The following is a 113,300-nucleotide window of genomic DNA, read 5'->3' as shown; positions in this document are numbered from 1 at the left end:
GAACAAGCTCAGCGTGAGGCGGAAGCAGCCGCCAAACGTGAAGCAGAATTAAAAGCTGAACGTGAGGCCGCAGAAAAAGCGAAACGCGACGCAAGTGATAAAGTGAAGCGTGACGCTGCGGAAAAAGACAAAGTGAGCAATCAACAGACAGACGAAATGACCAAAACCGCCCAGGCTGAAAAAGCCCGCCGTGAAAATGAAGCTGCCGAGCTGAAGCGTAAAGCGGAAGAAGAAGCCCGCCGTAAGCTGGAAGAAGAAGCTCGCCGCGTCGCCGAAGAAGCGCGCCGCATGGCAGAAGAAAACGAGAAGAATGGTGTGAATACCGTTGAGCCGACTGAAGACACCAGCGACTATCACGTGACCACTTCTCAGCATGCGCGTCAGGCTGAAGATGATAACGACCGTGAAGTAGAAGGCGGCCGTGGCCGTGGTCGTAATGCAAAAGCAGCGCGTCCGGCGAAAAAAGGCAACAAGCACGCTGAATCCAAAGCTGACCGTGAAGAAGCACGCGCGGCTGTTCGCGGTGGTAAAGGCGGCAAGCGTAAAGGTTCCGCGCTGCAGCAGGGCTTCCAGAAGCCAGCTCAGGCTGTTAACCGTGACGTTGTGATCGGCGAAACCATTACCGTTGGCGAACTGGCGAACAAGATGGCGGTTAAAGGCTCTCAGGTCATCAAAGCAATGATGAAGCTGGGTGCCATGGCGACCATCAACCAGGTCATCGATCAGGAAACCGCACAGCTGGTTGCTGAAGAGATGGGTCATAAAGTTATCCTGCGTCGTGAAAACGAGCTGGAAGAAGCAGTAATGAGCGACCGTGATACTGGTGCTGCGGCTGAACCGCGTGCACCGGTTGTGACCATCATGGGTCACGTTGACCACGGTAAAACCTCTCTGCTTGACTACATTCGTTCTACTAAGGTTGCCTCTGGTGAAGCGGGTGGTATTACCCAGCACATCGGTGCTTACCACGTAGAAACTGACAACGGTATGATCACCTTCCTGGATACTCCGGGCCACGCCGCGTTTACCTCAATGCGTGCTCGTGGTGCTCAGGCGACGGATATCGTTGTTCTGGTTGTTGCTGCAGACGACGGCGTCATGCCGCAGACCATCGAAGCTATCCAGCACGCGAAAGCAGCAGGTGTGCCGGTTGTCGTTGCAGTGAACAAGATCGATAAGCCAGAAGCGGATCCCGATCGTGTTAAAAACGAACTTTCCCAGTACGGTATTCTGCCGGAAGAGTGGGGCGGCGAAAGCCAGTTCGTACACGTGTCTGCGAAAGCGGGTACCGGTATCGACGAACTGCTGGACGCGATCCTGCTGCAGGCCGAAGTTCTGGAGCTGAAAGCCATCCGTAACGGTATGGCGAGCGGTGCGGTTATCGAATCCTTCCTGGATAAAGGACGTGGCCCGGTTGCTACCGTTCTGGTTCGCGAAGGTACGCTGCATAAAGGCGATATCGTTCTGTGCGGTTTCGAATACGGTCGCGTTCGTGCGATGCGTAACGAACTGGGTCAGGAAGTGCTGGAAGCAGGTCCGTCCATTCCAGTGGAAATCCTGGGTCTGTCCGGTGTTCCGGCTGCCGGTGACGAAGTGACCGTGGTGCGTGACGAGAAGAAAGCGCGTGAAGTGGCACTGTATCGTCAGGGTAAATTCCGTGAAGTTAAACTGGCTCGTCAGCAGAAATCTAAACTCGAGAACATGTTTGCCAACATGACCGATGGCGAAGTTCACGAAGTGAACATCGTTCTGAAAGCCGACGTTCAGGGTTCTGTGGAAGCGATCTCCGACTCCTTGCTGAAACTGTCTACCGACGAAGTGAAAGTGAAGATCATCGGTTCTGGCGTAGGTGGTATCACCGAAACCGACGCGACCCTGGCTGCTGCCTCCAACGCTATCCTGGTTGGCTTCAACGTTCGTGCGGATGCATCCGCGCGTAAAGTGATTGAAGCTGAAAGCCTGGATCTGCGCTACTACTCCGTCATCTATAACCTGATCGACGAAGTGAAAGCAGCGATGAGCGGCATGCTGTCTCCTGAGCTGAAACAGCAGATCATCGGTCTGGCTGAAGTACGTGACGTGTTCAAATCACCGAAATTCGGTGCGATCGCGGGCTGTATGGTTACCGAAGGTAACATCAAGCGTCACAACCCAATCCGCGTACTGCGTGACAACGTGGTTATCTACGAAGGCGAGCTGGAATCCCTGCGCCGCTTCAAAGATGACGTTAACGAAGTCCGTAACGGCATGGAATGTGGTATCGGTGTGAAGAACTACAACGACGTTCGCGTTGGCGATATGATCGAAGTGTTCGAGATCATCGAAATTCAGCGTACCATCGCTTAATCTTCGTCGGCTTTTGGGCCGCCACTGCGTTGGCTGCGCTCGTTCACCCCGGTCACATAGTTATCTATGCTCCCGGGGATTCACGAGCTTGCCGCCTTGTTGCAACCCAAAATCCTTAGAAGATTAACTAGCGTAGGCCGGGTAAGCGAAGCGCCACCCGGCAATAATTTTAAAAGGGGCTTTTAGCCCCTTTTTTGTCTGGAGAATTTATTATGGCGAAAGAATTTGGTCGCCCTCAGCGCGTAGCGCAGGAAATGCAGAAAGAGATCGCACTCATTCTGCAACGTGAAATTAAAGACCCGCGCGTCGGCATGATGACCACCGTTTCCGGTGTCGAAATGTCCCGAGATCTGGCATATGCAAAAGTGTTCGTCACCTTCCTGAACGATCAGGACGAAGCGGCAGTGAAAAACGGCATTAAAGCGCTGCAGGAAGCCTCTGGTTTCATCCGCTCTCTGCTCGGCAAAGCGATGCGCCTGCGTATCGTGCCTGAGCTGACCTTCTTCTACGACAACTCGCTGGTCGAAGGTATGCGTATGTCCAACCTGGTGACCAGCGTGGTTAAACATGACGACGAGCGTCGTGTTAACCCGGCGGACGACAGCAAGGAGGACTAATGAGTCGTCCTCGTCGTCGTGGTCGCGACGTGCATGGTGTGCTGCTGCTGGATAAACCCCAGGGCGCTTCCAGCAACGACGTGCTGCAGAAAGTTAAGCGTATTTATAACGCCAACCGTGCGGGCCACACCGGCGCGCTCGATCCGCTGGCAACCGGCATGCTGCCGGTCTGCCTGGGAGAGGCGACAAAGTTTTCCCAGTACCTGCTCGACTCCGATAAGCGTTACCGCGTTATCGCTAAACTGGGCCAGCGCACGGATACCTCCGACGCGGATGGCCAGGTGGTGGAAGAGCGTCCGGTGACCTTCAGCGCGGAGCAGCTCGATGCTGCGCTGGAGAGCTTCCGTGGGGACACGATGCAGGTGCCGTCGATGTATTCGGCGCTGAAATATCAGGGCAAGAAGCTCTACGAATATGCACGCCAGGGCATTGACGTCCCGCGTGAAGCCCGTCCGATAACCGTGTATGAGCTGCTGTTTATTCGCCATGAAGGCGATGAGCTGGAGCTGGAAGTACACTGTTCGAAAGGGACCTATATTCGCACCATCATCGACGACCTCGGTGAAAAGCTGGGCTGCGGTGCGCATGTGATTTACCTGCGCCGTCTGGCGGTAAGCAAGTACCCGGTGGAGCGGATGGTGACCCTGGAACATCTGCGCGAGCTGGTAGAACAGGCGGAAGCGCAGGGGATTGCGCCGGCAGATTTGCTGGATCCCTTGCTGATGCCGATGGACAGTCCGGCAGCGGACTTCCCGGTTGTTAATCTTCCTTTAACATCGTCCGTTTACTTTAAGAACGGCAACCCGGTTCGTACGGCGGAAGCGCCGCTGGAAGGACTGGTACGCGTGACCGAAGGTGACGAAGGGAAATTCATCGGTATGGGCGAAATGGATGGCGAAGGGCGCGTTGCGCCGCGTCGCCTGGTCGTCGAATATCCGGTCGACGCGTGACGGTGATGACGGCTCACCTTGCGATAAGCAGGGGAGACGAGTAGAATATCGCCGCTTAACGCCTGGTAAATTGTTTAACAATCTGCGGGGCGTACATGGGATTGCTGAATTAGAGATCGGCATCCTTACATTCTTTATACTTTGGAGTTTGAAAATGTCTCTAAGCGTTGAAGCTAAAGCTAAAATCGTTTCTGAGTTTGGTCGTGGTACTAACGACAGCGGTTCTACCGAAGTCCAGGTTGCACTGCTGACTGCACAGATTAACCACCTGCAGGGTCACTTTGCAGAGCACAAAAAAGATCACCACAGCCGTCGTGGTCTGCTGCGTATGGTTTCTCAGCGTCGTAAACTGCTCGACTACCTGAAACGTAAAGATGTTGCACGCTACACCGCGCTGATCGAGCGTCTGGGTCTGCGTCGCTAATTCTTGCGAGTTTCAGAAAAGGGGGCCTGATGGCCCCTTTTTTCAACCAGACGGCAGCAATTCACTGGAAACTATTGTATTGTTGCTATAAATGATCTTCATTGCAGAGGTTCGCGCGGCTAATGAGAGGCTTCACCCATGGGGGTGTTGGTTGTCATTAGTCGCGAGGATGCGAAGAAGGTCGGGTTAAATCGACAGCACACCGGTGGTGTGCTGTCAAACATTTAAGAAAGGACAGAACTTTGCTGAATCCGATCGTTCGTAAATTCCAGTATGGTCAACATACCGTCACGCTGGAAACCGGCATGATGGCACGTCAGGCTACTGCTGCCGTTATGGTAAGCATGGATGACACTGCGGTATTCGTTACCGTTGTTGGCCAGAAAAAAGCTAAACCAGGTCAGGACTTCTTCCCGCTGACCGTTAACTACCAGGAGCGTACCTACGCTGCCGGTAAAATCCCGGGTGGTTTCTTCCGTCGTGAAGGCCGTCCAAGCGAAGGCGAAACCCTGATTGCGCGTCTGATTGACCGCCCGGTTCGTCCGCTGTTCCCGGAAGGCTTCGTTAACGAAGTACAGGTTATCGCGACCGTTGTTTCCGTTAACCCACAGGTTAACCCGGACATCGTTGCCATGATCGGCGCATCCGCTGCCCTGTCACTGTCTGGTATTCCATTCAATGGCCCAATCGGTGCCGCGCGCGTTGGCTACATCAATGACCAGTACGTGCTGAACCCAACCCAGGAAGAGCTGAAAGAAAGTAAGCTGGACCTCGTTGTTGCGGGTACCGAAGCCGCTGTGCTGATGGTTGAATCCGAAGCTGAACTGCTGAGCGAAGACCAGATGCTGGGCGCTGTGGTCTTCGGCCATGACCAGCAGCAGGTTGTTATCCAGAACATCAACGACCTGGTGAAAGAAGCCGGTAAACCACGTTGGGACTGGCAGCCAGAAGCGGCCAACGACGCGCTGAACGCACGTGTTGCTGCACTGGCAGAATCTCGTCTGAGCGATGCATACCGCATCACCGACAAACAGGAGCGTTACGCTCAGGTTGACGTGATCAAATCTGAAGTAACCGCGACCCTGGTTGCCGAAGACGAAACGCTGGACGCTAACGAAATTGGCGAAATCCTGCACGCTATTGAGAAAAACGTTGTTCGTAGCCGCGTGCTGGCTGGCGAGCCGCGTATCGATGGCCGTGAAAAAGACATGATCCGTGGTCTGGACGTGCGTACTGGCGTGCTGCCACGTACTCACGGTTCTGCGCTGTTCACCCGTGGTGAAACGCAGGCGCTGGTTACCGCGACCCTGGGTACAGCCCGTGACGCGCAGATCATCGACGAACTGATGGGCGAGCGCACTGACAGCTTCCTGTTCCACTACAACTTCCCTCCGTACTCCGTAGGTGAAACCGGCATGGTTGGCTCACCGAAGCGTCGTGAAATTGGTCACGGTCGTCTGGCGAAGCGCGGCGTGCTGGCAGTGATGCCAGAAGCAGACAAATTCCCATACACCGTACGTGTGGTGTCTGAAATCACAGAATCTAACGGTTCTTCTTCCATGGCTTCCGTGTGTGGTGCCTCTCTGGCGCTGATGGATGCAGGCGTGCCAATCAAAGCCGCCGTTGCGGGTATCGCAATGGGCCTGGTGAAAGAAGGCGACAACTATGTTGTTCTGTCTGACATTCTGGGCGACGAAGACCACCTGGGTGATATGGACTTCAAAGTAGCGGGTTCCCGCGAAGGTATCTCTGCGCTGCAGATGGATATCAAAATTGAAGGTATCACCAAAGAGATCATGCAGGTTGCGCTGAACCAGGCTAAAGGTGCTCGTCTGCACATCCTGGGCGTGATGGAACAGGCGATTAACGCGCCGCGTGGCGACATTTCTCAGTTCGCTCCACGTATCCACACCATCAAGATCAACCCAGACAAGATCAAAGATGTTATCGGTAAGGGCGGTTCCGTAATCCGTGCTCTGACCGAAGAGACTGGCACCACGATCGAAATCGAAGATGACGGTACTGTGAAGATCGCAGCAACCGACGGCGAGAAAGCGAAATTCGCGATCCGTCGCATCGAAGAAATCACGGCAGAGATCGAAGTGGGCCGCGTCTACGCAGGTAAAGTGACCCGTATCGTTGACTTTGGCGCGTTCGTTGCCATCGGTGGCGGTAAAGAAGGTCTGGTTCACATCTCTCAGATCGCTGACAAGCGCGTTGAGAAAGTGACCGATTACCTGCAGATGGGTCAGGAAGTACCGGTGAAAGTTCTGGAAGTTGATCGCCAGGGCCGTATCCGTCTGAGCATTAAAGAAGCAACCGAGCAGTCTCAGCCAGCTGCTGCGCCAGAAGCACAGGCAGCAGAACAGCAAGGCGAGTAAGTTGCCATTTGCCCTCCGCTTTGCGGAGGGCCTATTATCAGGCAGGACGCCTTGTTAAGCCGCCGGGGGACAGGACGTTCATCCAATAGTTGTCTTCGGGAGTGGGAAATGAAGCCTTTTTTGCGCTGGTGTTTCGTTGCGACAGCTTTAACGCTGGCAGGATGCAGCAACTCTGCCTGGCGTAAGAGCGAAGTCCTCGCAGTGCCATTGCAACCGACTTTGCAGCAGGAAGTGATTCTGGCACGCATGGAACAAATACTTGCCAGTCGGGCTTTAACCGATGAAGAACGCGCACAGCTTTTATATGAGCGCGGAGTGTTGTATGATAGTCTCGGTCTGAGGGCATTGGCGCGAAATGATTTTTCACAAGCGCTGGCTATCCGACCTGATATGCCTGAAGTATTCAATTACTTAGGCATTTATTTAACGCAGGCAGGCAATTTTGATGCTGCCTATGAAGCGTTTGATTCTGTACTTGAGCTTGATCCAACTTACAACTACGCGCACTTGAATCGCGGTATCGCATTGTATTACGGCGGTCGTGATAAGTTAGCGCAAGATGATCTGCTGGCGTTTTATCAAGACGATCCTAATGATCCTTTCCGTAGCCTGTGGCTTTACATCGTTGAGCGGAAGCTCGATGAGAAGCAGGCAAAAGAGGCACTGAAACAGCGCTTCGATAAATCGGACAAGGAACAGTGGGGATGGAACATTGTCGAGTTCTACCTGGGCAACATTAGCGAAGCAACGCTGATGGAACGCCTCAAGGCGGACGCAACGGATAACACCTCGCTCGCTGAGCATCTCAGTGAAACCAACTTCTATTTAGGTAAGTACTACCTAAGTCTGGGGGATATGGACAGCGCTACGGCACTGTTCAAATTAGCGGTTGCTAACAACGTACACAACTTCGTTGAGCACCGTTATGCATTGTTGGAATTATCGCTCTTGGGCCAGGAGCATGACGACCTGGCAGAATCGGACCAGCAATAGCTGACGACATAAACATCAGCCCGTAATCTTTTGATTGCCATCACCTTAACTGGTGAGGGCGTTGTTGTTCGTCAATACACCTACTTTGAGCCGGTTCACACTTTTCAATGAAAATTGCTAATCATTTTCACGATGAGCTAAGTAGACTGGCCGCCATTAATATCGAGGCACTTGTACTACATGGCTGAATTCGAAACCACTTTTGCAGATCTGGGCCTGAAGGCTCCTATCCTTGAAGCCCTTAACGATCTGGGTTACGAAAAACCATCTCCGATCCAGGCTGAGTGTATCCCACACCTGCTTTCTGGTCGTGACGTGCTGGGCATGGCCCAGACTGGTAGCGGTAAAACTGCAGCATTCTCGCTGCCGCTGCTGAACAACATTGATCCGGACCTGCGTGCACCGCAGATCCTCGTCCTGGCTCCAACCCGTGAACTGGCTGTTCAGGTTGCAGAGGCCATGACGGAATTCTCTAAACATATGCGCGGCGTAAACGTGGTAGCCCTGTACGGCGGCCAGCGTTATGACGTGCAGTTACGCGCCCTGCGCCAGGGCCCACAGATTGTTGTCGGTACGCCGGGCCGTCTGCTGGATCACCTGAAGCGCGGTACTCTGGACCTCTCTAAACTGAGCGGCCTGGTACTGGATGAAGCAGATGAAATGCTGCGTATGGGCTTCATCGAAGACGTTGAAACCATCATGGCGCAGATCCCGGACGGTCATCAGACCGCGCTGTTCTCTGCCACCATGCCAGAAGCGATTCGTCGTATCACCAAGCGCTTCATGAAAGATCCTCAGGAAGTGCGTATTCAGTCCAGCGTAACCACTCGCCCGGACATCAGCCAGAGCTACTGGTCTGTGTACGGCATGCGCAAAAACGAAGCGCTGGTACGTTTCCTGGAAGCGGAAGATTTTGATGCGGCGATTATCTTCGTTCGTACCAAAAACGCGACCCTGGAAGTGGCTGAAGCCCTGGAGCGTAGCGGCTACAACAGCGCAGCGCTGAACGGCGACATGAACCAGGCCCTGCGTGAGCAGACTCTGGAGCGTCTGAAAGACGGTCGTCTGGATATCCTGATTGCAACCGACGTGGCAGCACGTGGTCTGGACGTTGAGCGTATCAGCCTGGTTGTTAACTACGACATCCCGATGGATTCCGAGTCTTACGTTCACCGTATCGGCCGTACCGGTCGTGCGGGTCGTGCTGGCCGCGCGCTGCTGTTCGTTGAGAACCGCGAGCGTCGTCTGCTGCGTAACATCGAACGCACCATGAAGCTGACCATTCCAGAAGCGGACCTGCCAAACGCAGAGCTGCTGGGCAAACGCCGTCTGGAAAAATTCGCCGCGAAAGTACAGCAGCAGCTGGAAAGCAGCGATCTGGATCAGTACCGCGCGCTGCTGTCGCAGATTCAGCCTGTTGCTGAAGGCGAAGAACTGGACATGGAAACCCTGGCCGCAGCACTGCTGAAAATGGCTCAGGGCGAACGTAGCCTGATCGTGCCACCAGATGCGCCGATGCGTCCTAAGCGTGAATTCCGTGACCGTGACGATCGCTTCGAACGTCGTGGCGACCGCAATGACCGTGGCCCACGCGGTGACCGTCCAGAGCGTGGTGGTGAAGACCGTCCACGTCGTGAACGTCGCGACGCAGGTGACATGGAACTGTACCGCATTGAAGTGGGCCGTGATGATGGCGTTGAAGTTCGTCACATCGTTGGTGCGATCGCTAACGAAGGCGACATCAGCAGCCGTTATATCGGTAACATCAAGCTGTTCGCATCTCACTCCACCATCGAGCTGCCAAAAGGCATGCCGGGCGAAGTGCTGCAGCACTTTACGCGTACCCGCATCCTGAACAAGCCGATGAACATGCAGCTGATGGGTGATGCACAGCCACGTCCTGACCGCGGTGGTGAACGTCGTGGCGGTGGTCGCAGCTTCGGTGGCGAGCGTCGTGAAGGCGGCCGCAGCGAAGGTCGCGGTGGTGAAGGTCGTCGTTTCTCCGGCGAGCGTCGCGAAAACCGTGGCCCACGTCGTGAAGAAGGCACCAGCCGCCGTCGTTTCGGTGACGCGTAAGCCTTACGCTTCTGACGTAAAGTAAAATATACAGCCCCGATATACCCTATCGGGGCTTTTTTTATTCCCTTTGTACTCTTGTACTGGTACAGTGCGTCACATTAAAATGCAGAACCGCATGATTGACTGGAGAAAAGGCTGTATGGCGACACTAACCACCACCCAAACGTCACCCTCGCTGCTTGGCGGCGTGGTGATCATTGGCGGTACCATCATTGGTGCCGGGATGTTCTCCCTGCCAGTGGTCATGTCCGGTGCGTGGTTCTTCTGGTCGCTGGCGGCGCTGGTGTTCACCTGGTTCTGCATGCTCCACTCCGGGCTGATGATCCTTGAGGCGAACCTGAACTACCGCATTGGCTCCAGCTTCGACACCATCACCAAAGATCTGCTGGGCAAAGGCTGGAACCTGGTGAACGGGCTGTCCATCGCGTTTGTGCTCTATATTCTGACCTACGCGTATATTTCGGCGAGCGGCTCGATTCTGCATCACACCTTCTCGGAGATGTCGCTGAACGTTCCGGCGCGTCTGGCGGGGCTGTGTTTTGCGCTGGCTGTGGCGTTTATCGTCTGGATGAGTACCAAAGCGGTGAGCCGCATGACGGCGATTGTATTAGGCGCTAAGGTCATCACCTTCTTCCTGACCTTCGGCAGCCTGCTGGGACACGTGACGCCCGCCACGCTGTTTAACGTCTCCGAAGTGAATACCTCCTACACACCGTACCTGCTGATGACGCTGCCGTTCTGTCTGGCGTCGTTCGGTTACCACGGTAACGTGCCGAGCCTGATGAAGTACTACGGCAAAGATCCCCGCACCATTGTGAAGTGTCTGGTCTACGGCACGCTGCTGGCGCTGGGTCTGTATGTGATTTGGCTGCTGGGGACGATGGGCAACATCCCGCGTCCGGAATTTATCGGCATTGCCCAGAAGGGCGGTAACATCGACGTGCTGGTGCAGGCGCTGAGCGGCGTACTGAACAGCCGCAGCCTGGATCTGCTGCTGGTTATCTTCTCTAACTTTGCGGTGGCGAGTTCTTTCCTGGGCGTGACGCTGGGCCTGTTTGACTATCTGGCGGATCTGTTCGGCTTTGATGATTCTGCGATGGGGCGTTTAAAAACCGCGCTGCTGACCTTCCTGCCGCCGATTGTGGGCGGCCTGCTGTGGCCGAACGGCTTCCTGTATGCCATCGGCTATGCAGGGCTGGCGGCAACTATCTGGGCGGCGATTGTGCCAGCGCTGCTGGCGCGCAAATCACGTAAACGCTTCGGCAGCCCAAAATTCCGCGTCTGGGGCGGCAAGCCGATGATTACGCTGATTCTGGTATTCGGCGTTGGTAACGCACTGGTACACGTGCTGTCGAGTTTTAACCTGTTGCCCGTTTATCAGTAAAACGAGGGGTTGACCCCCTCACCCCGGCCCTCTCCCATAGGGAGAGGGAGAAAAGCAAAAAACTACCCCACCAACTCCTCTTTCACCTGCATCGCCAGTTCAAACGAATGCAAACGCGCCTGGTGATCGAAAATCTGGCCGTTAACCATAATCTCATCCGCCTGCGTTTCGCGCAGCACCGCGTCCAGCCCGTGACGCACTTTCGCCTTATCGCCAACCAGCGACATGCTCAGCGCCTGCTGCACGCCATACTGCTCGGAGGCGGACCACAGCTGATGCATATTCTCCACCGGCGGTGGAAGCTGGCCCGTCTCACCGCGGCGCAGCTTCACAAACGCCTGCTGCATTGAGGTAAACAGGAATTCCGCGTCGCGATTGCTGTCGGCCGCAACGATGTTGATACACACCATCGCGTACGGCTTCTCAAGACGCTCGGACGGTTTGAAGTTCGTTCGGTAAAGATGCAGCGCCTGATGCAGCATATCCGGTGCAAAGTGGGAGGCAAACGCAAACGGCAGTCCCAGCTGCGCGGCGAGCTGTGCGCTGTAGAGGCTTGAGCCTAACAGCCACACCGGGATCTTCTCACCGTAGCCCGGCACCGGGCGCACGTGCGGGTTCGGATCGCGCGCGTCGAACCAGTCCACCAGTTCGGCCACGTCGCGCGGGAAGTTGTCGATATCGCCGCTCATATGGCGGCGCAGGGCGCGCATGGTCGGCTGATCGCTGCCAGGCGCACGACCAAGCCCTAAATCTATACGGCCCGGGTAGAGCGTATTCAGGGTGCCAAACTGCTCGGCAATCACCAGCGGGGCGTGGTTCGGCAGCATTACGCCGCCGGAGCCCAGGTGCAGGGTGGTGGTATTTGCCGCCAGATAGCCGATCAAAACCGAGGTCGCGGCGCTGGCGATGCCAACCATATTGTGGTGCTCGGCCAGCCAGTAGCGGTGATAGCCACGCTTTTCGGCCAGCTGAGCCAGATCCAGGGAGTGCGAAAAGGCTTCTCTTGCCGAGGAGCCCTGAGGGATCGGCGCCAGATCCAGCACCGAAAACGGAATGGTTTTGTCAGTCATAACAGCTCACTTTGTCGACGGTCAATCTTTAATACTGCATTAAAAAATGATAACCGTTGTTAACAAAGTGAGCCTTTTTTACGCCTGCAGCTCCAGCCCGGCAAGCCGTCTCCAGTAGCCGTTGCAGTCGCTGTTTGCCGTCAGCGGCAGCGGTGAGTCACCGTTTTCGTTGGCGCGGAAGGCGTCAAGCATAGCGAACACCCCGGTATCCAGCGGCGATAAACGCACCATATCCACCAGCCCGTCCATCGACGCCAGCTCGTTGCCGAGGTTATAGACATAGCCGCTCATGGTCTGAATACCGTTGAGGACAAACACCTGCTGATTCTCCTGCGACAGCATGCTGCGTCCGTTCGGGTACTTGATGCAGCAGGTTTCGCATTCGTCTTTCGGGCGGTCTTCCGAGCGTGCGGTGAAGCAGCGGGCGGAGTAGGCCAGCGGCAGATGGCCGTAGCTCAGCACTTCCACTTCAAACTGATTGCGAATGCCCAGCTCGTCGCACTGTTTAAGCAGGTTTGCCAGCCAGTCGCGGGAGAGCTCTACCGGCATGCACCAGCGCGTCATTCCCTGTTTGAGCAGCAGGCGCAGGGTTACGGCGTTGTAGCAGTTCAGGGCATGGCCCGCGACAAACGGCAGCTTGCGTTCAGCGCACATGTTCACCACGCCCAGATCGCTCGCTTCCAGCAGGAACTCACCGTTTTCGACGTAGCGCTTCAGCTCACCCAGTTCGGACGACGCCTGCACCAGCGCGAGCGTGGAGAGCACCACCTGCTTGCCGCTTCCGGCCAGGCCTTTCGCCATATCCAGCCAGTCGCCCACTTTGGTGGCGCGGCGCTTGCTGCACACCGCTTCGCCGAGGTAAATCACGTCGGCGCTGCAGGTCGCGGCCTGTTGGTAAAAATCTTCCAGCGTCTCTTTTGGCCAGTAGTAGAGCACCGGTCCTAATGAATATTTCATGATGATCTCACTGCCATTTACGGTGATACGCGCCAAGCGTGGTTTGCGTGCCTTCGGACATCGATCCGAGCGTTTCCATCCAGGCATGCTGTGGAGCGTAGTTCTGCGGATCCGCCATGCAGCGGTCGATGGCCTGACGCCACACTTTCGCTACCTGGCTCACATAGGCCGGGCTGCGCTGACGTCCTTCGATTTTCACCGAGGCAATATTGGCCGCCAGCAGTTCCGGCAGTAGCTCCAGCGTATTGAGGCTGGTGGGCTCCTCCAGCGCGTGATAGCGCTCGCCGTCGACCAGATAGCGGCCTTTACACAGGGTAGGATAACCGGCGTTTTCCCCGTCCTGGTAGCGGTCAATCAGCACCTCATTCAGGCGAGACTCCAGCCCCTGAGGGGTCTGCTGCCAGCGAACAAAGCGGGCAGGAGAGCAGGCCCCGACGGTATTTGGAGATTCACCGGTTAAATAAGAGGAAAGATAGCAGCGGCCTTCGGCCATGATGCACAGGCTGCCAAAGGCAAAAACCTCCAGCGGCACTGGCGTGACGCGCGCGAGTTGCTTAACCTGATGAATAGAGAGCACGCGCGGCAGCACCACGCGGGCCACGTCAAAGTGTTGATGATAAAAACGCACCGCCTCTTCGTTGGTGGCAGATGCCTGAACAGAGACGTGGCGCTCAATATGGGGATAGCGTTCTGCCGCATACTCAAGCATGGCGAGGTCGGCCAGGATCAGCGCATCGGCACCCAGCTGTGCCGCCATATCCACCGCGCGCTGCCAGCGGGCGTAGCCGTCAGGATGAGCAAAGGTATTGATGGCGATATGCAGCTTGCGGCGGTGCTGGTGAACGAAGTTAACGGCTTCCTGAAGCTTTTTCTCCGTAAAGTTGAGGCCAGCAAAATGGCGGGCGTTGGTGTCATCTTTTAGCCCGATATAGACAGCATCGGCCCCATTTTCGATGGCCGCCTTAAGCGCCGGAAGGTTTCCGGCAGGGCAGAGCAGCTCCATAATTTATCCTGATGTAGTCGATCGCAAAATTGTTAACGAGCTGGGATTTTAATTAACCCATACGCGACAATTTTTGATTTAAGGCAGCTAATGGCGTATTGATGACACCAATAATGAGGTACGGCTGACGACGGTTTGTTGATTTACGCCGCTATGTTGTGCTTCGGATATGGCAAAATAGCAGGACTATAGATATCAGGGAGTAAAGCTCGTGCTGGATAAACTGCGTTCACGTCTCGTACAATTTGGACCATCAATGCTGAGCGTGCCGGTCAAGCTGGCGCCGTTCGCGCTAAAACGCCAGGTGCTGGAGCAGGTCCTGAGCTGGCAGTTCCGCCAGGCGCTGCAGGACGGCGAGCTTGAATTCCTGGAAGGCCGCTGGTTAAGCATTGAGGTGCGTGACATCGGGCTGCGCTGGTTTACCTCCGTTGAGAATGACCAGCTGATCGTACGCGAATCCGCCGACGCGGATGTGAGCTTTAGCGCCAACGCCAGCGATCTGCTGATGATCGCCGCGCGCAAGCAGGATCCGGATACGCTCTTCTTCCAGCGCCGTCTGGTGATTGAAGGCGACACGGAACTGGGCCTGTACGTGAAGAATTTAATGGATGCCATTGAGCTGGAGCAGATGCCAAAAGCGCTGCGCGTGATGTTAATGCAAATGGCAGATTTCGTTGAGGCCGGGCTGAAAACCCCGCCGGACGGTAAACACACTTCAGTAGGTGAGCCATGCTGATTCGAGTCGAAATTGGGATTGATGCGCCGGGGATCGATGCGTTGTTACGCCGCGCCTTTGCGAGCGATGCCGAAGCCCAACTGGTCCACGACCTTCGCGAAGACGGCCTGATTACGCTGGGGCTGGTTGCCACCGATGACGAAGGTCAGGTGGTGGGCTATGTTGCCTTCAGTCCGGTCATCGTTAAGGGCGAAGAGCTGCAGTGGGTCGGCATGGCGCCGCTGGCGGTAGATGAAAGCTATCGCGGGCAAGGTCTGGCGCGCCAGCTGGTCTATGAAGGGCTGGATTCGCTCAATGAGTTTGGCTATGCCGCCGTTGTCACGCTGGGCGATCCGGCGTTCTATGGACGTTTAGGCTTTGAGCAGGCCGCGCATTACGATCTGCGCTGTCGCTGGCCGGGTACGGAATCCGCTTTCCAGGTCCACCGTCTGGCGGACGACGCGCTCAACGGCGTCAACGGCCTGGTCGAGTATCACGACCATTTCAATCGCTTTTAATCAGGCTCTCGCGTAGCGCCTCAAAGGAGCCGTCTCCGGTCACGAGGCGCTCTTTCTGGCGCTTCGTCAGCTGCTTGATACGGTATTCCAGCCTGAGCGCCAGCGAACGGTCGCCGACGGCCGCTGAGAAGGCGAGCTGTAATTCCCCTTTCCCCCGCAGCGCTTTTGCCCCTTTTCCCGTTTGATGTTGTAAAAAACGCCGCGCCACATCGGTGGTGATCCCGGTGTAGAGTGCGTTATCAGCGGTTCGGACAAGATAGAGAAACCAGCACACGGTAAACGGATTCAGTATGTTAAGGTGAACGCACCATAGCATGAGAGAGAACGAAAATGGAAACACTGGCCGCCATTAACCGCTGGCTGGCAAAGCAGCATGTTGTCACCTGGTGCGTCTATGACGAGGGGGAGATGTGGTGCGCAAATGCATTTTACTACTACGATCCTGAGCGCGTGGCTTTTTATGTCATGAGCGAAGACAAAACGCGGCATGCGCAGATGACCGGCCAGCAGGCAAAGGTCGCGGGCACGGTAAACGGCCAGCCAAAAACTGTCGCGCTGATCCGCGGCGTGCAGTTCAAAGGAGAGATCCGTCGTCTGGACGGCGAAGAGAGCGACGCGCGCCGTAAGCTCTACACGCGCCGCTTTCCCGTTGCCGCTGCGCTAAAAGCCCCGGTGTGGGAAATCCGCCTCGATGAGCTGAAATTTACCGACAACACCCTGGGCTTTGGCAAGAAGCTGCACTGGTTACGCGCCGAGCAGGCGTAGCGCTTCGCGGTTAAACGCCGGGAGATCGTCCGGGGTTCGACTGGTGATCAGCTGGTCTTTGTCGTTGACCACCTCCTGATCGTAAAACTCGGCCCCCGCATTTTTCAGATCGATAACGATCGGTTTCACGGCGGTAAGCTTACGCCCGCGGACCACTTCTGCGCTGATGAGCAGCTGCGGGCCGTGGCAGATGGCAAAGACCGGTTTGCCGGTGGAAACAAAGTCCCGGGTGAAGGTCACGAAGCGCTCGTCCCCGCGCAGGGAATCCGGGGAATGGCCGCCGGGTAACAGCAGAGCGTCGAAATCTGAGGGACTCACGTTATCGATGGTCTCATCGATGGTTACGGTCGCCTCGCCCTTATGGCCTGTCACCGTTTTACCCGCCTCTTTCTCAATGGTGATGACCTCATGTCCCGCCTTGCGGAACGCCTCTGCTGGAGAGGTGAATTCTGAATCTTCAAACTCGTCGGTAATCAAGACTGCGATTTTCTTGCCCATGCTTCCTCCGTTGTTTTGGCTTCAGACTGATTTTTCTCCGCTTGTGGTAAATACTTACCTGTAACAGATTTCTAAGTGTGGTCGACGACGCTGAGTTCGCAAACGGACAATTCTGTAAAGGGGAAAAGATGAGTCAGGTATTGATTACGGGTGCTACCGGGTTAGTAGGCGATCATCTGCTGCGGCTGCTGATTCAGGATCGCCGCGTGAACTATATCGCCGCCCCGACGCGTCGACCGCTGGCGGACTTATCCGGCGTCTTTAATCCGCACGATCCTCAGCTGACCGACGCGCTGGCGCAGGTGGAGGATCCCATTGATATCGCCTTTTGCTGTCTGGGCACCACTCGGCGGGAGGCGGGCAGCAAAGAGGCCTTTATCCACGCCGACTACACGCTGGTGGTGGATACCGCGCTCACGGCGAAAAAGCTGGGGGCCAAACATTTTCTGGTGGTCAGCGCGCTGGGCGCCAGTGCCGGGTCGCCTTTCTTCTACAACAAGGTGAAGGGCAAAATGGAGGATGCGCTGATAGCGCAGAAATGGGAGCAACTGACGATTGTGCGCCCCTCGATGCTGATCGGCCACCGGGACGAACGCCGGTTTAACGAGTCGATATTTGCCCCGCTGTTTCGCATTCTTCCCGGCAACTGGAAATCCATCGAGGCACGGGACGTCGCGCGCGCGATGTTAAAAGAGGGGCTGGCCCCGTCGAAAGCGGGCGTAAACATTATCCCTTCGGCAAAACTGCGTGAAATCGCGCAGGGCGAGGCGTAAACTCCCCCGGCTAATAACCTAATACTCTCCGGGGAATGCTATGACTGGTCAGTCTTCATCTCAGGCGGCAACACCTGTTCAGTGGTGGAAGCCCGCACTCTTTTTTCTCGTGGTCATTGTTGGCCTCTGGTACGTGAAATGGCAGCCGTACTACGGCAAAGCCTTCACCGCCGCCGAAACGCACAGCATCGGTAAATCTATTCTCGCTCAGGCTGAATCCAGCCCGCTTCAGGCGGCGTGGGACTACGCCATGGTCTACTTCCTTGCCGTCTGGAAGGCCGCCGTCTTAGGCGTGATCCTGGGGTCACTGATTCAGGTGCTTATCCCGCGCAACTGGCTGGTGAAAACCCTTGGGCAGCCGCGCTTTCAGGGCACGCTGCTGGGGACGATTTTCTCGCTGCCGGGCATGATGTGTTCCTGCTGCGCCGCGCCCGTGGCCGCAGGTATGCGCCGTCAGCGCGTGTCGATGGGCGGCGCGCTGGCGTTCTGGATGGGGAACCCGCTGCTCAACCCGGCAACGCTGGTGTTTATGGGCTTTGTGCTGGGCTGGCATTTTGCGTTCATCCGTCTGGTCGCCGGGCTACTGACCGTACTGGTGGTGGCGACGCTGGTGCAAAAACTGGTGAAGGATACTGCCGCAGAACCCGCAGCCGTTGAGCTGGACGTCAGCGAGCCGCAGGGGGAATTCTTTGCGCGCTGGGGCAGGGCGCTATGGCAGCTTTTCTGGAGCACCATCCCGGTCTATATCCTGGCGGTACTGGTTCTGGGGGCGGCGCGCGTCTGGCTCTTCCCGCATGCGGATGGCGCTATCGACAACACGCTGATGTGGGTTATCGCAATGGCCGTTGCGGGCTGCCTGTTTGTGATCCCAACGGCGGCGGAGATCCCGATTGTTCAGACCATGATGCTGGCCGGTATGGGCACCGCGCCGGCGCTGGCGCTTCTGATTACGCTGCCGGCGATCAGCCTGCCGTCGCTTATCATGCTGCGTAAGTCGTTCCCGGCGAAAGCGCTGTGGCTGACCGCAGGGCTGGTGGCGTTGAGCGGGGTGATGGTGGGGAGTATTGCGTTGATGTAAAAAAATCCCGGTGGCGGTGACGCTTACCGGGCCTACAAAAAAATCCCCTCAAGCGAGGGGATTTTTTTTATTTGATGTAAGTAAACGCGGTGGTGACGTGCTTCACGCCGCTCACCCGGCTAGCGATATCGGCCGCCGCTTTCCCTTCACGGTCGGTTACCAGACCCAGCAGGAACACTTCACCGTTTTCCGTCGTCACTTTCACGTTGGAAGATTTCACCTGGTCAGAACCCAGCAGTTGGGAACGCACTTTGGTGGTGATCCAGGTGTCAGACGATGCGGTGCCCAGGCTGACAGGCTGTCCCTGGCGCACTTCGTTGAAGACTTCTGTCGTACCTTCTACACCCATCGCAATCTGTTTGGCGCGGGAGGCGAGTTCCATGTTAGGGGCCTGGCCTGCAAGCAGCACTTTGCCCTGATAAGCCGTCACATTGATGCGCGCTTCTTTCTTAATCTGTTCGTCTTTCGACAGCGCACTGTTGACGCGCAGCTCAAGCGTACCGTCATCCACCTGCGTTCCGACAGAACGCGGATCGGTTGCCGCTTTGGTACCTACCGCAGCAGTACCCACGACAGCCGCAGCGATACATCCCTGAAGCAGTAATGCAGACATAAGGACTGCGAGGGTCGATAAAGCCTTCATAAGAACTCCTTAATCATCCTGGTGAGGGAAAAGCGTGTTATCGATCAAATCACATAAGCAGTTCACCGTGAGCATATGCATCTCCTGAATACGCGCGCTCCGGTGAGAAGGAATGCGGATTTCCACATCCTGCGGCCCCAGCAGACCCGCCAGCTCACCACCGTCATAGCCGGTTAAAGCTACGATAGTCATGTCGCGGGTGACGGCGGCTTCAACGGCTTTAACAATGTCCCGGCTGTTGCCGCGTGTGGATATTGCCAGCAGTACATCTCCGGCATGGCCGAGGGCTCGCACCTGCTTAGCGTAAATTTCGTCATGCAGACGATCGTTAGCAATCGCTGTTAAGACCACATTATCGGTATTAAGTGCAATGGCAGGTAAACTCGGACGTTCTGTTTCAAAGCGATTGATCATGCTGGCAGCAAAATGCTGTGCGTTGGCGGCTGACGTGCCGTTGCCACAACAGAGGATTTTGTTGCCATTAAGCAGGGATTGCACCAGCGTCATTGCGGCACGCGAGATAGCATCCGGAAGGGCTTCCGCCGCGGCAATCTGAGTCTGGATGCTTTCTGTGAAGCACACTTTAATTCTTTCGAGCACGTTATCCCTTTTAAATCTTAATTATGCGTCTTCGCCAAAAGCGTTTTTAAGCCATTCGATCTCATTTCCGGTGAAGGCTATCACATCGAACCGGCAATCCACAGTATCAAAGCTCCCATTATGGCGGGCAAGCCACAAGTGGGCAGTCTGTAATAATTTATGTTGTTTGGCGAGCGTCACGCTGGCGGCAGCACCGCCAAAACGGGAGGACTGTCGAAAGCGGACTTCTACAAACACGATGACCTGACCGTCTTTCATGATCAGGTCGATTTCGCCGCCGCGCCCGCGGACGTTAGCGGCGATAAAGCGCAGCCCTTTGCCTTCAAGCCAGCGACGCGCCTTTAACTCCCACGCATCGCCGGTCTCTTTACGGCTTAACTGGCCGGGACGATTTGCCCCTGCTGGTATTTGAGCCATGATAACTTCCTGTTGATCACGCAGTCCTGAGTCGCGGTCAGATCGCCGGTGTTGCCGTTAAGCTCAAAGCCCGGCACCTGACGCATCTGGGTAAAGTGGTTCGCCAGCGCCCATGCATCGACACCCATTGCATACAGACGCGCCAGCGAATAATCGTTACGTACGGTACTCAGCGCCTGCTGCATCAGCGCCGGGTTGCTGCCTGCCAGCATCGGGATTTCGCTGTACTGCAGACCGTCCATTTCCAGACGGAAATCCGGGCCTGCGGTGCCCTGCGCGCTGCGCGAGCTGGCGTAGAGCGTTGCGCCGCTCTGGCTGCCGTTACGCATCGCGATCATCGGTTTGATAAAGGCGATCTCCTGCGGCGTGGCAACGATATAGGCCGCATCCACTTTGCCGCCACCGCTAATCTGCGCATCGGTAGGTGGGGCAGGGATCGTCAGGCCGCCAATCGTCACGCTCTGCTGCTGCGGCAGGCTTGCGGTGACCGGGCTACCGTTAAGCGCGATACCCGCCCCGCCGTTTACGCCCGCGCGCAGTTCAGAGACGGAACCGAATTTCTGCTGCAGCACCACGCCGCCGCCAAGCTTCTGCCACTCATCGGCAAAGGCATTGGCCACGCGATCGCCCAGCGCGCTGCGTGGGATGAGCAGTAGCGGAGCCTGCTTACCCTGCTCGTGAATATGACGCGCCGCATCGCGGGCTTCATCTTCAGGGGAAAGCGCGAAGTAGCAAATATTGGCCCGGTTCTGAACCTGCTCAGGCTGGTTGAGCGCCAGCACGTTCAGCGTGGTATTGCTCTTCATCAGCTCTTCCACGTTGTTTTTCAGCAGCGGACCGACAACGATGCTCGCCCCGTCCTGTTGAACCTGCGCCAGAACCTGGTCAAGCGGCTGCGAGCTGGTGTCGTAAATTTTCAACTCAGCGCCCGGGTTGGCGCTGGTGGTTGCCACGGCCTGCGGCTGCGCAGCAGGTTGGGCCGCGGGTTGTGCAGGCTGCGGTTGAGGCTGTTCTGCTGTTGCGTCAGACGCTGGCGCCGATTGCGTCTCGGTCGGAGCCTGAGTAGCAGGTGCTGTAGTAGCCGGGGCTGCTGCAGCCGGTGCAGCTGAAGCCGGAGGCGTCGTCGGAGCCGTCACCGGGTTTTGCATCGTACCCTGCGCCGGCGCTTGCGCCGTGGTCAGATCGCTGGTCTCCGCTGCGGACGGGCTGATAACGTCATTCACGTTAGCCGCCTGGGCCGCCTGCGCGGGAACCGCGCTGCCGGTTACCGACGTCGTGCCGTTTTTCGCTGCTTCAAAGCCCTGCTGAATGGTACGGCCAAACACTGCCGCCTGGCCGTTGAGCGGCAGAAGCAGGGCGATTTTGCTGGTGGACGCTGGCTTAAAGTTCTGCACGTTCACCAGCTGGGTTGGCAGCATTTTCGCCCCCGGGTTTTGCGGGTAGCGCGTCTGCCAGTCCGTAATACCGGCCTTCAGCATCTTTGGATCGCTGCGGTTGTTAAACCACATTTGCTGCAGATCCAGCCAGCCCTGCAGGACGTTTTCATCGGCGTTGATGACCAGCGCCTGCGCCTGTTCCTGGGTCATAGAGGCAAGCGCTTGCCAGGTGGCATCAATATTTTTCTGCTTATCAGCACCGCCGAGCAGCGGCTCTTGCGCGACGAGGGCGCGGAGCAGCGTCAGGGAAGGACGCCCCTGCTCCGCGGTAATGCCCGCCTGCCAGGAGCGAGCCTGCTGATTTTTATCCAGCGCGCTCACGTCAATATCCCCGAGGATCTTCTTCGCGGCGGCGTAATCTTTCAGCGCGACCTTCAGCTCGGCAGAGAGCAGGCTCTGCTCACGACGCTGGGCGTCGTTAAGATCTTTTGGCAACTGGTTAAACAGTTCGGCTGCCTGCTGGGTTTTACCCTCTTTCAGCAGTGCACGAATGGCGAGTAATTGCCAGTTGGTCTTGGTATCATTTGAACTCTGCGACATTTGTTGCAGATAAAAGCCAGAATCAGCCTGAGCAGAACCCTGAAGATGGGCGGTGCTCTGGTCAGGTGCCTGGGTGCCACAGCCTGCAAAGATCAGGGCTGCCAGCAGAAGAGGCACGCTGCGCGTGGCTTTTTTTCGAAGAAACGTTAACGGTACCATACTGTATCCAGTGATTTTTTTTACGCAATGCTCAATATTAAATCGGCAATACGGACGAAACAATGAAACAACACGAAACGGCAGATAATTCTCAAGGCCAGCTTTATATTGTACCTACTCCTATCGGGAATTTGTCTGATATTACCCAACGTGCGCTCACCGTACTGCAAGCTGTTGATTTAATTGCTGCTGAAGATACCCGCCACACCGGCTTACTGCTGCAACATTTCGCGATTAATGCCCGTTTGTTTGCTCTGCACGATCACAATGAGCAACAAAAAGCCGAAACGCTGGTGGCGAAGCTGAAAGAGGGACAGAACATTGCCCTGGTCTCCGATGCCGGTACGCCGCTGATCAACGATCCCGGCTATCACCTGGTGCGTACCTGTCGTGAAGCCGGTATTCGCGTTGTGCCGCTGCCGGGGCCGTGCGCTGCCATTGCTGCGCTGAGCGCGGCGGGTCTGCCGTCTGACCGTTTCTGCTATGAAGGTTTCCTGCCAGCCAAATCCAAAGGCCGTCGCGACGTGTTAAAAGACCTGGAAGCGGAACCGCGCACCCTTATTTTTTACGAATCCACGCACCGCCTGCTGGAAAGCCTGGAAGACATGGTGACCGTCTGGGGAGAAGCCCGCTACGTGGTGCTGGCGCGCGAGCTGACCAAAACCTGGGAGACTATCCACGGCGCGCCGGTGGGTGAACTGCTGGCTTGGGTGAAAGAAGATGAAAACCGCCGCAAGGGCGAAATGGTGCTGATTGTCGAAGGGCATAAGGCGCAGGAAGACGCGCTCCCTGCCGACGCGCTGCGCACGCTGGCGCTGCTGCAGGCGGAACTGCCGCTGAAGAAGGCCGCTGCGCTGGCGGCGGAAATTCACGGCGTGAAGAAAAATGCGCTGTATAAACATGCGCTGGAGCAGCAGGGGGAGTAATCCCCTGCCGCCTGTTTTGCCGGGTGGCGGCTGCGCCTGACCCGGCCTGCAGATCGTTATGCGTCTTTTAGCTAACTGGCACCGCCTCAAACACCAGCGTTTCCAGCGGCTGCAGCGTAATCACCACCGCGTTTTTATACTCCTCCGGTACGGTTGAATTACTGCCGTACACCGCTTTCAGACGAAACTGCGCCGCGTTCCCTGTCGGGATTTCAAAATCTTTCGTCAAATCCAGGTAGTAGCTTTGCGGTTTATCCGACGGGTTACGCAAGCCGAGAATCGCTTTGTCCTTGCTCCAGGATGCCCAGCCGTAAACCTGCAGCGCGGTTGGATCGCCACCAATCCAGTGCGTATCCACCAGCACGCCGGCGTTTTCCCGCGACCACTTCGCGGCCCGCGCCAGGGTATCCCACTTCGCCTTGTTCAGCATTGAAGGGGTGATATACAGCTCCTGCAGCTGCGTGCCGGTCACGAAGTAGCTCCAGACCTGATCGGCAAAGTCGCTGTCCGTTTGCACCTTCTCCAGCCCGTAATAGGCGTTTTCCGCGCTGATGATCCCGTGATACATCAACGAGTTCAGCGGGAACAGCGGCCCTTTGCGAACAATGGAGCGGTACGTTTCCGCATCGCGGTAGGTCATCCACTGCTGAACCGGCGTGCCGGGGCCGTACAGGTTGATGTCATCGCCCTGCCGCCAGATGGAATCAGCGTAGAACAGCCAGGACGGGCTGGCGTTGGTACCGGTCGTCAGGTTAATAAACAGATTCGGGTTGGCGCTTCGCATGTTGTGTAGCAGAGCGATAGAGGCGTCAAAATCCGAGGCGAACGGGCTGCCCTTAATATGCGAATTGGCATTACCCATCCCGTCCAGCTTGAACGAGGTAATGTGTTCGTTTTTAATAAGCTTAACGATCTGCTCATTGAAGTTTTTAAAATAGTTTGGACCTGACAGCGCCAGCTTCCCGTCTACCGTTTCGAAACCGTACTCTTTTGCATGCGAGACGCGAGTGTCGCGCGGTTTGTTATATCCACCCCACGGCGAGAGCCACAGTCCAACCGAGCTGTGCATGCTGTCGGCTTTTTCCCGAACTTTGCCAAAACCGTTGCTGAATGCCGGGCCAAACAGCCAGCGTCCGGTCAGGTCATCCCAGCCATCGTCAAGCAGGAACGCATTCAGCGCCACGCCGCGCCCGGTGATAAATTCCTTATTCCATTCATCCATCCGCCCCAGCACGTCCTGCTCGGAGTAGGGCGTAAAGAAGCCGATATCCATCCAGCTGTTGTAGTGTAAATAGGGCTTATACGGACGCGGGCGGACGGCATCAATAAACTGGTTTACGCTGCGGCGCAGCTGGCTGGTCTCCGGGAAGGTGCCGAACCAGGTGGTAAAGCTGACCGGCGACTCTGGCTGAATCGGCGTTTTCAGCTCTACGTTGAGATTGGTGGTCGCTTCATAGGCGTAAGTGTTAACGATGGGCTTGTCCGGCAGAATAAAGAACGAGTCTGCGACGATCGGCGAGCTGTTAATCGCCCCGTCTACGTAAGGTGCCTGAGCCTGCTTTTTGGTCGGGAAGAAGGTAATTTTCGCCACGTCTCGCGGCTGACCAACGGCGGCAACGGTGTAGTCGATGCTGGCGTATTTCCCCTTCACCAGGTTCAGCTTTACCGTTACGTTAAAGTCCGGATGGGTGAAATCGATGACCAAGCCGCTGTCCTGCTTTTCGACATGCTTGATTTTAAAATCAGCGGTGTGGATTTTCGTCTCGTCCGGCAGCGTCAGGAAGAACAGCTCCTGCGGCGTGAGCGGATGGTTAGCCCTGGTGTCCTTAACCACTACCGTTGAGTTTGCATCATCAAATGACAGAGCAATATTGTCGTTACCGAGCGCGTAGTTCGCGGCCACCGCGCTATGGGAAACGCACATGGCCAGCAGTGAGAGAGCGAGGATTTTTTTCATCAGCGTAAGCTCCTTTTTAATCAGGCTTCTGCCGGAAGCAGCAATCGGTTTGCCGATCCGCAAACGGCGATCTTGCTTCTGACCACCTCTTTCATGGCGTCCATGCCGACGCGCATATAGAAGCGCGGATCGTTGCCCTGCGGGTTTTCGGCAAACCAGGCCTTAACCGCGTCAGAGAAAGCAATCTTCAGCTCGGTCGCCACGTTGACTTTGCACACGCCCAGCTCTATGGTGCGGCGAACAAACTCATCCGGCACATCGCTCGCGCCGTGCAGCACCAGCGGCACGGTGACCACTTCGCGGATTTCCGCCAGCCGCTGGAAGTCGATTTTCGGGCGTTTGGTATACAGGCCGTGCGCGGTGCCGATGGCGACGGCAAGGCTATCGACACCGGTTAGCTCAACAAAGCGCTTCGCCTCCTGAGGATCGGTCAAAAATGCACTTTCCGCATCCACGCTCATGTCATCTTCCACACCGCCCAGGCGGCCCAGTTCGGCCTCCACGCTGCAGTCGTTGAGGTGGCAGAAATCGACCACCGACTTCACCAGCTTCACGTTTTGTTCAAACGGGTAGTGGCTGCCGTCGATCATCGCGCTGCGCACGCCCGCGTTGACCTTGCGGCGAATATCGTCCAGCGATTCGTGGTGATCGAGGTGCAGCGCCAGCGGCATGTCGTAGGTGTGGGAGTAGGCGCTGCACAGGGCGTAGATCTCTTCCAGCGCAATATGCTTAAAGGTGCCCGGCGTGCCCGCGAGGATCACCGGCGATCGCATTTCGCTGCACGCTTCGAGGATCGCCTGGATCGTCTCCGCGTTGTGGATGTTGAACGCCGGAACGGCGTAGCCTTTTGCCTGCGCGTCCTGCAGAAGATATTTCGTCGAGATAATACTCATAATCAGATCCTCTTAAGCCTGCCACGGATGAATAACGACGCCCTGCACCACGCGGTTGACCGTCCCGCTGGCCGATGGCGTATCGGGCGTAATGCCTGCGCTAAGCGACTGGGTGAGCGCAAAAACCTGGGCATACATCAGGAAGCAGAACGCCTGTTCCATATCGATAAACGGACGTGAAGGCGGCAGCAGAATGTGCGGACCCGCTTCAATGACCGGATCGTTTTCAGCGGCGATGGCGACGACGCGCAGGGCCTGGCGATCGCGGCGCAGCTCGGCCAGCAGATCCAGATCGTACTGACGCGTATATGGATGGCTGGAGATGAACACCACCACCAGCGTTTCATTGTCTACCAGCGACTTCGGCCCGTGACGGAAGCCCGTAGGGGAGTCGTAAAATGCCGCCAGCTTGCCCGCCGTCAGCTCCAGCACCTTCAGCGCCGATTCGCGCGCCGCGCCCTGCAGGCCGCCGCTTCCCAGATACACGATCCGTTTCCACGGTTCGCTGCCAAAGACGCCGTGGCTGAAATCCCCGAGCGAGGTGAGGATCGCCTGACAGCGATCGGCGACGTCGCGGAAGGTGTGGCTATTGATCGTTTCCGGGGCGAACACGGACAGACAGCTCGCCATCATGGTGGTGATGCTGCTGGTCATCGCGAACCCGCGATCGTGCGTTTCGGCAGGCATCAGCAGGGCAAAGGCGTTATCGCTGTCGACGGCGTTCTGGTACAGGCTCCCCGCCTCGTTGCAGGTAATGGACAGGTGATAGCACTCCGGCACGAACTGGTTTGCCAGCTCAACGGCCGCGACGCTTTCCGGACTGTTGCCGGAGCGGGCAAACGAAACCAGCAGCAGCGGGTGCCCAGGGCTGAAGTAGTCCATCGGGTTCGTGACCAGATCGGTTGTCGGGATGGCGGTGAAGTTTTTCCCGGTGTGGCTTGAAAGCCATGGCGCAATGATATCGCCGATAAAGGCGGACGTGCCCGCGCCGGTCAGGACGATCCGCAGATCGCGCTTGCGCAGCAGCGGCGTCAGGAAACTGTCGATCGAAGCACGCAGGTTATCGATGTTGTTGAGCGAACGGATCCAGCTGGCAGGCTGCTGGCGGATCTCTTCCTCGGTCCAGGTGCCGGTTGTGGCGGCGGTAGTGGTTTGTGGCATAACTCAGTCCTTAGTCGTGTGAATTCCACATCAGACGCTGGCAATCGTGTCGCTATCTTTCGTTTCGTTTCACTTGTTCACTTAAGCAGTTAAATAAAATCTATAGAAAAGAAATCGAAACTTCAATGAAAGAAAAGAAATAAAACGAAAAGTGTGATCGTGAAAGGAAAGGGAAGGTTTAAGGAAAGGAAAAGAAAGGCCTTACGGTTTCAGGCCGTAAAGCCAAAAGGAGACACAATGAAAGGGCTAAAGGGGAAGAGCCTGGCCCTGAATCCAGATCCGCTGGAGGTGTAAACCTCCGTCCAGCGCAATAATATTGGCGCGTTTGCCCGGAGCTAAGGATCCAAGCTGACCGTCAACGCCTAGCAGCCGGGCAGGGTGCAGCGAGGCCATATGGATCGCCTCTTCGGCTGTTACGCCCGCATACTCCACCATATTTCTGACCGCGGCATCCAGCGACAGCGTGCTGCCCGCCAGCCCGCCGGAGCCGGTTCGAACCACGCCGTTTTGCATCGTGACCTCTTCACCGCACAGGGTATACCGACCGTCCGGCATACCTGCCGCCTGCATGGCATCGGTAATCAGCACCACGCGATCCTGAGCGCAGCAGCAGCATAAACGCATCGCTCCCGGATGGACGTGGTGGCCGTCGGCAATCAGCTCCAGCCACGCCCGTTTGTCCGTCAGCCCTGCGCCGACCATGCCGGGCTCTCTGTGGTGCAAACCCGTCATACCGTTGTAGCAGTGCACCAGCCCGTCGGCACCCGCATCAAACGCGGCGAGAGTTTGCCGGTACGTAGCAGCGCTGTGGCCCAGCATGACGCGGATACCGCGCTGTTTAAGATGATGAATCACCTGCAGCGCGCCGGGTTTTTCCGGCGCGAGCGCCACCACCCGTAGCGTGCCCTGTGAAACGTCAATCAGCCTGTCCAGCTCGGCGATATCCAGCTCCCGGAACAGCTCGGGCGGATGCGCCCCTTTGTTCTGGGGCGTAAAGTACGGTCCTTCCAGATAACTGCCCAGGATCTGCGCGCCGGGGCCGCCGGACTGACTGCGCCGGGCGATACGCATCAGTGCGCTGTGGATGGCTTCCATCGGCGCGGTCACGGTGGTGGGCAGAAATGCGCCCACGCCTTCACGCGCTTTATGCATCGCCAGAGTGTCCAGCACGTCAGGCGCATCGTCCATGACGTCCACGCCCGCGCCGCCGTGGACGTGCGTATCGATATACGCCGGGCAAAGCAGCTCCGCATCGCGCGCCGTAACGCCCGCCGGGATGGGTTCAATCACCGCAACCGCGCCGCTTTCAATGCGTAGCTGGTGGTCGTCCAGCCAGCCCTGTTCGGTAAGGATCCGTCGCGCGCGCAGCAGCTGGCTCATATCCCTTCCTCAGCCGAGGCTTCCTCGCGACAGCGCCCCAGCTCGTCCACCAGGCTCGTCAGGCCGCGGTGCCCGCACTCCAGCGCCTGCTGGCGAAACGCCTCGCTGCTTAATCCGTCGCGCTCCAGCACCATCTCCAGCAGCAGCTGCAGGTTGGTGCCGGTAATCACTTCGCTACCCGGCCTTTGCATCGCGAGCGTTGACGCCACGCGGAACGGCGTGCCGCCGAGCAAATCGGTGAGAAACACAATATCGTGCTGCGCATCGAGTTCGCTTACCGCCTGCTCAAGCTGAGCGGTCAGCCGCGCGGTGGTGGAGGTTTCCGGAAAATCGATGGCGATAAACTGCGGCTGCTCGCCCAGGATCTGCTTCATCGCCTGCTCAAGCCCGCTGGCAAAACCGCCGTGACCCGTCAAAATAATGCCTAACATCGCAACCTCTTTGCTTTTACAGGAAGTGACAGAATTTACCGACAACGCCCAGCAGCACGGTGATACCGATCAGCCGCAGCGGGCTCCAGCCGCGGCGTACCAGCCAGAACATGGTCAGGGTGTAGACCAGCGGCAGGAACGCGGGCATCAGCTTGTCGATGACGTCGGCCTGCAGTTTGACGACCGCATCACCCGCCTTGATTTCGAGCGTGGTATTGAGGCGGACGTAGGTTGCCACCAGCGCGCCGATCACCGTCATCCCCACGATAGACGCCGCGTGGCCGACCTTTTTGGTGTTGGCTTTAATCAGCGGAATGGCCGCGACGCCCATCCGGTAAGCGTAGTGCGCCAGGCCAAAGCGCAGGCCGAGGTGTACCACGTTAAACAGCACCATAAAGACCACCGCGCCCAGAATCGATCCCTGCAGCGCCAGGCTGGCACCAATACCGCCGCAGATGGGCAGCAGGGTCAGCCAGAACATGGCGTCGCCAATACCGCCAAGCGGCGCGCCGACGGCAATTTTGGTGCTCTGGATGCTGTTCACATCCTGCTTGGATCGCTCCATCGCCAGAATGATGCCGATAACAAAGGTCACCAGGAACGGGTGGGTGTTAAAGAAGCCCATATGGCCTTTCATCGCCCGCGCCAGGTCCCGCTTGTTGGTGTGGATCTTTTTCAACGCGGGCAGCAGCCCGTACAGCCAGCCGGAGGCCTGCATACGTTCGTAGTTAAACGAGGCCTGCAGCAGCATGGAACGCCAGGCCACGCGGTTGATATCCTTTTTCGTCAGCTCGGCACCGATGTTCTGGTCTTCGTAGACGTTTTCATTCACGCCGGTCAGCAGCGTCTCTTCGCTTTCAGACACGCCCGGCAGGGTGGTGTGGTTAGATGCCATCTTCGAATTCCTCTTTCTGAGCTGCGGGAGCCGTCGGTTCAGGTGATTTACGCATCAGGTCGATCAGCGCCATGGCCAGCGCGGCCGCCGCAATCGCCAGCACCGGAAGCTTGAGCCAGGCGGCGGCGACAAAACCAATAATGAAGTAAGGGATGTAGACGTTTTTCATCATGATCTTCAGCAGCACGGCGAAGCCGATGGCTGGCATGATGCCGCCCGCGACGCCGAGGCCGTCAATCAGACGCGCTGGCAGAACGTCAATGGCGGTTTTCGCATGTTCCGCACCGAAGTAGATTGGCAGGAACGCGCACAGAAAATAGAAGATGCCGAGCGCCAGCAGCGCAAGATAGTTAACCCGTTCAATTCCGTTGGTGTCTGCATTGGCCGCCATGCGATCGCAGCGCGACATGACGCCGGACATCACCGAGAAGAGGAACGTAATCCCCATCTGCACCGCAACGGCAAACGGCACGGCGACGCCAACCGCGACTTCTGGCTTCACGCCGGTGCTGATGGCAAACGCGGTCCCCACGATGGTGCCGATAATGACGTTAGGCGGCTGGGCACCGGCGAGCGGGGCCAGCCCCATCCAGACCAGCTCTAACGTACCGCCGGTCAAAATGCCGGTGTGCAGATCGCCCAGGATCAGGCCGACCAGCGGCCCGAGCACCACCGGGCGGTGCATGTGCGTTAACCCGTTAAACATATCCAGACCGGCGATAAAGGCGAGTATGCCCAACCCCAGCGCCTGCAACAGACTGATTTCCATTGTGAATCCCTCAGAGCAGTTTAAAGAGATCCAAAGCAGTTTCTGTTGGAACGCCCTGAACGAAGCATTCCACACCGGCCGCTTTCAGGCCGTTGAACGCGTCAATATCGTTCGCGTCGACAGAGACCGTTTTGGCAATTTGTTGTTTGCCACTGGCGTAATGCATGTTTCCGACGTTAATACGGGTGATGGGTACGCCACCCTCGACCAGCCTCAGAAAATCGGCGGGTGATTTGCAGACCAGCAGGATTTTCTGGCGGTCAGCGGCGCGGTGAATGTTGTCGATGACCTTTTGCAGCGACCAGAAGCGCACGGCGATCCCTTCCGCGAGCACCATTTCCATCAGGTTCTGTTGAACCGGATCCTCAGCGACCTCGTCATTAGCGACCAGCACCAGGTTTGCCCCCGCAAACCCCACCCACTGCACGCCTACCTGACCGTGGATCAGGCGTTCGTCGATGCGGCATAAGACAATGTTTGGCATAGCGTTTTCCTCTTTTTTAATTATGCGTCTTGAGTCGTTACGCCTTCGCAGGCGGCGTGGTACTGCTGGAGTATGTCCTGAATGTGGTCGATGATGAGTTCCCGTGGCGTTGACTTGAGAGCGCCCTCGCGAACTTTGCTGTACTGCAGCGGCAGGTACTGGCTGATCAGCGGCAGGGGAACAGGCTCGTCTGCCAGGTTACGCACCAGCCGTGCAAAGGCGTCGTCGATCTGGCTGTCCGGCCAGTAGTAGCGCACGCGGTCAGAGTAGCTGTAGCCGCGCGCCAGGCGACGCGCGTTGCCGTCACCGTGGTAATGGCTTTGCCAGTATTCCGGGCGGTCGAGCATGACGTTTTCCAGCACCTGACGCAGGCCGGAACTGGCTTTTGCCGGCAGCAGCTCCTCTTCAATGGCGGCCAGCGAAAACAGCGCCTCGCGCAGGGCGAAGGTCAGGGCGGGGCCAACTTTCAGAATGGCAAAGTGATCGTTAACCAGCTGGCGCAGCGCCTGCGGCGTCTGGTAGTCGGTGGAATGCGCTTCAAACACCAGCGTATCGTAGGCTTCAACCATTTTGCTCAGGGCCACGGCTTTCTGCGGCTGATAGTCGCAGACGTGCGCGTGGTCGAACTCCACGCCAGGCTGGACCACCAGGCCAATAATGCGCGGCCAGATGTCGCTTAAGCCTTCCTTTTCGAACGCGTGGCGGTGCGCTTCAAGCGTGGCGCGGGCCGCGTCCGGCGTGGTGACGGCAAGTTCGGTGAGCGTCTCGTGCGCGCCACCGGGAACCGGCACTTCCGTGCCGATAACGTAGACCAGATCGGATTCACCAAACTGCTCGCGACAGGTCGCTTCGGCAATCTTCGCCAGGCGTGCGGCGCGTCCGGCGACGATCGCGTCGGTCAGGGGAACCGGGTCGTCCTCGCAGGACATGCTGCAGTCCAGGTGGATCTTTTTGAATCCGGCAGAAACATAGCTTTTGATCAGATCGTCGGCATTTGCCATCGCCTGTTCCGCAGGGAGATTTTGCCAGCGGTTAGGGCCCAGATGATCGCCGCCCAGGATCAGCTGTGACGTCGGAAAACCGAGCGACTCGGCCAGCCGGCAGACAAACGCGTGAAAATTTGCAGGCGTCATGCCGGTATAGCCGCCAAACTGATCCACCTGGTTGGAGGTGGCCTCGATCAGCAGCGGCGTCTGATGCGAATGCGCGTAACGAATGGCAGCTTCAAGTACCAGCGGATGTGCGGAGCAGACGGCATAGATCCCGTTCGAATTCCCTCGTTTATGTTGTTCCACCATTTCTGTCAGATGTTTCACTTTCCTCTCCATTTCGGATGGTAATGACACTTGTCTTTCGTTTTGTTTCATTTAATCCTGCATCATGGTGATATAAAAATAAAACGAAAGATAATAGTTTTCCGATCTGTTTCACAAAAGAAACATAATGAAAGGTTTCAGCGCAGTGTTGGGTTGCGTCTGTACGTAAGGCGGGACTTGCATTCCCGAAAAAGAAAGGCCTTAATAGGCAAAACGAAATGAAACGAAAGACTATTTATTAAGGAGCTCGTATGAGCAGCACCGATTCATCCGCGGAAAAGCGCATCACCGGCACCAGTGAAAGGCGAGAGCAGATCATTCAGCGGTTGCGGGCGCAGGGAAGCGTGCAGGTTAACGATCTGTCTCATCTGTACGGCGTATCGACGGTGACGATCCGCAACGATCTGGCTTTCCTGGAGAAGCAGGGCATCGCCGTTCGCGCCTACGGCGGGGCATTGATTTGCGAAGGCAACATGCCGGGCGCTGAGCCTTCCGTGGAGGATAAAAGCTCGCTGAATACGGCGGTGAAGCGCAGTATCGCGCAGGCCGCTGCCGCGCTGGTTAAACCCGGGCACCGTATTATTCTGGACTCCGGCACCACGACGTATGAAATCGCCCGCATGCTGCGCCAGCACACGGACGTGATTGCGATGACCAACGGGATGAACGTGGCGAATGCGTTGCTGGAAGCGGAAGGGGTGGAATTGCTGATGACCGGCGGGCACCTGCGCCGTCAGTCGCAATCCTTCTACGGTGACCAGGCAGAACAGTCGCTACAGAATTACCATTTTGACCTGCTGTTCCTCGGCGTTGACGCCATCGATCTCGACCGCGGCGTAAGTACGCATAACGAAGACGAAGCACGACTGAACCGCAAAATGTGCGAGGTGGCGGAGCGTATTATCGTTGTCACGGACTCCAGCAAATTTAACCGCTCAAGTCTGCATAAAATCATTGATACGCAAAGGATTGATATGATTATTGTCGATGAAGGCATTCCGGCGGAGAGCCTGGACGGGCTGCGAAAAAGCGGGATTGAGGTGGTGCTGGTTTAAGGGGGCTTTCCCCTCACCCTAACCCTCTCCCCATAGGGGAGAGGGGACCGTTCGGTGCGGTTGGGAATATGAATTACGTCACCGGTGCCGGGTTGAACACCGCCAGCTGATTATGTAATCCCCATTGATCCGAGAAGGTTTTCTTCCGCCCGCTGGCGACATCCAGAATGAAGTGGAACAGCTTCCAGCCCACGTCCTCAATGCTCTCTTCCCCGGTGGCGATGGTGCCCGCGTTGATGTCCATTAAATCATACCAGCGGTTTGCCAGCTCGGTGCGGGTCGCCATCTTGATCACCGGCACCGCCATCAGGCCGTACGGCGTGCCGCGCCCGGTGGTAAAGACCTGCACCGTAATGCCGGATGCCACCTGCTGCGTGCCGCAGACGAAATCGCTGGCCGGCGTTGCCGCGTAGATCAGGCCGCGTTTGGTCGGGCGCTGGCCCGGAGAGAGCACTTCCACAATCGCGCTCTGGCCGGATTTGGCAATCGACCCGAGGGCTTTTTCCACTACGTTGGCCAGGCCGCCTTTTTTGTTCCCCGGTGAGGGATTTGCGCTGCGGTCGGTTTTGCCCATATCGAGATAGCTATCGTACCAGGCCATTTCCTCGAGCAGGCGCTTGCCGACCTCTTCATTAACGGCGCGTGGCGTGAGCAGATGGATGGCGTCACGCACTTCGGTCACCTCGGAGAACATCACCGTGGCGCCGCAGCGAACAAGCAGATCGGACGCATAGCCCACCGCCGGGTTGGCCGTCACGCCGGAGAAGGCATCGCTGCCGCCGCACTGTGTTCCCACTACCAAATCAGACGCCGGGCAGGTTTCGCGCTGGCGCTTGTTGAGCTTGTCCAGATGGCGTTCAGCCACCTGCAGGATATCGTCGACCATTGAGCGGAAACCCACGTGGTGCTCGTCCTGCAGACGCACGATGCTGGCCTCGTCTGCCGGAATGGCTTTCACATCTTCGGTGCCCTGCAGCAGGCGCTCTGGCTGCAATTTTTCACACCCCAGACCGATGACCATCACCTCGCCGCCAAAGTTTGGGTTCAGGGCGATATTGTGGATGGTACGGATAGGCACTACGGCAGCGGGGGCGTTAATCGCCACGCCGCAGCCGTAGAGGTGGTTCAGGCCAACCACGCCGTCGACGTTCGGGTATTTCGGCAGCAGATCGCGTTCGATGATTTTCACCACGTAATCCACTACGCCCGCCACGCAGTGCACGCTGGTGGTAATGCCGAGCAGATTCTTGGTGCCGACGCTGCCGTCCGCGTTGCGGTAGCCTTCGAAGGTATAGCCCCTCAGCGGAGGTAGCGGTTCCGGCACGCGGGTCGCCAGCGGAAGTGTGTTCATCGGCGGCGCTTCCGGCAGCGCCACCAGCGACTCCTCAACCCAGCTCCCCTGTGGTATAGAGCGAACGGCATAGCCGATGACTTCACCGTAACGTACGATTTCGCTGTTAGCAGGGATATCCACCAGGGCGACTTTATGTCCCTGCGGAATATGCTCAATTAGTTCCAGCCCGTCCGGGAAGCGGGTGCCCGCTTTTAAGCCATTGTCGTTGACAATAATCGCCACATTATCGGTGTCGTGGACTTTTATATAAAACGCCGTCGGCGATGCCTGTCGAATTTCAATGTCGGCCATTGTTCAGTATTCTCCAGCAAAGTGTCTGATAATAAATTCAGCCAATTTTCTAATGGTAGAAATAAATACGCGGCTTTCAGAAATAAAGCATGTCAGCATAGGGGATATGAAAATGTGATCGCGATCGCTCCAGAAACAGTAATGCCTGATTCTGTGCATTAGCGCCCAGCGCCTTGTGCATATGCAAAAAAAATTTATCGAAGTGTAACGCAATACTTGAGCATTAAAACAATGTGCGGTTGTGGATTGCGTCTTATACTGAATGACGATTTTATAACGCCAAAATACGTCAGAATAATAAATATAATGCTGGTGCGGTGTCTGAATAAATAAAGTGATGCTGATATAGGCTGCGGAATTAAAAAGGTAAATACGATGAGTAATGATATCTTCCCGAATAAATTTAAAGCGGCCCTCGCGGCACACCAGATTCAGATTGGCTGCTGGTCCGCGCTGGCAAACCCTATCAGCACCGAAGTGCTGGGCCTGGCCGGTTTTGACTGGCTGGTGCTGGACGGCGAACATGCTCCGAACGATATCAGCACCTTTATTCCACAGCTGATGGCGCTGAAAGGCAGCCCCAGCGCCCCGGTAGTGCGCGTGCCCACCAACGAGCCGGTGATTATCAAGCGCCTGCTGGATATCGGTTTCTACAACTTCCTGATCCCGTTTGTGGAGACGGAAGAACAAGCGGCCCTGGCCGTAGCCTCAACGCGCTATCCGCCAGAAGGGATCCGCGGCGTTTCCGTTTCGCATCGCGCCAATATGTTTGGCATGGTGCCGGACTACTTCGCGCAGTCCAACAGCAACATCACCATTCTGGTTCAGATCGAGAGCCAGCAGGGCGTTGATAACGTTGACGCGATTGCCGCCACAAACGGCGTGGACGGGATCTTCGTCGGCCCAAGCGATCTGGCTGCCGCCTTTGGCCATCTGGGTAACGCCAGCCACCCTGACGTGCAGCGCGCGATCCAGCACATCTTTGCCCGCGCTAAAGCTCACGGCAAACCGTGCGGCATTCTGGCGCCGGTTGAGGCTGATGCCCGTCGCTATCTGGAGTGGGGAGCCACGTTTGTAGCCGTCGGCAGCGACCTCGGCGTATTCCGCTCGGCCACGCAGAAATTAGCCGACGCTTTTAAAAAATAACCATCATTGAGGAAACAGATTATGACGCTGAAAGTGGGTTTTATTGGCCTGGGCATCATGGGTAAACCAATGAGTAAGAACCTCATCAAAGCGGGTTACTCACTGGTGGTATCCGATCACAATCCGCAGGCCGTGGCAGAGGTGATAGCGGCTGGCGCTGAAACGGCTACCACCGCGAAGGCCATTGCCGAGCAGTGCGATGTTATTATCACCATGCTGCCAAACTCACCGCATGTTAAAGAAGTTGCGCTGGGTGAGAACGGCATTATCGACGGTGCGAAGCCGGGCCTGGTGTTGATTGATATGAGCTCTATTGCACCCCTCGCAAGCCGTGAAATCAGCGAGGCGTTAAAAGCGAAGGGCGTCGATATGCTGGATGCACCGGTCAGCGGCGGTGAGCCGAAAGCGATCGACGGCACGCTGTCGGTGATGGTCGGCGGCGATAAAGCCGTGTTTGATAAATACTATGACCTGATGAAAGCGATGGCGGGCTCCGTGGTGCATACCGGGGACATCGGGGCGGGTAACGTGACCAAGCTGGCAAACCAGGTGATTGTGGCGCTGAACATTGCCGCCATGTCCGAAGCGCTGACGCTGGCAACCAAAGCGGGCGTCAACCCGGATCTGGTCTATCAGGCCATTCGCGGTGGTCTGGCGGGCAGTACCGTGCTGGATGCCAAAGCGCCGATGGTCATGGATCGTAATTTCAAACCCGGTTTCCGCATCGACCTGCATATCAAAGATCTGGCGAACGCGCTGGATACGTCACACGGCGTGGGCGCACAGCTGCCGCTGACCGCGGCGGTCATGGAGATGATGCAGGCGCTGCGTGCCGATGGCCTGGGCACGGCCGATCACAGCGCGATTGCGTGCTACTACGAAAAACTGGCGAAGGTGGAAGTGGCGCGTTAATCACGCCTTGCCTACACCTTAGGGTGACAGCGGCGCGCAAACCCTCTATACTGCGCGCCGAAGCTGACCAGACAGTCGCCGCTTCGTCGTCGTCCCTTTCGGGGGAGACGGGCGGAGGGGAGGAAAGTCCGGGCTCCATAGGGCAGGGTGCCAGGTAACGCCTGGGGGGGAAACCCACGACCAGTGCAACAGAGAGCAAACCGCCGATGGCCCGCGCAAGCGGGATCAGGTAAGGGTGAAAGGGTGCGGTAAGAGCGCACCGCGCGGCTGGTAACAGTCCGTGGCACGGTAAACTCCACCCGGAGCAAGGCCAAATAGGGGTTCACAAGGTACGGCCCGTACTGAACCCGGGTAGGCTGCTTGAGCCAGTGAGCGATTGCTGGCCTAGATGAATGACTGTCCACGACAGAACCCGGCTTATCGGTCAGCTTCAACTTCTTAAAAAACCCCGCCTCGGCGGGGTTTTTGCTTTCCGGGTGTTGCTGGACGGGTAAGCGCAGCGCCGGACAAACGACATCAATTCTCATATTTGCGACATTAAGCACATTTCACTGCTTTTATACCTTTCGTATCGATCCAGTACCTGTAGACGATCGCCATCACAAAATTTCGCGCTGAAAAACACACGATTTTTAGTGTTGATAATTTGTTGTCTTTGTTGCATTTATGATCGCGAATCTTTTCTCGTTTGATATGCATATATTGAAATCAAATACATTTCTCCCGTGAATATGTGACGTATTCCACTCTTTTCCGCAAACCTGAAAATTTGCATCGGAAAAATTTAATAAATTGAAAGAATGTTTCAAACAAATAGCGGTTATTTATTGGTCTTTAATTGCCTGAAAGATCGTCTTTATTGATTTTTTTAACGCTGAGAAATTTATCAAGGTTATCGCCATAAAATAAATTTATTACTACTGCTTTTATTGATCGATATCAGCGTAATGGTGTGGTTGTATTTATTTATGTTATTGATAACAAATGTGTTTTTTGGTTGTTGTTGTTCCTGTGAAGCGTGCGGAAAAGCAAATTGTGAGTGACAGCACATACCCCCTTAAACACTATTAGGTAGAATCCGCTCCGTCATAGGGAAATAAGCGCAGAATATTATGAACACTATTATTCTACCGAAAACACAGCACCTCGTGGTATTTCAGGAAGTCATTAAAAGTGGCTCCATAGGTTCTGCAGCAAGACAGCTTGGCCTGACGCAACCCGCCGTCAGCAAAATCATCAGCGATATTGAGTCCTACTTCGGCGTGGAAGTGATGGTGCGTAAAAACACCGGCGTAAAACTCACTGCCGCGGGCCAGGTCCTGCTCTCGTACTCAGAGTCGATCACCCGCGAAATGAAAAACATGGTGAGTGAGATTAACAGCCTGAGTTTCAGCACCGTCATGGACGTCTCCTTTGGCTACCCGTCGCTGATCGGCTTTACCTTCCTGTCCGAGATGATCAAAAAATTCAAGGAAGTGTTCCCGAAAGCACGCGTCTCGATGTATGAAGCCCAGCTCTCCTCTTTCCTTCCGGCCATTCGCGACGGTCGTCTGGATTTCGCTATCGGCACGCTAAGCGATGAAATGCTGCTGCAGGATCTGCACGTCGAACCGCTGTTTGAGTCCGAGTTTGTGCTGGTCGCCAGCAAAACGCGAACGTGCACCGGCCCGACGACACTGGCATCGCTCACGCACGAGCAGTGGGTGATGCCGCAAACAGATATGGGCTACTACAAAGAACTTCTGACTACTCTGCAAAACAACCACATCAGCATCGAAAACATCGTCCAGACCGATTCCGTCGTCACCATTTATAACCTCGTGCTGAATGCCGATTATCTGACGGTCATTCCCCGCGACATGATTGCCCCGTTCGGTTCCGACCAGTTTATCGTGCTGCCCGTGGAAGATGAATTACCCGTGGCGCGTTATGCCGCCGTGTGGTCAAAAAATTACAGGATTAAAAAATCGGCGTCAGTATTAGTTGAGCTGGCAAAACAGTATTCGTCGATGAATATCGAAAGACGACGATGAATAATGAGTAATCATTTTAAAAACACCCAGAGCTTATCTCTGTAACGCTCTGATACCCTGACTTTGCCTGAAAAGAATGAATTATTATAACGAGGATATTATGCATATTACCTACGATCTCCCGGTAACGATTGAAGATATTCAGGACGCCAGAAAACGACTGGCAGGAAAAATATATAAAACCGGTATGCCGCGCTCGAATTATCTTAGCGAACGCTGCAAGGGCGAAATATTCCTGAAGTTTGAGAACATGCAGCGTACCGGCTCGTTTAAGATCCGCGGCGCGTTTAACAAATTAAGCTCGCTGACCGACGCTGAAAAACGCAAAGGCGTTGTCGCCTGCTCCGCGGGGAACCACGCGCAGGGTGTGTCCCTCTCCTGCGCGATGCTCGGCATCGACGGCAAAGTGGTGATGCCGATGGGCGCGCCGAAGTCTAAAGTGGCCGCGACGCGCGACTACTCGGCGGAAGTTGTGCTGCACGGCGAGAACTTCAACGACACCATTGCCAAAGTCAGCGAAATCGTCGAGATGGAAGGGCGTATTTTTATTCCGCCATACGATGATGCCAAAGTGATCGCCGGGCAGGGCACCATCGGTCTGGAAATTCTCGAAGATTTATACGACGTGGATAACGTTATTGTGCCTATCGGCGGCGGCGGTTTGATTGCCGGGATTGCGACGGCAATTAAATCCATCAACCCCACCATTAATATTATCGGCGTGCAGTCAGAAAATGTTCACGGCATGGCGGCATCGTATCAGGCCGGAGAAATAATGAGCCATCGCGTTACCGGCACGCTGGCCGATGGCTGTGATGTTTCTCGTCCCGGTAATTTACCGTTCGAAATTGTTCGCGAGCTGGTTGATGACATTGTGCTGGTCAGCGAAGACAACATTCGCGACAGCATGATCGCGCTTATTCAGCGTAATAAAGTGGTGACGGAAGGTGCCGGCGCGCTGGCCTGTGCCGCGTTATTAAGCGGCAAGCTCGATCGCTATATTCAGGGTCGTAAAACCGTCTGCATTATTTCCGGTGGCAATATCGATCTCTCCCGTGTTTCCCAAATTACCGGCTTCGTTGACGCATAAAGGTGACCTATGAGCAACACAGAAAGCATTATCGTTGGCCAGACAAAAACGTCCTCCTGGCGTAAGTCTGATACCACCTGGACGCTTGGCCTGTTTGGTACCGCCATTGGCGCAGGCGTGCTGTTCTTCCCCATTCGCGCTGGCTTTGGTGGATTGATCCCTATCCTGCTGATGCTGGTTCTCGCGTTCCCGATTGCGTTTTACTGCCACCGCGCGCTGGCGCGTTTGTGCCTCTCCGGCAGCAACGTCTCGGGCAACATCACCGAAACGGTGGAAGAGCACTTTGGAAAAACCGGCGGGGTGGTGATCACCTTCCTCTACTTCTTCGCTATTTGCCCGCTGCTGTGGATTTACGGCGTCACCATTACCAACACCTTTATGACCTTCTGGGAAAATCAGCTCCAGCTACCTGCGCTGAACCGCGGCGTGGTGGCGCTGTTCCTGCTGCTGCTGATGGCCTTTGTTATCTGGTTTGGTAAAGACCTGATGGTGAAGGTCATGAGCTTCCTGGTGTTCCCGTTTATCGCCAGCCTGGTGCTGATTTCCCTGTCGCTGATCCCTTACTGGAACTCGGCGGTGATTGACCAGGTCAACCTGAGCGATATCGCCTTCACCGGTCATGACGGCATTCTGGTCACGGTGTGGCTGGGTATCTCCATCATGGTCTTCTCCTTCAACTTCTCGCCTATCGTCTCCTCGTTTGTGGTTTCCAAGCGCGAAGAGTACGAGCCGGAGTTCGGGAAAGCGTTCACCGAGCAGAAATGTTCCAAAATCATCGGTCGCGCCAGCCTGCTGATGGTGGCCGTGGTGATGTTCTTCGCCTTTAGCTGCCTGTTTACGCTCTCTCCGCAGAACATGGCGGACGCTAAGGCGCAGAACATTCCGGTGCTCTCTTACCTGGCGAACCACTTTGCGTCAATGTCTGGCACCAAATCGACGTTTGCGACGGTACTGGAATACGGAGCCTCCATCATCGCGCTGGTCGCTATCTTCAAATCCTTCTTCGGTCATTACCTGGGCACGCTGGAAGGGCTGAACGGCCTGATCCTCAAGTTCGGCTACAAGGGCGATAAGAAGAAAGTCTCCGTTGGCAAGCTGAACACCATCAGCATGGTGTTCATCATGGGCTCCACCTGGGTTGTGGCCTACGCCAACCCGAACATTCTGGACCTTATTGAAGCCATGGGCGCACCAATCATCGCCTCTCTGCTGTGCCTGCTGCCGATGTATGCCATCCGCAAAGCACCGGCGCTGGCGAAATACAAAGGGCGTACCGAGAACATCTTCGTTACCGCGGTCGGCCTGCTGACCATTCTGAATATCGTTTACAAACTGTTCTAAGCCATTGCTCAGGAAGAGCGGAGTCACATGATGATTGAGTTTCCGGTTGTACTGGTAATTAACTGCGGATCGTCCTCTGTTAAGTTTTCGGTGCTCGACGCCAGCAGCTGCGATGCCCTGATGACGGGCATTGCAGATGGGATCAACACCGAGAAGGCCTTTATTTCCGTGAACGGGGGTGAGCCAGCCAGACTGGCTCACCAGGACTACGAAGGGGCGCTGGCTGCCATCGCCCTGGAGCTGGAGAAGCGTAACCTGATGAGCAGCGTGGCCTTAATTGGCCACCGCATTGCGCACGGGGGAAATCTCTTCAGCGAGTCGACCCTGATCACGGAAGAGGCGATCGCGCAGATCCGACAGGTTTCCCCGCTGGCGCCACTGCATAACTACGCCAACCTGAGCGGCGTGGAAGCCGCAGAGCGTCTGTTCCCGGGCGTGCAGCAGGTGGCGGTATTTGATACCAGCTTCCACCAGACGCTGCCGCCGCAGGCGTATCTGTACGGATTGCCGTACCGCTATTTTGAAGAGCTGGGCGTGCGCCGCTACGGCTTCCACGGCACCTCTCACCGCTACGTAGCCGCGCAGGCGCATACGCTTCTCGGGCTGTCCCCCGATGACAGCGGCCTGGTGATTGCCCATCTCGGCAACGGAGCCTCCATCTGTGCGGTGCGCAACGGCGAAAGCGTCGACACCTCGATGGGGATGACGCCGCTGGAAGGGCTGGTAATGGGGACGCGCTGCGGCGACGTGGACTTCGGCGCGATGGCGTGGATTGCCCAGCAGACCGGCCAGTCGTTCGAGGATCTGGAGCGCGTGGTCAATAAAGAGTCCGGGCTGCTGGGGATCTCCGGCATCTCCTCCGATTTACGTACGCTGGAGAAAGCCTGGCACGAAGGCAACGAGCGGGCGCAGCTGGCTATCCATACCTTCGTGCACCGCATTTCGCGGCATATCGCCGGGCACGCGGCGTCGCTGCACCGCCTGGATGGGGTGGTCTTTACCGGCGGTATTGGCGAAAACTCGAAGCTTGTCCGCGCGCTGGTGGCGGAACATCTGAAAGTCTTCGGCATCATCCTCGACGACGACAAAAATGCCCTGCCGGGCAGCGCGGGTGAGCGCGTGATCTCCACCGAATCGTCCCGCGTGGCCTGCGCGGTTATCCCTACCAACGAAGAAAAAATGATCGCGCTGGACGCCCTCCGTCTTGGAAAGGTTACCCCGGCCGCGGCTTACGCCTGATAAAGCGAGAAACACATGAAAGTAACAATCGATACGGGCGTCGCGCCCTACAGCGACGCATGGGCCGGGTTTCGCGGTGAAGAATGGAAAAACGCCGTCAACGTCCGCGATTTTATTCAGCATAACTACACCCCTTATGAAGGCGATGAAGCTTTCCTCGCGCAGGCGACGCCAGCAACGACGGCGCTGTGGCAGAAGGTAATGGTCGGCATTCGCCAGGAGAATGCCACCCACGCCCCGGTGGATTTTGACACCAACATTGCCACCACCATTACGGCCCACGGGCCGGGCTATATCGACCAGGATCTGGAGACGATCGTCGGCCTGCAAACCGATAAGCCGCTCAAGCGCGCGCTGCATCCGTATGGCGGGATCAACATGATCCGCAGCTCGTTCGAAGCCTATGGCCGGGAGATGGATCCGCAGTTCGAATACCTGTTTACCGACCTGCGCAAAACACACAACCAGGGCGTGTTTGACGTCTATTCGCCGGAGATGATGCGCTGCCGTAAATCCGGCGTGCTGACCGGTCTGCCGGACGGCTACGGGCGCGGACGCATCATCGGCGACTATCGCCGCGTGGCGCTGTACGGGATCGCTTATCTGGTGCGCGAGCGCGAACTTCAGTTTGCCGATCTGCAGGGCAGGCTGGAGCGCGGTGAAGATCTGGAGGCGACGATCCGCCTGCGTGAAGAGCTGGCGGAGCACAGGCGCGCGCTGCTGCAGATCCAGCAGATGGCGGCGAACTACGGCTTTGATATTTCACGTCCGGCGATGAACGCCCAGGAAGCGGTGCAGTGGGTCTATTTTGCCTACCTTGCAGCGGTGAAATCCCAGAACGGTGGGGCGATGTCGCTGGGGCGCACGGCCTCGTTCCTCGATATCTACATTGAACGCGACATGCAGGCGGGGCGCCTGAATGAAGTCCAGGCGCAGGAGCTGATCGACCACTTCATCATGAAGATCCGCATGGTGCGCTTCCTGCGCACGCCGGAGTTCGACACGCTCTTCTCCGGCGATCCAATCTGGGCGACGGAAGTGATCGGCGGCATGGGGCTGGACGGGCGCACGCTGGTGACCAAAAACAGCTTCCGCTATCTGCACACGCTGCACACCATGGGGCCTGCGCCGGAGCCGAACCTGACGATCCTCTGGTCTGAACAACTGCCGATTGCGTTCAAAAAATACGCCGCGCAGGTGTCGATCGTCACCTCTTCGCTGCAGTATGAGAACGACGATCTGATGCGTGCGGACTTCAACAGCGACGACTACGCCATTGCCTGCTGCGTCAGCCCGATGGTGATCGGCAAGCAGATGCAGTTCTTTGGCGCGCGCGCCAACCTCGCCAAAACGCTGCTGTACGCGATCAACGGCGGGGTGGACGAGAAGCTGAAGATCCAGGTCGGCCCGAAAACCGAGCCGCTGCTGGACGACGTGCTGGATTACGACACCGTGATGGCGAGCCTCGATCACTTTATGGACTGGCTGGCGGTGCAGTACATCAGCGCCCTGAACCTCATTCACTACATGCATGATAAGTACAGTTACGAAGCCTCGCTGATGGCGCTGCATGACCGCGACGTCTATCGCACCATGGCCTGCGGCATTGCCGGGCTGTCCGTGGCGGCGGATTCCCTGTCGGCCATTAAATACGCCACGGTGAAGCCAGTGCGCGACCACACCGGTCTGGCGGTCGATTTTGTGATTGAAGGGGACTATCCGCAGTACGGCAACAACGACGACCGCGTGGACAGCATCGCCTGCGACCTGGTGGAGCGCTTTATGAAGAAAATTCAGGCGCTGCCAACCTACCGCAACGCGGTGCCAACCCAGTCGATCCTGACCATCACCTCCAACGTGGTATACGGCCAGAAGACCGGGAACACGCCGGACGGACGCCGCGGCGGCACGCCGTTTGCGCCAGGCGCGAATCCGATGCACGGCCGCGACAGAAAAGGGGCCGTGGCCTCGCTAACGTCGGTGGCCAAGCTGCCGTTCACCTATGCGAAAGACGGGATCTCCTACACCTTCTCCATCGTGCCGCAGGCGCTGGGCAAGGACGAGCTGGTGCGCAAAACCAACCTGGTGGGGCTGCTGGACGGGTACTTCCATCACGAAGCGTCCATTGAGGGCGGGCAGCATCTGAACGTCAACGTCATGAATCGGGAAATGCTCCTCGATGCCATCGCGCATCCCGAGAATTACCCGAACCTGACGATCCGCGTTTCAGGCTATGCGGTGCGTTTTAACGCCCTGACGCGCGAGCAGCAGCAGGATGTGATTTCGAGGACGTTTACGCAATCTATCTGATGACATCCAGGTCTCATGCCCCCTCAACCCTGGGGGCATTTTTTTGCCCGCTAAACATACAAAATTGTTTATATAATTATTCACACATATTCATCCGCTCTTGAAAAACAATACGCCTGCTTTTCCCTATCACAGCATGTAAGGACAGTAAGATGATGAAAATGACCCGTATTGCGCTGGTCGCCGCCTCGCTGGCAGCGTGCAGTTTTACGGCACAGGCCGCGAACGTTGAGGCTGCCCCGTCTCCCTCGCAGGATCCGCTGGTACAGCACCTGAAGCTCAGCAATGAGCAGGTTAAGAAGATTGAAGATCTGCATAAGCAGCTGGAACAAAATGTCAGTAAGATCCCGATGACGGGCGTGAAGGACGGCGCGCTGATCGACATGTTCCAGGCGGGTAAATGGGACGAAAGCACGGTGAAAAGCCAGCTTGCTGCCTTTAGCAAAATTGAAGAGCAGACCCGCTATTACCGCGTGAAATATTACTTCGACGTCAGCCAGGTGTTGACGCCGGAACAGCGTAAGCAGATTAGAACCGATATGGCTAACGCGCTGGCAGAGTGATTTCGTACGTCGTGAACAGCGCCGGATGATTCTGCCGTGGATCGATCGGTTCCCTCTCCCACTGGGAGAGGGTTAGGGTGTGAGTATTTTTTAAACCGGCAAATCAATCAGCAGCGCGCGCAGCGGCGTATCCGCCACCAGGGTGATGTTCGCTTCATCACGAATAAACGCCCCGTCGCCGCAGGTGAGCGCTTCTTTCTCTTCCGTGTGCGTCACCGCATGTACCGTACCGTGAATAGACTGTAAATAGGCGCGCGGACCATGAAGCTGGAAGCTCGCCTGTTCACCTTTCTTCAGTTCGATATGGTGCAGCCACACCTGCTGGCGCAGCTGCAGGCTACCTTTACTGCCGTCCGGCGATGCAATCAGCTGCTGCTTATCGCCCGTTAAATCTAACTTCTGCACCAGCGGATTTTCACGCTCGGGGCAGGCGTCCAGCCACAGCTGCATACGGGTCAGCGTTTTATCTTTGCTGAGGTTATGCTCGCTGTAGCTGATGCCCGGCTGCGTGGAAATTAACAACGCTTCGCCAGCCTTTGCCTGGACATGATTGCCCTCGCTATCGCGGTATTCTGCCTCGCCTTCCAGGATCAGGTTCAGGATATCGACTTTCGGGTACGTACGCGGCTGGAAGGAGGCGCCCGGGGCGAGCACTTCCTGATTCAACACGCGCAGTGAAGCGTAACCGAGGAGTTTAGGGTCAAAGTAGTGTCCAAAGGAAAAGGTGTAGCGGGCCTGCAGCCAACCGAAATCGGCTTGTCCGCACTGTTTAGCTGTTCTTGTCGTAATCATAAACTTGACCTCTCTTTACACTAAAACAATGGTAAAGGTATGGACGCTGCATTGTTAGCCAGATATTCTGCCCGGTATGTTCAAATTTCCTGAATGAGAACGAGATGGCTAAAGAGAGAGCATTGACGCTTGAGGCGCTTCGCGTTATGGACGCGATTGACCGGCGCGGCAGTTTTGCGGCGGCGGCAGATGAGCTGGGGCGCGTTCCGTCTGCGCTAAGCTACACCATGCAGAAGCTGGAGGAAGAGCTGGACGTGGTGCTGTTTGACCGCTCCGGTCATCGAACAAAATTCACCAACGTGGGACGAATGCTGCTGGAGCGCGGCCGCGTGCTGCTGGAAGCGGCGGACAAGCTCACGACAGACGCCGAAGCGCTGGCGCGCGGCTGGGAAACCCATCTGACGTTAGTTACCGAAGCGCTGGTGCCGACTGAAGCGCTGTTTCCGTTGGTGGACCGCCTGGCGGCGAAGGCCAATACGCAGCTGTCAATCATCACCGAGGTGCTGGCAGGCGCGTGGGAACGTCTGGAGACGGGCAGGGCGGATATTGTGATTGCGCCGGACATGCACTTCCGTTCCTCATCGGAAATCAACTCGCGCAAGCTCTACAGCGTGATGAACGTCTATGTTGCCGCACCCAATCACCCGATTCACCAGGAGCCGGAGCCGCTCTCTGAAGTGACGCGCGTGAAGTATCGCGGCGTGGCGGTAGCGGACACCGCGCGCGAGCGTCCGGTGCTGACGGTGCAGCTGCTGGATAAGCAGCCTCGTCTGACGGTCACCTCACTGGAAGACAAACGTCAGGCGCTGCTGGCCGGTCTGGGCGTGGCGACCATGCCGTACCCGTTTGTCGAACAGGATATTGCTGAAGGGCGGCTGCGCGTAGTCAGCCCAGAATATAGCCACGAGGTGGATATCATTATGGCGTGGCGCCGTGACAGCATGGGCGAAGCCAAATCATGGTGTTTACGCGAAATTCCGAAGCTTTTCACGCAATACAATAAATAAAATCGTAATTGGTAGACCCGGTAAGCGTAAGCGCCACCGGGCTTTTTTTATGCGCCGATCTTAGGATCCGGACCAAAGCGGTTTTCGCCCGGCGTCCCGCTCTGGCAGTTGAAGATCAAAATCACGATCCAGCCAATAATCGGGATCAACAGCAGCAGTAGCCACCACGCTGAACGATCGGTGTCGTGCAGTCGACGGAACAGCACCGCCCACGATGGCAGCAAGACTAACAGGCCGTAAATGGTGGTCAGCACGCCTTCACCGCCAGCCCGCTCCCAGCCAAGAATTTTATCCACAATACCCAGCACCATAATGAGAATGAAGTTCACCAGAACGAACATCCAGTACTCTTTGCGGCGGGCACGGCCACCAAATCCAATGTAGTTACGCAGTACTTTTAAATACCAGTCCATTTTCCTTGCCTCATTAGTCAGTCAATCACTTGTTTTCTAAGCGATCGAGGTAAGGATAGATGGAGATTGTGAATTAAAAAAGGGCATCTGGTGATGCCCTTCGTATTTATCCAAATCGGACGTCGCGCCCGTGAGGTTCATCCAGATCCTGCCACGGCCCAATGGAGATAATGCCCGTCGGGTTGATGGTTTTATGGCTGCGGAAATAGTGGGTGCGGATATGGTGGAAATCGACCGTGTCGGCAATACCCGGCATCTGGTAGATGTCGCGCAGGAAACCATGCAGGTTCAGGTAATCGCTGATGCGGTGCTTGTCGCACTTAAAGTGGGTGACATAGACCGGATCGAAGCGAACCAGCGTGGTCCACAGGCGAATGTCCGCTTCCGTCAGGCGATCGCCCGTCAGGTAGCGATGCTGGCCCAGGATCTGCTCGAGACGCTCAAGCGATTCAAACACCTTTCCGACCGCTTCGTCATACGCTTCCTGGCTGGTGGCGAAACCGGCCTTGTAGACACCGTTGTTGACGTTGTCGTAAATCCAGCTGTTCAGCTCGTCAATTTTCTCACGCAGCTCAGCCGGATAGTAATCTCCGGCACGGGCGCCGTGCGCGTCAAACGCGGTATTGAACATGCGGATGATTTCCGCAGACTCATTGCTGACAATCGTCTGGTTTTTCTTGTCCCACAGGACCGGCACGGTAACGCGCCCGGTGTAGTGAGGATCGGCGCGCAGATAGAGCTGGTAAAGGAAATCGTGGTGGTAAAGATCGTCGCCGGTCGCCGCGGGGAAATCACTGTCAAACGTCCAGCCGTTTTCCAGCATCAGCGGGTTCACGACCGAAACCGGAATTAAGGATTCGAGACCTTTAAGCTTGCGCACAATCAGCGTGCGGTGTGCCCACGGGCAGGCAAGCGAAACATAAAGATGATAACGGTCTTTCTCAGCCGCGAAGCCGCCTTCGCCGCTCGGGCCTGGCGCGCCGTCGGCGGTCAGCCAGCTACGGAAGGCCGAAACTGAGCGCTTGAAGCGACCTCCGGTGGATTTGGTGTCATACCAGACATCCTGCCATACGCCGTCTACGAGTTGTCCCATTTTTTCTCCTCCGTCAGATAGCAAAAGCGAGGAGATGTCTCCTCGCTTTGTGTTCATTCAGTATAGCGTGCTTACCACTTCTTATTCAGAATGCGGTCAATGCTGTATGCGCCCGGGCCAGTGACGGCCAGCAGCAGGAAGCCACCCGCGATGGTCAGGTTTTTCATGAACATCAGAGAGTTCACGCCTTCCGCAAAGTTGCTGTGGAAGATGAACGCTGTCAGCACGGTGAAGCCTGCGGTAAACAGCGCGGTAGTACGGGTCAGGAAGCCGAACAGTACCGCCAGGCCGCCGCCGAACTCAAGAAGAATGGTCAGTGGCAGCAGGAACCCCGGAACGCCCATGGCTTCCATATACTGCTGGGTACCCGCATAACCGGTGATTTTTCCCCAACCTGCCACGATGAACAGAATTGGCATCAGAATACGCGCGACCAGTACACCAACATCTTCTAATTTTTTCATTTTACTCTCCAGGAAACCACATGAGCGGCTGAACATTATTTGTCTGCAATTCCGGGTAGATACCGCGGCGTTGCTGTCGATGGAGAGGATAATAAACGGGGCGGGTGGTAATTGTTAGCAAGGAAAACTGTCAATCTTCTTCAAAGATATTGAGTAAGGGGCGTGCGCGCTGGTGCCCTTATCCCAACCCTCTCCCACAGGGAGAGGGCGCAAAAACAAAAAACGGTAACCTGAGTTACCGTTTTGCTTTTATTACCGCAGCTGCTGCTGCCGCAACGTGGCTTTCACCAGACGCCAGGCGCTCCAGGCGCCGAATCCACGACGTGCCCAGCGGATGAGCATGTTCGGATGACGAACCGTCCAGATCGCCATCACGCTGCTGCCGACCAGCGCCCATGAGCGCAGGCTCAGGAAGGTGTTCCAGCCGCGGTCAAACCGTCGCGTCGCGTCAATCCAGTCGCGGCGGCTGGCAGACAGATCCAGCCTTTGCTGCTGGATCTGGCTTAACAGGTACGCTTTTCGCTTCTGACGTTCCGCTTTATCGCTCACGGCTTGTCATCCTCCAGCAGAGCGCGATCGTTTGCCAGCTCCTGACGCGTATGGCGCAGGAAAGTGGATTTGCGCGCTTTACGCAGCGTCCAGATACCGCCTATCAACGCGGCGACCAGCAGAACGACGGTGGTGGCAATCATCGCGTTAAGACGATACTGCGGATCGATGGCCCAGATGATTAACACCATCAGGCTCATCAGACCAAACGCGGCAAAGAGCATGGTCAGCCCGAGCATCAGCAGCATCTGGAAGAGGTTCGCTTTCTCCTCTTCCAGCTCGACCACTGCCAGCCGGACGCGCGTTTCGGCAATCCCGACCAGCGTCGTTAAAATACGCTGGCCGATGCCGAGGACGTTGTTAGCAGGCCCTTGTGCGTGACGAGGATCTTCCATATCAACGACGCGTCAGAAGGACACCCAGTACCACACCCACTGCGGCACCAATCCCTACACCCGTCCATGGATTATCACGCACATATTCGTCCGCGCGGGCAGCCGCTTCGCGGGTCTGTTTCGCCAGCGCATCACCGGTTTCACCCAGGCGATAGCGGCTCTCTTTCAGCGCTTGCTCCGCCTTGCTGCGCAGCTTGCTGACCTCTTCTTTTGACTTGTCAGCAGAGGAGTTCAGCACCTCTTCAAGGGTATCGGCCAGGGATTTCAGTTCAGCGCGCAGATGTTCAGACGTCGTATCTTTTGACATGATTCTCTCTCCTGTTGAGATTTCCGTTAACTCAATAATCGCGAGCTTCCAGCGCTTTCAGGTCATCCTGCGCTTCTTTCAACTTCTTCTCGCGCTTGGCAATTTTTTCCGCATCTCCTTTCTCTTTCGCTTCCTGCAGGTCGCGACGGCGCTCGGCTATCTCGTCCTTCTGTTCAGCGATTTTCTTCTGGTGGTCGGCACGAAGCTTGCTGTCTGAACAGTTCGCTTTCACTTCGCTCAGCGCTTTTTTAAGACCATCAACACGGTGCTGATTGTTATGCTTTTCGGCATAACCGATCTCACGCTGAATATCCTGTTCTTTCTCCTGACAGAGAGAGTTTGCGAAGGATGCTGTGCTTAAAGAAAAAAGGGCCAGAGCCAGAGTCATGCGGAATTTCATTATCGAAACCTTCCATTGTGTTGCGGCGTTTGCCGCTATCCAAAGTTATGCGGAGTACATTGAGGGGTGCTCCGCGTACTTAAGCATAGTAAGTAAACGGGGGATTCACCAAAGTGAGTGAAAAGATTCGGAATCCTGGAAGTTATCCAAACCGATGCGACGTATCGCGAATCAATGACAGCCAGGCTGCAGGCTGGCTGTCATCTTCCTGCTGGGCAATGATATACCCGTGCGGCAGCGTACGGTCGAGAACCACTTTCGCGGCGGCACTTTGCGCACGGGAATCAAACTTGATCAGTAAAACGTCGTCCTGCGGGGTAATGCTCTTAAAGCGGATCCCGTTCGCGTCCAGATGATGCCAGACAGAAAAACCGTCAGGCACGCTGGCGCCCTGGTTTACCGGGCGGATGGCCAGCGTCGATTCCTGATGGGAAAGCGCGCTCCATGCCAGCAGCATGGCGCTGAGGACGATCAGCGTAATCACGGCAACGGCAAAACGGCGCAGGGCGAGCGGTGAGATAACCATCGTTAGCCTCTGGCTCCGTATTTCTTCTTCCATAGGACAACCAGTGAGCCAATCAGGCCGAAGACCAGCAGAACCACAGGAAGCAGCATCAGGCAGGACATCAGCTGGTCTTCATATTTCATAAAGACCGGCGTTTTACCCAACGCATAGCCGAGCGTCGTCAAAATAAGCACCCATAGCAGGCCGCTCATCCAGTTAAAGAACTGGAAGCGCGCGCTGCTCAACCCCGACAGACCGGCAATGGTCGGCAGCAGGGTGCGAACAAAGGCGATAAAGCGGCCAATCAGCAGCGCGGAAAGCCCGTGCTTGTGGAACAGGTGGTGCGCCCGTTGGTGATAATGCGCGGGAAGATGAGAGAGCCAGTTCTGGACGATACGGGTATTGCCCAGCCATCGTCCCTGGATATAGCTCACCCAGCAGCCGAGACTGGCCGCCACGGTCAGTAATAAAATGGTGTGTGGAAACGCCATCGCCCCTTTGGCACACAGCACGCCGACAAGCACCAGCAAACTGTCACCGGGCAGGAAGGCAGCAGGCAGCAAACCGTTCTCTAGGAACAGGATCATAAACAAGACGAAATAGAGCATGCCAATCATGGAAGGGTTGGCCAGCGTTTCAAAATCCTGCGCCCAGAGGGCATGCAGCAGTTGGGTCAAAAGTTCCATTCAGTGTTCCTGGAAATCGGTTAACGTCACGCCTGTTATCCGGGACAAACAGCACGGCGACGTTGTTGTGATTTCATTATGGTCGCTCGCGGACACATTGCGGTGTGGCCAACACTGTTCCCTGTTAATTGGCTGGTTAGCAAGCACTAACTTACAAAATAAGGAATTGAATCCAATTGTAACAAAGCCCAACGTTCTGCGTCACAGAATTTGCAGGGGTGAGTTGATTTTGGCGTAAGCCCAGGAAGTGAGCGAGGGGATTTACAAAGGCTGACACTATATATGTTTTGCTTACTCCTGTAAGCCGGAAGGCGCGACGTAGCGCCTGCCAGCAGAAAGGTCATCTATTTTGCGGCACTGGAAGCCGTATCGAGATGAACAACGGGATTATCGGCAAAAAGATAGCGGTCAGCGTTAAATTCGAAGTCATCGCTGGTTTCGTTGAACAGCATCTGCTTGGTGTTTTCCAGGTGCTGCCACATCGCCAGCTTAGCGGCATGCGGATCTTTACGAATCAGCGCCTTAAGGATTTGGTCGTGATCGTCGCACCAGTTGTCGACGGTACGGGAATCGATATGGTCGTGCAGTTTTTTCCAGTACGGGTTGTGAACGCGCTGAGTCCACATTTTTTCAACGATTGCCGCCAGGGCCGTATTCTGGGTTGCCAGGGCGACCTGAACGTGGAACTGCAGATCCCACTCTGAATCGCGGAAACATTTTTCCTTACGGGCATTCTCCTGGATCTCCATCAGCTTCATGATGTCCTGCTTGGTCACCTGCGTCGCCGCAAACTCAGCAATATTGCTTTCAATCAGCTGGCGAGCCTGGAGCAGCTCAAACGGGCCATAGCTGGCGAATTCCAGACTTTCGTCCGCGACGGGAGAGTGTTTAGGCAGATTAGAAATCACGTGAATGCCGGAGCCTTTGCGTACCTCAACGTAGCCTTCCACTTCCAGCATGATAATCGCTTCACGCACCACGGTGCGGCTGACGCTTTTTTCATCCGCGATAAAGCGCTCGGCGGGAAGTTTATCACCGACAAGATAGACCCCTTGCTCGATGCGATCTTTCAGCTCCGCAGCAAGTTGTTGATATAAACGACGTGGTTCGGTGATTTCCATATGCGCTCCAGGCAGGGTACGGCAGATGATTTGTTATACCACTTTTGCGTGCCACTCTCCAGATTTTGCCATTAAAAAAGCCGCCCGGAGGCGGCTTAGTTGAAACGTATTTTCGCTAACTCTGCGTAGCCGGTTTGCCAAGGGACTCTTTCGCCAGCTCCTCTGCCGATTTGCTTTTCAGCACCGTCCAGATAACCACTGCACCCATCAGGTCAAAGATCGCCAGCACCGCGAACAGCGGGCTGAAGCCGATGGTATCCGCCAGCGCGCCGACCACCAGTGCAAACATGGTGCTCGCGGTCCAGGCGGCCATGCCGGTCAGGCCGTTGGCGGTTGCCACTTCGTTACGACCAAAGACGTCAGACGAGAGCGTAATCAGCGCGCCGGACAGGGACTGGTGAGCAAAGCCACCGATGCACAGCAGGGCAATGGCGACGTACGGGCTGGTGAACAGGCCGATCATGCCTGGGCCGATCATCAGCAGCGCGCCCATGGTCACCACCATCTTACGGGAAACGATCAGGTTCACGCCAAACCAGCGCTGGAAGAGCGGTGGCAGGTAGCCGCCCACGATACAGCCCAGGTCAGCGAACAGCATTGGCATCCAGGCGAACATCGCGATCTCTTTCAGGTTAAAGCCGTAAACTTTAAACATGAACAGGGGGATCCACGCGTTAAAGGTACCCCAGGCCGGTTCAGCCAGGAAGCGCGGCAGGGCGATACCCCAGAACTGACGGGTGCCCAGGATCTGCCAGACGGTCATTTTTTTGCCGTTGTTGGTCTGATGCTGCGCTTCCTGACCGCCAATGATGTATTCACGTTCTTCTTCGGAGAGTTTTTTCTGATCGCGCGGGTGTTTATAGAAAACCAGCCACGCCATCGCCCAGGCAAAGCTCAGCACGCCTGAGATGATGAACGCCATCTGCCAGCTGTGCATCACGATGGCCCACACCACCAGCGGCGGCGCTATCATCGCCCCAATGGACGAGCCCACGTTGAAGTAGCCGACCGCAATGGAACGCTCTTTCGCCGGGAACCACTCGGAGCTGGCCTTCAGACCCGCCGGGATCATCGCGGCTTCTGCCGCACCGACCGCACCGCGCGCCAGCGCCAGTCCACCCCAGCTGCCTGCCAGCGCGGTTGCACCGCAGAACACCGCCCAGGCGATGGCGAAGAAGGCATAACCGATTTTGGTTCCGAGAATATCCAGCACATAGCCCGCAACAGGCTGCATGATGGTATAAGCCGCGGAATAGGCGGCAATGATGTAGGAGTATTGCTGCGTGGAGATATGCAGCTCTTCCATCAACGTTGGCGCTGCTGCTGCCACCGTGTTACGCGTCAGGTAGCCCAGCACGGTGCCTAACGTCACCAGTGCGATCATATACCAACGTAACCCTTTAATTTTACGCATCTAAAACCTCATCGTTATGTTATTTCCGCGCCAGAGCACGGCAACCTCTCAACCGTTTCCGGGAGCAGTTGTGTAACGGGAGGGGCGTAACCAGGAGCATGTCCCGGAACGGCCCGAACCTTGCCATAAGTAAGCGTGCATAAGTCGGTATCCGTACCGTTAAACCCGATGTCTCTCACACCGGTAATGCATTCCGTCGGCTTATAGTTTGCGACGGCGAAAAGATAACTTGTCATACAGCTTTAAAAGGTGAGTGACATCACAAATGTATGATTCTTTGTGGGGACATTAATCATCGCGCGCAAAGCCAGTACTGGCGGGGTCTGCAGAAGGGTTTACTTCATTGAGGGTAATTTATTTGTTGGCGTTTATTGATCTCACTCACGAAAAAAGCTTCGGTTGGTGGAAATTGGTGTGATAACTTTGCAGCATATGAACATACGCTTTCTGCGCTCCCGTAATGAGGAAGACGATAATGACGCCGTTTATGACCGAAGACTTTCTGTTAGATACCGAATTTGCTCGCCGCCTGTACCACGACTACGCAAAAGACCAGCCGATTTTCGACTACCACTGCCATTTACCGCCGCAGCAGGTTGCCGAAAATTATCGCTTCAAAAACCTGTATGACATCTGGCTGAAGGGTGACCACTACAAATGGCGTGCCATGCGCACCAACGGCGTGGCTGAGCGCCTGTGTACCGGCGATGCGACCGACCGCGAGAAGTTTGACGCCTGGGCGGCAACCGTACCGCACACCATCGGCAACCCGCTCTACCACTGGACCCATCTTGAGCTCCGCCGTCCGTTTGGCATCACCGGCAAGTTGCTTTCCCCAACGACCGCGGATGAAATCTGGGATCGGTGCAACGCGCTGCTGGCGCAGGATAACTTCTCCGCGCGCGGCATCATGAAGCAGATGAACGTGAAGATGGTGGGCACTACCGACGATCCGATCGACTCCCTGGAGCATCATGCCGTTGTCGCGAAAGACACCTCTTTTGATATCAAAGTGCTGCCAAGCTGGCGCCCGGACAAAGCCTTCAACATTGAGCAGGCCACCTTCACCGACTACATGGCGAAGCTGGCGGAAGTGTCCGATACCGACATCCGTCGTTTCACCGATCTGCAAACCGCGCTGACCAAACGTCTGGATCACTTCGCGGCGCACGGCTGCAAAGTGTCTGACCACGCGCTGGACGTAGTGCTGTTTGCGGAATCAAACGAAGCCGAGCTGGACAGCATTCTGGCGCGTCGTCTCTCTGGCGAAGGCTTAAGCGAGCACGAAGTGGCGCAGTTTAAAACGGCGGTGCTGGTATTCCTCGGTGCGGAATACGCGCGTCGCGGCTGGGTACAGCAGTACCACATCGGCGCGCTGCGCAACAACAACCAGCGCCAGTTCAAACTGCTCGGTGCTGACGTGGGCTTCGACTCCATCAACGACCGTCCGCTGGCGGAAGAGTTGTCAAAACTGCTGAGCAAACAGAACGAACAAAACCTGCTGCCAAAAACCATCCTGTACTGCCTGAACCCGCGCGATAACGAAGTGCTGGGTACCATGGTCGGCAACTTCCAGGGCGAAGGAATGCCGGGCAAGATGCAGTTCGGTTCCGGCTGGTGGTTCAACGATCAGAAAGACGGCATGGAGCGTCAGATGACGCAGCTCGCGCAGCTGGGCCTGCTGAGCCGTTTTGTCGGCATGCTGACCGACAGCCGCAGCTTCCTGTCCTATACCCGTCATGAATATTTCCGCCGCATTCTGTGCCAGATGATTGGCCGCTGGGTACACGCGGGCGAAGCGCCAGCGGATATCCAGCTGTTGGGCGAAATGGTGAGAAACATCTGCTTTAACAATGCGCGTGACTACTTCGCCATTGAACTGAACTAAGGCCGTTTGAGGTTGATATGCAATACATCAAAATCCATTCGCTGGATAACGTGGCCGTCGCGCTGACGGATCTCGGTGAAGGCGACGTGGTGACCGTTGATAACCAGAGCGTCACCCTGCGTCAGGCGATCGTTCGTGGACACAAGTTTGCCCTGATCCCCATTGCGAAAGGGGAGAACGTTGTGAAGTACGGTTTGCCCATCGGCCATGCGCTGGCGGATATTGCGCCGGGTGAATACATTCACTCACACAATACCCGCACCAATCTGAGCGATCTGGACGAGTACAGCTATCAACCTGATTTACCCGCAGAAGAGCGTCAGGCGGCGGATCGTGAGGTGCAGATCTACCGTCGCGCCAGCGGCGACGTGGGGATCCGCAACGAGCTGTGGATCCTCCCGACCGTCGGCTGCGTCAACGGAATTGCGCGTCAAATCCAGACTCGCTTCCTGAAAGAGACCAACGATGCCGAAGGCACTGACGGTGTGCATTTGTTCAGCCACACCTACGGCTGTTCCCAGCTCGGTGACGACCACATTAACACCCGCACCATGCTGCAAAACATGGTGCGTCACCCGAACGCGGGCGCGGTGCTGGTGATTGGCCTGGGCTGCGAGAACAATCAGGTGGACGCCTTCCGCGACACGCTGGGCGAGTTCGATCCTGAGCGCGTGCATTTTATGGTGTGCCAGCATCAGGACGACGAAGTGGAAGCGGGCGTTGAACAGCTTCACCAGCTTTATGAGGTGATGCGCCACGACAGGCGCGAGCCGGGCAAGCTGAGCGAGCTGAAGTTTGGGCTGGAGTGCGGCGGGTCTGATGGCCTTTCCGGTATTACTGCCAATCCGATGCTGGGCCGCTTCTCGGATTACGTGATTGCCAACGGCGGCACGACGGTGTTGACCGAAGTGCCGGAAATGTTCGGCGCGGAGCGTATTTTGATGAGCCACTGCCGCGACGAAGAGACCTTTGAGAAGACCGTCACCATGGTGAACGACTTCAAACAGTATTTCATCGCCCACAATCAGCCGATTTACGAGAATCCGTCGCCGGGTAACAAAGCGGGCGGGATCACCACGCTGGAAGAGAAATCCCTCGGCTGCACCCAGAAAGCGGGCGCGAGCCAGGTGGTCGACGTGCTGCGCTACGGCGAGCGCCTGAAAACCCACGGTCTGAACCTGCTGAGCGCACCGGGCAACGATGCGGTCGCCACCAGCGCGCTGGCGGGTGCCGGCTGCCATATGGTGCTGTTCAGTACCGGTCGCGGTACGCCGTACGGCGGTTTTGTGCCGACGGTGAAAATCGCTACCAACAGCGAGCTGGCGGCAAAGAAAAAGCACTGGATCGACTTTGATGCGGGCCAGCTGATTCACGGCAAAGCCATGCCGCAGCTGCTGACGGAGTTCGTGGATACTATCGTGGAATTTGCTAACGGCAAGCAGACCTGTAACGAGAAGAACGACTTCCGCGAGCTGGCGATCTTCAAGAGTGGTGTGACGCTTTAATCGGTGCGGCCTGATGCCCTCACCCTGACCCTCTCCCATGGGGAGAGGGTACAAACACTAAAAACGGCAACCGTTGGTTGCCGTTTTGCATTTACCCTGTAGGCCCGGTAAGACGTAGCCGCCACCGGGCTTTTGTTTTTAACTGCGCAGGGCGTTCTTCGCTAAACGCGCGTCTTCCGCCTGACAGGCCGCTGCGGTAAACAGCACGTCGGTAGAGGAGTTCAGCGCGGTTTCGCAGGAGTCCTGCAGCACGCCGATGATAAAGCCTACGGCTACAACCTGCATCGCAATCTCGTTCGGGATGCCGAACATATTACACGCCAGCGGGATCAGCAGCAGCGAACCGCCCGCCACGCCGGATGCGCCACAGGCACACAGCGACGCCACCACGCTCAGCAGCAGCGCGGTTGGCAGATCCACCGGAATGCCCAGCGTATGCACCGCCGCCAGAGTCAGCACGGTAATGGTGATTGCCGCGCCCGCCATGTTCACGGTTGCGCCCAGCGGGATCGACACGGAATAGGTATCGCGGTCCAGGTTCAGCTTCTCCGCCAGCGCCATGTTAACCGGAATGTTCGCCGCAGAGCTGCGGGTGAAGAAAGCATACACGCCGCTCTCGCGCAGGCAGGTCAGCACCAGCGGATACGGGTTGCGGCGGATCTGCGAGAACACCAGCAGCGGGTTGATCACCAGCGCCACCAGCAGCATACAGCCGACCAGCACAACCAGCAGCTGCGCGTAGCCCCACAGCGCGTCGAAACCGGTGGTTGCAAGCGTAGAGGAGACCAGCCCGAAAATACCGATTGGCGCAAAGCGAATCACCAGCTTCACCATAAAGGTCACGGCGTTGGACAGATCGTTGACCAGGTTTTTCGTGGTGTCGTTACCATGACGCAGCGCGAAGCCCAGACCAATCGCCCAGACCAGGATGCCAATGTAGTTTCCGCTCATCAGCGCGGTGATGGGGTTAGAAACCATGCTCATCAGCAGTCCGCGCAGCACTTCGACAATGCCGGATGGCGGCGTGATGTCACCGGCCGCGCTGGTCAGGTGCAGCGTGGACGGGAACAGGAAGCTGAACACCACGGCCGTTAAGGCCGCCGAGAAGGTTCCCAGCAGATACAGGAACAAAATAGGGCGAATGTTGGTTTTTTGTCCGTGCTGGTGGTTGGCAATCGACGCCATGACCAGCATCAGAACCAGTACCGGTGCGACGGCCTTCAGCGCGCCAACGAAAAGGGTCCCGAGCAGCCCCGTGGCCTCCGCCGCAGGTTTTGACACCATCGCCAGCAGAATACCCAGCACCAGCCCGACCAGAATTTGTTTAACGAGGCTGCCCTGCGCCAGGCGCGCGAACAGTCCGCTTGATTGTGTGCTCATACGTATTTCCTGAGTGAAATTGCGTTCCATCCCGGATGTGCTCTTAGTCACATTTATGTCCGGATGTAAGTAAATGTTTGCCTGGTCGAGTATAGGGAATGCGCGAAAGGAAGGAAGCGTAAAATGCTGGATTTTACGTGTTGCATCATATTTTTTAACTGCTGCGTTACAAAAGTGTGTTCACCCTCTCCCTGTGGGAGAGGGCCGGGGTGAGGGGGATTACTCCACCTGCTGCTTCTTATCGTGCTGGCGGTTAACCCAGGTATTGATAATCAGCGTCACGATCAGGATGCCAAACACCACGCCGAGCGAAATGGCGATCGGGATATGGTAGAAATCGACGATCAGCATCTTGATACCGATAAACACCAGGATCACCGACAGACCGTACTTCAGCATTGAGAAGCGCTCCGCCGCGCCCGCCAGCAGGAAGTACATCGCACGCAGGCCGAGAATGGCGAACAGGTTTGAGGTCAGGACGATGAACGGGTCGGTGGTCACCGCGAAGATCGCCGGAATGCTGTCCACCGCGAAAATCACGTCGCTCAGCTCAACCAGAATCAGCACCAGCAGCAGCGGGGTGGCAAACAGCAGGCCGTTCTTGCGCACGAAGAAGTGCTCGCTCTCGATCTTGTCGGTCATGCGCAGGTGTCCACGGATCCACTTCACCAGCGGGCGATCGCCAATCGCGGAGCCGTCCTCTTTCGCCAGCGCCATTTTGACCCCGGTGAACAGCAGAAACGCGCCGAAGACGTACAGCAGCCATTCGAACTGGGTAATCAGCCAGCTGCCGGCGAAGATCATGATGGTACGCAGGATAATCGCGCCCAGCACGCCGTAGACCAGCACGCGTCGCTGCAGGGCCGCAGGCACGGCGAAATAGCTGAACAGCATCAGCCAGACGAAGACGTTATCCACCGCCAGGGCTTTTTCAATCAGATAGCCGGTGAGGAAGGCGAGTGCCTGAGGATCGGCCACCGCGCGGCCTTCGGTCGAGGCCAGATACCACCAGAAGGCGGCACAGAAAAGCAGGGAGAGGGTGACCCACACCAGCGACCAGGCCGCAGCCTGTTTCATGGTCATGCCGTGCGCGCCGCGACGCCCCTGCAAAAAGAGGTCGATCGCCAGCATGATGAGCACGACAACCGCGAATCCGCCCCACAACATTGGAGTGCCGACAGAATGCATACTATTTTCCTTACACATAAAAAACAAAAACGGCCATGGTCAGAAGACGATAGCCGTTAGCTTTTTATGCATAGACCTCGCCTTCCGGCAAGGTCTCACTTACAACCACGAAGGTTGCCCGGCGACCGGATGCGTGTTTAACGCATCGTAATGACGATCCACCGACGAAGAAGTTACTCCCCTTTGCAGGTAACAAAATATGTCAGACCATTGGTTTCGTCAATGGTCTGCGCCGTTTCATTACACAGCTTTACGCGATAGCTTCCGCGCTCACGCCGTCAGCCGGGAACACCACGCCTGTCTGACGGCGGATCTCCGTCTGCAGCTTCGCCGTGGTGCGGCTTACCGCAAGGCCGGGGTGATTCACTTCGTTGTCTTCCACCAGACGGGCGAAGACCTCTGCCTCATAGAGCATAGTGTTAATATGCTGAGGCTGCGTCAGCTCCTGCGCTTTGCCGCCGCGCGGCACAAAGCTCACCTTCTGGCACTCGGAGATCTTCTCGATAACCAGCGAGCCCGCTTCGCCCTGAATTTCGCTCGGCAGCGCGGAATCGCTCACCTTGGAGTGCTGCAGCGTGACGCTGAAATCACCGTAGTCCAGCACCGCTACACCGTGTGCATCCACGCCGCTCTCCAGCAGGCTGGCGGTGGCCGTCACGCCATGCGGCTCGCCCCACAGGGCCACGGCAGAGGCCAGGCAGTAGAAACCTATGTCCATAATCGAGCCGTTAGAGAAGGCCGGATTAAAGGTGTTCGGGTTCTCGCCGTCGAGATAGCGCTGGTAGCGCGACGAGTACTGGCAGTAGTTGATAAAGGCTTTACGCACCTTGCCAATTTTCGGTAGGGACTGCTGCAGCAACAGGAAATTCGGCAGGCTGGCGGTTTTGAAGGCTTCGAACAGCACCACCTGGTTTTCGCGGGCAAGCGCAATGGCCGCTTCCACTTCCTCAATATTTGACGCCAGCGGCTTCTCGCAAATCACATGTTTTTTGTGGCTGAGGAACAGCTTCGTTTGCGGGAAGTGCAGGCAGTTCGGGCTGGCGATATACACTGCGTCAATGGCGTCGCTTTGCGCCATGTCATCAAGCGAGGTGAAGAGATGCTCAACGAGGTAATCGTTGGCAAAACTCTGCGCCTGCTCAAGGCTGCGGGAATAGACTGCGGTAAGTTTCAGTTTGCCGGTTTCGTGGGCGGCGTCGACGAACTGGCGCGTGATCCAGTTCGTTCCAATGACTGCGAAACGTATCATAAACGTTTACGTACTCCGTAGCGGGGAACCTTTAGCCACTGTAGCACGTCATCATGACAATTCGCGTGCGCTATTCCGCATTACCATTTAACGATAAATGCGTAAGCCATAGTCGGGTATCAAACTCCAGCTGGTGGTACTGCGGCTCCATGTGGCAGCACAGGGAATAGAAGGCTTTGTCGTGCTCTTTCTCCTTCAGGTGCGCCAGCTCGTGGACGACGATCATCCGCAGAAAGGCTTCCGGCGCGTTACGGAAAACCGTCGCGACGCGGATTTCGGCCTTCGCCTTCAGCTTGCCGCCCTGTACGCGGGAGACGGCGGTGTGCAGGCCGAGCGCGTTTTTCAGCACGTGGATCTTGTTGTCATACATCACCTTGTTGATCGGCGGCGCGCTCTTCAGATACCTGCTTTTCAGATCCAGCGTATACTGCCAGAGGGCCTTGTCGGTCGCGAAATCGTGGGTGCCGGGATAGCGTTTTTCCAGCACCGCGCCGAGCTTCTGCTCGGCAATCAGGCTGCGAACCTGAGTCAGTAAATGCTCCGGATAGCCCTGGAGATAAGTAAGTTGGTTCATCAACGCCCCAAATCGACAATAAAACGGGTATACTCACGCACCCTTTTCAGGGATACGCCAAATTTTACCATTCAGGAGGGCCGATGAGCCACTTAGACAACGGTTTCCGTTCACTCAACCTTAAACGTTTCCCGGAAACGGACGACGTTAACCCGCTTCAGGCGTGGGAAGCGGCGGATGAATATCTGCTGCAGCAGTTGGATGAGACTGAAATCCGCGGCCCGGTTTTGATCCTGAATGACGCCTTTGGCGCGCTGGGCTGCGCCCTGGCGGAGCACACGCCTTACAGCATCGGCGATTCCTACCTGAGCGAGCTGGCGACGCGTGAAAACCTGCGCCATAACGACATCGAAGAGTCCAGCGTGAAGTTCCTCGACAGCACCGCGGACTACCCGCAGGCGCCGGGCGTGGTGCTGATCAAAGTGCCAAAAACCATGGCGCTGCTGGAGCAACAGCTGCGCGCGTTGCGTAAGGTCGTGACGCCGGAAACGCGCATTATCGCGGGAGCCAAAGCGCGTGATATTCACACTTCGACGCTCGAGCTGTTCGAGAAGGTCCTCGGCCCGACCACCACCACGCTGGCCTGGAAAAAAGCGCGCCTGATCAACTGTACCTTCAGCGCACCGGAGCTGGCCGACGCGCCGGAGACCCTGAGCTGGAAGCTGGAAGGGACCGACTGGACCATCCACAACCACGCGAACGTCTTCTCCCGCACCGGGCTGGATATCGGCGCGCGTTTCTTTATGGAACATCTGCCGGAAAATCTGGAAGGTGAGATTGTCGATCTGGGCTGCGGTAACGGCGTGATTGGCCTGACGCTGTTGGCGAAGAACCCGGACGCCAGCGTGGTGTTCAGCGACGAATCGCCGATGGCGGTGGCCTCCAGCCGTCTGAACGTGGAAACCAACATGCCGGAAGCGCTGGACCGCTGCGAGTTTATGATCAACAACGCGCTGTCCGGCGTAGAGCCGTTCCGCTTCAACGCCGTGTTCTGCAACCCGCCGTTCCACCAGAAGCACGCCCTGACGGATAACGTCGCGTGGGAGATGTTCCACCACGCGCGCCGCTGCCTGAAAATCAACGGCGAGCTATACATCGTTGCGAACCGCCACCTGGACTACTTCCACAAGCTGAAGAAGATTTTCGGTAACTGCGTCACCATTGCGACGAACAATAAGTTCGTGGTGCTGAAGGCGGTGAAGCTGGGACGTCGTCGTTAAATAACCAGTGCAAGCTGGGTGCCCTGCGCAATTGCCCGCCGCGCGTCCAGCTCCATCGCCACGTCGCACCCGCCGATCAAATGCACCGTTTTACCGGCTTCGCGCAGCGGATCGGCCAGATCGCGCTTCGGCTCCTGCCCGGCGCATAAAATCACATGATCCACGCGCAGCAGCTGCGGCTCGCCGCCGATCGTGACGTGCAGACCCTCGTCGTCGATCTTCTGATAGCTGACCGCAGGGATCATCTTCACCCCGCGAGAGAGCAGGGTGGCGCGGTGGATCCATCCCGTGGTTTTGCCCAGCCCTTCGCCCGGCTTGCTGGCCTTACGCTGCAGCATCACGATCTGGCGCGGGCTTTTCGGCAGCTGCGGCCCTTCCGGGCGAAGGCCGCCGGACTGATTCAGGCTGGTGTCGATACCCCATTCCACGCAAAACTCGGCAATATTCTGGCTGGTGGCCTCGCCCGGCTGGCTTAAGTACATGGCGGTATCAAAGCCGATCCCGCCGCAGCCGATAATCGCCACCTTCTCGCCAACCGGCGTTTTGTCACGCAATACATCCAGATAGCTCAACACCTTCGGATGATCGATACCCTCGATCGCCGGCGTGCGCGGTACGATCCCGCTCGCCAGGATCACCTCGTCGAAACCGATCAGATCCGCCGCGCTGACAAACTGGTTAAGCCGCAGCTCGACGCCCGTCAGGTCGATCATCCGGCGGTAGTAGCGCAGGGTTTCATAGAACTCCTCTTTGCCGGGGATCTGTTTGGCGATATTAAACTGTCCGCCAATCTCCGCCAGCGCATCAAACAGCGTCACGCTGTGCCCGCGCCTGGCGGCATTCACCGCAAACGCCAGTCCCGCCGGGCCTGCGCCCACCACGGCCAGGCGTTTTTTACTGACCGCCGGAACGATCGGCATTTTGGTTTCATGGCAGGCGCGCGGGTTAACCAGGCAAGAGGTGACCTTGCCGACGAAGATCTGATCCAGACAGGCCTGGTTACAGCCGATGCACGTGTTGATCTCATCCGCACGGCCGCTTTGCGCTTTGGAGAGCAGTTCGGCATCCGCCAGGAACGGGCGCGCCATCGACACCATATCGGCGTCGCCGCGCGAAATCACATCGTCCGCCACCTGCGGATCGTTAATGCGGTTGGTGGTGACCAGTGGAACAGAGACTTTGCCCTTCAGCCTGCGCGTTACCCAGCTGAACGCCGCACGCGGCACCGGCGTGGCAATGGTCGGGATGCGCGCCTCGTGCCAGCCAATCCCGGTGTTGATAATCGTGGCACCTGCGGCTTCAATCGCCTGCGCCAGCTGCACGGTTTCGTCGAACGTGCCGCCGCCTTCCACCAGGTCGAGCATCGACAGGCGGAAGACGATAATAAAGTCTGCGCCCGCACGTTCGCGCACCGCGCGCACCACCTCCACGGCAAAGCGCATCCGGCGGGCATAGTCGCCGCCCCATTCGTCGTCGCGCTGGTTGGTGCGGGCCGCGAGGAACTCGTTAATCAGATAGCCTTCTGAGCCCATCACCTCAACGCCGTCGTAGCCCGCCTCGCGGGCCAGCGCCGCGCAGCGGGCAAAGTCGTCGATCAGCGCCAGGATCTCATCGTGGCTGAGGGCGTGAGGTTTAAAGCGGTTGATTGGCGCCTGAATGGCCGACGGCGCGACCAGGTTCGGCTGATAGCTGTAGCGTCCGGTGTGCAGGATTTGCAGGGCGATTTTACCGCCCTCGCGGTGTACCGCGTCGGTCACAATGCGGTGGTGCGGCAGCTGTGACGCATCGTTCAGGACTGCGCCGCCCTCCATGCCCACGCCGGAAGGGGCAGGGGCCACGCCGCCGGTGACAATCAGCGCTACCCCGTGGCGGGCGCGCTCGGCATAGAAGGCTGCCAGACGCTCGGCCCCGTCCGGATGCTCCTCAAGCCCGGTGTGCATCGAGCCCATCAACACGCGGTTTTTGAGTGTGGTGAACCCCAGATCGAGAGGGGCGAATAACGACGGGTAGCGGCTCATAGTCTCTTCCAGTGTAAAATTATTGTTATGTGGTCGGATGAGTTACTAATTTAGCCAGCGGGGAGTAAAAGGGAAAAGGCGAATGCAGTGATTGTGATGGGATTCAAATATTGGTGTGGCCTGATGCCCTCACCCTAACCCTCTCCCACGGGGAGAGGGGACGTAATCTCCCTCTCCCTTAGGGAGAGGGCCGGGGTGAGGGGGATGTCCGCACCAGCCCCGGGGCCTGCCACATCGACGTCGTCAGCCCGCTGTCCACCAGCCCGAGCTGGTCCGCGTACACTGCCTGCCATTTCTGCATCATGCCGTCGTACAGCTCGCGGTGCTGCGGGTTCGGCGTGAACTCGCGGCTCCACTTCACTAGCCGCTCGCCCGTCGAGGCCATATCGGCAAACAGCCCCGCGCCCGCGCCGGCGGCAATCGCGCAGCCGAGCGCCGTTGCCTCTTTCACTTCCGGCACGCGCACCGGCAGCCCGGTGACGTCGCTTAAAATCTGACTCCACAGGGCGCCCTTAGCCCCGCCGCCCGCAAACACCAGGCTCTCAAACGTCACGCCGGAGAAGCGCGAGATCTGCGTCAGGTTGCAGGCCGAGACAATCGCCGCGTTCTCCTCCAGGGCGCGGAACAGCGTCGCTTTGTTGCACTTTTCCGGGTCGATGGAGAGGTTAATAAACGACGGCGCGGCGTGGTACCACTGCTTGAAATGCATCGCGTCAGAGAAGATCGGCATCACCCCGTGCGAACCCGCCGGCACGCGGCTGGCCATCTCTTCCAGCAGGGAGTAGGTGTCCATCCCCATCCGCTCAGCGATCAGCTTTTCCTCGGCGCAGAAGGCGTCGCGGAACCAGCGCATGGTCAGCCCGGTAAAGAAGCTGATCGACTCCGCCTGCGCCATACCGGGAATAACGTGCGGGTTCACGCGGATGTTCATGTCGGGGTCGGTGCGCACCTGCGGCAGATTGACCACCTGCTGCCAGAAGGTACCGCCCAGCACCGCCGTCTGTCCGGCGCGGACCACGCCCAGCCCCAGACAGCCCAGCTGCACGTCGCCGCCGCCCATCACCACTGGGGTGCCTTCGCGCAGGCCGCTCTGCTGTGCGGCCTCTTTGGTAATCGCGCCCAGCACGGTACCGGTCTCTTTCACCGGGGAGAGGATATCGGCGCGCAGCCCGGCCATATCGAGCAGCGCCGGACGCCAGTCGCGGGAAAACAGATCCAGCATGCCGGTGGTGCCCGCGTTAGACGGGTCGACCGCCAGCTCGCCGGAGAGCTTCGCCGCCAGCCAGTCGCTGATCATGGTGATGGTCGCGGCCTTGCGGTAAATATCCGGGCGATGGTGCGCCAGCCACAGGAGGCGCGGCATGGCGCTCAGCGCCAGCGTCTGGCCGGAAACCTCATACACCTCGGATTCAAAACGATCGTCGTGGATCTCTTTGAGTTCGGCCACCTCGCGGCTGGCGCGGGCGTCGACGTTGGCGCAGGCCCAGATGGCCTCGCCGTTGCGGTCATACAGCACGATCCCTTCGCGCATCGAGCAGCAGGCGACAGACTTAATATCCGCCGCGCTCAGGCGCGCACGTTCCAGCGCCTGATGAATGCACCGGCAGGCCAGCAGCCAGTTGGTCTCGAGGTCGAACTCCATCGATCCCGGCACGTTCTCCACGCTCAGGTGCTTCCACTCGGCCTGGCCGACGGCAATCTGGTTGCCCTGTAAATCGAAAATAACGGCGCGAACGCTGCCTGTCCCTGCATCTAACGCTAAAAGGTAACTCATGAGCTTGCCTCGTTGTTAGCGCAGGGCCTGCCCGTTACGTCAGGGCCAGCACCGCGCGGGCTGTCGTCTCCTCCGTCACCAGGCCATTGATACGGCGACCCTTCAGTGCGGCATAAATCGCATCGGCTTTCTCTTCTCCTCCGGCCACGCCAACGATGGTGGGCAGCTGCGCCAGTTCATCGAGCGTGACGCCCAGCAGTTCTTTGTGGATCTCCAGCTCCTCAACGCACTCGCCTTCGGCATTGAGGAAATAGCCGAGAATGTCGCCGACCGCGCCTTTGCGGGCGTACATCAGCTGTTCACCTTCGCTGATATAGCCGGATCGCAGTATCGTGGCGTCACGGCGCTGGTTCACTGAACCAATGCCGACCACTGCCACGTCGGCGGCGGTCGCGGCGAGGATCACGTCCCGCACGCTGGTCTCGCGTTTTAAGATCCCGGCAACCTCTGCGGATGACACGCGAAGCGGGGCGGGGATCATGCTGACGCTGCAGGCCGCGTCCAGCTGGCCGATACCGGTCATATACGGCCCGACGCCGCCGGAGAGCGTCACCAGGCGGATCTGCTGCGAGCTGATAAAACCGCTCAGGTGCTGAAGGCAGCTCATGGTGGTTTCACCAAACCCCACCGCCAGAAGCTGGCCGGGCTCCAGTACGCCCATCAGGGACTGCGCCGCGCCAATGCCCAGCCGCACGTTCATCGGCGGCGTATTCAACGCGGGCATCACGCGCACCAGCTTCAGGCCGAAGCGCTGCTGTAGCTCGGTCTCCAGCGCCAGGCAGCCCTCGTAGCGGGAGTTGATCTGCACGCGGATCACCCCGGACTGACGGCCTTTTTCCAGCAGGCGGGAGATCTTCAGGCGCGGCAGCCCGAGCCGCTCGCCGATGTCGTTCTGGGTTAATCCGTCGTGGTAATAGCACCAGGCCACGCGCGCCACGAGCTCCTCTTCCGCCAGTGCCAGCCCGGCAAACCGTCCTTCTTCCGCAGTGCGTTTATCGCTCATAGTTGAACTCTTATAAAAATTTAGATCATATGTTCGTGTTGGCGCGAAGGGAAAGTGTGAGCCACGCGACAAAACGGATCTTTTCGATCGTTTCTGCTTTATCTGAATCTCAATCGATAAAACTGTGATCCCTGCACGGTTGTAAATATAGTTCACCGTCTACGCTTTTGAACATTATTAAATCTAAAAATCATTTGTTCAATAGCGGAGCGATGATGACCTCACTTCTCGACGCGCGGAATATCAGCAAGCAGTTCTCAGGCGTGCCGGTCTTAAAAGGCATAGATTTCACGCTGCTTGCGGGCCAGGTGCACGCCCTGATGGGCGGAAACGGCGCGGGAAAATCGACGCTGATGAAGATCATCGCCGGGGTGGAAACGCCGGACAGCGGTGAACTTTCTGTCGAGGGGCAGTCATATGCGCGGCTCACGCCCGCTCAGGCGCACGGGTTAGGCATTTATCTGGTGCCGCAGGAGCCGCTGCTGTTCCCCAACCTGACGGTGCGGGAAAACATCCTGTTCCGCCTGCCGCGCGAACGCGATCGGGAAAAGCGGCTGGCGGAGAAGCTCCAGCAGCTCCAGTGCCTGCTTAACCTCGACGCCGCCGCCAGCACCCTGGAGGTGGCGGACCAGCAGATGGTGGAGATCCTGCGCGGTCTGATGCGCAACGCGAGGATCCTGATCCTCGACGAACCCACGGCCTCCCTCACGCCCGGCGAAACCGAGCGGCTGTTCCGCCAGATCCGCGCCCTGCAGGCACTCGGCGTCGGGATTGTCTTTATCTCGCACAAGCTGCCGGAAATTCGCATGCTTTCGAGCCACGTCTCGGTGATGCGCGACGGCGCGGTGGTGCTGAGCGGCGAAACCGCGCAGTTTGACGACAGCGCCCTGATCGCCGCCATGACGCCGGTAAACCGGGAGAAATCCCTCAGCGATACGCAAAAGCTGTGGCTGGCGCTGCCGGGCAACCGCCGCACCCAGCTGCAGGATTTCCCGGTGCTGCGGGTGGACGATCTCACCGGGGAGGGGTTTATCGATCTGAGCCTTGAGATCTACGCCGGAGAGATCGTCGGCCTGGCCGGGCTGGTGGGATCCGGACGCACCGAGTTTGCGGAAACGCTCTACGGCCTACGGCCGGTACGCGGTGGGCGCGTCTGGCTGGAAAACCAGGAGATCACCGGCGATCCGGTAAGTTCACGCCTGGAAAAAGGGCTGGTCTACCTGCCGGAAGACAGGCAGGTGTCCGGCCTGTTCCTCGACGCGCCGATCCGCTGGAACACGGTGGCGCTGAACGAGCCGTCGATTTGGCAGCGGCGCAAGCGGGAGTCGGCGGTGGTGGAGCGCTATCACCGGGCGCTGGGGATCAAGCTCAACCATGCGGATCAAACCGTGCGCACGCTCTCCGGCGGCAACCAGCAGAAGGTGCTGCTGGCGCGCTGCCTGGAGGCCAATCCGCTGCTGCTGATCGTCGATGAACCGACGCGCGGGGTGGACGTCTCGGCGCGCGCCGATATCTACCAGCTGATAAAAAGCGTGGCGGCGCAGAACGTGGCGGTGCTGATGATCTCAAGCGATCTCGACGAGTTTCCGGGGCTCGCGGACCGGGTGCTGGTGATGCATCAGGGCGTGCTCAGCGGCGAGCTGCCGCGCCACGCCGTCAGCCTCGACAGGATGATGGCGCTGGCGTTTGGAGGGCAATCATGAAGACCTTACTCAAAAACCGCGAGCTGAGCGCGTTTCTCGCCATTCTGGCGCTGTTCGCCGTGCTGGTGGCGCTGAACCCTTCATACTTCAGCCTGCAGACGCTGGGGATGATCTTCGCCAGCTCGCAGATCCTGATCCTGCTGGCCATCGGCGCGGCGCTGGTAATGCTGACCCGCAATATCGACGTGTCCGTCGGCTCCATCGTCGGGCTGTCCGCCATCGCCGTCGGCGTGGCGCTGAACAGCGGCTACAGCCTGCCCGTTTCCATTCTCTTCGCGCTGTCTATTGGCGCTTTGGCCGGGGCGTTCAACGGGTTTCTGGTGGTGGGGCTGCGCATCCCGGCGATTGTCGCCACCCTCGGCACGCTGGGGCTGTACCGCGGCGCGATGCTGCTCTGGACCGGCGGAAAGTGGATTGAGGGGCTGCCGCCCGGGCTGAAATCCCTCTCTGAGCCTGCCGCCATCGGCATTTCGCCGCTCGGCATGCTGGTGTTGATCGTCGCGGTCACAGGCGCGTGGACGCTCTCGCGCACCGCGTTCGGGCGTGATTTCTACGCGGTGGGGGATAACCTCTCCGCCGCGCGCCAGCTGGGCGTGGCGGTGAACCGCACGCGAATGCTCGCCTTTACCCTGAACGGCATGCTGGCGGCCTGCGCCGGGATCGTCTTTGCCGCGCAGATTGGTTTTGTGCCCAACCAGACCGGCAGCGGGCTGGAGATGAAGGCCATCGCCGCCTGCGTGCTCGGGGGGATTTCGCTGCTGGGCGGCACGGGCACGCTGGTTGGCGCGCTGCTCGGGGCCTTCTTCCTGACCCAAATCGACACCGTGCTGGTGCTGTTCAGGCTCCCGGCGTGGTGGAACGACTTTATCGCCGGGCTGGTGCTGCTGGGCGTTTTGGTGCTCGACGGGCGCCTGCGCCAGGCGCTGGCACGTCATCAGCGGGCGCTGAAGTACGGCCGCTTCCAGCCGGGTAACAGAGGGGGAAAGCACGTCACCCCGTTTCCCAAACGCAAAAAAGAGGTGGCGTAAATGAGGCTTAACTGGGAAAGCGCGCTGCTGATTTTGCTGGTGCTGGAGATCCTGCTCTTTGGCGCCATCAACCCGCGCATGCTCGACATCAACATGCTGCTGTTCAGCACCAGCGACTTTATCTGCATCGGCATTGTGGCGCTGCCGCTGACGCTGGTGATTATTAGCGGCGGGATCGACATCTCCCTCGGCTCAACCATCGGCCTGTGCGCCATCGCGCTGGGCGTGATGATGCAGGCGGGGTGGCCGATGGCGGTCGCCGTTCCGCTGACGCTGCTGCTCGGCCTGCTGTGCGGATTACTTAATGCCGCGCTGATTCACTACACCGGCATCAGCCCGCTGGTGATCACCCTCGGCACGCTCTACCTCTACGGCGGCGGCGCGCTGCTGCTCTCCGGCATGGCGGGCGCGACGGGCTACGAGGGCATCGGCGGCTTCCCGGACGGCTTCACGGCGTTCGCTAACCTCACGGTGCTGGGTCTGCCGATCCCGCTGGTGCTGTTCGCGGTGATTACCGTTTTCTTCTGGCTGATTACCCACCGCGGGCGCTTTGGCCGTCACCTGTTTTTGATCGGGCAAAACCCGCGCGCGGCGCGCTATGCGGCGCTGTCAGTGAACGGCATGCCCTACGCGCTGTACGGGCTGGCGGGCGTGGCCTCGGCGATTGCCGCGCTGGTGATGGTCTCCTATTTCGGCTCCGCGCGTTCGGATCTGGGGCGCGATTTGCTGATGCCCGCACTCACCGCCGCCGTACTGGGCGGGGCCAATATCTACGGCGGGTCAGGTTCGGTTGTCGGTACGGCGCTGGCGGCGCTGCTGGTGGGCTACCTGCAGCAGGGTTTACAGATGGTCGGCATCCCTAACCAGGTGTCGAGCGCGCTGTCAGGGGCGCTGCTGGTTGTGGTGGTGATGGGACGTTCGCTGAGTCTGCACCGCGAGTGGGTGCGTTCTCTCTTTAGAAAACTATCCGGAGCGTAAGATGAAAACAAAACTGATAGTCCTGGCAATGGCCCTCAGCTTCGCCTCGGCGCAGGCGGCGGACCGCATTGCCTTTATCCCGAAGCTGGTGGGCGTGGGGTTCTTCACCAGCGGCGGCAACGGCGCGAAAGAGGCGGGGAAAGATCTCGGCGTGGACGTGACCTACGACGGCCCGACCGAGCCGAGCGTCTCCGGCCAGGTGCAGCTCATCAATAACTTCGTCAACCAGGGCTATAACGCCATCATCGTCTCCGCCGTGTCCCCGGACGGTCTCTGCCCGGCGCTCAAGCGCGCGATGCAGCGCGGCGTCAAGGTTCTGACCTGGGATTCCGACACCAAACCGGAGTGCCGCAGCATCTACATCAACCAGGGGACGCCGGAACAGCTCGGTGGCCTGCTGGTGGAGATGGCGGGCAAGCAGGTCACCAAACCGAACGCTAAAGTGGCGTTCTTCTACTCAAGCCCGACCGTCACCGACCAGAACCAGTGGGTGAAAGAGGCGAAGGCCAAAATCGAGAAAGATCACCCCCAGTGGCAGGTCGTCACCACCCAGTTTGGCTATAACGACGCCACCAAATCTCTGCAAACCGCCGAAGGGATCTTAAAAGCGTATCCGGATCTGGATGCGATCATCGCCCCTGACGCCAACGCGCTGCCAGCCGCGGCGCAGGCGGCGGAAAACCTGAAGCGCGAAGGGGTGGCGATTGTCGGCTTCAGCACGCCGAACGTGATGCGTCCGTACGTTGAGCGCGGCACGGTAAAAGCATTCGGCCTGTGGGATGTCGTACAACAGGGCAAAATTGCGGTCAATGTCGCCGATCGCCTGCTGAAAAAAGGCGATCTTAACGTCGGCGACAGCGTGGACGTAAAAGACATCGGCGCGCTGAAGGTCGAGCCGAACAGCGTGCAGGGCTACCAGTATGAGGCGAAGGGCAACGGCATCGTGCTGCTGCCGGAGCGGGTGGTGTTCACCAAAGAGAACATCAGCAAATACGATTTCTGACGGGGGAGCAAATGGCTGATTTAGACGACATCAAAGACGGCAAGGATTTTGGCATCGGCACGCCGCAGAAGAATGTGCCTTACACCCTGAAGGGCTGCGGCTCGCTGGACTGGGGCATGCAGTCCAGGCTTTCGCGCATCTTCAATCCGCAGAGCAATCGCACGGTGATGCTGGCCTTTGACCACGGCTACTTTCAGGGGCCGACCACCGGCCTTGAGCGCATCGATCTCTCCATCGCGCCGCTGTTTGGCGAAACCGACGTGCTGATGTGCACCCGCGGCATCCTCAGGAGCCAGGTGCCAGCCGCGACGAACAAACCGGTGGTGCTGCGCGCCTCCGGCGGTAACTCGATTCTGGGCGAGCTGTCGAACGAGTGCGTGGCGGTGGCGATGGAAGACGCGCTGCGCCTGAACGTCTGCGCGGTGGCGGCGCAGGTGTATATCGGCAGCGAGTTTGAGCATCAGTCGATCAACAACATCATCAAGCTTGTCGATGCGGGCGCGCGCTACGGCATGCCGACGCTGGCGGTGACGGGCGTCGGTAAAGAGATGGCGCGGGACGCGCGCTATTTCTCGCTGGCCAGCCGCATCGCCGCCGAAATGGGCGCGCAGTTCGTCAAAACCTACTACGTGGACGAGGGCTTTGAAAAAGTGACCGCCAGCTGCCCGGTGCCGATTGTGATCGCCGGGGGCAAAAAGCTGCCGGAGCACGAGGCGCTGGAGATGTGCTGGCGGGCGATCGACCAGGGCGCGTCCGGCGTGGACATGGGGCGCAATATCTTCCAGTCCAGCGCGCCGCTAGCCATGCTGAAGGCGGTGAAAAAAGTGGTTCATGAGAACTGGAACGCTCGCGATGCGTTCCAGTTCTGGCAGGAAGAGAAACAGGGAGAAGCAAAATGAACGTGACGCTGGTGGAGATCAACATCAAGCCCGAGCGGGTGGACGAGTTTCTGGAGGTGTTTCGCGCCAACCACGAGGGGGCAATCAAGGAGCCGGGAAACCTGCGCTTTGACGTATTGCAGGACCCGCGCGTGAAAACCCGGTTCTTTATCTACGAGGCCTATAAAGACGAGGAGGCGGTGCTGGCGCACAAGCAAACCCCGCACTATCTGGCGTGCGTGGATAAGCTCGAGGAGCTGATGTCGGAGCCGCGCAAGAAACGCAGTTTTGTTGGGCTGTTGCCGGAGTAACAGGCGTTATAAAGGTTTTGTAGGCCGGGTAAGCGCAGCGCCATCCGGCATTTTTCAGGCCAGCTCCAGCATCTGAACCCGAGCCTTGGCTCCCGGCATCAGCCGCTGCAGGTTGTTGACCAGCTCTTCTCCTGCCTCTTCCAGTGCCGCAAGGGGCATCGACGGCAGGCTTTCAAGAATAAACCACATGGATTGCGCCTGGCTGTCCAGACGGGTACGCACCCCCTGGCGCCAGTTCCAGCGGCGGCAGGTGACGCCGAGATCGTCGCGCCAGATAACCTCGCCCGGTTCCGGATGTTCCATCACTGGTTGTCCCTCTTTGAAAGTATCAAACGGCTCGCTGCCGTCGGCCAGCGTCAGACGCGGCGCACCCGAATACGCCGCGAGATTTTCCCCGCCCACCGGAATGGCATAGCGAATACTCACCGCGTTATAGATATCCACGACCGGATCCAGCGACGGCAGCGAACCGTCTTTCAGTACCCGCTTGCGCAAGGCCGCAGCGGAACAGGGTGTGCGTTTCGGTTTCGCGCCGAAGGCTTTAAATACCTCATCCCAGTCTGAAAGGTGTGCATCAGCCCATGGCATATCATCATTCAACATCTGCTGACAGGCCTGCGCCAGCGCGGCGGGCGCAACCTCCGGGTGGGTTATCGGCGCAGCTTCAACCAGAATGCTCAGCGCCCGAAAGCCCGGGGCAATCCCGGCAAGGTGCGAATCTATTGACGGCGTAACGAGAGACATAAATAATCCTGTATTGACTGTTTTATACCATGGTAGTGACCAATGACTGATAAAGTCAATATAATGACTTCGAAGGGTGCCGATGTTGCCCAGGTAAGCCTGGCCGTGGCAAACCGCATACGCAACTGGCGCAAAGAGAAAAAGCTGTCTCTGGACGAGCTGTCCCGCCGGGCAAGCGTTAGCAAAGGCATGTTGGTGGAGATCGAAAAGGGCGCAGCCAACCCCAGTATCGCCATCTTGTGCAAGCTGGCCGCCGCGCTCGGTATCTCCGTGGCGGATATCGTTAACGTCTCCAGCGAGCCGCTGGTGCACGTTATCGAAGAGGCCGCGATTCCGGTGCTGTGGCAGGGCGCACAGGGTGGACGCGCCAGACTGCTGGCGGGAACGGCAGGCCCGGATATGATTGAGCTATGGCAGTGGGAGATGCAGCCGGGAGAGCGCTTTACCTCTCCGGGGCACCCGGCGGGAACCTTTGAGCTGCTGCACGTGAACGAAGGCGTTTTAACGCTGACGGTGGATGAGACGGTGAACCAGGTTGACGCTGGCGCATCGGCGGTGGCGAAAACGGAAGCTGCGCACGGGTATGCCAATGAGGGAAAAAACGTTCTGCGCTTTACCATGACGGTGGCGGAGTTCCACCGCTAAAAACCGGGCCTGCAACTGCCTGCAGGCCCGGTGATTTTTTACGCCTCTTCCACACTTATTCGCAGCGCTGCCAGCGCTTTACGCGCCGCCTTCAGCACCTGCTCGCACTGCTCAATCGTCAGCGTCAGCGGCGGTTCTATTCGGATGGTTTTCGAGTTGTTGAGCGTGCCGGCCACCAGCACCCGCTGGCGGAACATCTCGCTCGCGAAGCTATAGCCGATTTCGTTATCGACAAACTCAATCGCCATCAGCATCCCTTTCCCACGCGCGTCCTGCACCAGGTCCGGATACTCCCGGCCTAGCTGACGGAAGCCGTCCAGCAGCATGTCACCTTTCTGCTCCGCCTGCGCGGGCAGGTTTTGCTCCAGCAGCACGTTGATGGTTGCCAGCGCGGCCGCACAGGCCAGCGGGTTACCGCCAAAGGTAGTGGTATGCAGGAACGGGTTGTCGAACAGCACAGAGAACACCTCTTCAGTCGCAACCGTCGCACCAATCGGCATCACGCCGCCGCCGAGCGCTTTCGCCAGGCACAGGATGTCCGGCTGAACGTTTTCGTGCTCGCAGGCAAACATCTTGCCGGTGCGCCCCATCCCGGTCTGGACTTCGTCGAGGATCAGCAGCGCGCCAAACTCATCGCACAGCTGACGCACGGCGGGCAGGTAGCCCTGCGCAGGGAGGATCACGCCGCCTTCACCCTGAATCGGCTCCAGGATCACCGCCGCCACGTCATCGCCGGTTTTACGGCATTCGCTCAGCACGGTGCGCATGGCGTTAATGTCGCCAAACGGCACGTGGCGGAAGCCCGGCAGCAGCGGCATAAACGGTTTGCGGAAGGTGGACTTGGCGGTAGCAGACAGTGCGCCCAGAGATTTACCGTGGAACGCGCCGCTGGTGGCGATAAAGGTGAATTTCCCGCGCGGCGACTGGTACGCTTTGGCGAGTTTAATCGCCGCTTCGACCGATTCCGTGCCGCTGTTGCTAAAGAAGCTGTACTTCAGTTTGCCGGGCGTTAAGGCCGCCAGCGTTTTCGCGAGCATGGCGCGAAGCGGGTCGAGCAGTTCCTGGCTATGGAGAGGTTGTTTCGCAAGTTGATTCTGTACGGCGGAAACCACAACTGGATTACGGTGCCCCACGTTGAAGATACCAAAACCACCAAGGCAATCGATAAACTCCTGTCCCTGGGTGTCGACAAGCGTGTTAAGACTCCCCGCTTGCCACTCTACGGCTCCGTAATCCCCGCCGGCGGTAACAGATTTGCGATACTCCAGAAAACCTGGATTGACGTGCTCTTTAAAGTAATCGATGACCTCTCGGTTAAGTTGTTTCATCTCCTCATGATCGAGCGTTCGCTTCTCAATGAGATTCAGTGCGTGCGCGGTACAGGCAAGAGCCGAGGCGCTGGAAGGTAACCTGTTCAAAATGTGCTCCCGGGGATCGCGTATCACATGATACTGGTTTAAGTATTGCAGGGATTACGCCACTTCAGATGACTTAACGAAAATCGGGATAAACGCCAGGTTAAAATAATGTTGCACAATATTTAATCATGCCGGAGCAACCGAAACGGGATTTAGCGGTACAGGACAAAAAGGGTAAATGAGGCCGGAAAAGCGCATCTGCACTAAAGAAGTGCATTGGCTGCAACTTAAGTGGGCATTAACTGGTCATGCTTTATAGGTAATTTCTTTGCGAAAGTATTTGAAATCAATGAATTATAAAATCGCACAAAAAGTATGGTTTAAGTGAAATTTGCGATCTTCATCAAGTTTAACAACTAAAGATAAATTGTTTACCGCCGAAAAAACATTGACCCACAAAATTAACATTCAAATAACCTGCAAGGGATGCCCACGATGTCCTCTCCAACCTATGTCACCCAGAATGAATATCCTCTGGACGATGACACCACCTTAATGTCTACCACAGACGTCCACAGCTACATCACACACGCCAACGACACCTTTGTGCAGGTGAGCGGCTACCAGCTCGATGAGCTGACGGGCCAGCCGCACAATATGGTGCGCCACCCCGATATGCCAAAAGCCGCGTTTGCCGATATGTGGTACACGCTGCAGCAGGGCGAGCCGTGGAGCGGAATTGTCAAAAACCGGCGCAAAAACGGTGACCACTACTGGGTGCGTGCGAATGCGGTCCCGATGGTGCGCCGCGGGCAGGTGACGGGCTATATGTCCATTCGCACCAAAGCTACAGCGGATGAGATTGCCGCCGTGGAGCCGCTCTACCGGGCGCTGAACGACGGGCGCTGTAAGAAACGTATTCATAAAGGGCTGGTGGTTGGAAAAGGCTGGCTGGGCAAACTGCCGGCTATGCCGCTGCGCTGGCGCGTGCGCAGCGTGATGGCGGCGCTTTTTGCCGTTCTCGCCGCCACGCTGATCGCGACCTCCGCCGGGTGGATGCCGCTCGCCGCAGCCGCTCTGGTCATGCTGCTGGGGACACTGCTGTTTGAGCAGCAGATTGTCCGCCCGGTAGAGAATGTGGCGCGACAGGCCCTGAAGGTCGCAACCGGTGAGCGCAACAGCGTGCAGCATCTGAACCGCAGCGACGAGCTGGGGCTGACGCTGCGCGCTGTAGGGCAGCTGGGCCTGATGTGCCGCTGGTTAATCAATGACGTGTCGAGCCAGGTGGTGAGCGTCCGTGACGGCAGCGACAGGCTGGCACAGGGAAATGAAGACCTGAACGATCGCACGCGTCAGACCGTGGCGAACGTGCAGCAGACCGTCGCGACAATGAACCAGATGGCCGCTTCCGTTCAGAGTAACTCTGAAACCGCCGCCGAGGTGGATAAACTCTCCGTGGCCGCGAGCAGCGCGGCGACGAAAGGGGGCAACGCGATGCAGACCGTTGTCAAAACCATGGATGACATTGCCGACAGCACGCAGCGAATTGGCTCGATTACCTCCCTGATTAACGATATCGCTTTCCAGACCAATATTCTGGCGCTGAACGCGGCGGTTGAAGCGGCAAGGGCGGGAGAGCAGGGAAAAGGTTTTGCCGTGGTCGCGGGCGAAGTGCGCCATCTCGCCAGCCGCAGCGCCAGTGCCGCCAATGATATTCGTAAACTCATTGATGCCAGCGCCAGCAAGGTGCAGTCCGGCTCTGAGCAGGTTCACGCCGCAGGCCGCACAATGGATGATATTGTCGAGCAGGTGAAAAACGTGACGCAGCTTATCGCCCAGATCAGCCACGCGACCTCCGAGCAGGCAACCGGACTGTCAGAGTTGACCCGCGCGGTGGCCGAACTCGACAGCATCACGCAGAAAAACGCCGACCTGGTCGAAGAGAGCGCCCACATTTCTGCGATGGTGAAGCACCGCGCCGGGCGCCTTAAGGATGCGGTAACTGTGCTTCATTGAGTCAGTAATGTTCTAAAAAAGCCGTTTATTTCGTAAGGAATAAACGGCTTTTTATTTTCTGGTTGTGACTATTAATGTATTTTATTGTTAATTTAATATTAAATAACTAAAGAAAGTGCCTCAGTTATTTATCCCTGCCTAAGTCAGTTATCCAGAACGCTATTTTGAAAAATACCCCTCCGGTGGTCTGGTAACGATCGATGGAGCAATATTAATAGCCTCTACCTATCCATTGCGACGGTTATGAAATAAAAAAACGATCAAACTCATAAAGTTAGCGAAATCGTTACCGATAACAGCGATCGTCTGAGAAATAATCACATCGATGGAGAAAATATGTTCTTACATGACGTAAAGATCGGCACGAAATTATTTCTGGCGTTTGGGTTCTTTATTGTCCTGATGGCGCTCAGCGCAAGCCTGTCTCTGATAAGCCTGAACCGGGCTAATAACGGGATGCAATCGATTATTACCAGCGATTATCCGACCACGGTAAAAGCGAACCAGTTAATCGATAACTTCCAGGAATTTATTAGCACTCAACAGCTGATGCTGCTGGACGAGCAGGGCACCTATACGGGGCAATCTCAGCAGCGCCTGAAAGAGATCAGCGAGCACATCACGGTGATCCTGGGCGAGCTGAACAACGCGCTGCAGGATCAAAAGTCTCAGCAGGTGCTGGCGGAGATCCGCAGCGTGCGCCAGCAGTATCTGGACTCGCGCTACCGCATTTTGCAGGCGGTGCAGAACAACAATCGTGCGGGCGCTATTCAGGAGATGATGACCACCACCCTCGCCGTGCAGCAGGCTTATAAAGCGAAGGTGAAGGAGCTAATTACCATTCAAAACAGCGAGATGCAGAGTGCCGGCGCGCAGGTGGAAGGGGACTTCAGGTCTAACCGACTGCTGCTGATCCTGCTCACGCTCTTTAGCATTGCGGCAGGCAGCCTGATTGGCTGGTTTATCGTGCGCGCTATCACTCGTCCGCTCGGCGAGGCGGTACATTTTGCAAAAGCCATTTCTGAGGGCGATCTCACGGGCAGCATCACGCCACACGGCAAAGACGAAACGGGTCTGCTGCTGCATGCGCTGATGGAGATGAAAACGCGACTGCTGGACATCGTGCAGCAGGTGCAAACCGGCTCGGAGAATATCTCCAGCGCAGCCGCGCAGATTGTCGCCGGGAACCAGGATCTGGCCGCGCGCACGGAAGAGCAGGCAAGTTCTGTAGAACAGACCGCCGCCTCGATGGAGCAGATCACCGCGACGGTGAAAAATACCGCCTCGCATACCGGGGAAGCGACCAACCTTTCGGCCGATGCCGCCACGGTGGTTAAAAACAACGGCGAGATGATGAAGCAGGTGACCAGCAAAATGCGCCTGATTAACGAGACGTCGAACCGGATGTCCGACATTATCGACCTGATCGACGCCATTGCGTTCCAGACCAACATTCTGGCGCTGAACGCGGCGGTGGAAGCGGCGCGCGCCGGCGAGCACGGTCGCGGCTTTGCGGTGGTGGCGGGTGAAGTTCGCCAGCTTGCCCAGAAGAGTGCGTCATCTGCCAGCGAAATCCGCGAGCTGATTGAGAGCTCCACCAGCCAGACTCAGGACGGGATGAACCTGGTTGAAAAAGCGAGTGCGTTGATTAATGGGATGGTCGGTAACGTGGAAGAGATGGACGCGATCCTGCGCGAAATCCGCCAGGCCAGCCACGAGCAGACGGAAGGTATCTCGCAGATTAACAGCGCGATTGGCCTGATTGATGCCACCACCCAGCAGAACTCCGCGCTGGTGGAGGAGTCCGTCGCGGCGGCAGCATCGCTTAACGAACAGGCGATGCACCTGAAGGAGCTGGTACGCGTCTTCCGCGTGAGCGAGTACGCTCCGGCTTAGTCCAGCTGGGAGATCTCTAGCGCCGCGCGGTCAATAACGCCGATAATCTGCTTGAGCTGCGCGTCGCTAAGCTCTCCCTGATTCACCTTCAGGTCTAACACCGCTTTGAAGTTATCCAGCGCCCGCTTCATCTGCGGGTTTTTGCGCAGCTGAAAACCGACGGAACGGGCTTTGATACGCACCTGGATCTGTTCCAGCTGCTCCCGGTTTTCGGCCAGCCAGCGTTGTCCTTCAGCGGTAATCGTAATCGTCTTTCGACCGTTCTCTTCTTCCGTAATGGTGATAAAGGTCTGATCCTGAAGATAATCCAGGGTCGGGTAGATCACGCCTGGGCTCGGGGTGTAATTCCCCTGGGTCAGATTCTCGATCTCTTTGATCAGCTCGTAGCCGTGGCTCGCGCTGCGGGTCAGGATATCCAGAATCACCAGCCGCAAATCACCGTGGCCGAAAAATCGCGGTCGGCGCCCGCCGCTGTCGTGTTCGTGTCGCATAGTAGTTCTCTCAATTTGATATATCTAAACTATATCTAAGATATATTCAGATGCAATCTAAAAGATCTTGCATTTTTGCTTATTAGTAATCATTATCATTTGAAAATGATTTAGATATATCGTATTCACCAGAGAAGGGGCTAAAAATGGCATCTACCCGTTACCCACAGCGTGTTCGTAATGACCTGCGCTTTCGCGAGCTGACGGTGCTCCGCGTAGAGCGCCCCAGCGCGGGTTTCCAGCGCATTGTTTTAGGCGGCGAGCAGCTGCAGGGCTTTAGCTCCCGCGGTTTCGACGACCATACCAAAGTCTTTTTCCCTGCCCCTGGCGCGGTGTTTGTGCCGCCGGTGGTCACCGATGAAGGCATTGACTGGGGTGACGGCGTACGTCCTCAGACGCGCGACTACACGCCGCTGTACGACGAGGCAAACCATGAGCTGGTGCTCGATTTCTTCGTTCATGACGGCGGCGTTGCCAGCCGCTGGGCGGTTGAGGCGAAAGCGGGAGACAGGCTGACGATCGGCGGCCCGCGCGGTTCGCTGGTGGTGCCGGAGGATTACGCCTGGCAGCTGTACGTGTGCGATGAGTCAGGCATGCCCGCGCTGCGCCGACGCTTAGAGAGCATTGCTAAACTGCCGGTTCGCCCGGAAATTCATGCGGTTGTGACGGTTGGGGACGACTCTTATAAGGACTATCTGGCGCACCTGAGCGAATTCAACATCACCTGGGTGGTGGGCCACAGCGAGCAGGCGGTAGCGGACCATCTGGCGGCGCTGACCGTTCCTGGTGAAGATTACTTCATCTGGCTGACCGGGGAAGGGAAGGCAGTGAAGACGCTGAGTCGTCAGTTTGAAACCGATGCGATTGACCAGCAGCTGGTGCGTGCCAGCGCATACTGGCACGCCAAATAATCAGGCGGCGGAATCCAGCTGCGCTTCGCTCACCTGATGTTCGAGCGAGGCGCGGACCTCATGCAGGGCTTTCTCCTGCTGAGCGAAGTACGCTTCCATATTGTTCAGCGACGAGACCAGAAGCCAGGACTCCTCTTTCTCAAGCTCCGCCAGCTCGTTCACTAAAATGTCTATCTGCTCGCGAACCTGCGCCATTTTTTTGCGGATACGTTCCAGATCGTTCAGCCTGTCGCTTGCCATCAATGGCTCAAAGCCCTGCTGCAGGCGGGCCACCAGTGAGCGAATGGTTTTAACGTCGCCACGCTGCTTCGCCTGGTTGAGCTGAACCATCATCGCGTTAGCTTCCTCTTTCAGATCGTCCGCCACCAGATCCGGATGGCAGAGCTTGCTCGCCTGCCGCCAGAGGCGCTTCAGCTCGTTCCGATCCTCTTCCGAAAGATCCTTACCCTTGCGCAGCCGCACTTCGGCATCGTGATGCTGCTCGCGATATTTTTCGTACTCTTCGTTAGCGTCGTCTCGCGCCTGACGCGCAGGCTCCTCTTCGCGCGTTAAGCCGCTCTCCAGCTCCAGCGCTTCGGCCAGCAGGTTGGCAATCAGATTGCTTTGTTGCTCCAGTTGTTTACGCGCTTCAGCGGCCTGCACGGAGTCGGCCGGGAGATCGCGCCAGCGCTGGGTGAGCGTCGCCAGCACCTCTACCGCCTGCGCCATATAGCGCTGGCAGCGACGGTAATCTTCCTCACGGCGACGCGCTTCCGCCTGCTGACGGCGCAGGTTCAGCTCGGCCAGCGTTTTACGCAGGGCGAGGATCTGCTGCATCAGCGGTCCGAGTCGAGAGAAATAGAGATCGTTGAACTCATCAAGCTGCTGCACCCGGGCGTTGCGGCGGTCAATCAGATCGCGCAGACGTTCTTCCAGCGCCTTCAGCTCCAGCTTGCTGGCGGCCACCTGCGGATCGCGCCACTGGGTCACGGCGCGCTGACCCTGCAGCCAGGCGGTAATGGCCGCCATCGCAGAGGTGTAGTTCTTCTCCTCAAGCGCCACGACGATTGCCTGTAGCTCATCGTCAAACGCTTCATTTTTCAGCCGTGTCAGCTGGCTCTGGATGATGTCGTCATCTTCCAGTTCAATGGCATTTTTAATGATTTCTAGCCGTTTGATCGGTGTGCTCATGATGCCTTTCGCTTTGGCGCTTAAGTATTTGAGTTAAGGTTAGTTGTTGTAAAAGCTACAGGAAATAATACACACGGATGATGATCGGCGCGATGGGGGATTTCTTTAGTTTTTAGGGTTTGTGAGGGTGAGCGGCAGGCCGGGCTACGTGTGATTGATTCCGAATGTGCTCGCATAGGGTGCAACAAAAATCAGAGGCGGGATACAGCCTGGCGAATGCCTGGGGAAAAGTCAGGGGACAACAAGGGGGCATCCATCATTCGCCCAACAAAAAAAGCCACTCAATCGAGTGGTTTAATCTTATGATTCTAAAACTAAAATTTGGTGGCCCCTGCTGGACTTGAACCAGCGACCAAGCGATTATGAGTCGCCTGCTCTAACCACTGAGCTAAGGGGCCGTGGCGGTGAATTATAAAGTAACTCCCCGCAGCAATCCAGCCATTCACACCTGCCTGCTGTTTTTATAAACAACGCATAATCAATCCTTTATACTTCCCTGACGATGTATCGAGCGGGAGTAAAGATGATCAACGATATTCTGGCCCCAGGCCTGCGGGTGGTGTTCTGCGGAATCAACCCGGGCAAGTCCTCGGCGCACACCGGTTTTCACTTTGCCCATCCGGGCAATCGCTTCTGGAAGGTGATCTACCAGGCCGGGTTCACTGGCAGATTACTCAAGCCGGAAGAGGAACAGCATCTGCTGGACACGCGCTGCGGGATCACCATGCTGGTCGAGCGGCCTACGGTACAGGCGAGCGAGGTCAACCTGCATGAGCTGCGCAGCGGCGGACGGGAGCTGATCAAGAAGATAGAGGATTATCAGCCGGCCGCGCTGGCGATCCTCGGCAAGCAGGCCTACGAGCAGGCGTTCAGCCAGCGCGGGGCTAAGTGGGGTAAGCAGAGCATCACTATCGGCGTGACGCAGGTGTGGGTGCTGCCGAACCCGAGCGGGCTCAACAGGGCGACGCTGGATAAGCTGGTAGAGGCGTATCGGGAGCTGGATGAGGCGCTGATGGTGCGGGGGCTTTAGGGCCTCTGCGGCCTGATGCCCTCACCCTCTCCCACAGGGAGAGAAAATAAACAAAAAAAAGCTCCCGATTGGGAGCTTTTTCACTGTCAGGATCGATTAATCGTCCAGGAAGCTACGCAGTACTTCAGAGCGGCTTGGATGACGCAGCTTGCGCAGCGCCTTCGCTTCGATCTGACGGATACGTTCGCGGGTAACGTCGAACTGTTTACCCACTTCTTCCAGCGTGTGGTCGGTGTTCATATCAATACCGAAACGCATACGCAGGACTTTCGCTTCACGAGCGGTCAGGCCGGCCAGAACGTCGTGCGTCGCAGCGCGCAGGCTCTCGGTGGTGGCAGAGTCCAGCGGCAGCTCGAGGGTGGTATCCTCGATGAAATCACCCAGATGCGAATCTTCATCATCACCGATTGGTGTTTCCATGGAGATTGGCTCTTTGGCAATCTTCAGCACTTTACGGATCTTGTCTTCCGGCATCAGCATGCGCTCGGCCAGCTCTTCCGGCGTCGGCTCGCGGCCCATCTCCTGCAGCATCTGGCGGGAGATACGGTTGAGCTTGTTGATGGTCTCAATCATATGCACCGGAATACGGATGGTGCGCGCCTGATCCGCGATAGAGCGGGTGATAGCCTGACGGATCCACCAGGTTGCGTAGGTGGAGAACTTGTAACCACGACGGTATTCAAACTTATCTACCGCTTTCATCAGACCGATGTTGCCTTCCTGAATCAGATCCAGGAACTGCAGACCGCGGTTGGTGTATTTCTTGGCGATAGAGATAACCAGACGCAAGTTCGCTTCAACCATCTCTTTCTTCGCGCGGCGGGCTTTCGCTTCACCGATGGACATACGACGGTTGATGTCTTTAACCTGCTCGATGGTCAGGCCGGTCTCTTCTTCAATCTGCTGCAGCTTCTGCAGACCGCGATGCACATCGTCCTTCACGTCGTGCAGTTTTTCAGACCACGGCTTGTTCATCGCGATAGCCGCGTTGAACCAGGTTTCGCTGGTTTCGTTGCCGGTGAAGAGGGTGATGAAGTTCTTCTTCGGCATTTTGCATTGCTCAACGCACAGCTTCATGATGATGCGTTCCTGGGTACGTACGCGATCCATCATCACGCGCATGCTGTTTACCAGGTAGTCGAACTGTTTTGGCACCAGGCGGAACTGTTTGAATACCTCAGACAGCTTGAGAATCTCTTCCTGAGCGGCGGCATGGCTGCGGCCTTTCGCTTTGATGGTGTCGCGCGTCACTTCGTACTGGGTACGCAGCTCGGCAAACTTCTCACGCGCCAGCTCCGGGTCGATGCTGTTGTCATCGTCCGCGGTGTCGTCGTCGCTCTCTTCCTCATCTTCGTCTTCGTCATCATCCATCTCTTCCTGAGACAGTTCAGAACCGACGTGAGTGGCGGTAGGCGCCATATCTTCTTCAGCGTTCGGGTCGACAAAACCGGTGATCAGGTCGGACAGGCGCGCTTCTTCCGCTTCAACGCGATCGTACTGCTCCAGCAGATAGGTGATCGCTTCCGGGTACTCGGCAACAGAGCACTGAACCTGGTTGATCCCGTCTTCGATGCGTTTTGCGATGTCAATTTCGCCTTCGCGGGTCAACAGTTCAACGGTACCCATTTCGCGCATGTACATGCGGACCGGGTCAGTGGTACGCCCGATTTCAGATTCCACGCTGGACAGTACCTGTGCAGCAGCTTCTTCCGCATCTTCGTCAGTGTTGTTGGAGGTTTCAGCCAGCAACAGATCATCGGCATCCGGTGCTTCTTCCATCACCTGAATGCCCATGTCATTGATCATTTGGATGATATCTTCGATTTGATCTGAATCGACGATATCTTCCGGCAGATGGTCATTGACCTCGGCATAGGTCAGATAGCCTTGCTCCTTACCACGTTGGACAAGAAGTTTCAGCTGTGACTGCGGGTTTTGCTCCATAAGACGGTATCCACACTTAATTCGTTTGATTGGTGTCGGCGATGGGGCTGCCAACCTTTAAAGCGAGGGCGTACTTATATTTTTGCCGCTGCCTCTCAGTGCGGCTGCCGGGGGCTTCCCGATCGATATTCGGCACTTAAGCCGTTAAATTTTTTATTTCTTCGCCAGTTCCTGGTTAATCATCCAGAGCTCCCGGCGTTCTTCGCTGCTTAAACCGTGTGTGCGCTCGCGAGCTATCAACTCTTCCTGGCGCAGCTCAAGCATCGAATCAAACATATGGTTGAGTGAGTCGGTGAACGTTTTTTCTGCGATGTCCTTATCTGCTATATCGTCCCACATCGACAATTTTTCAAGGGTAGCGGCCTCTTTTGTGCCGCGATAATGTTCTAAAAGTTGTCCGGTGGTCAGACCTGGCTGAGACAAACACGTGTTGACCAGTTCTGAAAATAAGCCAAGTCCGGGCAATTTTTCGTGGTTTAAACCCGCCAGCGACGGCACCTGCGGCGCAAGCTCGGGGTTTTGGACCAGCAACCCTATCAGTATACGCATGGTTGTGCGTTTTAGCTGAGGCGCGGGCCGAACCGCACCGTTTTCAGCCTGTTTTGGCATTAAACGTTCAAGCTGGCTGTCATCCAGAATGCCGAGCTTGTTGCCTAACTCCTGACGCAGATAGATGCGCAGCGTTTCGCCGGGCACCTGGCTGATTAACGGCAGCGCCAGCGTACTGAGCTGCGCGCGCCCGTCAGGGGTACTCAAATCGACCTGCGGCATCAGGCTGTTAAACAAAAACGTAGAGAGCGGCTGAGCCTGCTCCATCCGCGCTTCAAACGCCGCTTTGCCCTCTTTACGCACCAGCGTATCTGGGTCTTCGCCGTCGGGCAGAAACATAAAGCGTAGCTGACGCCCGTCGGTCATATACGGCAACGCGGTTTCCAGCGCGCGCCAGGCGGCGTCGCGCCCTGCGCGGTCACCGTCGTAACAGCAGATGACGTTGTTGGTCACCCGGAACAGCAGTTGAATATGATCGGCGGTGGTGGACGTCCCTAACGACGCAACCGCGTAGTTGATGTCGTACTGCGCCAGCGCCACGACGTCCATATAGCCTTCGACGACCAGAAGACGCGGAGGTTCCGCATTATCCTGCTGCGCCTCATAAAGACCGTACAGCTGGCGGCCCTTATGGAAAATATCGGTTTCCGGGGAGTTGAGGTATTTCGGCAGGGCATCACCCAGCACGCGACCACCAAAACCTATTACCCGGCCACGCTTGTCGCGGATCGGGAACATCACCCGTTCGCGGAAGCGGTCGTAGCTTCGTCCCTGGTCGTTAGTGACCAGCATGCCTGCATCGATGAGAGACTTACGATCTTCGCTATTGCCGCCAAAACGCTTTAACACGTTGTCCCAGCCGGGCGGGGCGTAACCAATAGCGAAACGCGCAATAACATCGTTGCTCAGGCCGCGCTTGTTCAGATACTGACGCGCAGGCTCAGCCGCAGATTGCTTAAGAGACTGTTGGTAAAACGAATTCAGGCCATCCATCAGTTGATACAGCGTTTGCCGTTGATGGCGCTCGATCTGACTTGGCCCACTGCCTGCTTCATACGGCACTTCAAGGTTATGCATCGCCGCCAGCTCTTCGACGGTTTCAACGAACTCGAGCTTGTCGTAGTTCATTAAAAAATCGACGGCATTACCGTGTGCGCCACAGCCGAAGCAATGGTAGAACTGCTTTTCACCGTTTACGGTGAAGGAGGGGGTTTTTTCGTTATGGAACGGACAGCACGCATGGTAGTTCTTGCCCTGCTTTTTTAGCTTTACCCGCGCGTCGATGAGATCGACGATGTCGGTTCTGGCAAGCAGGTCATTGATGAAAACGCGTGGGATTCTTCCGGCCATATGCCCCAAAATTTTAAGCGACTTATAAACGAAAACAAGCCGCGCATTCCTTCCGGAAGCACGGCCTTACGACTATTACTCTGTCTGTCAATTGAGGGCTGAGGCCCTCAACCAATTAGTACAGACGAGTACGGCGTGCGTTTTCGCGAGCCAGTTTCTTCGCGTGACGTTTCACAGCGGAAGCTTTAGCGCGCTTACGTTCGGTCGTTGGTTTTTCATAAAACTCACGACGACGAACTTCAGCCAGAACACCTGCTTTCTCGCATGAACGTTTGAAGCGACGCAGTGCTACGTCGAACGGCTCGTTTTCACGTACTTTAATTACCGGCATGTAACTCTCACCTTTAATAAATTCGGTTTGCCGCTGGCATCAACGCCAGCTTATTTCAAAATGGTGCGGAATTTTACTGCAAATGCTGCTGCTTTGTAAAGCACCGATGCGATTTTGAAAGGGACTTTAATAAGGGTGAGGAGTATACACGAGCCTTCTTCCTGGGGCGAACAAAGTTTTACATCAACCCGCCCAGGCTCTACACTGCGCGGTATTGAAACGAGGTAAAACAAGTCATGCGTGTACTGGGTATTGAAACATCCTGCGATGAAACCGGCATCGCCATTTACGACGACGAAAAAGGGCTTCTGGCCAACCAGCTGTATAGTCAGGTGAAATTGCACGCTGACTACGGCGGTGTCGTACCTGAACTGGCCTCTCGTGACCACGTGCGTAAAACGGTTCCCCTGATTCAGGCGGCGCTGAAAGAAGCGGGATTAACGGCAAAAGAGATTGATGCAGTGGCGTACACCGCAGGCCCTGGTCTGGTCGGCGCGCTGCTGGTTGGCGCAACGGTTGGCCGTTCACTGGCGTTCGCGTGGGATGTGCCGGCGATCCCGGTTCACCATATGGAAGGGCACCTTCTGGCGCCGATGCTGGAAGAGAATCCGCCTGAATTCCCGTTTGTGGCGCTGCTGGTCTCCGGCGGCCATACGCAGCTGATTAGCGTAACGGGCATTGGCAAGTATGAGCTGCTGGGCGAATCGATCGATGACGCCGCCGGTGAAGCATTCGACAAAACCGCCAAGCTGCTGGGGCTGGATTATCCTGGCGGCCCGATGCTGTCAAAAATGGCGTCGCAGGGAACGGAAGGGCGCTTTGTCTTCCCGCGTCCGATGACCGACCGTCCAGGGTTGGATTTCAGCTTCTCCGGGCTGAAAACCTTCGCGGCGAATACGATCCGTAATAACGATGACAGCGAGCAGACCCGCGCGGATATTGCGCGCGCATTTGAAGATGCGGTGGTGGACACCCTGATGATCAAGTGTAAGCGCGCGCTGGATCAGACCGGCTTTAAGCGTCTGGTGATGGCGGGTGGCGTCAGCGCTAACCGCACGCTGCGCGCGAAGCTCGCCGAGATGATGCAAAAGCGTCGCGGGGAAGTGTTCTATGCTCGTCCGGAATTCTGCACCGACAACGGCGCGATGATCGCTTACGCGGGAATGGTGCGCCTGAACGCGGGTGCAACGTCCGACCTCAGCGTGTCCGTGCGTCCGCGCTGGCCGCTGGCGGAACTGCCGGAGGCGTAATCCCTCACCCTAACCCTCTCCCACAGGGAGAGGGTATTATGGCCCTACACCCGCAGCATCCCTTTCTCTTCCAGAAACGCAATAATCGTCGCTAACCCGTCACCCGCCTTCAGGTTGGTAAAGGTCCAGGGACGCTCGCCGCGCATGCGGTTAGTGTCGCGCTCCATCACCTCCAGCGACGCGCCGACGTACGGCGCGAGATCGGTTTTGTTGATCACCAGAAAATCGGATTTGGTGATCCCCGGCCCGCCTTTACGCGGGATTTTTTCCCCTTCGGCCACGTCGATCACGTAAATGGTCAGATCCGCCAGCTCCGGGCTGAACGTTGCGCTCAGGTTGTCTCCGCCGCTTTCAACGAAGATCAGATCCAGATTGCCGAACTTCTCGCTTAACGCCTCCACCGCCGCCAGGTTCATCGACGCATCTTCACGAATGGCGGTATGCGGGCAGCCGCCCGTCTCCACGCCCACGATGCGCTCCGGCTCCAGCGCGCCTGCCTCGGTCAGTATGCGCTGATCCTCTTTGGTGTAGATATCGTTGGTCACCACCGCAAGATGGTAGGTGTCGCGCATCGCCTTGCAGAGCGCTTCCAGCAGCGCGGTTTTGCCCGACCCTACCGGGCCGCCTACGCCCACGCGCAGGGGATGTTTGTAATCAGCCATGTTGACTCCTCAGGAACGGAATAGTCGTGAATATTGGGTTTCGTGGCGCGCGGAGGCGATGGCGGACAGCGGCGTTGCTGCCCCCAGCGCGCCGTCGCTACGTAAAAATGCCTGTTCAAAACCAGCGGCGTAATGGTCGCCCAGTTCGATAATCAGCTGCTGCGCAGCCTGTTGCCCAAACGGCACCAGCTTGACGCCCGCCATCACCGCGCTCTCCATCCAGCTGTAGCCGAGGCTCAGCGCCAGTTCGCGTGCGCTAATGCCCCAGCGCACGCCGAGCCAGGCCATGCCGCAGAGCTGGCTTTGCATAAACAGCGGCAGCCATTCGGGCGGACAGTCAGGTTCCCAGCTTTTAATCAGCCGCGTAAACGCCGCTCCACGGTTGCGCTCCTCTTCGCGCAGCTCGCGCGTTTCCCGGCAGGCGAGAAGGTATGCCGTCCAGCGTTTGGCATTTGTAAGAGAGCGTTGCTCACAGGCCTGATAAAGACGGATAAACAGCGGCAGATCGACGCAGAAAAAGCTCTGCTCCATCTGCTGAATTTGCCAGCGTTTGAACGCGTCGGCGTCGGTGACCCAGCCTGCCTCAACGGCCCACTCCAGCCCCTGCGACCAGGTAAACGACCCGACCGGCAGGCTGCTGCTGGAGAGCTGCATCAGGCGCAGCCTCTGGCGGGCGTGCTCCATCAGCTCATCAGCGCCAGCAGGGCAGAGACGATCAGCCCGCCGCCCAAGGTTTTACGCAGGCCGTCGTGACGGCGCAGCAGCAGCCCTGCGGCAAAGCTGGCGCACAGCACCGTGGCGCTGGCGAGCATAAAGCCGCTGGTGAAGAGCCAGAAGCTGTGGCCGGACATCTCCACGCCGTGCGCCCAGCCGTGGAACATCGCCAGGGCAGGTACCGCCAGCAGCAGACGGTTTTCAGTTTTAAACATCATCACGCCGGATACCGCCAGCGAGGCGATAATCAGCATCTCCATGCCGCTGAAGCCGCCGAGCAGGCTGCCCGCAATGGCGCCGACAAGCATCATCCCGAGGGTGGCAAACGGCAGCAGGAGTTTGCGACCGCTCAGCGCCGAGAGCACGCCCGCACCGGTGAGCATCAGCAGGTGATCGAGTCCTGTCAGCGGGTGGAGAAAACCGGCCTGAAAGCTGTCGGTGCCGTGGCCGGGATGCGCGAGCGCGGGAACGGAAAAAGCCAGCAGTAACAGCGGTAAATACTTGCGCATGATGGATCCTTAATGTGAATGAGCGTGAGAATGGCTGTGGCTGTGGGCATCGCTGGCGTAAGCACCCGCTTCCGGTTCAAACGGCAGGCTGGCGTAGGTCACGTCCAGCCCGAACTGGCGCAGCATGTCGTCGAGAACGTGGTCGTGGTGATAGCGCAGCTCGCCGGGCATGATCTGCAGCGGCACGTGGCGGTTGCCCAGGTGGTAGCAGGCGCGGGCGAGCAGGAACGGATCGGCGCAGCGCACCACGGAAACTGACTCTGGGGCGGCGATCACTTCGATGACCTCGCTGCCGTCGTCGGTAGTCAGCAGGTCGCCCCCGCGCAGCAGCAGGCCGCGCGGCAGCATCAGCCCGGCTTCGCGGCCGTCGTTCAGCGCTACGCGGGCGCGGCTTTTCACCCGCACGTCAATCGGCAGCGTGACGCTGGCGGTAATCGGATGCGCATGGTCCAGGCGTTGGGTTAAATAGATCATCATCACTCCTCAAAACAGGAAATAGCGTTGCGCCATCGGCAGAACGTCAGCCGGTTCGCTGGTTATCAGTTCGCCGTCGACGCGCACCTCGTAGGTTTGCGAGTCGACGGTGATATTCGGCTGCAGGCCGTTGTGGATCATGTCCGCTTTTTTCACCGTCCGGCAGCCTTTCACCACCGCGGTAGCGCTCTGCAGGTTGAGCTGCTGCGGGATGCCGTTCGCACTGGCGGCCTGCGAGATAAACGTCAGTCGGGTAGCGTGGCGCGCGGCGCCCAGCGCGCCAAACATCGGGCGGTAATGCACCGGCTGCGGCGTAGGGATCGAGGCGTTGATATCGCCCATTGGCGCGCAGGCGATCATCCCGCCCTTGACGATGGTGGCGGGTTTGACGCCGAAGAACGCCGGGGACCAGACCACCAGATCCGCCAGCTTGCCCGCCTCAATCGAACCGACTTCATGGGCGATGCCGTGGGTGAGCGCCGGGTTAATGGTGTATTTGGCGACGTAGCGCTTCACGCGGAAGTTGTCGTTCTCGCCGGTCTCTTCCGGCAGCGCGCCGCGCTGGACCTTCATGCGGTGCGCCACCTGCCAGGTGCGGATAATCACTTCTCCGACGCGGCCCATGGCCTGTGAATCTGACGACGTAAGCGAGAACGCGCCGATGTCGTGCAGCACGTCTTCCGCGGCGATGGTTTCACGACGAATGCGGGATTCGGCAAACGCCACGTCCTCGGCGATATCCGGATCGAGGTGATGGCAGACCATCAGCATGTCGAGATGCTCATCGATGGTGTTCACCGTATAGGGCAGCGTCGGGTTGGTGGAGGAGGGCAGAATATTCGGGTGCGCGCAGGCGGTGATAATATCCGGCGCGTGGCCGCCGCCCGCGCCTTCGGTGTGGAAGGTGTGGATGGTGCGCCCGGCAATGGCCGCCAGCGTGTCTTCGACAAACCCGGACTCGTTCAGCGTGTCGCTGTGCAGCGCCACCTGAATATCCATCTCGTCAGCCACCTCCAGCGAGCAATTGATGGCGGCGGGCGTCGCGCCCCAGTCTTCGTGGATCTTCAGCCCGATGGCGCCTGCGGCAATCTGCTCGCGCAGGGCGTCCGGGTTGGAGCCGTTACCTTTGCCGAGCAGGCCAATATTCACCGGCAGCGTATCGGCAGCCTGCAGCATGCGGGCGATATACCATGGCCCCGGCGTGCAGGTGGTAGCGTTGGTGCCCGCCGCCGGTCCGGTGCCGCCGCCGATCATGGTGGTGACGCCGGAGACCAGCGCCTCTTCCGCCTGCTGCGGGCAGATCCAGTGGATGTGGGTGTCGATCCCGCCGGCGGTGACGATCTTCCCCTCGGCGGCAATCACTTCCGTTGCCGCGCCAATCGGGATCGTCACGCCGGGCTGAATGTCCGGGTTCCCGGCTTTGCCGACGGCGAAGATCCGTCCGTTCTTGACGCCGATATCGGCTTTTACGATCCCCCAGTGATCGACGATCAGCGCGTTGGTAAGAACCAGATCCACGCAGCCGTCTGCGGTCATCTGCCCCTGACCCATACCGTCGCGGATCACCTTTCCGCCGCCGAACTTGACCTCTTCGCCGTAGACCGTGAGATCGTCTTCCACTTCGATCCACAGCTCGCTGTCGGCCAGCCGCACTTTATCTCCGGTGGTGGGGCCGAACATATCGGCATACGCCCGGCGCGAAATGTCAGCCATGTTTCACCTCGCCCATTACCTCGCCGCGAAAGCCGAAAATGCGCTGCGCCCCCGTGACCTGAACCAGCGTAACTTCCCGCTTCTGGCCGGGCTCGAAGCGCACGGCGGTGCCCGCCGGGATGTTCAGTCTGAAGCCTTTGGTGGCTTCCCGATCGAACTTCAGCGCCGGGTTGACCTCGTAAAAGTGATAGTGCGATCCAACCTGAATCGGCCTGTCGCCGTGATTTTCGACAACCACGCGTTGGGTTTCACGCCCGACGTTGAGGGCAATCGTGCCGGGCTGGATCTGGTATTCACCTGGGATCATCACGCGCTCCTTAGACGATCGGGTTGTGGACGGTGACGAGCTTCGATCCGTCCGGGAAGGTGGCTTCGACCTGAATATCCGGGATCATTTCCGGGACGCCCTCCATGACCTGGTCGCGCCTCAGAACGTGGCGGCCCGCTTCCATCAGCGAGGCGACGGTTTCGCCATCGCGCGCGCCTTCCATAATGAAGGCGCTGATAAGCGCGACCGATTCCGGGTAATTGAGCTTTACCCCGCGCGCAAGGCGGCGTTCGGCAACCAGCGCGGCGGTGAAAAGCAACAGCTTGTCTTTTTCTCTGGGGGTCAGTTCCATAACGTTTCTCTTATGTCTGCCAGATACGCGGCGAACAGGCGGTTTTGGTGGTGAGAAGCGGGCGAAGCGACTGCCAGATGTCGCGCATCACCCGCTGGCAAATCAGGTTGTCGTCGGAGATAAAACGCACCGACAGCAGATCGTCAACGAGCGTTGCACCTGCATAATTTTCCAGCGGTGAGAGCCGTTCGCGCACCGCGTCGAGATGTTCTTCTTTGGCCGGATAGAACAGCAGCGTGCCGAGCCACGGATGTCCGGCGACGGGCGTGAGATCGCCGTCGCTAAGATGCTGACGCTCAATCAGGCGCGGCTCGTCTTCAACCCAGATTTCAAGGCGGCTTTCCAGCGTGCCGTGGCTAAAGGTCTCACCAATCACCGGGCGCCCCAGGCAGTACAGCTCCCACGCCAGCAGCGTGCTGGAGGCCTTCAGGTGAAAAACGGAGCGCAGTGCGGCATTCGCGCCGGGAAAGATAATGGTGTCCTGCGGCAGCCACTCCAGCGTGGAATCTTCAGCGAGGTAAAAATGCTGGTTCAGACGGGCCTGCGGGCCGCTGCTGCGATAGAACTTGCTGGCCCCGGGCATGGTGATGAGCGCGTGGCTTTTGGCGTCCAGCCGAACGGAAATGTCCAGCGTATCGCCGCCCACAATCCCGCCGGGCGGGTGCAGCAGGTAAAGGTGGCAGGTTTCGCCTTCGGGGTAAAACGGACGTTGAACGGTGAGCGGCCCGACGTGGTGGGCGGAGTACAGGAGGGTTTTCTCAGGGGTGTGACAAAACTGCAGGGCAAGCGACGCCTGCCAGCCTTTATACGTATTATCAGTGACCTGAGCTGCTAACATGCTGCATCCATTTCCACACCATCGGGATACGTTTCAGTATGCCCTGGCGGAAATGAAGCCTGTCATATGAGTCGCTTATGGATGGGCGGGCAGGAGAAATACAAAAGCACGGCCTGGGCCGTGCTCTGTATAAGCAATGACGAGACTATTTCAGGTGCTCATGCAACGCTGCACCTGCCTGCTCAAGCGCAACTTTCACCGTTGGCTCCTGGCTCAGCGGGTTAAGCAGGCCGTAGTCGTGGATCATGCCGTTATAGCGCGTGACGGTCACCGGGACGCCAGCAGCATCCAGTTTACGCCCGAATGCTTCACCTTCATCCCGCAGAACGTCCAGCTCCGCCGTCTGGATCAGCGTCTCGGGGAAGCCTTTCAACTGCGCGGTGCTGGCGCGAAGCGGAGAGGCAAGGATATTGTTGCGATCGGCAGCGCTGGTGGTGTAGTTATCCCAGAACCATTTCATCATGTTTTTCGACAGGAAATAGCCATTTTCGAACTGGTTATACGAGGCAGTATCAAAGTTCGCATCGGTAACTGGCCAGAGCATGACGTTGTAGCGAATCTTCGGCCCATTGAACTGTTTGGCCTGCAGCGCCACCGAAGCCACCATGTTGCCGCCGACGCTGTTACCCACCAGACCCAGACGGCTACCGTCCACGCCAATTTCCTGACCGTGCCCGGCTACCCATTTTGTCGCTTCATAGGCCTGATTAATTGCTACCGGGAAATGGGCCTCAGGTGACGGGGTGTAATCGACGTAAACCGCAGCGGCACCCGAAGCGCGAACAAGGTCGCGGATTAAGCGTTCGTGGGTAGGGAAGTCACCGAGCACCCAACCGCCGCCGTGAAAGAACATAAAGGCGGGGAGCGTGCCGCTGGCGTTTTCAGGTTTCACTATTTTCAGTTTGATCGCCTGACCATTTACCTGGATCGTTTTTTCAGAAACCTGAGCGGGCGGAAGTTTTGCGCCTTGCTGCGCACCAATCAGTACCTGGCGGGCCTCCTGCGGGGTCATCTGTTCCATTGGCTTACCCTTGCCGGAATTCAAAACATTAAGAAATGCCTGTACGCCTGCGGTCGGAGTTGGGGTATTGGTGGTTTGAGCGGATGCCGCGGCTGACGCGAAGACGGAAGAAATCAGGATGGCGGTTAGTGTTTTCATGGTAATGCCTCTTTAAGCGTATTGGATCGGATGAGATAACTAAAGAGTGCGCTACTTAGTTGTTGGTGTAATACTTGCGCGCAAGATACTTTTAGTCAAACATTATTTATAATTTTTTTAGGCAACCGATTTGGAGTTGATAGAAAAATGAAAGAAAACAAAACGCTAGACGATTTACTTTGCTTCTCGCTGTACTCGGTCACCAACGCGTTTGTTCGCCAGTATCGCCCCTTACTGCAAGAGATGGACCTGACCTATCCGCAATTCGTTGTTTTGATGGCGCTTTATGAGAAAGACAACATCCCACTTCGCGATCTCAGCGATAAGACGTTTTTTGATTCGGGCACATTGACCCCGCTTGTACAAAAGCTTGAGGCAAAAGGATTCCTCAACCGTATCGCGGTTGTGGGTGATGAAAGGATGAAAAATGTTGTACTGACCGACAAGGCCAAAGACCTGAAGAAACGGGTGATGGCATTGCCGGATCAGATTCGCTGCAGCATGAGGATGAATGACGATGAGCTTGAGACGCTAAAAAAACTCTCCCGAACGCTGCTCGACGATTTGTAATAACCCTTCGGTGGGTTGAACCCACCGAAGTAATGTGTCGTTACCGATAGTCCTCTGCATCCACATCATATCCGGACGGTTCCCAGCGGATCGCCAGCAGCGACGCCAGGCCGATAAACGGCGCCAGCGCAATCACCCAGAACACGGCGGTATCCAGCGAGGCGACCAGCAGCGGGAACAGGAACAGTGAGAGCGTCGAACTGCTGCGCATCAGCGTCTGGTTGAGACCCACGCCCACGCCGCGCAGCGAGGTCGGGTAGCTCAGCGAGGCAAACGTCATGGTATGCGCGCCCGGGCCGAAGCCCTGACCGAACAGGAATAGCGCCAGCATGGCTACGGCAAGCACGCCTTCAGAGGCACCTTCCGGTCGGCCAATCAGCGCCAGGCCAAGCAATGCGACAAGCTGGCAGGCATAACCCGCCAGCGACATCCGCCAGGCGCCGAAGCGCGGCACGTAGCGTACCGCCAGCAGTCCGCCGACGAAGGCAAACAGCAGGTTAAGCGCCAGAGAAATGAGAATGGTGGTGAGCATCGACTGGACGAAGAAGCTGGAGATGATCACCGGCAGGCCAAACGCCACGGCGTTATAGGCAAATGACGAGACCACGGAAAGCAGCGTGGCGAGCGTCGTGCGACGCAAGTAGATGCCGCGGAACAGGTTCAGATAATTTGACCATTTCGCTTTATTCACGACGGGTGCGGGCTGGCCGAGCGCGTCCTGCGGTACGTGGGCGTTGATGTTGTACGACTGCCGCAAAATGGACGCTGCCTCTTTCAGGTTGCCCTGATTCGCCGCCCAGACCGGAGATTCGCTCATATAGCGGCTGCGGATGGCGATAATCACCAGCGCGGGCACCGCGCCAAAGCCGAGAATCAAACGCCACAGCCAGTCGCTGTGGCTCTCCGGCAGCACGGCGTAGAAGAAAAGCACCAGCAGGTAGGAGATACTGATGGCGGCATACCAGGTGGGGCACCACATCGCGACGCTGGAGGCCTTATTTCCGGGTCCTTTTAGCCTGGCGAACTCGCTTAAAAACGCCATCGCCACGGGAAGGTCGATCCCAACCCCCAGCCCCATCACAAAGCGGGCGCCCGCGAGCACATATTCGTTCGGGGCCAGCGCACAGGCGATCGCTGCCACCACGAAGAACACCATATCAGCCATAAAAACGCGGTAGCGCCCGATTTTATCCGTGAGATAGCCGCCGAGCAGCGCCCCGACGATAGCGCCAAAGGTAATCGCCGAGGCCACCATGCCGGTACCGGCGGGCGTCAGGCTAAATTCGCGGGTGATGTCTTTAATGCCAAACGCCAGCGCGCCCAGATCGTAGGCATCAAGGAAAATGCCGCCCAAAGCGATACCGACCACGATACGGGCATTTGCCCGGCCCTGAGAACCGTCATTAACGAGGCGTGATACATCCGATGCGCTGCGCACCCACTGGATGTCGCCATCAGGAGGATTACCTGTCGTTGAAAGGGGAGTTGATTCTGTGATTTCAGCCATTTTCTTCTTATGTGGTTGTGTTGTGTCCCTAACAGTTACCACAGGCAGAAGGTGACCAAAATCACATTTGGCTATAAGGCATAACTAACCCTTCGGAGCGTCTTTTTTCTTTCTCTTGAGCTTCGTCCAGATTTTGGTCTCCTGACGACGCCACAGGCGCTGGATATTGTCGTGATGACGCAGCAGGATAAGACAGGAGAGCATCGACACCGGGAAGGTGAACTGGGGTTTGAACCACCACACGTAGAACGGGGCGATCAGCGCGCTGACGATAGCGCCCAGCGACGAATAGCCGCTCAGAAGAATGGTCAGAAGCCAGGTCCCGGCCATGACGCCGGTTAAGTCCCAGCCGATAGGTGCAATCGCACCGAAGGCCGTCGCAACGCCTTTTCCGCCTTTGAAGCCGAAGAATACGGGCCAGATGTGACCGACGCAGGCGGCAATAGCAATGAGCCCGAGCCAGAAAGGCGTAACGCCCAGCGCATAGGCGCCCCAGACGGGCAGCATCCCTTTCAGTACATCAAAAATCAAAACCGCTACGGCTGCTCCCTTGCCGCCAATTCGTAGTACGTTGGTCGCCCCCGGATTCCCGGAACCATTTTCACGCGGGTCAGGTAACCCGGCAATGCGGCAGACCAGAATGGCGCTGGAGATTGAGCCGCAAAGATAGGCGAGGAGGATCATTCCAGGCGCGATTGCACTCATAACGCTGTTCCGTTTTGAAAATGTATCTGTATTCTCAGCATCTGTGGATAATACGCATAATTCGCCGGAAGTGGTATCCGGTTTAGCCAAAAAGCAGGCAGGTCGTGATGGATATTGTATTTATAGAGCAACTTTCGGTAATCACCACAATTGGTGTTTACGACTGGGAACAGACCATCGAGCAGAAACTGGTGTTCGATATCGAAATGGGATGGGATAACCGCAAATCGGCAAAAAGCGATGACGTGAACGACTGTCTGAGCTATGCCGATATCAGTGAAACGGTCATCGCCCACGTTGAAGGGCAACGTTTTGCGCTGGTCGAACGGGTGGCGGAAGAAGTCGCAGAATTGCTGTTGAAAAAATTCAACTCACCGTGGGTGCGCATCAAGCTTAGCAAGCCGGGAGCGGTGGCGCGCGCCGCCAACGTAGGCGTCATCATTGAGCGTGGCACAAATCTGAAAGGAAAGATTTAACGTCATAATTGCTAAACCATTTTAGGTTATACCGGTCTCAAGACTGTATCTTATCGGTTGTCCATATGGGACACCGTTTTTTTATATCTTTTTAGGGGTTTATAGATGAGCGATATGCACTCGCTGCTGGTGGCGGCAATACTGGGTGTGGTCGAAGGATTGACGGAGTTTTTGCCGGTCTCCAGTACGGGCCATATGATTATCGTTGGCCATCTGCTGGGCTTTGAAGGCGATACCGCAAAAACGTTTGAAGTGGTGATCCAGCTGGGGTCTATTCTGGCGGTGGTCGTGATGTTCTGGCGTCGCCTGTTTGGCCTGATCGGCATCCATTTTGGTCGTCCGCCTCAGCACGAGGGGGCCGGTAAAGGTCGCCTGTCGCTGATCCATATTCTGCTCGGGATGATCCCTGCGGTGGTGCTGGGCCTGGTGTTCCACGACGCCATCAAATCGCTGTTTAACCCGATTAACGTGATGTACGCGCTGGTGGTAGGTGGCTTCCTGCTGATCGCAGCGGAAGTGCTGAAGCCAAAAACGCCGCGCGCGGAAGGCCTGGACGATATGACGTATCGTCAGGCGTTTATCATTGGCTGCTTCCAGTGTCTGGCGCTGTGGCCGGGCTTCTCGCGTTCAGGCGCTACCATCTCCGGCGGGATGCTGATGGGCGTAAGCCGTTACGCCGCGTCAGAGTTCTCGTTCCTGCTGGCGGTGCCGATGATGATGGGCGCCACCGCGCTTGACCTCTATAAAAGCATTGGTTTCCTTACCACGGGCGACATTCCGATGTTCGCCGTTGGCTTCATCACCGCCTTTATCGTGGCGCTGATTGCCATTAAAACCTTCCTGCAGCTGATTAAGCGTATCTCGTTTATTCCGTTCGCGATCTATCGCTTTATCGTGGCGGCTGCGGTGTACGTGGTCTTCTTCTGACCGATGGCCCTCAGTCTTTCGGCTGAGGGCAATGCTTTTCCTTCCAGTCCGACACCGCCTGAATTCGCCGTTTCGTGAGCTCTTCGCGAATTTCCGGCCCTTTGAATCCCGCTTCGACAACGTCCTTCGTGGGCACCGCTTTCGCTACATCCCAGGCTTTACGCAGTAAACGTCCCTGCGGGTAATCGCACGCTTCAAACCCGGTTCGACCGCGCACGTCAGCTTCGCTGGTGAGCGCGATTTGCTCTACGCGCTGGGGTTTGCGCCAGGCGTCGATGTTATCGAAAAGCTTAACGATGGTGGCCGGCTTCAGGATCGGGAAGGTGTGGATCAGATCGTGGAACTCGGCCACCAGTTTCGCCAGATCGCGGATCTCGTTCGGCACGCGCAGACGCTGGCACAGCCCCTCGACCAGCTTCACCCCTGCCGGGCCGTGCCCGTGGTGGCGAGGCCAGAATTCTTTTGGCGTTAGGCCTTTGCCGAGATCGTGGCACAGGGTGGAAAAGCGCACGTCCACGTCAGGGCTGAGCATGGCGGCCATGCTCAGGGTCATCAGCGTGTGTACGCCGGTATCAATTTCCGGGTGCCATTTTGCCGGGGCAGGTACGCCAAACAGCGCGTCTATTTCCGGGAACAGCACCTTCAGCGCGCCGCAGTCGCGCAGGACCTGGAAAAAGACCTGCGGGTTGCGCGTGGTGAGGGCATTTTCCGTCTCTTTCCAGACGCGCTCTGGCGTCAGGTGTTCAAGCTCGCCCGCCTCGGTCATGGCGGTCATCAGCGCCATTGTTTCATCGGCAATACGGAAACTGAGATGGGCGTAACGCGCGGCAAAGCGCGCCACGCGGAGCACGCGGAGCGGATCTTCTGAAAACGCCGGGGAGACGTGACGCAAAAGGCGGTTGCGCAGATCGTCCTGACCGCCATAGGCGTCAACGATCTGCCCGTCCTCGTCCTGCGCCAGCGCGTTGATGGTGAGATCGCGGCGCAGGAGATCTTGCTCCAGCGTCACGTCCGGCGCGGCATAGCAGGTAAAGCCCGTATAGCCCGAGCCCGATTTCCGCTCAGTACGCGCCAGGGCATACTCTTCACGGCTTTTCGGGTGCAGGAACACGGGAAAATCGCGGCCTACCTGCTGGTAGCCCGCGTCGAGCATCTCTTCAGGGGTGGCGCCAACCACCACCCAGTCTTTATCTTTGACCGGCAGACCTAACAACGCATCACGTACCGCACCACCGACAAGATAACTCTTCACGCCCAACTCTCCCGTTTTCTCTTTTCCAGAATGATACGTAAGTCTGGCAGAGAAGACGAATTAGTTCATCCAGCGGTCTTTACGCTTGCGGCTTGGGATCAGATGCGGCAACACCAGACCCAGCACCAGACCCACGCCCAGCACGCCGCCACCATACATAAACCACTGCATGATGATGGTGCGCTGTTTGTCGTCGAGCTGCAGATTGGCGGCATTCACCTTTTTCTGCGCGACAATCAGCTCGTTTTTCAGTTTCTGGTTCTCTTCTTTCAGACCGTTAATCACACCGTCGCTTTGCGCCACTTTCTGCTGCATTTCAGCGGTGCGCTGGTTCCAGGTGCCGTCGATGTTGTTCAGCTTATCGGTCAGGGTCTTCACCTGGTTTTCCAGATCGGGAACGCGCGTGCGCAGGCTTGGCACGGTGCTCAGCTCTTTCAGCGGGATCCAGGAAGTGCGGCCGGTACTGTCGCGAACCTGACCGTAATTGGTGTCCGCGTTGGTCTGTAACAGGGTGACTTCCTCGCCGGCATTCACCGTGCCCACGAGGCGATAATTATCTCCGGGGCCACTGCGTACCCAGGTGTTCAGTTCGTCAGAAACGTAACGCTTCTCTTCAGCGTGCACTGCGGTTGCGGCGCTAAAAGCGAGTAAAGTAAGTCCAATCAGGCGTAATTTAAGCATCATTAGTCGTTATTTTCATAAATAGTGGAACGATAGTAGTGGCAACAGTGTCTCTACGCAAAGCATTCGTCAGCAATCAGAATCATCTGTGTCACGACTCTATACATTTACGCCCGACAAATTGCTCATTGCATGGCAATTTGGCGCAAAATACTATGTACTGACAAACAAATGGCGAGGAAGTTCGCCCTCATTGACGCGTCTGTGACGCCCGCAAAAGTACAAGGCTATGGCACAAGAAATCGAATTAAAGTTTATCGTCGAAAAAGACAGCGTTGACGCACTCCGCCAGCATCTGCATACGCTTTCCGGCGAACACCATGCACCGGTACAACTGCTTAATATCTATTATGAAACGCCAGACAGCTGGCTGCGCCGCCATGATATGGGGCTGCGCATCCGCGGCGCGAGCGGGCGCTACGAGATGACGATGAAAATTGCCGGCCGCGTGGTCGGCGGTTTACATCAGCGCCCGGAATACAATATCGACATCAGCAAGCCGGAACTTGAGCTGGAACGTTTCCCGGCGGAAGTCTGGCCAGATGGCGAGCTGCCTTCCACGCTGGCGGAACAGGTGCAGCCGCTGTTCAGCACCGATTTCTGGCGCGAGAAATGGCTGGTGACGGAAGGCAAAAGCCGCATCGAAATCGCCCTCGATCTGGGGGACGTGAAGGCGGGTGATTTCCAGGAGCCGATTTGCGAACTCGAGCTTGAGCTGCTGGAAGGGGACGCAAATGACGTGCTGAAGCTGGCGCGCAGGCTGGTGAACCAGTCCGGACTGCGTCAGGGAAGCCTGAGTAAAGCCGCGCGGGGTTACCATCTGGCCGCCGGAAATGCGCCGCGCGTGCTGAGAGAGACGACCATCCTGCTCGTTGCGCCGAAAGCCAGCGTTGAGCAGGGCCTGGAAGCCGCGCTGGAGCTGGCGCTTTCTCAGTGGCAGTACCATGAAGAGCTGTGGGTGCGAAATGTGAAAAACGCGAAATCCCACGTGCTGGCGGCGATTGCCCTGGTGCGCCATACCCTGGCGCTGTTCGGCGGTATCGTTCCTCGCAAAGCGAGCGCTCACTTACGCGATCTGCTGACGCAAACCGAAACGCTAATGCTCTCGGACGTCTCGGCGCAAACGGCGATTTACAGCCCGCAGGCCGCTTCGGCAAAACTGGCGCTGACCGAGTTTCTGGTGACGCGCGGCTGGCGCGCCTTCCTGGATGCGAAAGCGGAGGCCAAAATCGCGGAAAACTTTAAGCGTTTCGCAGATATTCATCTTTCCCGTCATGCGGCCGAACTGAAGAGCACCTTTGCGTATCCGCTCGGCGATAAGTATGGCGATCAGCTTCCCCGTCTTTCGCGCAACATCGACAGCATGCTGCTCCTTTCCGGTGCCTACGATGGTCCAAAGGAGCAGGCGTGGCTGGAAAACTGGCAGGGGCTGAAGCATGCCATTGAAACCCGTCAGCATATCGAGATAGAGCATTTCCGTAACGAGGCCATTTCGCAGGAGCCGTTCTGGCTGCACAGCGGAAAACGTTAACTCTGGCAAGGAACCCCTATAATGCCGCTTTCTTCACCGTTACAGCAGCAGTGGCAGACCGTTTGCGAACGTCTGCCTGAGTCATTACCGGCGTCATCGTTAAGCGAGCAGGCAAAGAGCGTGCTCGCCTTCAGTGATTTTGTGCAGGAAAGTATCACCGCCAACCCGGACTGGCTTGCGGAGCTTGAGAACGCGCCGCCGCAGGCGGACGAGTGGCGGCATTATGCCGGCTGGCTGCAAACCGCACTCGAAGACGTTGCGGATGAAGCCACGCTGATGCGCGTCCTGCGCCAGTTCCGCCGTCGGGTGATGGTGCGCATTGCCTGGGCTCAGGCGCTGGAGCAGGTGAGTGAAGAGAGCACGCTGCAGCAGTTAAGCGAGCTGGCGCAAACGCTGATTGTCGCCGCGCGCGACTGGCTCTACGCCGCCTGCTGTAAAGAGTGGGGCACGCCGTGCAGCGAGGAAGGGGCTCCTCAGCCGCTGCTGATTCTGGGGATGGGCAAGCTGGGCGGCTGCGAGCTGAACTTCTCCTCCGACATCGACCTGATTTTTGCCTGGCCCGAGAACGGCTCCACGCGCGGCGGCCGTCGCGAGCTCGACAACGCACAGTTCTTTACCCGCCTCGGCCAGCGTCTGATTAAGGCGCTGGACCAGCCCACGCAGGACGGTTTTGTTTACCGCGTGGACATGCGCCTGCGCCCGTTTGGCGACAGCGGACCGCTGGTGCTGAGCTTTGCCGCGCTGGAGGATTACTACCAGGAGCAGGGGCGCGACTGGGAGCGTTATGCGATGGTTAAAGCGCGGATCATGGGCGACAGCGACGACGCTTACGCCAACGAGCTGCGCGCCATGCTGCGCCCGTTCGTGTTCCGTCGCTATATCGACTTCAGCGTGATCCAGTCCCTGCGTAATATGAAAGGGATGATCGCCCGTGAGGTGCGCCGTCGTGGTCTGAAGGACAACATCAAGCTCGGCGCGGGCGGTATTCGCGAAATTGAATTTATCGTCCAGGTCTTCCAGCTTATTCGCGGCGGCCGTGAGCCGTCCCTGCAGTCCCGCTCGCTGCTGCCGACGCTGAGCGCCATCGAGCAGCTGCACCTGCTGCCGGACGGCGATGCGCAAACCCTGCGCGAGGCCTACCTGTTCCTGCGCCGTCTGGAAAACCTGCTGCAAAGCATCAATGACGAACAGACCCAGACCCTGCCGGGGGATGACCTTAACCGGGCGCGTCTGGCCTGGGGGATGCGCGTGGATGACTGGTCAACGCTGACCGAACGGCTGGATGCCCATATGGCAGGCGTGCGCCGCATCTTTAACGAGCTGATCGGTGATGACGAAAGCGAATCGCAGGACGATGCGCTTTCCGAGCACTGGCGCGAGCTGTGGCAGGACGCGCTCCAGGAAGATGACACCACGCCGGTGCTGACGCACTTAACCGACGACGCGCGCCATCGCGTGGTGGCGCTGATCGCGGATTTCCGTCTTGAGCTGAACAAACGCGCCATCGGCCCGCGCGGCCGTCAGGTGCTGGATCACCTGATGCCGCACCTTCTGAGCGAGGTCTGCTCGCGGGCGGACGCGCCGGTGCCGCTGTCGCGCATGATGCCGCTGCTGAGCGGGATTATCACGCGTACCACCTATCTGGAGCTCCTGAGCGAGTTTCCGGGGGCACTCAAGCACCTGATTACGCTCTGCGCCGCCTCGCCGATGGTGGCCAACAAGCTGGCGCGTTACCCGCTGCTGCTGGACGAGCTGCTCGATCCGAACACGCTGTATCAGCCCACGGCGACGGATGCCTACCGGGACGAGCTGCGTCAGTATCTGCTGCGCGTGCCGGAAGAGGACGAAGAGCAACAGCTGGAGGCGCTGCGCCAGTTTAAGCAGGCTCAGATGCTGCGCGTGGCGGCGGCGGACATCGCCGGAACGCTGCCGGTGATGAAAGTGAGCGATCACTTAACCTGGCTCGCGGAGGCGATCATCGACGCGGTGGTCCAACAGGCGTGGGTGCAGATGGTGGCGCGCTACGGCCAGCCGAAACACTTGGCCGAACGTGAAGGACGCGGATTCGCGGTTGTGGGGTACGGCAAGCTTGGCGGCTGGGAGCTGGGCTATAGCTCCGATCTGGATTTAATCTTCCTGCACGACTGCCCGGTTGACGTAATGACCGACGGCGAGCGTGAAATTGACGGGCGTCAGTTCTACCTGCGCCTGGCGCAGCGCATCATGCACCTGTTCAGCACCCGCACCTCGTCGGGCATTTTGTATGAAGTGGATGCCCGTCTGCGTCCGTCCGGCGCGGCGGGCATGCTGGTGACCTCGACGGAGTCCTTCGCCGATTACCAGAAGAATGAAGCCTGGACGTGGGAGCATCAGGCGCTGGTGCGCGCTCGCGTGGTGTATGGCGATCCGCAGCTCAAAACGCAGTTTGACGTCATCCGTAAGGAGGTTATGACCACCGTGCGTGATGGCAGCACGCTGCAAACGGAAGTGCGGGAAATGCGTGAGAAAATGCGCGCGCATCTCGGCAATAAACACCGCGATCGCTTTGATATTAAAGCCGACGAGGGCGGGATTACCGATATTGAGTTCATTACCCAGTATCTGGTGCTGCTACACGCCCACGACAAGCCGAAGCTGACGCGCTGGTCCGATAACGTGCGCATTCTGGAGCTGCTGGCGCAAAACGACATCATGGACGAGCAGGAGGCGCAGGCCTTAACCCGCGCCTATACGACGCTTCGCGATGAGCTTCATCACCTGGCGTTGCAGGAGCAGCCGGGGCACGTGGCGCTGGACTGTTTTGCTCATGAACGTGCTCAGGTAACGGCCAGCTGGCAGAAGTGGCTGGTGGAACCGTGCGTAACAAATCAAGTGTGATATTATCGCGCGCAAATTGTGAATCTTTCTGGAGTCAGGAATGAAAGTAACACTGCCAGAGTTTGAACGTGCTGGGGTAATGGTTGTTGGGGATGTGATGCTGGATCGCTACTGGTATGGGCCTACCAGCCGCATCTCTCCGGAAGCACCGGTACCGGTGGTTAAGGTCGACACCATTGAAGAGCGTCCCGGCGGCGCGGCAAACGTGGCGATGAACATTGCCTCTCTGGGCGCGCAGTCGCGTCTGGTGGGCCTGACCGGCATCGACGATGCGGCGCGCGCGCTGAGCAAGTCGCTGGCGGACGTGAACGTGAAGTGCGACTTCGTCTCTGTTCCGACCCACCCGACCATCACCAAGCTGCGCGTGCTGTCGCGCAACCAGCAGCTGATCCGCCTCGACTTTGAAGAAGGGTTCGAAGGCGTTGATCCTGAGCCGCTGCACGAGCGTATCAACCAGGCGCTGGGCAATATCGGCGCGCTGGTGCTGTCCGACTACGCCAAAGGCGCGCTGGCGAGCGTGAAGACGATGATTCAGCTGGCGCGTAAAGCCAACGTGCCGGTGCTGATCGACCCGAAAGGGACCGATTTTGAGCGCTATCGCGGCGCAACCCTGCTAACGCCAAACCTCTCCGAGTTTGAAGCGGTGGCGGGCAAGTGCAAAACCGAGGAAGAGCTGGTTGAGCGCGGCATGAAGATCATTGCTGACTTTGAGCTGTCCGCGCTGCTGGTCACCCGCTCCGAGCAGGGGATGACGCTGCTGCAGCCGGGCAAAGCGCCGCTGCATATGCCAACCCAGGCGCAGGAAGTGTACGATGTGACCGGTGCCGGTGATACGGTGATCGGCGTGCTGGCGGCGACGCTGGCAGCAGGAAACTCGCTGGAAGAGGCGTGCTACTTCGCTAACGCCGCGGCGGGCGTGGTCGTCGGTAAGCTCGGGACCTCAACCGTTTCGCCAATCGAGCTGGAAAACGCGGTGCGCGGTCGTGCGGATACCGGTTTTGGCGTCATGACCGAAGACGAGCTGAAGGTGGCCGTCGCCGCCGCGCGCAAGCGTGGTGAAAAAGTGGTGATGACCAACGGCGTGTTCGACATTCTGCACGCGGGCCACGTTTCGTATCTGGCGAACGCGCGCAAGCTGGGCGATCGCCTGATTGTGGCGGTTAACAGCGATGCATCGACGAAGCGCCTGAAGGGGGAAACGCGTCCGGTGAACCCGCTCGAGCAGCGCATGATTGTACTCGGCGCGCTGGAAGCCGTGGACTGGGTGGTGTCGTTTGAAGAAGATACCCCGCAGCGCCTGATTGCCGGTATTCTGCCGGATCTGTTGGTCAAGGGCGGGGATTACAAACCGGAGCAAATCGCGGGTAGTGAAGAGGTCTGGGCGAACGGCGGCGAGGTGATGGTGCTCAACTTTGAGGACGGGTGCTCAACCACCAACATCATCAAGAAGATCCAGAAGGACAGTCAGTAAAAAAACGGGCCAGTTGGCCCGTTTTTTATGTCGGGTGGCGGCTGCGCCTTACCCGACCTACGCGTAGTATATGTAGGCCCGGTAAGCGAAGCGCCACCGGGCGATACAACCAGCACTTACTCCTGGTCGTCCACCGGTGGAATAGCCGGTGCCGGCTTCACTTCTTCCGGCGCATTGCGGTTTTCCAGCTCGGTCAGACGCTGTTCCAGCAGCGCCAGCTTCTCGCGGGTGCGCAGCAGAACCTGGGTCTGCACGTCAAACTCTTCGCGGCTGACTAAATCAAGGCGAACCAACTGCGCCTGCAGCGTCTGGCGGATTTTCTTTTCTACGTCATCACCAAATTCACGAATGCCTTTTGGCATAGATTCATGAACCTGACGCGCGATCTGCTCAATTTTTTTCGGGTCAATCATTGGCGTTTCCCTTGATGGAAAAGTGTTAGTGTCCATTGTAGCGCGTCATGCCCGGGGTAAACAAAATTGTTTGATGCTTATGCATTGCCCAGGATAATCAATAGCGTTATAGTTATCTCGCTTATTCTCAGGGCGGGGCGAAATTCCCCACCGGCGGTAAATCAGCGTGACGCTGAAAGCCCGCGAGCGCTTTGGGTGAATACTCAAAGGTCAGCAGATCCGGTGTAATTCCGGGGCCGACGGTTAGAGTCCGGATGGGAGAGAGTAACGATCAAGTCGGGCATGGGCCCGCTCACGTTATCTTTTTGCCGCTTATACGGCGCTCCTAAGACTGCCCTGATTCTGGTAACCATAATGTTAATGAGGTTTTTTTACCATGAATCAGACGCTACTTTCCTCTTTTGGCACTTCAACTCAACGTGTTGAACATGCACTGGATGCACTGCGCGAAGGCCGCGGTGTGATGGTGCTTGACGATGAAAACCGTGAAAACGAAGGCGACATGATTTTCGCCGCCGAAAACATGACCGTTGAACAGATGGCGCTGACCATCCGTCACGGCAGCGGCATCGTATGCCTGTGTATTAATGAAGATCGTCGTAAGCAGCTCGATCTGCCGATGATGGTCGAAAACAACACCAGCGCCTTTGGTACCGGTTTTACCGTGACCATTGAAGCAGCGCATGGTGTGACCACCGGTGTGTCTGCGGCTGACCGTCTGACCACCGTACGTGCAGCGATTGCTGATGGTGCGAAACCATCCGATCTGCACCGTCCTGGCCACGTCTTCCCACTGCGTGCGCAGGCGGGCGGCGTGTTGACCCGCGGTGGTCATACCGAAGCGACGATCGACCTGGTGACTCTGGCTGGCTTCAAACCTGCTGGCGTGCTATGCGAACTGACCAACGATGATGGCACCATGGCGCGCGCGCCGGAGTGCATCACCTTTGCCCGCCTGCACAACATGCCGGTGGTCACGATTGAAGATCTGGTTGAGTATCGCCAGGCGCACGAGCGCAAAGCCAGCTGAAAATAAAAACGCCGGGAAGTCCCGGCGTTTTTTACCCGATTCCTGCGGTCTGCAGCAGAACCAGACTTAATCCCATCACCGACATTCCGCACAGCACGCCATAGCTGGGGTTGTTGTTAGGATCGATCTCCTTCGCCAGCGGCATCAGTTCATCCACCGAAAGCGCAACCATGATCCCGGCTACCGCGGCCATAATCGCCGCCATGACTACCGAAGAGACCAGGCTACCAAGGATCAGCCAGGCCAGTACGCCGCCAAGGATTTCGGCCATCCCGGAAATGCCCGCCCAGAACACCGCTGTGCGTTTCGATCCCGTTGCGGCATACACGGGTCCGGCGACGGCCAGTCCTTCAGGAATATTGTGTAAGGCGACCGCCAGCGCGATGCCAAAGCCCATCTCAAGATTGCTGCTGGCCGTCACGTAGGTAGCGACCCCTTCAGGGAAGTTGTGCAGGCTGATGCCAAGCGTTAACAGCACGGCGGTACGCTTGATATTGCGCGGCATAGGCGTCACGTTTTTCTGCATTAAATCCTGCGGATGCGCGTGCGGTAGCATCCGATCGAGGGCAAAGTATCCCAGCAGGCCAAAGACAAACATGCCGTAGCCCAGCAGCGGAGACATGCCTTCTGTGCCCAACGCGGCAGGCAGCATCTCCATCAGGGAGATCAGCAGCATGATCCCGGCAGCAAAGCCCAGTGAGAAGGCCAGTACGCGGTTAGAGGGCTTTTGGCCGAGCACGCCGAGGAGCGCACCGATGAAGGTCGCGGCGCCCGCCAGTATGGTCAGGATCAGGGGGACTGACATGCATTGCTCCTTTTGATAATGATTCTCATTAATATAAATGATTCATTTCTGGCAAAGCGAGGGTTAAAACCCGGCTTTACACATTCCTTACATTCAAATTTCCTGATGATGATCTTCACGCTTATCTGCGTTCATCTTTGCCGGATTGCGCGTAATGTAGCACCATTAAATTGACACCTTCTGTAAGGATATCACCATGACTTCTTCCCGTATGCCAGCCCTGTTTTTAGGCCACGGTAGCCCAATGAACGTTCTGGAAGACAACGTCTATACCCGCGCCTGGCATCATCTGGGCGAGACGTTGCCGCGTCCGAAAGCGATCGTGGTGGTGTCTGCGCACTGGTTTACCCGTGGGACAGGCGTGACCGCCATGGAAGCGCCAAAAACCATTCATGATTTTGGCGGCTTCCCGCAGGCGCTGTACGACACGCATTATCCGGCCCCCGGCTCGCCTGAGTTGGCGCAAAAGCTGGTAGAGTTGCTGGCACCTGTCCCTGTGACGCTGGATAAAGAAGCCTGGGGCTTTGACCATGGTTCCTGGGGCGTGCTGATTAAAATGTATCCTGACGCGGATATCCCGATGGTGCAGTTGAGCATCGACAGCACTAAACCTGCGGCCTGGCATCTTGAGATGGGGCGTAAGCTGGCAACCCTGCGTGATGAAGGCATCATGCTGGTGGCGAGCGGCAACGTTGTGCATAACCTGCGTACCGCACGCTGGCACGGTGAGAACACACCGTACCCGTGGGCAACCTCTTTTAACGACTACGTCAAAGCGAACCTGACCTGGCAAGGCCCGGCTGAGGAGCATCCGCTGGCGAACTATCTGGATCATGATGGCGGTTCGCTCTCTAACCCGACGCCGGAACACTTCCTGCCGCTGCTGTACGTTCTTGGCGCGTGGGATGGTCAGGAACCGGTGACGATCCCGGTCGACGGTATCGAGATGGGGAGTCTGAGTATGCTGTCGGTGCAGGTGGGATAATAAAAGCAAAACGGCAACCTCAGGTTGCCGTTTTTAGTTTTTGCACCCTCTCCCTGTGGGAGAAGGGCGGGGTGAGGGCATCAGGCTGCGGCCTATTCGACAAAAATGTGCGGATAAAACCGAGACAGATCCTGCGTGATCAGCGCGCGATCTTCGCGAATGCCAATCCCGACCGGCAGATCGTTAATGAGCCAGCTGCCAATCAGGGTATAGCTGTCGCCAAATTTCGGCAGCTGCCAGAACTCCTGGACGATCATCCCTTCTTCGCCGTATGGCCCTTCAACCGCTTCCAGCGTCTTGCCGTTTTCGATAATCGAGACGTTTGCCCCTTCGCGGGAGAAGATCGGCTTAACGACGTATTTCTCCATTTGCGGGTAATCATCTTCCGCAAAATAGGCTGGCAGCAGGTTCGGGTGGTTCGGGAACATCTCCCAGAGCATCGGCAGAAGGGCTTTGTTAGAGATGATGCTCTTCCATGCCGGCTCCAGCCAGCGCACGCCAGCATCTTCCAGCTTGGTGGAAAACATCTCGCGCAGCATGTATTCCCACGGGTATAGCTTGAACAGGTTGCTGATCACCTGGTCCTGCATATCCGTAAACTGACCTTTTTCACCCAGGCCGATATCCTCGATATAGAGGAACTCGGTCGCCACTTCCGCTTCGGCGGCGCAGTCCTGCAGATACTGAACCGTGCCACGGTCTTCTTCCGTGTCGCGGCAGCAGGCGAGATGGAGCAGGTTAAAGCCATGCTGTTCGCGCAGTTCGGCAAAACGCTCAATCAGCTTTTCCTGCAGGCTGTTAAACTGGTCGCTGCCTTCCGGCAGGTTTCCGGCATTGGCCTGGTCTTCCAGCCAGATCCACTGGAAGAACGCCGCTTCATACAGAGAGGTTGGCGTATCGGCGTTGTTTTCCAGCAGCTTAGGCTCGCCTTTGCCGTCCCACGCCAGATCCAGGCGAG

Annotated in this window: 109 protein-coding genes, 1 tRNA gene, 1 other RNA gene and 1 riboswitch (2 of these 112 cut by a window edge); of the genes, 49 read left to right on the top strand and 62 right to left on the bottom strand. The window is 57.5% G+C overall.

The window, feature by feature from the left end:
• The 9 genes from infB to mtr form a co-directional block, all read left to right on the top strand.
• Nucleotides 1–2,346, top strand: the 3' portion of a protein-coding gene (infB, locus tag INF68_RS07850; protein ID WP_023309335.1) for a translation initiation factor IF-2. The gene continues 342 nt to the left of window position 1, outside the view; 2,346 of the gene's 2,688 nt are visible here — the last part of the coding sequence; the start codon falls outside the window, past its left edge; its stop codon occupies nt 2,344–2,346.
• 212 nt (nt 2,347–2,558) lie between these two features.
• Nucleotides 2,559–2,963: a 30S ribosome-binding factor RbfA gene (rbfA, locus tag INF68_RS07845; RefSeq protein WP_003024988.1), complete on the top strand. Its 405-nt coding sequence runs from the start codon at nt 2,559–2,561 to the stop codon at nt 2,961–2,963.
• The gene (truB, locus tag INF68_RS07840) at nt 2,963–3,913 is read left to right on the top strand and encodes a tRNA pseudouridine(55) synthase TruB (protein ID WP_045355410.1); all 951 of its coding nucleotides are present in this window, start codon (nt 2,963–2,965) and stop codon (nt 3,911–3,913) included. The genes rbfA and truB overlap by 1 nt, the downstream gene beginning before the upstream one ends.
• Nucleotides 3,914–4,067: 154 nt before the next feature.
• On the top strand, nt 4,068–4,337 hold the full coding sequence (gene rpsO / locus INF68_RS07835) for a 30S ribosomal protein S15 (protein ID WP_003861789.1): 270 nt from the start codon (nt 4,068–4,070) through the stop codon (nt 4,335–4,337).
• A 242-nt stretch (nt 4,338–4,579) separates the two neighbouring features.
• Complete coding sequence (gene pnp, locus INF68_RS07830; RefSeq protein WP_126785726.1) at nt 4,580–6,718, top strand: polyribonucleotide nucleotidyltransferase; 2,139 nt, start codon at nt 4,580–4,582, stop codon at nt 6,716–6,718.
• 108 nt (nt 6,719–6,826) lie between these two features.
• A complete protein-coding gene (nlpI, locus tag INF68_RS07825) occupies nt 6,827–7,711 on the top strand; it encodes a lipoprotein NlpI (RefSeq protein WP_023309331.1) in 885 nt (294 codons plus the stop codon).
• Nucleotides 7,712–7,818: 107 nt separating this feature from the next.
• The gene (gene yrbN, locus INF68_RS07820; protein ID WP_097397692.1) at nt 7,819–7,899 is read left to right on the top strand and encodes a protein YrbN; all 81 of its coding nucleotides are present in this window, start codon (nt 7,819–7,821) and stop codon (nt 7,897–7,899) included.
• The gene (locus INF68_RS07815) at nt 7,892–9,787 is read left to right on the top strand and encodes a DEAD/DEAH family ATP-dependent RNA helicase (protein ID WP_023309330.1); all 1,896 of its coding nucleotides are present in this window, start codon (nt 7,892–7,894) and stop codon (nt 9,785–9,787) included. The genes yrbN and INF68_RS07815 overlap by 8 nt, the downstream gene beginning before the upstream one ends.
• A 142-nt stretch (nt 9,788–9,929) precedes the next feature.
• Nucleotides 9,930–11,174, top strand: coding sequence for a tryptophan permease (gene mtr, locus INF68_RS07810; protein ID WP_126785728.1), 1,245 nt, complete (start codon nt 9,930–9,932; stop codon nt 11,172–11,174).
• A gap of 62 nt (nt 11,175–11,236) precedes the next feature.
• On the opposite strand, the gene INF68_RS07805 is transcribed toward mtr, so the two are convergent.
• The 3 genes from INF68_RS07805 to INF68_RS07795 form a co-directional block, all read right to left on the bottom strand.
• A complete protein-coding gene (locus INF68_RS07805) occupies nt 11,237–12,244 on the bottom strand; it encodes an LLM class flavin-dependent oxidoreductase (protein ID WP_045355411.1) in 1,008 nt (335 codons plus the stop codon).
• A gap of 78 nt (nt 12,245–12,322) precedes the next feature.
• Nucleotides 12,323–13,201 carry a U32 family peptidase gene (locus INF68_RS07800; protein ID WP_126785730.1) on the bottom strand — a complete coding sequence of 293 codons (879 nt, stop codon included), beginning with the start codon at nt 13,199–13,201 and terminating at the stop codon, nt 12,323–12,325.
• Nucleotides 13,202–13,208: 7 nt separating this feature from the next.
• Complete coding sequence (locus INF68_RS07795; RefSeq protein ID WP_063442179.1) at nt 13,209–14,204, bottom strand: peptidase U32 family protein; 996 nt, start codon at nt 14,202–14,204, stop codon at nt 13,209–13,211.
• A 211-nt stretch (nt 14,205–14,415) separates the two neighbouring features.
• On the opposite strand from INF68_RS07795, the gene INF68_RS07790 reads away from it, so the two are divergent.
• Together INF68_RS07790 and INF68_RS07785 are read left to right on the top strand one after the other, a co-directional pair.
• Nucleotides 14,416–14,940: an SCP2 domain-containing protein gene (locus INF68_RS07790; protein WP_029739636.1), complete on the top strand. Its 525-nt coding sequence runs from the start codon at nt 14,416–14,418 to the stop codon at nt 14,938–14,940.
• Nucleotides 14,934–15,437 (top strand): GNAT family N-acetyltransferase, encoded by a 504-nt coding sequence (locus tag INF68_RS07785; RefSeq protein ID WP_126785731.1) that lies wholly within the window; start codon nt 14,934–14,936, stop codon nt 15,435–15,437. Before INF68_RS07790 ends, INF68_RS07785 begins: the two co-directional genes overlap by 7 nt.
• On the opposite strand, the gene INF68_RS07780 is transcribed toward INF68_RS07785, so the two are convergent.
• Nucleotides 15,424–15,753, bottom strand: coding sequence for a GIY-YIG nuclease family protein (locus tag INF68_RS07780; protein WP_023309323.1), 330 nt, complete (start codon nt 15,751–15,753; stop codon nt 15,424–15,426). The genes INF68_RS07785 and INF68_RS07780 overlap by 14 nt on opposite strands.
• 14 nt (nt 15,754–15,767) lie before the next feature.
• On the opposite strand from INF68_RS07780, the gene INF68_RS07775 reads away from it, so the two are divergent.
• On the top strand, nt 15,768–16,202 hold the full coding sequence (locus tag INF68_RS07775) for a YhbP family protein (RefSeq protein WP_023309322.1): 435 nt from the start codon (nt 15,768–15,770) through the stop codon (nt 16,200–16,202).
• Here the strand turns inward: INF68_RS07775 and INF68_RS07770 are convergent.
• Entirely contained in the window at nt 16,182–16,700 is a 519-nt protein-coding gene (locus tag INF68_RS07770) for a type 1 glutamine amidotransferase domain-containing protein (RefSeq protein WP_023333577.1), read from the bottom strand. The two genes, INF68_RS07775 and INF68_RS07770, sit on opposite strands and share 21 nt — an antisense overlap.
• Before the next feature lie 128 nt (nt 16,701–16,828).
• Here INF68_RS07770 and INF68_RS07765 point away from each other — a divergent pair, with 128 nt between their 5' ends.
• The gene (locus tag INF68_RS07765; protein ID WP_126785732.1) at nt 16,829–17,473 is read left to right on the top strand and encodes an NAD(P)H-binding protein; all 645 of its coding nucleotides are present in this window, start codon (nt 16,829–16,831) and stop codon (nt 17,471–17,473) included.
• Nucleotides 17,474–17,513: 40 nt separating this feature from the next.
• A complete protein-coding gene (locus INF68_RS07760) occupies nt 17,514–18,551 on the top strand; it encodes a permease (RefSeq protein ID WP_126785733.1) in 1,038 nt (345 codons plus the stop codon).
• 67 nt (nt 18,552–18,618) lie between these two features.
• Here INF68_RS07760 and dolP read toward each other — a convergent pair whose 3' ends face one another.
• Genes dolP through INF68_RS07740 form a run of 4 tightly spaced genes read right to left on the bottom strand, consistent with a single transcriptional unit; the run spans nt 18,619 to nt 22,346 of the window.
• Nucleotides 18,619–19,194, bottom strand: a complete 576-nt coding sequence (gene dolP / locus INF68_RS07755; RefSeq protein WP_028017061.1) for a division/outer membrane stress-associated lipid-binding lipoprotein — start codon at nt 19,192–19,194, stop codon at nt 18,619–18,621.
• Nucleotides 19,195–19,203: 9 nt separating this feature from the next.
• Complete coding sequence (gene diaA / locus INF68_RS07750) at nt 19,204–19,794, bottom strand: DnaA initiator-associating protein DiaA (protein ID WP_003861754.1); 591 nt, start codon at nt 19,792–19,794, stop codon at nt 19,204–19,206.
• 21 nt (nt 19,795–19,815) lie between these two features.
• Nucleotides 19,816–20,211 (bottom strand): YraN family protein, encoded by a 396-nt coding sequence (locus INF68_RS07745; RefSeq protein WP_028014533.1) that lies wholly within the window; start codon nt 20,209–20,211, stop codon nt 19,816–19,818.
• On the bottom strand, nt 20,169–22,346 hold the full coding sequence (locus INF68_RS07740) for a penicillin-binding protein activator (RefSeq protein WP_193525297.1): 2,178 nt from the start codon (nt 22,344–22,346) through the stop codon (nt 20,169–20,171). The genes INF68_RS07745 and INF68_RS07740 overlap by 43 nt, the downstream gene beginning before the upstream one ends.
• 62 nt (nt 22,347–22,408) lie before the next feature.
• On the opposite strand from INF68_RS07740, the gene rsmI reads away from it, so the two are divergent.
• Nucleotides 22,409–23,272, top strand: a complete 864-nt coding sequence (gene rsmI / locus INF68_RS07735; protein ID WP_023309315.1) for a 16S rRNA (cytidine(1402)-2'-O)-methyltransferase — start codon at nt 22,409–22,411, stop codon at nt 23,270–23,272.
• Nucleotides 23,273–23,339: 67 nt separating this feature from the next.
• On the opposite strand, the gene INF68_RS07730 is transcribed toward rsmI, so the two are convergent.
• From INF68_RS07730 to kbaZ, 9 genes are all read right to left on the bottom strand, one after another.
• Nucleotides 23,340–25,229, bottom strand: a complete 1,890-nt coding sequence (locus INF68_RS07730; RefSeq protein WP_126785735.1) for an enterotoxin — start codon at nt 25,227–25,229, stop codon at nt 23,340–23,342.
• 20 nt (nt 25,230–25,249) lie between these two features.
• On the bottom strand, nt 25,250–26,122 hold the full coding sequence (gene kbaY / locus INF68_RS07725) for a tagatose-bisphosphate aldolase subunit KbaY (RefSeq protein WP_045134778.1): 873 nt from the start codon (nt 26,120–26,122) through the stop codon (nt 25,250–25,252).
• A gap of 12 nt (nt 26,123–26,134) precedes the next feature.
• Nucleotides 26,135–27,283: an SIS domain-containing protein gene (locus INF68_RS07720; protein ID WP_126785736.1), complete on the bottom strand. Its 1,149-nt coding sequence runs from the start codon at nt 27,281–27,283 to the stop codon at nt 26,135–26,137.
• Between the two features lie 246 nt (nt 27,284–27,529).
• Nucleotides 27,530–28,663, bottom strand: a complete 1,134-nt coding sequence (nagA, locus tag INF68_RS07715) for an N-acetylglucosamine-6-phosphate deacetylase (RefSeq protein ID WP_126785737.1) — start codon at nt 28,661–28,663, stop codon at nt 27,530–27,532.
• Nucleotides 28,660–29,094 carry a PTS galactosamine/N-acetylgalactosamine transporter subunit IIA gene (gene agaF, locus INF68_RS07710; protein WP_126785738.1) on the bottom strand — a complete coding sequence of 145 codons (435 nt, stop codon included), beginning with the start codon at nt 29,092–29,094 and terminating at the stop codon, nt 28,660–28,662. Before agaF ends, nagA begins: the two co-directional genes overlap by 4 nt.
• A 16-nt stretch (nt 29,095–29,110) precedes the next feature.
• Nucleotides 29,111–29,989 (bottom strand): PTS N-acetylgalactosamine transporter subunit IID, encoded by an 879-nt coding sequence (gene agaE / locus INF68_RS07705; RefSeq protein WP_126785739.1) that lies wholly within the window; start codon nt 29,987–29,989, stop codon nt 29,111–29,113.
• Complete coding sequence (agaW, locus tag INF68_RS07700) at nt 29,979–30,758, bottom strand: PTS N-acetylgalactosamine transporter subunit IIC (RefSeq protein WP_023309308.1); 780 nt, start codon at nt 30,756–30,758, stop codon at nt 29,979–29,981. The genes agaE and agaW overlap by 11 nt, the downstream gene beginning before the upstream one ends.
• A gap of 10 nt (nt 30,759–30,768) precedes the next feature.
• Entirely contained in the window at nt 30,769–31,242 is a 474-nt protein-coding gene (agaV, locus tag INF68_RS07695; protein ID WP_126785740.1) for a PTS N-acetylgalactosamine transporter subunit IIB, read from the bottom strand.
• Between the two features lie 20 nt (nt 31,243–31,262).
• Nucleotides 31,263–32,558, bottom strand: coding sequence for a tagatose-bisphosphate aldolase subunit KbaZ (gene kbaZ, locus INF68_RS07690; protein ID WP_233441365.1), 1,296 nt, complete (start codon nt 32,556–32,558; stop codon nt 31,263–31,265).
• A gap of 251 nt (nt 32,559–32,809) precedes the next feature.
• Here kbaZ and INF68_RS07685 point away from each other — a divergent pair, with 251 nt between their 5' ends.
• A complete protein-coding gene (locus INF68_RS07685; RefSeq protein ID WP_023309305.1) occupies nt 32,810–33,613 on the top strand; it encodes a DeoR family transcriptional regulator in 804 nt (267 codons plus the stop codon).
• A 73-nt stretch (nt 33,614–33,686) separates the two neighbouring features.
• Here INF68_RS07685 and garD read toward each other — a convergent pair whose 3' ends face one another.
• Nucleotides 33,687–35,258 (bottom strand): galactarate dehydratase, encoded by a 1,572-nt coding sequence (gene garD, locus INF68_RS07680; protein WP_126785741.1) that lies wholly within the window; start codon nt 35,256–35,258, stop codon nt 33,687–33,689.
• A 375-nt stretch (nt 35,259–35,633) separates the two neighbouring features.
• Between garD and garL the strand changes: the two genes are divergently transcribed.
• From garL to INF68_RS07635, 9 genes are all read left to right on the top strand, one after another.
• Nucleotides 35,634–36,404 (top strand): 2-dehydro-3-deoxyglucarate aldolase, encoded by a 771-nt coding sequence (gene garL / locus INF68_RS07675; RefSeq protein ID WP_126785742.1) that lies wholly within the window; start codon nt 35,634–35,636, stop codon nt 36,402–36,404.
• A gap of 21 nt (nt 36,405–36,425) precedes the next feature.
• A complete protein-coding gene (gene garR, locus INF68_RS07670; protein WP_109845816.1) occupies nt 36,426–37,316 on the top strand; it encodes a 2-hydroxy-3-oxopropionate reductase in 891 nt (296 codons plus the stop codon).
• A 59-nt stretch (nt 37,317–37,375) separates the two neighbouring features.
• An RNA gene (gene rnpB / locus INF68_RS07665) (RNase P RNA component class A) lies at nt 37,376–37,752 on the top strand.
• A gap of 676 nt (nt 37,753–38,428) precedes the next feature.
• Nucleotides 38,429–39,349, top strand: a complete 921-nt coding sequence (tdcA, locus tag INF68_RS07660) for a transcriptional regulator TdcA (RefSeq protein WP_109845815.1) — start codon at nt 38,429–38,431, stop codon at nt 39,347–39,349.
• 100 nt (nt 39,350–39,449) lie between these two features.
• Nucleotides 39,450–40,439, top strand: a complete 990-nt coding sequence (gene tdcB, locus INF68_RS07655; RefSeq protein WP_109845832.1) for a bifunctional threonine ammonia-lyase/L-serine ammonia-lyase TdcB — start codon at nt 39,450–39,452, stop codon at nt 40,437–40,439.
• Between the two features lie 9 nt (nt 40,440–40,448).
• Nucleotides 40,449–41,780, top strand: coding sequence for a threonine/serine transporter TdcC (gene tdcC / locus INF68_RS07650; protein WP_029739656.1), 1,332 nt, complete (start codon nt 40,449–40,451; stop codon nt 41,778–41,780).
• 30 nt (nt 41,781–41,810) lie between these two features.
• Nucleotides 41,811–43,019, top strand: a complete 1,209-nt coding sequence (gene tdcD / locus INF68_RS07645; RefSeq protein ID WP_126785920.1) for a propionate kinase — start codon at nt 41,811–41,813, stop codon at nt 43,017–43,019.
• A 15-nt stretch (nt 43,020–43,034) separates the two neighbouring features.
• Complete coding sequence (gene pflB, locus INF68_RS07640; protein WP_023309297.1) at nt 43,035–45,329, top strand: formate C-acetyltransferase; 2,295 nt, start codon at nt 43,035–43,037, stop codon at nt 45,327–45,329.
• 152 nt (nt 45,330–45,481) lie between these two features.
• Nucleotides 45,482–45,892 (top strand): Spy/CpxP family protein refolding chaperone, encoded by a 411-nt coding sequence (locus tag INF68_RS07635; RefSeq protein WP_033146727.1) that lies wholly within the window; start codon nt 45,482–45,484, stop codon nt 45,890–45,892.
• A 90-nt stretch (nt 45,893–45,982) separates the two neighbouring features.
• Here the strand turns inward: INF68_RS07635 and INF68_RS07630 are convergent, their stop codons facing one another.
• Nucleotides 45,983–46,684: a pirin family protein gene (locus tag INF68_RS07630; protein ID WP_023309295.1), complete on the bottom strand. Its 702-nt coding sequence runs from the start codon at nt 46,682–46,684 to the stop codon at nt 45,983–45,985.
• A gap of 104 nt (nt 46,685–46,788) precedes the next feature.
• On the opposite strand from INF68_RS07630, the gene INF68_RS07625 reads away from it, so the two are divergent.
• The gene (locus INF68_RS07625) at nt 46,789–47,691 is read left to right on the top strand and encodes a LysR family transcriptional regulator (protein WP_109845814.1); all 903 of its coding nucleotides are present in this window, start codon (nt 46,789–46,791) and stop codon (nt 47,689–47,691) included.
• 47 nt (nt 47,692–47,738) lie between these two features.
• Here the strand turns inward: INF68_RS07625 and INF68_RS07620 are convergent, their stop codons facing one another.
• The 11 genes from INF68_RS07620 to INF68_RS07570 form a co-directional block, all read right to left on the bottom strand.
• Nucleotides 47,739–48,104, bottom strand: a complete 366-nt coding sequence (locus tag INF68_RS07620; RefSeq protein ID WP_029739660.1) for a DUF805 domain-containing protein — start codon at nt 48,102–48,104, stop codon at nt 47,739–47,741.
• A 106-nt stretch (nt 48,105–48,210) separates the two neighbouring features.
• Nucleotides 48,211–49,197: a glutathione S-transferase family protein gene (locus INF68_RS07615; protein WP_126785744.1), complete on the bottom strand. Its 987-nt coding sequence runs from the start codon at nt 49,195–49,197 to the stop codon at nt 48,211–48,213.
• 71 nt (nt 49,198–49,268) lie between these two features.
• Entirely contained in the window at nt 49,269–49,661 is a 393-nt protein-coding gene (locus tag INF68_RS07610) for a DoxX family protein (protein WP_126785745.1), read from the bottom strand.
• Between the two features lie 252 nt (nt 49,662–49,913).
• The gene (locus tag INF68_RS07605) at nt 49,914–50,210 is read right to left on the bottom strand and encodes a YqjK-like family protein (RefSeq protein WP_014885330.1); all 297 of its coding nucleotides are present in this window, start codon (nt 50,208–50,210) and stop codon (nt 49,914–49,916) included.
• Nucleotides 50,207–50,605: a phage holin family protein gene (locus INF68_RS07600; protein ID WP_014885329.1), complete on the bottom strand. Its 399-nt coding sequence runs from the start codon at nt 50,603–50,605 to the stop codon at nt 50,207–50,209. Before INF68_RS07600 ends, INF68_RS07605 begins: the two co-directional genes overlap by 4 nt.
• Before the next feature lies 1 nt (nt 50,606).
• Nucleotides 50,607–50,912, bottom strand: coding sequence for a YqjD family protein (locus INF68_RS07595; protein WP_008503141.1), 306 nt, complete (start codon nt 50,910–50,912; stop codon nt 50,607–50,609).
• A gap of 31 nt (nt 50,913–50,943) precedes the next feature.
• The gene (locus INF68_RS07590; protein ID WP_008503142.1) at nt 50,944–51,312 is read right to left on the bottom strand and encodes a DUF1090 domain-containing protein; all 369 of its coding nucleotides are present in this window, start codon (nt 51,310–51,312) and stop codon (nt 50,944–50,946) included.
• 142 nt (nt 51,313–51,454) lie between these two features.
• Entirely contained in the window at nt 51,455–51,838 is a 384-nt protein-coding gene (mzrA, locus tag INF68_RS07585; protein ID WP_023309290.1) for an EnvZ/OmpR regulon moderator MzrA, read from the bottom strand.
• 2 nt (nt 51,839–51,840) lie between these two features.
• Complete coding sequence (gene yqjA / locus INF68_RS07580; RefSeq protein ID WP_023309289.1) at nt 51,841–52,503, bottom strand: DedA family general envelope maintenance protein YqjA; 663 nt, start codon at nt 52,501–52,503, stop codon at nt 51,841–51,843.
• 344 nt (nt 52,504–52,847) lie between these two features.
• A complete protein-coding gene (gene exuR, locus INF68_RS07575; protein ID WP_023309288.1) occupies nt 52,848–53,624 on the bottom strand; it encodes a transcriptional regulator ExuR in 777 nt (258 codons plus the stop codon).
• A gap of 115 nt (nt 53,625–53,739) precedes the next feature.
• Nucleotides 53,740–55,038, bottom strand: a complete 1,299-nt coding sequence (locus tag INF68_RS07570) for an MFS transporter (protein ID WP_023309287.1) — start codon at nt 55,036–55,038, stop codon at nt 53,740–53,742.
• A gap of 475 nt (nt 55,039–55,513) precedes the next feature.
• Here INF68_RS07570 and uxaC point away from each other — a divergent pair, with 475 nt between their 5' ends.
• On the top strand, nt 55,514–56,926 hold the full coding sequence (gene uxaC, locus INF68_RS07565; RefSeq protein WP_126785746.1) for a glucuronate isomerase: 1,413 nt from the start codon (nt 55,514–55,516) through the stop codon (nt 56,924–56,926).
• Between the two features lie 17 nt (nt 56,927–56,943).
• A complete protein-coding gene (locus tag INF68_RS07560) occupies nt 56,944–58,431 on the top strand; it encodes a UxaA family hydrolase (protein WP_023309285.1) in 1,488 nt (495 codons plus the stop codon).
• A 138-nt stretch (nt 58,432–58,569) separates the two neighbouring features.
• Here INF68_RS07560 and sstT read toward each other — a convergent pair whose 3' ends face one another.
• From sstT to INF68_RS07540, 4 genes are all read right to left on the bottom strand, one after another.
• The gene (sstT, locus tag INF68_RS07555) at nt 58,570–59,811 is read right to left on the bottom strand and encodes a serine/threonine transporter SstT (RefSeq protein WP_126785747.1); all 1,242 of its coding nucleotides are present in this window, start codon (nt 59,809–59,811) and stop codon (nt 58,570–58,572) included.
• A gap of 219 nt (nt 59,812–60,030) precedes the next feature.
• On the bottom strand, nt 60,031–60,999 hold the full coding sequence (locus tag INF68_RS07550) for a TerC family protein (protein WP_023309283.1): 969 nt from the start codon (nt 60,997–60,999) through the stop codon (nt 60,031–60,033).
• A 250-nt stretch (nt 61,000–61,249) separates the two neighbouring features.
• On the bottom strand, nt 61,250–62,248 hold the full coding sequence (locus INF68_RS07545) for a Gfo/Idh/MocA family protein (protein WP_126785748.1): 999 nt from the start codon (nt 62,246–62,248) through the stop codon (nt 61,250–61,252).
• A gap of 70 nt (nt 62,249–62,318) precedes the next feature.
• Complete coding sequence (locus INF68_RS07540) at nt 62,319–62,822, bottom strand: YgjP-like metallopeptidase domain-containing protein (protein ID WP_126785749.1); 504 nt, start codon at nt 62,820–62,822, stop codon at nt 62,319–62,321.
• A gap of 83 nt (nt 62,823–62,905) precedes the next feature.
• On the opposite strand from INF68_RS07540, the gene rlmG reads away from it, so the two are divergent.
• On the top strand, nt 62,906–64,042 hold the full coding sequence (gene rlmG / locus INF68_RS07535; protein ID WP_045354012.1) for a 23S rRNA (guanine(1835)-N(2))-methyltransferase RlmG: 1,137 nt from the start codon (nt 62,906–62,908) through the stop codon (nt 64,040–64,042).
• On the opposite strand, the gene INF68_RS07530 is transcribed toward rlmG, so the two are convergent.
• From INF68_RS07530 to lsrR, 3 genes are all read right to left on the bottom strand, one after another.
• Complete coding sequence (locus INF68_RS07530; protein WP_126785750.1) at nt 64,039–66,060, bottom strand: NADPH-dependent 2,4-dienoyl-CoA reductase; 2,022 nt, start codon at nt 66,058–66,060, stop codon at nt 64,039–64,041. The two genes, rlmG and INF68_RS07530, sit on opposite strands and share 4 nt — an antisense overlap.
• A 178-nt stretch (nt 66,061–66,238) precedes the next feature.
• Entirely contained in the window at nt 66,239–67,834 is a 1,596-nt protein-coding gene (lsrK, locus tag INF68_RS07525; protein WP_126785751.1) for an autoinducer-2 kinase, read from the bottom strand.
• A 34-nt stretch (nt 67,835–67,868) separates the two neighbouring features.
• On the bottom strand, nt 67,869–68,837 hold the full coding sequence (gene lsrR, locus INF68_RS07520; RefSeq protein WP_045403450.1) for a transcriptional regulator LsrR: 969 nt from the start codon (nt 68,835–68,837) through the stop codon (nt 67,869–67,871).
• A 215-nt stretch (nt 68,838–69,052) separates the two neighbouring features.
• On the opposite strand from lsrR, the gene lsrA reads away from it, so the two are divergent.
• From lsrA to lsrG, 6 genes are read left to right on the top strand one after another with little or no spacing between them, the layout of a single operon-like run.
• Nucleotides 69,053–70,540 carry an autoinducer 2 ABC transporter ATP-binding protein LsrA gene (lsrA, locus tag INF68_RS07515; protein ID WP_126785921.1) on the top strand — a complete coding sequence of 496 codons (1,488 nt, stop codon included), beginning with the start codon at nt 69,053–69,055 and terminating at the stop codon, nt 70,538–70,540.
• The gene (lsrC, locus tag INF68_RS07510) at nt 70,537–71,568 is read left to right on the top strand and encodes an autoinducer 2 ABC transporter permease LsrC (protein WP_126785752.1); all 1,032 of its coding nucleotides are present in this window, start codon (nt 70,537–70,539) and stop codon (nt 71,566–71,568) included. Before lsrA ends, lsrC begins: the two co-directional genes overlap by 4 nt.
• Nucleotides 71,569–72,546 carry an autoinducer 2 ABC transporter permease LsrD gene (lsrD, locus tag INF68_RS07505; protein ID WP_126785753.1) on the top strand — a complete coding sequence of 326 codons (978 nt, stop codon included), beginning with the start codon at nt 71,569–71,571 and terminating at the stop codon, nt 72,544–72,546. It abuts the gene before it with no gap.
• A gap of 1 nt (nt 72,547) precedes the next feature.
• On the top strand, nt 72,548–73,549 hold the full coding sequence (lsrB, locus tag INF68_RS07500; protein ID WP_126785754.1) for an autoinducer 2 ABC transporter substrate-binding protein LsrB: 1,002 nt from the start codon (nt 72,548–72,550) through the stop codon (nt 73,547–73,549).
• A gap of 11 nt (nt 73,550–73,560) precedes the next feature.
• Nucleotides 73,561–74,448: a 3-hydroxy-5-phosphonooxypentane-2,4-dione thiolase gene (lsrF, locus tag INF68_RS07495; RefSeq protein WP_126785755.1), complete on the top strand. Its 888-nt coding sequence runs from the start codon at nt 73,561–73,563 to the stop codon at nt 74,446–74,448.
• Nucleotides 74,445–74,738 carry a (4S)-4-hydroxy-5-phosphonooxypentane-2,3-dione isomerase gene (gene lsrG, locus INF68_RS07490; RefSeq protein ID WP_003862606.1) on the top strand — a complete coding sequence of 98 codons (294 nt, stop codon included), beginning with the start codon at nt 74,445–74,447 and terminating at the stop codon, nt 74,736–74,738. Before lsrF ends, lsrG begins: the two co-directional genes overlap by 4 nt.
• A gap of 54 nt (nt 74,739–74,792) precedes the next feature.
• On the opposite strand, the gene INF68_RS07485 is transcribed toward lsrG, so the two are convergent.
• Nucleotides 74,793–75,482, bottom strand: coding sequence for a B3/4 domain-containing protein (locus INF68_RS07485; protein WP_126785756.1), 690 nt, complete (start codon nt 75,480–75,482; stop codon nt 74,793–74,795).
• Between the two features lie 42 nt (nt 75,483–75,524).
• Here INF68_RS07485 and INF68_RS07480 point away from each other — a divergent pair, with 42 nt between their 5' ends.
• Nucleotides 75,525–76,127 carry a helix-turn-helix domain-containing protein gene (locus INF68_RS07480; protein ID WP_126785757.1) on the top strand — a complete coding sequence of 201 codons (603 nt, stop codon included), beginning with the start codon at nt 75,525–75,527 and terminating at the stop codon, nt 76,125–76,127.
• A gap of 38 nt (nt 76,128–76,165) precedes the next feature.
• Here the strand turns inward: INF68_RS07480 and ygjG are convergent, their stop codons facing one another.
• Nucleotides 76,166–77,545 (bottom strand): putrescine aminotransferase, encoded by a 1,380-nt coding sequence (gene ygjG / locus INF68_RS07475; RefSeq protein WP_185874175.1) that lies wholly within the window; start codon nt 77,543–77,545, stop codon nt 76,166–76,168.
• A 435-nt stretch (nt 77,546–77,980) separates the two neighbouring features.
• On the opposite strand from ygjG, the gene INF68_RS07470 reads away from it, so the two are divergent.
• Both INF68_RS07470 and INF68_RS07465 read left to right on the top strand, forming a co-directional pair.
• Complete coding sequence (locus INF68_RS07470) at nt 77,981–79,501, top strand: PAS domain-containing methyl-accepting chemotaxis protein (RefSeq protein WP_126785759.1); 1,521 nt, start codon at nt 77,981–77,983, stop codon at nt 79,499–79,501.
• Between the two features lie 336 nt (nt 79,502–79,837).
• Nucleotides 79,838–81,397 (top strand): methyl-accepting chemotaxis protein, encoded by a 1,560-nt coding sequence (locus tag INF68_RS07465; protein WP_126785760.1) that lies wholly within the window; start codon nt 79,838–79,840, stop codon nt 81,395–81,397.
• Here the strand turns inward: INF68_RS07465 and INF68_RS07460 are convergent.
• Nucleotides 81,394–81,888 carry a PadR family transcriptional regulator gene (locus INF68_RS07460; RefSeq protein ID WP_109845795.1) on the bottom strand — a complete coding sequence of 165 codons (495 nt, stop codon included), beginning with the start codon at nt 81,886–81,888 and terminating at the stop codon, nt 81,394–81,396. The genes INF68_RS07465 and INF68_RS07460 overlap by 4 nt on opposite strands.
• A gap of 146 nt (nt 81,889–82,034) precedes the next feature.
• Here INF68_RS07460 and INF68_RS07455 point away from each other — a divergent pair, with 146 nt between their 5' ends.
• Entirely contained in the window at nt 82,035–82,799 is a 765-nt protein-coding gene (locus INF68_RS07455) for a siderophore-interacting protein (RefSeq protein WP_109845794.1), read from the top strand.
• On the opposite strand, the gene INF68_RS07450 is transcribed toward INF68_RS07455, so the two are convergent.
• Together INF68_RS07450 and INF68_RS07445 are read right to left on the bottom strand one after the other, a co-directional pair.
• Nucleotides 82,800–83,969: a DNA repair protein gene (locus INF68_RS07450; protein WP_126785761.1), complete on the bottom strand. Its 1,170-nt coding sequence runs from the start codon at nt 83,967–83,969 to the stop codon at nt 82,800–82,802.
• Between the two features lie 322 nt (nt 83,970–84,291).
• Nucleotides 84,292–84,367, bottom strand: a tRNA-Ile gene (locus INF68_RS07445).
• Nucleotides 84,368–84,492: 125 nt separating this feature from the next.
• Between INF68_RS07445 and mug the strand changes: the two genes are divergently transcribed.
• Nucleotides 84,493–84,999, top strand: a complete 507-nt coding sequence (gene mug, locus INF68_RS07440; RefSeq protein ID WP_126785767.1) for a G/U mismatch-specific DNA glycosylase — start codon at nt 84,493–84,495, stop codon at nt 84,997–84,999.
• Nucleotides 85,000–85,095: 96 nt separating this feature from the next.
• On the opposite strand, the gene rpoD is transcribed toward mug, so the two are convergent.
• The 3 genes from rpoD to rpsU all read right to left on the bottom strand — a co-directional run bounded on the left by rpoD (nt 85,096) and on the right by rpsU (nt 89,173).
• Entirely contained in the window at nt 85,096–86,943 is a 1,848-nt protein-coding gene (rpoD, locus tag INF68_RS07435) for an RNA polymerase sigma factor RpoD (protein ID WP_032642138.1), read from the bottom strand.
• A gap of 153 nt (nt 86,944–87,096) precedes the next feature.
• On the bottom strand, nt 87,097–88,842 hold the full coding sequence (gene dnaG, locus INF68_RS07430; protein WP_109845792.1) for a DNA primase: 1,746 nt from the start codon (nt 88,840–88,842) through the stop codon (nt 87,097–87,099).
• A 115-nt stretch (nt 88,843–88,957) separates the two neighbouring features.
• On the bottom strand, nt 88,958–89,173 hold the full coding sequence (rpsU, locus tag INF68_RS07425) for a 30S ribosomal protein S21 (RefSeq protein ID WP_001144069.1): 216 nt from the start codon (nt 89,171–89,173) through the stop codon (nt 88,958–88,960).
• Nucleotides 89,174–89,409: 236 nt separating this feature from the next.
• Between rpsU and tsaD the strand changes: the two genes are divergently transcribed.
• A complete protein-coding gene (gene tsaD, locus INF68_RS07420; RefSeq protein WP_032650276.1) occupies nt 89,410–90,423 on the top strand; it encodes a tRNA (adenosine(37)-N6)-threonylcarbamoyltransferase complex transferase subunit TsaD in 1,014 nt (337 codons plus the stop codon).
• A 44-nt stretch (nt 90,424–90,467) separates the two neighbouring features.
• Here the strand turns inward: tsaD and ureG are convergent, their stop codons facing one another.
• The 9 genes from ureG to INF68_RS07375 form a co-directional block, all read right to left on the bottom strand.
• Nucleotides 90,468–91,085 (bottom strand): urease accessory protein UreG, encoded by a 618-nt coding sequence (gene ureG, locus INF68_RS07415; RefSeq protein ID WP_014071813.1) that lies wholly within the window; start codon nt 91,083–91,085, stop codon nt 90,468–90,470.
• Between the two features lie 9 nt (nt 91,086–91,094).
• Nucleotides 91,095–91,769, bottom strand: coding sequence for an urease accessory protein UreF (locus INF68_RS07410; RefSeq protein WP_109845791.1), 675 nt, complete (start codon nt 91,767–91,769; stop codon nt 91,095–91,097).
• Nucleotides 91,769–92,308, bottom strand: a complete 540-nt coding sequence (locus tag INF68_RS07405; protein ID WP_109845790.1) for a HupE/UreJ family protein — start codon at nt 92,306–92,308, stop codon at nt 91,769–91,771. The genes INF68_RS07410 and INF68_RS07405 overlap by 1 nt, the downstream gene beginning before the upstream one ends.
• A gap of 9 nt (nt 92,309–92,317) precedes the next feature.
• On the bottom strand, nt 92,318–92,782 hold the full coding sequence (ureE, locus tag INF68_RS07400) for an urease accessory protein UreE (protein ID WP_039263017.1): 465 nt from the start codon (nt 92,780–92,782) through the stop codon (nt 92,318–92,320).
• Between the two features lie 9 nt (nt 92,783–92,791).
• Nucleotides 92,792–94,495 (bottom strand): urease subunit alpha, encoded by a 1,704-nt coding sequence (ureC, locus tag INF68_RS07395; RefSeq protein WP_059446130.1) that lies wholly within the window; start codon nt 94,493–94,495, stop codon nt 92,792–92,794.
• On the bottom strand, nt 94,488–94,802 hold the full coding sequence (locus INF68_RS07390; RefSeq protein WP_045404057.1) for an urease subunit beta: 315 nt from the start codon (nt 94,800–94,802) through the stop codon (nt 94,488–94,490). The genes ureC and INF68_RS07390 overlap by 8 nt, the downstream gene beginning before the upstream one ends.
• Before the next feature lie 10 nt (nt 94,803–94,812).
• Nucleotides 94,813–95,115, bottom strand: coding sequence for an urease subunit gamma (locus tag INF68_RS07385; RefSeq protein ID WP_006811999.1), 303 nt, complete (start codon nt 95,113–95,115; stop codon nt 94,813–94,815).
• Between the two features lie 10 nt (nt 95,116–95,125).
• Nucleotides 95,126–95,953, bottom strand: coding sequence for an urease accessory protein UreD (locus INF68_RS07380; RefSeq protein WP_126785768.1), 828 nt, complete (start codon nt 95,951–95,953; stop codon nt 95,126–95,128).
• Nucleotides 95,954–96,098: 145 nt separating this feature from the next.
• Complete coding sequence (locus INF68_RS07375) at nt 96,099–97,112, bottom strand: alpha/beta hydrolase (protein ID WP_126785769.1); 1,014 nt, start codon at nt 97,110–97,112, stop codon at nt 96,099–96,101.
• A gap of 147 nt (nt 97,113–97,259) precedes the next feature.
• Here INF68_RS07375 and INF68_RS07370 point away from each other — a divergent pair, with 147 nt between their 5' ends.
• Nucleotides 97,260–97,682: a MarR family winged helix-turn-helix transcriptional regulator gene (locus tag INF68_RS07370; protein WP_045356087.1), complete on the top strand. Its 423-nt coding sequence runs from the start codon at nt 97,260–97,262 to the stop codon at nt 97,680–97,682.
• Nucleotides 97,683–97,722: 40 nt separating this feature from the next.
• Here the strand turns inward: INF68_RS07370 and INF68_RS07365 are convergent, their stop codons facing one another.
• Both INF68_RS07365 and plsY read right to left on the bottom strand, forming a co-directional pair.
• On the bottom strand, nt 97,723–99,189 hold the full coding sequence (locus INF68_RS07365; RefSeq protein WP_126785770.1) for an MFS transporter: 1,467 nt from the start codon (nt 99,187–99,189) through the stop codon (nt 97,723–97,725).
• An 84-nt stretch (nt 99,190–99,273) separates the two neighbouring features.
• Entirely contained in the window at nt 99,274–99,894 is a 621-nt protein-coding gene (gene plsY, locus INF68_RS07360) for a glycerol-3-phosphate 1-O-acyltransferase PlsY (protein WP_023309216.1), read from the bottom strand.
• 107 nt (nt 99,895–100,001) lie between these two features.
• Here plsY and folB point away from each other — a divergent pair, with 107 nt between their 5' ends.
• Both folB and bacA read left to right on the top strand, forming a co-directional pair.
• Nucleotides 100,002–100,370 (top strand): bifunctional dihydroneopterin aldolase/7,8-dihydroneopterin epimerase, encoded by a 369-nt coding sequence (gene folB, locus INF68_RS07355; protein ID WP_023309215.1) that lies wholly within the window; start codon nt 100,002–100,004, stop codon nt 100,368–100,370.
• 105 nt (nt 100,371–100,475) lie between these two features.
• Entirely contained in the window at nt 100,476–101,297 is an 822-nt protein-coding gene (gene bacA, locus INF68_RS07350) for an undecaprenyl-diphosphate phosphatase (RefSeq protein WP_126785771.1), read from the top strand.
• Between the two features lie 10 nt (nt 101,298–101,307).
• On the opposite strand, the gene INF68_RS07345 is transcribed toward bacA, so the two are convergent.
• Nucleotides 101,308–102,549, bottom strand: a complete 1,242-nt coding sequence (locus INF68_RS07345) for a multifunctional CCA addition/repair protein (protein ID WP_023309213.1) — start codon at nt 102,547–102,549, stop codon at nt 101,308–101,310.
• Nucleotides 102,550–102,609: 60 nt separating this feature from the next.
• On the bottom strand, nt 102,610–103,230 hold the full coding sequence (locus INF68_RS07340) for a TIGR04211 family SH3 domain-containing protein (protein WP_024906484.1): 621 nt from the start codon (nt 103,228–103,230) through the stop codon (nt 102,610–102,612).
• Nucleotides 103,231–103,459: 229 nt separating this feature from the next.
• Between INF68_RS07340 and INF68_RS07335 the strand changes: the two genes are divergently transcribed.
• Genes INF68_RS07335 through hldE form a run of 3 tightly spaced genes read left to right on the top strand, consistent with a single transcriptional unit; the run spans nt 103,460 to nt 109,109 of the window.
• The gene (locus INF68_RS07335) at nt 103,460–104,761 is read left to right on the top strand and encodes an inorganic triphosphatase (protein WP_126785772.1); all 1,302 of its coding nucleotides are present in this window, start codon (nt 103,460–103,462) and stop codon (nt 104,759–104,761) included.
• A gap of 18 nt (nt 104,762–104,779) precedes the next feature.
• Nucleotides 104,780–107,638: a bifunctional [glutamate--ammonia ligase]-adenylyl-L-tyrosine phosphorylase/[glutamate--ammonia-ligase] adenylyltransferase gene (gene glnE, locus INF68_RS07330; protein WP_126785773.1), complete on the top strand. Its 2,859-nt coding sequence runs from the start codon at nt 104,780–104,782 to the stop codon at nt 107,636–107,638.
• 40 nt (nt 107,639–107,678) lie between these two features.
• A complete protein-coding gene (gene hldE, locus INF68_RS07325) occupies nt 107,679–109,109 on the top strand; it encodes a bifunctional D-glycero-beta-D-manno-heptose-7-phosphate kinase/D-glycero-beta-D-manno-heptose 1-phosphate adenylyltransferase HldE (protein WP_029740691.1) in 1,431 nt (476 codons plus the stop codon).
• Nucleotides 109,110–109,225: 116 nt separating this feature from the next.
• Here the strand turns inward: hldE and ubiK are convergent, their stop codons facing one another.
• The gene (gene ubiK, locus INF68_RS07320; protein ID WP_014071796.1) at nt 109,226–109,522 is read right to left on the bottom strand and encodes a ubiquinone biosynthesis accessory factor UbiK; all 297 of its coding nucleotides are present in this window, start codon (nt 109,520–109,522) and stop codon (nt 109,226–109,228) included.
• 119 nt (nt 109,523–109,641) lie between these two features.
• Nucleotides 109,642–109,792: riboswitch (FMN riboswitch) on the top strand.
• 106 nt (nt 109,793–109,898) lie between these two features.
• Between ubiK and ribB the strand changes: the two genes are divergently transcribed.
• On the top strand, nt 109,899–110,552 hold the full coding sequence (ribB, locus tag INF68_RS07315) for a 3,4-dihydroxy-2-butanone-4-phosphate synthase (RefSeq protein ID WP_023309208.1): 654 nt from the start codon (nt 109,899–109,901) through the stop codon (nt 110,550–110,552).
• A gap of 31 nt (nt 110,553–110,583) precedes the next feature.
• Here ribB and zupT read toward each other — a convergent pair whose 3' ends face one another.
• On the bottom strand, nt 110,584–111,357 hold the full coding sequence (zupT, locus tag INF68_RS07310; RefSeq protein ID WP_126785774.1) for a zinc transporter ZupT: 774 nt from the start codon (nt 111,355–111,357) through the stop codon (nt 110,584–110,586).
• Between the two features lie 196 nt (nt 111,358–111,553).
• Between zupT and ygiD the strand changes: the two genes are divergently transcribed.
• Nucleotides 111,554–112,342: a 4,5-DOPA dioxygenase extradiol gene (gene ygiD / locus INF68_RS07305; RefSeq protein WP_126785775.1), complete on the top strand. Its 789-nt coding sequence runs from the start codon at nt 111,554–111,556 to the stop codon at nt 112,340–112,342.
• Between the two features lie 92 nt (nt 112,343–112,434).
• Here ygiD and INF68_RS07300 read toward each other — a convergent pair whose 3' ends face one another.
• A protein-coding gene (locus INF68_RS07300; RefSeq protein ID WP_126785776.1) for a glutathionylspermidine synthase family protein crosses the window boundary here: on the bottom strand, nt 112,435–113,300 show its 3' portion. It continues 295 nt past the right edge of the window; the window shows 866 of its 1,161 coding nt (coding positions 296–1,161); the start codon falls outside the window, past its right edge — the gene reads right to left on this strand; it ends in the stop codon at nt 112,435–112,437.

The organism is Enterobacter cloacae complex sp. P16RS2 (genome assembly GCF_014982155.1).
Classification (GTDB): Bacteria; Pseudomonadota; Gammaproteobacteria; order Enterobacterales; family Enterobacteriaceae; genus Enterobacter; species Enterobacter cloacae_M.
The sequence above is the reverse complement of the archived record's forward strand: the minus strand, read 5'-3'. Positions and strand labels throughout refer to the sequence as shown.

Excerpts from the sequence above, each read along its gene's own strand:
- rbfA (WP_003024988.1), top strand. The coding sequence starts at position 2,559 with ATGGCGAAAGAATTTGGTCGCCCTCAGCGCGTAGCGCAGGAAATGCAG.
- truB (WP_045355410.1), top strand. The coding sequence starts at position 2,963 with ATGAGTCGTCCTCGTCGTCGTGGTCGCGACGTGCATGGTGTGCTGCTG.
- rpsO (WP_003861789.1), top strand. The coding sequence starts at position 4,068 with ATGTCTCTAAGCGTTGAAGCTAAAGCTAAAATCGTTTCTGAGTTTGGT.
- nlpI (WP_023309331.1), top strand. The coding sequence starts at position 6,827 with ATGAAGCCTTTTTTGCGCTGGTGTTTCGTTGCGACAGCTTTAACGCTG.
- yrbN (WP_097397692.1), top strand. The coding sequence starts at position 7,819 with ATGAAAATTGCTAATCATTTTCACGATGAGCTAAGTAGACTGGCCGCC.
- INF68_RS07815 (WP_023309330.1), top strand. The coding sequence starts at position 7,892 with ATGGCTGAATTCGAAACCACTTTTGCAGATCTGGGCCTGAAGGCTCCT.
- mtr (WP_126785728.1), top strand. The coding sequence starts at position 9,930 with ATGGCGACACTAACCACCACCCAAACGTCACCCTCGCTGCTTGGCGGC.
- INF68_RS07805 (WP_045355411.1), bottom strand. The coding sequence starts at position 12,244 with ATGACTGACAAAACCATTCCGTTTTCGGTGCTGGATCTGGCGCCGATC.
- INF68_RS07800 (WP_126785730.1), bottom strand. The coding sequence starts at position 13,201 with ATGAAATATTCATTAGGACCGGTGCTCTACTACTGGCCAAAAGAGACG.
- INF68_RS07795 (WP_063442179.1), bottom strand. The coding sequence starts at position 14,204 with ATGGAGCTGCTCTGCCCTGCCGGAAACCTTCCGGCGCTTAAGGCGGCC.
- INF68_RS07785 (WP_126785731.1), top strand. The coding sequence starts at position 14,934 with ATGCTGATTCGAGTCGAAATTGGGATTGATGCGCCGGGGATCGATGCG.
- INF68_RS07780 (WP_023309323.1), bottom strand. The coding sequence starts at position 15,753 with ATGCTATGGTGCGTTCACCTTAACATACTGAATCCGTTTACCGTGTGC.
- INF68_RS07775 (WP_023309322.1), top strand. The coding sequence starts at position 15,768 with ATGGAAACACTGGCCGCCATTAACCGCTGGCTGGCAAAGCAGCATGTT.
- INF68_RS07770 (WP_023333577.1), bottom strand. The coding sequence starts at position 16,700 with ATGGGCAAGAAAATCGCAGTCTTGATTACCGACGAGTTTGAAGATTCA.
- INF68_RS07765 (WP_126785732.1), top strand. The coding sequence starts at position 16,829 with ATGAGTCAGGTATTGATTACGGGTGCTACCGGGTTAGTAGGCGATCAT.
- INF68_RS07760 (WP_126785733.1), top strand. The coding sequence starts at position 17,514 with ATGACTGGTCAGTCTTCATCTCAGGCGGCAACACCTGTTCAGTGGTGG.
- dolP (WP_028017061.1), bottom strand. The coding sequence starts at position 19,194 with ATGAAGGCTTTATCGACCCTCGCAGTCCTTATGTCTGCATTACTGCTT.
- INF68_RS07745 (WP_028014533.1), bottom strand. The coding sequence starts at position 20,211 with ATGGCTCAAATACCAGCAGGGGCAAATCGTCCCGGCCAGTTAAGCCGT.
- INF68_RS07740 (WP_193525297.1), bottom strand. The coding sequence starts at position 22,346 with ATGGTACCGTTAACGTTTCTTCGAAAAAAAGCCACGCGCAGCGTGCCT.
- rsmI (WP_023309315.1), top strand. The coding sequence starts at position 22,409 with ATGAAACAACACGAAACGGCAGATAATTCTCAAGGCCAGCTTTATATT.
- INF68_RS07730 (WP_126785735.1), bottom strand. The coding sequence starts at position 25,229 with ATGAAAAAAATCCTCGCTCTCTCACTGCTGGCCATGTGCGTTTCCCAT.
- kbaY (WP_045134778.1), bottom strand. The coding sequence starts at position 26,122 with ATGAGTATTATCTCGACGAAATATCTTCTGCAGGACGCGCAGGCAAAA.
- INF68_RS07720 (WP_126785736.1), bottom strand. The coding sequence starts at position 27,283 with ATGCCACAAACCACTACCGCCGCCACAACCGGCACCTGGACCGAGGAA.
- nagA (WP_126785737.1), bottom strand. The coding sequence starts at position 28,663 with ATGAGCCAGCTGCTGCGCGCGCGACGGATCCTTACCGAACAGGGCTGG.
- agaF (WP_126785738.1), bottom strand. The coding sequence starts at position 29,094 with ATGTTAGGCATTATTTTGACGGGTCACGGCGGTTTTGCCAGCGGGCTT.
- agaE (WP_126785739.1), bottom strand. The coding sequence starts at position 29,989 with ATGGCATCTAACCACACCACCCTGCCGGGCGTGTCTGAAAGCGAAGAG.
- agaW (WP_023309308.1), bottom strand. The coding sequence starts at position 30,758 with ATGGAAATCAGTCTGTTGCAGGCGCTGGGGTTGGGCATACTCGCCTTT.
- agaV (WP_126785740.1), bottom strand. The coding sequence starts at position 31,242 with ATGCCAAACATTGTCTTATGCCGCATCGACGAACGCCTGATCCACGGT.
- INF68_RS07685 (WP_023309305.1), top strand. The coding sequence starts at position 32,810 with ATGAGCAGCACCGATTCATCCGCGGAAAAGCGCATCACCGGCACCAGT.
- garD (WP_126785741.1), bottom strand. The coding sequence starts at position 35,258 with ATGGCCGACATTGAAATTCGACAGGCATCGCCGACGGCGTTTTATATA.
- garL (WP_126785742.1), top strand. The coding sequence starts at position 35,634 with ATGAGTAATGATATCTTCCCGAATAAATTTAAAGCGGCCCTCGCGGCA.
- garR (WP_109845816.1), top strand. The coding sequence starts at position 36,426 with ATGACGCTGAAAGTGGGTTTTATTGGCCTGGGCATCATGGGTAAACCA.
- tdcA (WP_109845815.1), top strand. The coding sequence starts at position 38,429 with ATGAACACTATTATTCTACCGAAAACACAGCACCTCGTGGTATTTCAG.
- tdcB (WP_109845832.1), top strand. The coding sequence starts at position 39,450 with ATGCATATTACCTACGATCTCCCGGTAACGATTGAAGATATTCAGGAC.
- tdcC (WP_029739656.1), top strand. The coding sequence starts at position 40,449 with ATGAGCAACACAGAAAGCATTATCGTTGGCCAGACAAAAACGTCCTCC.
- tdcD (WP_126785920.1), top strand. The coding sequence starts at position 41,811 with ATGATTGAGTTTCCGGTTGTACTGGTAATTAACTGCGGATCGTCCTCT.
- pflB (WP_023309297.1), top strand. The coding sequence starts at position 43,035 with ATGAAAGTAACAATCGATACGGGCGTCGCGCCCTACAGCGACGCATGG.
- INF68_RS07635 (WP_033146727.1), top strand. The coding sequence starts at position 45,482 with ATGATGAAAATGACCCGTATTGCGCTGGTCGCCGCCTCGCTGGCAGCG.
- INF68_RS07630 (WP_023309295.1), bottom strand. The coding sequence starts at position 46,684 with ATGATTACGACAAGAACAGCTAAACAGTGCGGACAAGCCGATTTCGGT.
- INF68_RS07625 (WP_109845814.1), top strand. The coding sequence starts at position 46,789 with ATGGCTAAAGAGAGAGCATTGACGCTTGAGGCGCTTCGCGTTATGGAC.
- INF68_RS07620 (WP_029739660.1), bottom strand. The coding sequence starts at position 48,104 with ATGGACTGGTATTTAAAAGTACTGCGTAACTACATTGGATTTGGTGGC.
- INF68_RS07615 (WP_126785744.1), bottom strand. The coding sequence starts at position 49,197 with ATGGGACAACTCGTAGACGGCGTATGGCAGGATGTCTGGTATGACACC.
- INF68_RS07610 (WP_126785745.1), bottom strand. The coding sequence starts at position 49,661 with ATGAAAAAATTAGAAGATGTTGGTGTACTGGTCGCGCGTATTCTGATG.
- INF68_RS07600 (WP_014885329.1), bottom strand. The coding sequence starts at position 50,605 with ATGGAAGATCCTCGTCACGCACAAGGGCCTGCTAACAACGTCCTCGGC.
- INF68_RS07595 (WP_008503141.1), bottom strand. The coding sequence starts at position 50,912 with ATGTCAAAAGATACGACGTCTGAACATCTGCGCGCTGAACTGAAATCC.
- INF68_RS07590 (WP_008503142.1), bottom strand. The coding sequence starts at position 51,312 with ATGAAATTCCGCATGACTCTGGCTCTGGCCCTTTTTTCTTTAAGCACA.
- mzrA (WP_023309290.1), bottom strand. The coding sequence starts at position 51,838 with ATGGTTATCTCACCGCTCGCCCTGCGCCGTTTTGCCGTTGCCGTGATT.
- yqjA (WP_023309289.1), bottom strand. The coding sequence starts at position 52,503 with ATGGAACTTTTGACCCAACTGCTGCATGCCCTCTGGGCGCAGGATTTT.
- exuR (WP_023309288.1), bottom strand. The coding sequence starts at position 53,624 with ATGGAAATCACCGAACCACGTCGTTTATATCAACAACTTGCTGCGGAG.
- INF68_RS07570 (WP_023309287.1), bottom strand. The coding sequence starts at position 55,038 with ATGCGTAAAATTAAAGGGTTACGTTGGTATATGATCGCACTGGTGACG.
- uxaC (WP_126785746.1), top strand. The coding sequence starts at position 55,514 with ATGACGCCGTTTATGACCGAAGACTTTCTGTTAGATACCGAATTTGCT.
- INF68_RS07560 (WP_023309285.1), top strand. The coding sequence starts at position 56,944 with ATGCAATACATCAAAATCCATTCGCTGGATAACGTGGCCGTCGCGCTG.
- sstT (WP_126785747.1), bottom strand. The coding sequence starts at position 59,811 with ATGAGCACACAATCAAGCGGACTGTTCGCGCGCCTGGCGCAGGGCAGC.
- INF68_RS07550 (WP_023309283.1), bottom strand. The coding sequence starts at position 60,999 with ATGCATTCTGTCGGCACTCCAATGTTGTGGGGCGGATTCGCGGTTGTC.
- INF68_RS07545 (WP_126785748.1), bottom strand. The coding sequence starts at position 62,248 with ATGATACGTTTCGCAGTCATTGGAACGAACTGGATCACGCGCCAGTTC.
- INF68_RS07540 (WP_126785749.1), bottom strand. The coding sequence starts at position 62,822 with ATGAACCAACTTACTTATCTCCAGGGCTATCCGGAGCATTTACTGACT.
- rlmG (WP_045354012.1), top strand. The coding sequence starts at position 62,906 with ATGAGCCACTTAGACAACGGTTTCCGTTCACTCAACCTTAAACGTTTC.
- INF68_RS07530 (WP_126785750.1), bottom strand. The coding sequence starts at position 66,060 with ATGAGCCGCTACCCGTCGTTATTCGCCCCTCTCGATCTGGGGTTCACC.
- lsrK (WP_126785751.1), bottom strand. The coding sequence starts at position 67,834 with ATGAGTTACCTTTTAGCGTTAGATGCAGGGACAGGCAGCGTTCGCGCC.
- lsrR (WP_045403450.1), bottom strand. The coding sequence starts at position 68,837 with ATGAGCGATAAACGCACTGCGGAAGAAGGACGGTTTGCCGGGCTGGCA.
- lsrA (WP_126785921.1), top strand. The coding sequence starts at position 69,053 with ATGACCTCACTTCTCGACGCGCGGAATATCAGCAAGCAGTTCTCAGGC.
- lsrC (WP_126785752.1), top strand. The coding sequence starts at position 70,537 with ATGAAGACCTTACTCAAAAACCGCGAGCTGAGCGCGTTTCTCGCCATT.
- lsrD (WP_126785753.1), top strand. The coding sequence starts at position 71,569 with ATGAGGCTTAACTGGGAAAGCGCGCTGCTGATTTTGCTGGTGCTGGAG.
- lsrB (WP_126785754.1), top strand. The coding sequence starts at position 72,548 with ATGAAAACAAAACTGATAGTCCTGGCAATGGCCCTCAGCTTCGCCTCG.
- lsrF (WP_126785755.1), top strand. The coding sequence starts at position 73,561 with ATGGCTGATTTAGACGACATCAAAGACGGCAAGGATTTTGGCATCGGC.
- lsrG (WP_003862606.1), top strand. The coding sequence starts at position 74,445 with ATGAACGTGACGCTGGTGGAGATCAACATCAAGCCCGAGCGGGTGGAC.
- INF68_RS07485 (WP_126785756.1), bottom strand. The coding sequence starts at position 75,482 with ATGTCTCTCGTTACGCCGTCAATAGATTCGCACCTTGCCGGGATTGCC.
- INF68_RS07480 (WP_126785757.1), top strand. The coding sequence starts at position 75,525 with ATGACTGATAAAGTCAATATAATGACTTCGAAGGGTGCCGATGTTGCC.
- INF68_RS07470 (WP_126785759.1), top strand. The coding sequence starts at position 77,981 with ATGTCCTCTCCAACCTATGTCACCCAGAATGAATATCCTCTGGACGAT.
- INF68_RS07465 (WP_126785760.1), top strand. The coding sequence starts at position 79,838 with ATGTTCTTACATGACGTAAAGATCGGCACGAAATTATTTCTGGCGTTT.
- INF68_RS07460 (WP_109845795.1), bottom strand. The coding sequence starts at position 81,888 with ATGCGACACGAACACGACAGCGGCGGGCGCCGACCGCGATTTTTCGGC.
- INF68_RS07455 (WP_109845794.1), top strand. The coding sequence starts at position 82,035 with ATGGCATCTACCCGTTACCCACAGCGTGTTCGTAATGACCTGCGCTTT.
- INF68_RS07450 (WP_126785761.1), bottom strand. The coding sequence starts at position 83,969 with ATGAGCACACCGATCAAACGGCTAGAAATCATTAAAAATGCCATTGAA.
- mug (WP_126785767.1), top strand. The coding sequence starts at position 84,493 with ATGATCAACGATATTCTGGCCCCAGGCCTGCGGGTGGTGTTCTGCGGA.
- rpoD (WP_032642138.1), bottom strand. The coding sequence starts at position 86,943 with ATGGAGCAAAACCCGCAGTCACAGCTGAAACTTCTTGTCCAACGTGGT.
- dnaG (WP_109845792.1), bottom strand. The coding sequence starts at position 88,842 with ATGGCCGGAAGAATCCCACGCGTTTTCATCAATGACCTGCTTGCCAGA.
- rpsU (WP_001144069.1), bottom strand. The coding sequence starts at position 89,173 with ATGCCGGTAATTAAAGTACGTGAAAACGAGCCGTTCGACGTAGCACTG.
- tsaD (WP_032650276.1), top strand. The coding sequence starts at position 89,410 with ATGCGTGTACTGGGTATTGAAACATCCTGCGATGAAACCGGCATCGCC.
- ureG (WP_014071813.1), bottom strand. The coding sequence starts at position 91,085 with ATGGCTGATTACAAACATCCCCTGCGCGTGGGCGTAGGCGGCCCGGTA.
- INF68_RS07410 (WP_109845791.1), bottom strand. The coding sequence starts at position 91,769 with ATGGAGCACGCCCGCCAGAGGCTGCGCCTGATGCAGCTCTCCAGCAGC.
- INF68_RS07405 (WP_109845790.1), bottom strand. The coding sequence starts at position 92,308 with ATGCGCAAGTATTTACCGCTGTTACTGCTGGCTTTTTCCGTTCCCGCG.
- ureE (WP_039263017.1), bottom strand. The coding sequence starts at position 92,782 with ATGATCTATTTAACCCAACGCCTGGACCATGCGCATCCGATTACCGCC.
- ureC (WP_059446130.1), bottom strand. The coding sequence starts at position 94,495 with ATGGCTGACATTTCGCGCCGGGCGTATGCCGATATGTTCGGCCCCACC.
- INF68_RS07390 (WP_045404057.1), bottom strand. The coding sequence starts at position 94,802 with ATGATCCCAGGTGAATACCAGATCCAGCCCGGCACGATTGCCCTCAAC.
- INF68_RS07385 (WP_006811999.1), bottom strand. The coding sequence starts at position 95,115 with ATGGAACTGACCCCCAGAGAAAAAGACAAGCTGTTGCTTTTCACCGCC.
- INF68_RS07380 (WP_126785768.1), bottom strand. The coding sequence starts at position 95,953 with ATGTTAGCAGCTCAGGTCACTGATAATACGTATAAAGGCTGGCAGGCG.
- INF68_RS07375 (WP_126785769.1), bottom strand. The coding sequence starts at position 97,112 with ATGAAAACACTAACCGCCATCCTGATTTCTTCCGTCTTCGCGTCAGCC.
- INF68_RS07370 (WP_045356087.1), top strand. The coding sequence starts at position 97,260 with ATGAAAGAAAACAAAACGCTAGACGATTTACTTTGCTTCTCGCTGTAC.
- INF68_RS07365 (WP_126785770.1), bottom strand. The coding sequence starts at position 99,189 with ATGGCTGAAATCACAGAATCAACTCCCCTTTCAACGACAGGTAATCCT.
- plsY (WP_023309216.1), bottom strand. The coding sequence starts at position 99,894 with ATGAGTGCAATCGCGCCTGGAATGATCCTCCTCGCCTATCTTTGCGGC.
- folB (WP_023309215.1), top strand. The coding sequence starts at position 100,002 with ATGGATATTGTATTTATAGAGCAACTTTCGGTAATCACCACAATTGGT.
- bacA (WP_126785771.1), top strand. The coding sequence starts at position 100,476 with ATGAGCGATATGCACTCGCTGCTGGTGGCGGCAATACTGGGTGTGGTC.
- INF68_RS07340 (WP_024906484.1), bottom strand. The coding sequence starts at position 103,230 with ATGCTTAAATTACGCCTGATTGGACTTACTTTACTCGCTTTTAGCGCC.
- INF68_RS07335 (WP_126785772.1), top strand. The coding sequence starts at position 103,460 with ATGGCACAAGAAATCGAATTAAAGTTTATCGTCGAAAAAGACAGCGTT.
- hldE (WP_029740691.1), top strand. The coding sequence starts at position 107,679 with ATGAAAGTAACACTGCCAGAGTTTGAACGTGCTGGGGTAATGGTTGTT.
- ubiK (WP_014071796.1), bottom strand. The coding sequence starts at position 109,522 with ATGATTGACCCGAAAAAAATTGAGCAGATCGCGCGTCAGGTTCATGAA.
- ribB (WP_023309208.1), top strand. The coding sequence starts at position 109,899 with ATGAATCAGACGCTACTTTCCTCTTTTGGCACTTCAACTCAACGTGTT.
- zupT (WP_126785774.1), bottom strand. The coding sequence starts at position 111,357 with ATGTCAGTCCCCCTGATCCTGACCATACTGGCGGGCGCCGCGACCTTC.
- ygiD (WP_126785775.1), top strand. The coding sequence starts at position 111,554 with ATGACTTCTTCCCGTATGCCAGCCCTGTTTTTAGGCCACGGTAGCCCA.